Source organism: Arenibacter hampyeongensis, from assembly GCF_002909255.1.
GTDB lineage: Bacteria > Bacteroidota > Bacteroidia > Flavobacteriales > Flavobacteriaceae > Arenibacter > Arenibacter hampyeongensis.
Genome location: NZ_PIOB01000012.1, coordinates 1 through 102,006, shown reverse-complemented (window position 1 = coordinate 102,006; position 102,006 = coordinate 1). Strand labels below are relative to the sequence as shown.

Annotated in this window: 98 protein-coding genes; 80 read left to right on the top strand and 18 right to left on the bottom strand. The window is 37.9% G+C overall.

All coding sequences use genetic code 11. The features are described 5' to 3' along the window. Positions 1-143 precede the first annotated feature (143 nt). On the bottom strand, positions 144-719 hold the full coding sequence (locus CWD91_RS20620; RefSeq protein WP_103442867.1) for a DUF4494 domain-containing protein: 576 nt from the start codon (positions 717-719) through the stop codon (positions 144-146). A 483-nt stretch (positions 720-1,202) separates the two neighbouring features. Between CWD91_RS20620 and CWD91_RS20610 the strand changes: the two genes are divergently transcribed. Together CWD91_RS20610 and CWD91_RS20605 are read left to right on the top strand one after the other, a co-directional pair. Further along, entirely contained in the window at positions 1,203-1,922 is a 720-nt protein-coding gene (locus CWD91_RS20610) for a class I SAM-dependent methyltransferase (protein WP_103442865.1), read from the top strand. A gap of 226 nt (positions 1,923-2,148) precedes the next feature. Continuing rightward, positions 2,149-3,153, top strand: coding sequence for a 3-keto-disaccharide hydrolase (locus CWD91_RS20605; protein WP_103442864.1), 1,005 nt, complete (start codon positions 2,149-2,151; stop codon positions 3,151-3,153). A 49-nt stretch (positions 3,154-3,202) separates the two neighbouring features. Here the strand turns inward: CWD91_RS20605 and CWD91_RS20600 are convergent, their stop codons facing one another. Next, the gene (locus CWD91_RS20600) at positions 3,203-4,345 is read right to left on the bottom strand and encodes an NHL repeat-containing protein (RefSeq protein ID WP_103442863.1); all 1,143 of its coding nucleotides are present in this window, start codon (positions 4,343-4,345) and stop codon (positions 3,203-3,205) included. A gap of 187 nt (positions 4,346-4,532) precedes the next feature. Between CWD91_RS20600 and CWD91_RS20595 the strand changes: the two genes are divergently transcribed. The 3 genes from CWD91_RS20595 to CWD91_RS20585 all read left to right on the top strand — a co-directional run bounded on the left by CWD91_RS20595 (position 4,533) and on the right by CWD91_RS20585 (position 5,967). Further along, entirely contained in the window at positions 4,533-5,027 is a 495-nt protein-coding gene (locus tag CWD91_RS20595; protein WP_103442862.1) for a MarR family winged helix-turn-helix transcriptional regulator, read from the top strand. Further along, entirely contained in the window at positions 5,008-5,253 is a 246-nt protein-coding gene (locus CWD91_RS23190; RefSeq protein WP_103442861.1) for a YgjV family protein, read from the top strand. Before CWD91_RS20595 ends, CWD91_RS23190 begins: the two co-directional genes overlap by 20 nt. A gap of 168 nt (positions 5,254-5,421) precedes the next feature. Further along, positions 5,422-5,967 (top strand): pyridoxamine 5'-phosphate oxidase family protein, encoded by a 546-nt coding sequence (locus CWD91_RS20585; protein ID WP_103442860.1) that lies wholly within the window; start codon positions 5,422-5,424, stop codon positions 5,965-5,967. A 91-nt stretch (positions 5,968-6,058) separates the two neighbouring features. On the opposite strand, the gene kbl is transcribed toward CWD91_RS20585, so the two are convergent. Next, a complete protein-coding gene (gene kbl / locus CWD91_RS20580; protein WP_103442859.1) occupies positions 6,059-7,246 on the bottom strand; it encodes a glycine C-acetyltransferase in 1,188 nt (395 codons plus the stop codon). 49 nt (positions 7,247-7,295) lie between these two features. Next, positions 7,296-8,270 (bottom strand): NAD-dependent epimerase/dehydratase family protein, encoded by a 975-nt coding sequence (locus CWD91_RS20575; protein WP_103442875.1) that lies wholly within the window; start codon positions 8,268-8,270, stop codon positions 7,296-7,298. Positions 8,271-8,450: 180 nt separating this feature from the next. Between CWD91_RS20575 and CWD91_RS20570 the strand changes: the two genes are divergently transcribed. Together CWD91_RS20570 and CWD91_RS20565 are read left to right on the top strand one after the other, a co-directional pair. Further along, positions 8,451-8,912, top strand: a complete 462-nt coding sequence (locus CWD91_RS20570) for an Lrp/AsnC family transcriptional regulator (protein ID WP_103442858.1) — start codon at positions 8,451-8,453, stop codon at positions 8,910-8,912. 84 nt (positions 8,913-8,996) lie between these two features. Next, complete coding sequence (locus CWD91_RS20565; RefSeq protein ID WP_103442857.1) at positions 8,997-9,989, top strand: 2-hydroxyacid dehydrogenase; 993 nt, start codon at positions 8,997-8,999, stop codon at positions 9,987-9,989. A 44-nt stretch (positions 9,990-10,033) separates the two neighbouring features. On the opposite strand, the gene CWD91_RS20560 is transcribed toward CWD91_RS20565, so the two are convergent. Genes CWD91_RS20560 through CWD91_RS20550 form a run of 3 tightly spaced genes read right to left on the bottom strand, consistent with a single transcriptional unit; the run spans position 10,034 to position 14,192 of the window. Beyond that, a complete protein-coding gene (locus CWD91_RS20560; RefSeq protein ID WP_103442856.1) occupies positions 10,034-10,327 on the bottom strand; it encodes a Dabb family protein in 294 nt (97 codons plus the stop codon). 40 nt (positions 10,328-10,367) lie between these two features. Continuing rightward, on the bottom strand, positions 10,368-11,978 hold the full coding sequence (locus CWD91_RS20555) for a hypothetical protein (RefSeq protein WP_205164675.1): 1,611 nt from the start codon (positions 11,976-11,978) through the stop codon (positions 10,368-10,370). 30 nt (positions 11,979-12,008) lie between these two features. Then, entirely contained in the window at positions 12,009-14,192 is a 2,184-nt protein-coding gene (locus tag CWD91_RS20550) for an alpha/beta hydrolase family protein (RefSeq protein ID WP_103442855.1), read from the bottom strand. A gap of 210 nt (positions 14,193-14,402) precedes the next feature. Between CWD91_RS20550 and CWD91_RS20540 the strand changes: the two genes are divergently transcribed. The 13 genes from CWD91_RS20540 to CWD91_RS20480 all read left to right on the top strand — a co-directional run bounded on the left by CWD91_RS20540 (position 14,403) and on the right by CWD91_RS20480 (position 30,583). Beyond that, on the top strand, positions 14,403-15,326 hold the full coding sequence (locus CWD91_RS20540; RefSeq protein ID WP_157943857.1) for a hypothetical protein: 924 nt from the start codon (positions 14,403-14,405) through the stop codon (positions 15,324-15,326). Positions 15,327-15,330: 4 nt separating this feature from the next. Beyond that, a complete protein-coding gene (locus CWD91_RS20535; RefSeq protein ID WP_103442852.1) occupies positions 15,331-17,382 on the top strand; it encodes a heparinase II/III family protein in 2,052 nt (683 codons plus the stop codon). A 93-nt stretch (positions 17,383-17,475) separates the two neighbouring features. After that, positions 17,476-17,853 (top strand): nuclear transport factor 2 family protein, encoded by a 378-nt coding sequence (locus tag CWD91_RS20530; protein WP_103442851.1) that lies wholly within the window; start codon positions 17,476-17,478, stop codon positions 17,851-17,853. Between the two features lie 307 nt (positions 17,854-18,160). After that, positions 18,161-19,180, top strand: coding sequence for a 3-dehydro-L-gulonate 2-dehydrogenase (gene yiaK / locus CWD91_RS20525; protein WP_205164674.1), 1,020 nt, complete (start codon positions 18,161-18,163; stop codon positions 19,178-19,180). Between the two features lie 26 nt (positions 19,181-19,206). Next, on the top strand, positions 19,207-20,304 hold the full coding sequence (locus CWD91_RS20520) for a hypothetical protein (RefSeq protein ID WP_103442850.1): 1,098 nt from the start codon (positions 19,207-19,209) through the stop codon (positions 20,302-20,304). Positions 20,305-21,045: 741 nt separating this feature from the next. After that, complete coding sequence (locus CWD91_RS20515) at positions 21,046-21,507, top strand: (2Fe-2S)-binding protein (protein WP_103442872.1); 462 nt, start codon at positions 21,046-21,048, stop codon at positions 21,505-21,507. Position 21,508: 1 nt separating this feature from the next. Then, positions 21,509-23,773 carry a xanthine dehydrogenase family protein molybdopterin-binding subunit gene (locus CWD91_RS20510; protein WP_103442849.1) on the top strand — a complete coding sequence of 755 codons (2,265 nt, stop codon included), beginning with the start codon at positions 21,509-21,511 and terminating at the stop codon, positions 23,771-23,773. Positions 23,774-24,588: 815 nt separating this feature from the next. Beyond that, the gene (locus CWD91_RS20505; RefSeq protein ID WP_103442848.1) at positions 24,589-25,053 is read left to right on the top strand and encodes a hypothetical protein; all 465 of its coding nucleotides are present in this window, start codon (positions 24,589-24,591) and stop codon (positions 25,051-25,053) included. 30 nt (positions 25,054-25,083) lie between these two features. Beyond that, complete coding sequence (locus CWD91_RS20500) at positions 25,084-25,449, top strand: DUF2200 domain-containing protein (RefSeq protein ID WP_103442847.1); 366 nt, start codon at positions 25,084-25,086, stop codon at positions 25,447-25,449. A 345-nt stretch (positions 25,450-25,794) separates the two neighbouring features. Beyond that, complete coding sequence (locus CWD91_RS20495) at positions 25,795-26,259, top strand: DUF4019 domain-containing protein (RefSeq protein WP_205164673.1); 465 nt, start codon at positions 25,795-25,797, stop codon at positions 26,257-26,259. A 119-nt stretch (positions 26,260-26,378) separates the two neighbouring features. Then, entirely contained in the window at positions 26,379-27,623 is a 1,245-nt protein-coding gene (locus CWD91_RS20490) for a hypothetical protein (protein ID WP_157943856.1), read from the top strand. Positions 27,624-27,648: 25 nt separating this feature from the next. Continuing rightward, a complete protein-coding gene (locus CWD91_RS20485) occupies positions 27,649-28,755 on the top strand; it encodes a hypothetical protein (RefSeq protein ID WP_103442845.1) in 1,107 nt (368 codons plus the stop codon). A gap of 217 nt (positions 28,756-28,972) precedes the next feature. Continuing rightward, positions 28,973-30,583 carry a sulfatase family protein gene (locus CWD91_RS20480; RefSeq protein ID WP_103442844.1) on the top strand — a complete coding sequence of 537 codons (1,611 nt, stop codon included), beginning with the start codon at positions 28,973-28,975 and terminating at the stop codon, positions 30,581-30,583. 499 nt (positions 30,584-31,082) lie between these two features. Here the strand turns inward: CWD91_RS20480 and CWD91_RS20475 are convergent, their stop codons facing one another. The 3 genes from CWD91_RS20475 to CWD91_RS20470 all read right to left on the bottom strand — a co-directional run bounded on the left by CWD91_RS20475 (position 31,083) and on the right by CWD91_RS20470 (position 33,952). After that, a complete protein-coding gene (locus CWD91_RS20475; RefSeq protein WP_103442843.1) occupies positions 31,083-31,895 on the bottom strand; it encodes a nickel-binding protein in 813 nt (270 codons plus the stop codon). 356 nt (positions 31,896-32,251) lie between these two features. Continuing rightward, positions 32,252-32,374 (bottom strand): hypothetical protein, encoded by a 123-nt coding sequence (locus CWD91_RS23105; protein WP_262509694.1) that lies wholly within the window; start codon positions 32,372-32,374, stop codon positions 32,252-32,254. A gap of 63 nt (positions 32,375-32,437) precedes the next feature. Beyond that, on the bottom strand, positions 32,438-33,952 hold the full coding sequence (locus CWD91_RS20470; RefSeq protein ID WP_103442842.1) for a Gfo/Idh/MocA family protein: 1,515 nt from the start codon (positions 33,950-33,952) through the stop codon (positions 32,438-32,440). A 157-nt stretch (positions 33,953-34,109) separates the two neighbouring features. Between CWD91_RS20470 and CWD91_RS20465 the strand changes: the two genes are divergently transcribed. The 5 genes from CWD91_RS20465 (at position 34,110) to CWD91_RS20445 (ending at position 40,579) form a co-directional block, all read left to right on the top strand. Next, positions 34,110-34,460: a ribose-5-phosphate isomerase gene (locus CWD91_RS20465; protein WP_103442841.1), complete on the top strand. Its 351-nt coding sequence runs from the start codon at positions 34,110-34,112 to the stop codon at positions 34,458-34,460. A 54-nt stretch (positions 34,461-34,514) separates the two neighbouring features. Next, complete coding sequence (locus CWD91_RS20460) at positions 34,515-35,432, top strand: polysaccharide deacetylase family protein (RefSeq protein ID WP_103442840.1); 918 nt, start codon at positions 34,515-34,517, stop codon at positions 35,430-35,432. A gap of 196 nt (positions 35,433-35,628) precedes the next feature. Further along, a complete protein-coding gene (locus CWD91_RS20455; protein ID WP_103442839.1) occupies positions 35,629-36,486 on the top strand; it encodes a mechanosensitive ion channel family protein in 858 nt (285 codons plus the stop codon). Positions 36,487-36,683: 197 nt separating this feature from the next. Next, a complete protein-coding gene (corA, locus tag CWD91_RS20450; protein WP_205164672.1) occupies positions 36,684-37,670 on the top strand; it encodes a magnesium/cobalt transporter CorA in 987 nt (328 codons plus the stop codon). A 155-nt stretch (positions 37,671-37,825) separates the two neighbouring features. Next, the gene (locus CWD91_RS20445; RefSeq protein WP_157943855.1) at positions 37,826-40,579 is read left to right on the top strand and encodes a PQQ-dependent sugar dehydrogenase; all 2,754 of its coding nucleotides are present in this window, start codon (positions 37,826-37,828) and stop codon (positions 40,577-40,579) included. Between the two features lie 137 nt (positions 40,580-40,716). Here CWD91_RS20445 and CWD91_RS20440 read toward each other — a convergent pair whose 3' ends face one another. Next, entirely contained in the window at positions 40,717-41,430 is a 714-nt protein-coding gene (locus CWD91_RS20440) for a 3-keto-disaccharide hydrolase (RefSeq protein ID WP_103442837.1), read from the bottom strand. A 250-nt stretch (positions 41,431-41,680) separates the two neighbouring features. Here CWD91_RS20440 and CWD91_RS20435 point away from each other — a divergent pair, with 250 nt between their 5' ends. From CWD91_RS20435 to CWD91_RS20420, 4 genes are all read left to right on the top strand, one after another. Then, entirely contained in the window at positions 41,681-43,021 is a 1,341-nt protein-coding gene (locus CWD91_RS20435; protein ID WP_103442836.1) for a hypothetical protein, read from the top strand. Between the two features lie 87 nt (positions 43,022-43,108). After that, the gene (locus CWD91_RS20430; RefSeq protein ID WP_157943854.1) at positions 43,109-44,617 is read left to right on the top strand and encodes a hypothetical protein; all 1,509 of its coding nucleotides are present in this window, start codon (positions 43,109-43,111) and stop codon (positions 44,615-44,617) included. Between the two features lie 174 nt (positions 44,618-44,791). Further along, positions 44,792-46,441, top strand: coding sequence for a SulP family inorganic anion transporter (locus CWD91_RS20425; protein ID WP_103442834.1), 1,650 nt, complete (start codon positions 44,792-44,794; stop codon positions 46,439-46,441). A gap of 138 nt (positions 46,442-46,579) precedes the next feature. Next, positions 46,580-47,983 (top strand): sialate O-acetylesterase, encoded by a 1,404-nt coding sequence (locus CWD91_RS20420; protein ID WP_103442870.1) that lies wholly within the window; start codon positions 46,580-46,582, stop codon positions 47,981-47,983. Positions 47,984-48,086: 103 nt separating this feature from the next. Here the strand turns inward: CWD91_RS20420 and CWD91_RS20415 are convergent, their stop codons facing one another. Next, entirely contained in the window at positions 48,087-48,470 is a 384-nt protein-coding gene (locus CWD91_RS20415) for an SRPBCC domain-containing protein (protein ID WP_103442833.1), read from the bottom strand. A gap of 243 nt (positions 48,471-48,713) precedes the next feature. Between CWD91_RS20415 and rlmF the strand changes: the two genes are divergently transcribed. Beyond that, positions 48,714-49,562 carry a 23S rRNA (adenine(1618)-N(6))-methyltransferase RlmF gene (rlmF, locus tag CWD91_RS20410; RefSeq protein WP_103442832.1) on the top strand — a complete coding sequence of 283 codons (849 nt, stop codon included), beginning with the start codon at positions 48,714-48,716 and terminating at the stop codon, positions 49,560-49,562. Positions 49,563-49,732: 170 nt separating this feature from the next. Here the strand turns inward: rlmF and CWD91_RS20405 are convergent, their stop codons facing one another. Continuing rightward, complete coding sequence (locus CWD91_RS20405; protein ID WP_103442831.1) at positions 49,733-50,800, bottom strand: tyrosine-type recombinase/integrase; 1,068 nt, start codon at positions 50,798-50,800, stop codon at positions 49,733-49,735. A 498-nt stretch (positions 50,801-51,298) separates the two neighbouring features. Between CWD91_RS20405 and CWD91_RS20400 the strand changes: the two genes are divergently transcribed. From CWD91_RS20400 to CWD91_RS20285, 22 genes are all read left to right on the top strand, one after another. Next, the gene (locus tag CWD91_RS20400) at positions 51,299-51,862 is read left to right on the top strand and encodes a Crp/Fnr family transcriptional regulator (RefSeq protein ID WP_103442830.1); all 564 of its coding nucleotides are present in this window, start codon (positions 51,299-51,301) and stop codon (positions 51,860-51,862) included. Positions 51,863-51,940: 78 nt separating this feature from the next. Beyond that, on the top strand, positions 51,941-52,396 hold the full coding sequence (locus CWD91_RS20395) for a hypothetical protein (RefSeq protein ID WP_103442829.1): 456 nt from the start codon (positions 51,941-51,943) through the stop codon (positions 52,394-52,396). Between the two features lie 6 nt (positions 52,397-52,402). Beyond that, positions 52,403-53,095 (top strand): DUF4386 domain-containing protein, encoded by a 693-nt coding sequence (locus CWD91_RS20390; RefSeq protein WP_103442828.1) that lies wholly within the window; start codon positions 52,403-52,405, stop codon positions 53,093-53,095. Positions 53,096-53,175: 80 nt separating this feature from the next. Continuing rightward, positions 53,176-53,583, top strand: a complete 408-nt coding sequence (locus CWD91_RS20385) for a hypothetical protein (RefSeq protein WP_103442827.1) — start codon at positions 53,176-53,178, stop codon at positions 53,581-53,583. Further along, positions 53,580-54,317, top strand: a complete 738-nt coding sequence (locus CWD91_RS20380) for a DUF3108 domain-containing protein (RefSeq protein WP_103442826.1) — start codon at positions 53,580-53,582, stop codon at positions 54,315-54,317. The genes CWD91_RS20385 and CWD91_RS20380 overlap by 4 nt, the downstream gene beginning before the upstream one ends. A 60-nt stretch (positions 54,318-54,377) precedes the next feature. Next, entirely contained in the window at positions 54,378-54,851 is a 474-nt protein-coding gene (locus CWD91_RS20375; protein WP_103442825.1) for a GNAT family N-acetyltransferase, read from the top strand. 738 nt (positions 54,852-55,589) lie between these two features. Further along, positions 55,590-56,822 carry an adenylate/guanylate cyclase domain-containing protein gene (locus CWD91_RS20370; protein ID WP_103442824.1) on the top strand — a complete coding sequence of 411 codons (1,233 nt, stop codon included), beginning with the start codon at positions 55,590-55,592 and terminating at the stop codon, positions 56,820-56,822. A gap of 81 nt (positions 56,823-56,903) precedes the next feature. Further along, positions 56,904-57,842 (top strand): ester cyclase, encoded by a 939-nt coding sequence (locus tag CWD91_RS20365; RefSeq protein ID WP_103442823.1) that lies wholly within the window; start codon positions 56,904-56,906, stop codon positions 57,840-57,842. A gap of 209 nt (positions 57,843-58,051) precedes the next feature. Further along, positions 58,052-58,564 carry a GNAT family N-acetyltransferase gene (locus CWD91_RS20360; protein WP_103442822.1) on the top strand — a complete coding sequence of 171 codons (513 nt, stop codon included), beginning with the start codon at positions 58,052-58,054 and terminating at the stop codon, positions 58,562-58,564. Between the two features lie 213 nt (positions 58,565-58,777). Further along, the gene (locus CWD91_RS20355) at positions 58,778-59,632 is read left to right on the top strand and encodes a CPBP family intramembrane glutamic endopeptidase (RefSeq protein ID WP_103442821.1); all 855 of its coding nucleotides are present in this window, start codon (positions 58,778-58,780) and stop codon (positions 59,630-59,632) included. A 100-nt stretch (positions 59,633-59,732) separates the two neighbouring features. Next, positions 59,733-60,416, top strand: coding sequence for a hypothetical protein (locus tag CWD91_RS20350; protein ID WP_205164671.1), 684 nt, complete (start codon positions 59,733-59,735; stop codon positions 60,414-60,416). A gap of 237 nt (positions 60,417-60,653) precedes the next feature. Then, on the top strand, positions 60,654-61,145 hold the full coding sequence (locus CWD91_RS20345; RefSeq protein ID WP_103442820.1) for an RNA polymerase sigma factor: 492 nt from the start codon (positions 60,654-60,656) through the stop codon (positions 61,143-61,145). Next, positions 61,129-61,785 (top strand): hypothetical protein, encoded by a 657-nt coding sequence (locus CWD91_RS20340; RefSeq protein ID WP_103442819.1) that lies wholly within the window; start codon positions 61,129-61,131, stop codon positions 61,783-61,785. The genes CWD91_RS20345 and CWD91_RS20340 overlap by 17 nt, the downstream gene beginning before the upstream one ends. Positions 61,786-61,898: 113 nt before the next feature. Further along, on the top strand, positions 61,899-62,351 hold the full coding sequence (locus tag CWD91_RS20335; protein ID WP_103442818.1) for a hypothetical protein: 453 nt from the start codon (positions 61,899-61,901) through the stop codon (positions 62,349-62,351). 198 nt (positions 62,352-62,549) lie between these two features. Next, entirely contained in the window at positions 62,550-63,143 is a 594-nt protein-coding gene (locus CWD91_RS20330; protein ID WP_103442817.1) for a class I SAM-dependent methyltransferase, read from the top strand. A 61-nt stretch (positions 63,144-63,204) separates the two neighbouring features. Continuing rightward, the gene (locus tag CWD91_RS20325) at positions 63,205-64,071 is read left to right on the top strand and encodes a DUF2911 domain-containing protein (RefSeq protein ID WP_103442816.1); all 867 of its coding nucleotides are present in this window, start codon (positions 63,205-63,207) and stop codon (positions 64,069-64,071) included. Between the two features lie 183 nt (positions 64,072-64,254). Next, on the top strand, positions 64,255-64,995 hold the full coding sequence (locus CWD91_RS20315) for a DUF6090 family protein (protein ID WP_103442815.1): 741 nt from the start codon (positions 64,255-64,257) through the stop codon (positions 64,993-64,995). Between the two features lie 324 nt (positions 64,996-65,319). Further along, the gene (locus CWD91_RS20310) at positions 65,320-65,940 is read left to right on the top strand and encodes an FISUMP domain-containing protein (RefSeq protein WP_103442814.1); all 621 of its coding nucleotides are present in this window, start codon (positions 65,320-65,322) and stop codon (positions 65,938-65,940) included. A 268-nt stretch (positions 65,941-66,208) separates the two neighbouring features. Then, complete coding sequence (locus tag CWD91_RS20305; RefSeq protein ID WP_103442813.1) at positions 66,209-66,667, top strand: ester cyclase; 459 nt, start codon at positions 66,209-66,211, stop codon at positions 66,665-66,667. A 1,246-nt stretch (positions 66,668-67,913) separates the two neighbouring features. After that, positions 67,914-68,375 (top strand): mobile mystery protein A, encoded by a 462-nt coding sequence (locus CWD91_RS20295; RefSeq protein WP_103442811.1) that lies wholly within the window; start codon positions 67,914-67,916, stop codon positions 68,373-68,375. After that, positions 68,366-68,962, top strand: coding sequence for a mobile mystery protein B (locus CWD91_RS20290; RefSeq protein ID WP_103442810.1), 597 nt, complete (start codon positions 68,366-68,368; stop codon positions 68,960-68,962). Before CWD91_RS20295 ends, CWD91_RS20290 begins: the two co-directional genes overlap by 10 nt. A 145-nt stretch (positions 68,963-69,107) precedes the next feature. Continuing rightward, positions 69,108-69,989, top strand: a complete 882-nt coding sequence (locus CWD91_RS20285; protein WP_103442809.1) for a TraB/GumN family protein — start codon at positions 69,108-69,110, stop codon at positions 69,987-69,989. A gap of 132 nt (positions 69,990-70,121) precedes the next feature. On the opposite strand, the gene CWD91_RS20280 is transcribed toward CWD91_RS20285, so the two are convergent. Next, complete coding sequence (locus CWD91_RS20280; protein WP_103442808.1) at positions 70,122-70,397, bottom strand: winged helix-turn-helix transcriptional regulator; 276 nt, start codon at positions 70,395-70,397, stop codon at positions 70,122-70,124. A gap of 157 nt (positions 70,398-70,554) precedes the next feature. On the opposite strand from CWD91_RS20280, the gene CWD91_RS20275 reads away from it, so the two are divergent. The 3 genes from CWD91_RS20275 to CWD91_RS20265 all read left to right on the top strand — a co-directional run bounded on the left by CWD91_RS20275 (position 70,555) and on the right by CWD91_RS20265 (position 72,797). After that, on the top strand, positions 70,555-71,067 hold the full coding sequence (locus CWD91_RS20275) for a VOC family protein (protein ID WP_103442807.1): 513 nt from the start codon (positions 70,555-70,557) through the stop codon (positions 71,065-71,067). 236 nt (positions 71,068-71,303) lie between these two features. Further along, the gene (locus CWD91_RS20270) at positions 71,304-71,774 is read left to right on the top strand and encodes a tRNA (cytidine(34)-2'-O)-methyltransferase (protein ID WP_103442806.1); all 471 of its coding nucleotides are present in this window, start codon (positions 71,304-71,306) and stop codon (positions 71,772-71,774) included. Between the two features lie 51 nt (positions 71,775-71,825). After that, positions 71,826-72,797, top strand: a complete 972-nt coding sequence (locus CWD91_RS20265; RefSeq protein WP_103442805.1) for an acyl-CoA thioester hydrolase/BAAT C-terminal domain-containing protein — start codon at positions 71,826-71,828, stop codon at positions 72,795-72,797. Between the two features lie 61 nt (positions 72,798-72,858). On the opposite strand, the gene CWD91_RS20260 is transcribed toward CWD91_RS20265, so the two are convergent. Together CWD91_RS20260 and CWD91_RS20255 are read right to left on the bottom strand one after the other, a co-directional pair. Next, entirely contained in the window at positions 72,859-73,536 is a 678-nt protein-coding gene (locus tag CWD91_RS20260; RefSeq protein WP_103442804.1) for a class I SAM-dependent methyltransferase, read from the bottom strand. A 257-nt stretch (positions 73,537-73,793) separates the two neighbouring features. Further along, complete coding sequence (locus CWD91_RS20255; protein WP_103442803.1) at positions 73,794-74,618, bottom strand: universal stress protein; 825 nt, start codon at positions 74,616-74,618, stop codon at positions 73,794-73,796. A 475-nt stretch (positions 74,619-75,093) separates the two neighbouring features. On the opposite strand from CWD91_RS20255, the gene CWD91_RS20250 reads away from it, so the two are divergent. Next, positions 75,094-75,612, top strand: a complete 519-nt coding sequence (locus tag CWD91_RS20250; protein WP_103442802.1) for a GNAT family N-acetyltransferase — start codon at positions 75,094-75,096, stop codon at positions 75,610-75,612. A gap of 182 nt (positions 75,613-75,794) precedes the next feature. Beyond that, a complete protein-coding gene (locus CWD91_RS20245) occupies positions 75,795-76,364 on the top strand; it encodes a hypothetical protein (protein ID WP_103442801.1) in 570 nt (189 codons plus the stop codon). A 61-nt stretch (positions 76,365-76,425) separates the two neighbouring features. Here the strand turns inward: CWD91_RS20245 and CWD91_RS20240 are convergent, their stop codons facing one another. Continuing rightward, entirely contained in the window at positions 76,426-76,803 is a 378-nt protein-coding gene (locus CWD91_RS20240) for a cupin domain-containing protein (RefSeq protein WP_103442800.1), read from the bottom strand. Between the two features lie 288 nt (positions 76,804-77,091). On the opposite strand from CWD91_RS20240, the gene CWD91_RS20235 reads away from it, so the two are divergent. Further along, positions 77,092-77,802 (top strand): hypothetical protein, encoded by a 711-nt coding sequence (locus CWD91_RS20235; protein ID WP_103442799.1) that lies wholly within the window; start codon positions 77,092-77,094, stop codon positions 77,800-77,802. Positions 77,803-77,828: 26 nt separating this feature from the next. On the opposite strand, the gene CWD91_RS20230 is transcribed toward CWD91_RS20235, so the two are convergent. Then, positions 77,829-80,420: a bifunctional YncE family protein/alkaline phosphatase family protein gene (locus CWD91_RS20230; RefSeq protein WP_103442798.1), complete on the bottom strand. Its 2,592-nt coding sequence runs from the start codon at positions 80,418-80,420 to the stop codon at positions 77,829-77,831. Positions 80,421-81,004: 584 nt separating this feature from the next. Here CWD91_RS20230 and CWD91_RS20225 point away from each other — a divergent pair. From CWD91_RS20225 to CWD91_RS20120, 22 genes are all read left to right on the top strand, one after another. After that, positions 81,005-81,583, top strand: a complete 579-nt coding sequence (locus tag CWD91_RS20225) for a Crp/Fnr family transcriptional regulator (protein ID WP_103442797.1) — start codon at positions 81,005-81,007, stop codon at positions 81,581-81,583. 70 nt (positions 81,584-81,653) lie between these two features. Continuing rightward, positions 81,654-82,634 carry a cyclase family protein gene (locus CWD91_RS20220; RefSeq protein ID WP_103442796.1) on the top strand — a complete coding sequence of 327 codons (981 nt, stop codon included), beginning with the start codon at positions 81,654-81,656 and terminating at the stop codon, positions 82,632-82,634. Between the two features lie 4 nt (positions 82,635-82,638). After that, entirely contained in the window at positions 82,639-83,085 is a 447-nt protein-coding gene (locus tag CWD91_RS20215; RefSeq protein ID WP_103442795.1) for a DMT family transporter, read from the top strand. 5 nt (positions 83,086-83,090) lie between these two features. Further along, positions 83,091-83,813: a GNAT family N-acetyltransferase gene (locus tag CWD91_RS20210; protein ID WP_157943853.1), complete on the top strand. Its 723-nt coding sequence runs from the start codon at positions 83,091-83,093 to the stop codon at positions 83,811-83,813. A gap of 4 nt (positions 83,814-83,817) precedes the next feature. After that, positions 83,818-84,447 carry an NAD(P)H-dependent oxidoreductase gene (locus CWD91_RS20205; protein ID WP_103442793.1) on the top strand — a complete coding sequence of 210 codons (630 nt, stop codon included), beginning with the start codon at positions 83,818-83,820 and terminating at the stop codon, positions 84,445-84,447. A gap of 88 nt (positions 84,448-84,535) precedes the next feature. Further along, entirely contained in the window at positions 84,536-84,883 is a 348-nt protein-coding gene (locus CWD91_RS20200; protein WP_103442792.1) for a 5-carboxymethyl-2-hydroxymuconate Delta-isomerase, read from the top strand. Positions 84,884-85,260: 377 nt separating this feature from the next. Next, the gene (locus CWD91_RS20195) at positions 85,261-86,481 is read left to right on the top strand and encodes an MDR family MFS transporter (RefSeq protein WP_103442791.1); all 1,221 of its coding nucleotides are present in this window, start codon (positions 85,261-85,263) and stop codon (positions 86,479-86,481) included. 139 nt (positions 86,482-86,620) lie between these two features. After that, the gene (locus tag CWD91_RS20190; RefSeq protein ID WP_103442790.1) at positions 86,621-87,043 is read left to right on the top strand and encodes a GNAT family N-acetyltransferase; all 423 of its coding nucleotides are present in this window, start codon (positions 86,621-86,623) and stop codon (positions 87,041-87,043) included. A 403-nt stretch (positions 87,044-87,446) separates the two neighbouring features. Further along, positions 87,447-87,839 carry a VOC family protein gene (locus tag CWD91_RS20185; RefSeq protein ID WP_103442789.1) on the top strand — a complete coding sequence of 131 codons (393 nt, stop codon included), beginning with the start codon at positions 87,447-87,449 and terminating at the stop codon, positions 87,837-87,839. Between the two features lie 34 nt (positions 87,840-87,873). Then, positions 87,874-88,434: a DUF4256 domain-containing protein gene (locus CWD91_RS20180; protein WP_103442788.1), complete on the top strand. Its 561-nt coding sequence runs from the start codon at positions 87,874-87,876 to the stop codon at positions 88,432-88,434. 140 nt (positions 88,435-88,574) lie between these two features. Then, entirely contained in the window at positions 88,575-89,330 is a 756-nt protein-coding gene (locus CWD91_RS20175) for a DJ-1/PfpI family protein (RefSeq protein ID WP_103442787.1), read from the top strand. 390 nt (positions 89,331-89,720) lie between these two features. Continuing rightward, positions 89,721-90,899 carry a Gfo/Idh/MocA family protein gene (locus CWD91_RS20170; protein WP_103442786.1) on the top strand — a complete coding sequence of 393 codons (1,179 nt, stop codon included), beginning with the start codon at positions 89,721-89,723 and terminating at the stop codon, positions 90,897-90,899. A 135-nt stretch (positions 90,900-91,034) separates the two neighbouring features. Beyond that, a complete protein-coding gene (locus tag CWD91_RS20165; RefSeq protein WP_103442785.1) occupies positions 91,035-91,448 on the top strand; it encodes an ACT domain-containing protein in 414 nt (137 codons plus the stop codon). A 189-nt stretch (positions 91,449-91,637) separates the two neighbouring features. After that, positions 91,638-92,750: a glycoside hydrolase family 88/105 protein gene (locus tag CWD91_RS20160; protein ID WP_103442784.1), complete on the top strand. Its 1,113-nt coding sequence runs from the start codon at positions 91,638-91,640 to the stop codon at positions 92,748-92,750. Between the two features lie 115 nt (positions 92,751-92,865). Then, entirely contained in the window at positions 92,866-93,981 is a 1,116-nt protein-coding gene (locus tag CWD91_RS20155; protein WP_103442783.1) for a DUF2914 domain-containing protein, read from the top strand. A 357-nt stretch (positions 93,982-94,338) separates the two neighbouring features. Beyond that, positions 94,339-94,866 (top strand): sigma-70 family RNA polymerase sigma factor, encoded by a 528-nt coding sequence (locus CWD91_RS20150; RefSeq protein WP_317045623.1) that lies wholly within the window; start codon positions 94,339-94,341, stop codon positions 94,864-94,866. 127 nt (positions 94,867-94,993) lie between these two features. Continuing rightward, positions 94,994-95,665: a VOC family protein gene (locus CWD91_RS20145; RefSeq protein ID WP_103442782.1), complete on the top strand. Its 672-nt coding sequence runs from the start codon at positions 94,994-94,996 to the stop codon at positions 95,663-95,665. 175 nt (positions 95,666-95,840) lie between these two features. After that, positions 95,841-96,269, top strand: coding sequence for a hypothetical protein (locus tag CWD91_RS20140; RefSeq protein ID WP_103442781.1), 429 nt, complete (start codon positions 95,841-95,843; stop codon positions 96,267-96,269). A 129-nt stretch (positions 96,270-96,398) separates the two neighbouring features. Then, complete coding sequence (locus CWD91_RS20135) at positions 96,399-97,208, top strand: amidohydrolase family protein (protein ID WP_103442780.1); 810 nt, start codon at positions 96,399-96,401, stop codon at positions 97,206-97,208. 470 nt (positions 97,209-97,678) lie between these two features. Then, a complete protein-coding gene (locus tag CWD91_RS20130; RefSeq protein ID WP_103442779.1) occupies positions 97,679-99,856 on the top strand; it encodes an amino acid permease in 2,178 nt (725 codons plus the stop codon). A 304-nt stretch (positions 99,857-100,160) separates the two neighbouring features. After that, the gene (locus CWD91_RS20125) at positions 100,161-100,583 is read left to right on the top strand and encodes a DoxX family protein (protein WP_103442778.1); all 423 of its coding nucleotides are present in this window, start codon (positions 100,161-100,163) and stop codon (positions 100,581-100,583) included. 129 nt (positions 100,584-100,712) lie between these two features. Continuing rightward, positions 100,713-101,555, top strand: a complete 843-nt coding sequence (locus CWD91_RS20120; RefSeq protein ID WP_157943852.1) for a metallophosphoesterase — start codon at positions 100,713-100,715, stop codon at positions 101,553-101,555. Positions 101,556-102,006: the final 451 nt, after the last annotated feature.

Sequence of the window (102,006 nt, the reverse complement as noted above, 5' to 3'; positions counted from 1 at the left end):
AACAAGTTAAATGCCTGAAAATCAATCAGTTGACCAAAAATTATGGGGATGTAAAAAACAAAAAAAGTCGGAAGAAAAAATCTTCCGACCATGACTGCCAATAAGCCCTCCTTTATTTATAATTTAAGTATTTGTAGACAACACTAGTCCTCTTCCCCGTCCAACACTCCTTCCGGTACTACCAGCTCGTTCTCCATAACGTCCAATTCCTCTTCCGATTCAATAGGTTCTGGAACGGAGGACTTTAGCGCATTAAACTTTTCCAATTCTTTCAAGTCTCCTTCGTCTCCAGAAAAATACGGAAATACATCCATGATGGGTGATTCGGAAATTACGGGAATGGTGTAATCGCCCATAGTGTCTTTCATAGCCTGAATGGTGTTATCATAAGCCTCCTTTACATCATTGGCTTGCACCAGCAAATAAATATTTGTTTTTCTTTCCTTACCACTTTTTTCATCGAAGGCAATTAAAGCTACTTTTGACTTAAACCAGCGATCCGAATTTTCAAAAGGATGCACCTCTGAAAAATTCGCAACCTTTATATTCGTAATGAAGAATTCTTCACTTGTATAGGCGGCCATCTCCTCGTTTATTCTACTCTCCGCTTCTGTATACGATATGGCATCCAACAAATAGGTTTCCGTAGTTACTTTTTGTTCTCCAGTTTCATGGATTTTTCTATATTTTACTTTGCACTCGTACCAAGTCTGACTCATATCCAATTTATTTTAAGGATGCCAAAAATAGGTCTTACAAAAAATAATATCCCCCCATTCCACAAATAGATATTCACAATTTCCAAAGGACTTTTGATCTTCCTATTAAATTTGAAATTGGCATTACCTGGGTAAATAGTTCTTGGGTTGCCTAACTAGCCATCGCTCAATACTATATACAAAAAAACAGTAGGTTTCTGATCCAAAAAGGGATACTTGACTAGAATTAAACAATTTTTATTTTCTGATCTAGGTAACTGAAATAGTCAAAAACCGAATACAAAAGAAGAAGGGATTTATTAATTTCGTTCCGATTTCCCAAAGTAAAATCCCAACAATCCATTATCTTTAATCCAAAGGTGTATTCCCTCTGTCCATTTTGTATACCCATCTCATATGCTATATGAAACAGAATATAACCATAAATGGCAATGACATTGGACAAAAGCTAATGAACTATAAAAAATAAAACTGCAGAAGGTTATGACAAAGGTTGTTCAGGCTATATTCTTACTAGCTATTCTATTGCCTTTTAACCAAGGTGTTGCCCAGGACAATACCCAAAATAGTAATTACACTTTTAAGAGTGGTGACCCCAATGGTATCGGAAAATGGTATATGGGAAGGGAAATTGCCCATGTGATGGGGTACCAGGGAATGCAATGGTTGGACCGTCCCGATCGTGAAGAAGAGGAAAACACCACTACATTATTGAAGAATATGGCCATTGATTCCAAGGATATCATAGCCGACATTGGTGCCGGATCGGGCTACCACGTTTTTAAGATGGCTCCAATGGCCCGGCATGGACTTATTTACGCCATTGATATTCAGGATGAGATGTTGTTAGAGATCGATCGGCGTAAAGATGAGAGCGGTTTTAAGAATGTTTTGGTCATAAAAGGAAGCGAAAAAAGTATAAACCTGCCAGAAAATTCAGTGGACAAGGTGCTGCTTGTAGATGTTTACCATGAGTTTAATTATCCAGTGGAAGTTATTGCCTCCATTAAAAAAGCATTACGGGCAGATGGCAAACTGTTTTTAATAGAATACCGCGGTGAAGATGACACTGTGCCCATAAAAACACTTCATAAAATGACTGAAGCACAGGCCGTTAAAGAAATGCAGGCTGCCGGTATGAAACTAGATCGGAACATAGATAATCTTCCATGGCAGCATTGTATGGTTTTTGTAAAAAAATGATTATTCTGAATAGACAGTTGACCATCCAGTTACACTCCTGCCCTACTCTACGATTGGATTTTGTAGCCGTAGCCAAAGAATTTCAAATAAATGTAAGAAGGTATTTGCACTTATGTTCTGATTTAAGTCATTGAAATATAGCTTTATTTTCCAACAATTTATTATCTTCAAAAGATAAATAACAGCCTAGAGTTCAAAAATTTAAGGCGAATTAAACCCAACCCAAATGAAAAGGACACTAACATCAGTAGTAGCATTGATTATTGCCATGAATGGCTTTGCCAATAATTTGACACCATCCGTATCCACCAACCCTTTTATGGGTATGTGGGGGCTGGACATTGAAGGTGGCGGTGCGGGCTGGTTAAACGTACATGAGGACCAAGGCTTCTTGGATGCCGAACTGTTATGGATTGGCGGTAGTGTAGTCCCGGTCTCCAATGTATATGTGGTTGACGAAAATACGTTGGTTGTTACAAGAACCAATCAGGTGAAAAGAAGTGCCGATCGCAACCATACATTAACCTATACCCTGGAGATCAAAAAAAGGGGAGATGTCTTGGAGGGTACCATGAGCGGACCCAATAGGGATGGAAACGGGGTGTCTGTTAAAAAATTTACCGGAAAACGTATGCCGGCCATGCCCAATACGCCAGACCTGTCCAAAGTAAAATACGACAAACCGATCAAATTGTTCAATGGGAAAAATTTGGATGGATGGAAATTGATAGATTCTGAAAAGGCCAATGGCTTTAAGGTCGTAGACGGTACGCTAATGAACGATCCGGTACAACCGGAAGGTGACGAACATATCTCCTATGGAAACATTCGCACCCTTCAGGAATTTAATGATTTCAACCTGAAGCTGGAAGTCAATGTACCCGAAGGAAACAATAGTGGGGTCTACCTACGTGGACTCTATGAAATTCAAGTTGTGGATTCATACGGCAAGGAATTGGATTCCCATAATATGGGAGCTCTCTATAGTCGCATTACACCTAGTGTGGCAGCTGAAAAACCCGCGGGAGAATGGCAGACATTTGATATCACCTTGGTAGACCGACATGTGACAGTAATCTTTAACGGCAAAAAGATCATAGACAATCAACCCGTTTGGGGGCCCACAGGTGGAGCCATGTCTTCCGATGTTTTGAGTCCGGGACCAATTTATTTGCAGGGAGACCACGGCAATGTGGCCTATCGCAATATTGTCCTCACCCCTGTCAAGTAAGTTATAAATTAGGTCTAGCCCTCCTTCGCGAGGAAGGAGGGCTAGACTACTATTTTTCCATTTTCAAGACAGCAAATTTGCCTTTATTCCAACCATGGACAAGCAAGTACAATTGCTTTGATCCATTTTTGGTCACAAAGTGTGGCCAAACCTGGTGAATATTGGTCAAGACCGGGATATCCAAATCTCCAGGAATTACTGTAGATACCAACTTATCTCCTGTATGTACATAGACCGGAGCCGATTTCTGTTCACCAATGGCCGACAAAGCATTTAGGAAGTAATGTTCATCCGTGAAGGCAACATTACAAACTAAACTGCCTTCTGGTATATCATTAAAAGTTTCCACAAACTTACCTTTCTTGGTAAATTTTACTACCTGCCCTGCCGCCCTATTGGCTACAAGGATATGTTTTTCATGGGCATATATACCATGTGCAGTCTGAAACTGACCAGGATTGTCTCCTTTTCCACCCCAGGCAAGCTTGCCCCAACTCCATACACCACCTTTTTCCTTTATTGTCATCACAAAGTCCCCTGCAGAATAACCATGGGCTACATACAGGGTTCCGTTTAGATAAGTTACGTCGGTTACTCCAAAATTACTGTCTTTGGAGGCAAAGAACTCATTGGCCGGGTCAAATTTGAATTCGGTGCCCGTCGGCTTTAAAATTTCACTTACGATTTTGCCATCCAATGTCAATACAAGTACTCTTTTGCCCTCTTGTGCTACGGCCAAGTATTTTTCACCTTTATGAACAAAGAAAACAATACCATGGATATTATCCTTTAAACGTTGATCGTTACCGATGGTAGACCACTTTGTTAGATCTGGGCTGATCGAACACAGACCGTACCCAGGAATACCTGTATATACAATGCCAGTTTCGGGGTCTTCATTGAAACCTCCGTGCATTCCCGGTTCAAATTCATGTGCATCTTCTGGAAAAGCAGCTGTTAATTCCTGGTCCCATGAAAATATAAAATCGCCCTGGCCTGTGACCAGTTTTGCCTGCAAAGGCATGTCATCAGACGCCATTGGGCCATGCTGGTGATGGGCCATGTCATTATTATGTTCATGTGCATGATGCGTATGATCTTGTGAGTGTTGATTTTTTTGTGCCAATAAGGTGGATGATAATCCCATAGTGTAAGCTATGGCAAATACGGTTAATGTAGTTTTTTTAAACATGGATGCTCTTTATTAATTTTTTGGAAAGTTAATCAATCTTATGTAATTATTCAACCAGATAAATTATCCACTATTTTTTACCGAACAGATGAAATGGGAAATTATTTTTATTAAAAAATTCAAAACTATGTAACCAGTTACGGGAAATTATTTACATTTGCGTAACCAGTTACTTAATTAATCAATAATGAACGACTTTTTAACGGAAATGGAATTTGTTGGACTAACCAGTAGGCTTAAGAGGTTAAGTGATTCCCTACTATACAGTACCAAGGAGTTATACAAGTCGGAAGGGCTGGATATTGAACCCAATTGGAACTTGATTTTTATTCTACTGCAGGAAAACAAGACCATGACCATAACCGAAATATCGGAAACATTGCAATTCTCACATCCGGCCGTGGTGAAAATCATTAATAAAATGAAAAAAAACGGACATGTAGAGACCAGGACCGATACCAAGGATAAAAGAAAGCAGATATTAACTCTTACAGAAAAAGCCCATAAGCAATTACCGGTTTTTGAGAAATATTGGACAGCAGGAAGACAGACCGTTATGGACCTACTTGCAGACAGTCCCAATTTTTTAGAAGAATTTTTGAAAATAGAAGAAAAAGTGAACCAAAGCGATTACAAGGAAAGAACATTGAAAAATTTAAAAAATGACAAACATCGTTATTGAAACTATTGGCTATATGGCCATCCTTACAGGCTTCTTTGCTATAACTAAAAAAGACATGAACAAATTCCGAATATGGCATTTGATTTCCAGTTTTTTCTATATCATATATGGCGCTATGTTAAACTCGGTTCCCCTAATCGTTGCCGGAGTAGTTTTTTGTATAATACACGTTTATCATTTAATAAAAATTTACGACTCCAATAAAGGCCCCAAACTCAAAATCTAATTGGACCGGATAATCAGGACTTTTTAGGGAAACAAAGTACTATTAGGAACTATCGCTTCCGTGCACCAGTGAAAGTTTTGTAAATTTATACCAGCCCAATTCTTGGGCTTCATTTAATTAATATCCTGTCTTAAATCAGCAGGCTCAGTATTACCATAATTTCTAATCATGGGGAAAAAATTAGATTCGATTACAATTGAATTGAAAGAATTCATTGAAAAGCAAAAGATTTTTTTTGTTGGAACAGCAGCTTCTGAAGGCAGGGTGAATATATCGCCAAAAGGAACCGATTCCTTTAGAATCATTGATAATAACAAAATTGTTTGGCTCAATCTAACCGGTAGTGGCAATGAAACGGCAGCACATTTATTGAAGAACCATAGAATGACCATTATGTTTTGTGCATTTGAAGGAAAACCACTTATATTAAGTCTTTATGGACAGGCAAAAATCTATCATAAAAGGGATATGGAATTCCATAGTTTTATTAAACTATTCCCAGAAAACACTGGTTCTCGACAGATTATTGAAATGGATATCGATTTGGTACAGACCTCCTGTGGATTTGCAGTTCCCTATATGGATTTCAAAGAGGAAAGACATGCTTTGAACTCATGGTCCACAAAACAGGGAACTGCTGGAATTGAAACGTATTGGGAAAATAAAAACACTTCGAGTATAGACGGATTTGAAACCAAAATACTTGGTGATTAAACCTCCCCTAGTGAATACCAATAAGTATCCAACCCCAATCGAAAAAGTTTGAACGGCCGTTACCCTTTTCCAACTATTTAGTTCATAGGACCTAAATTACTTTTAGCGCCTTCCCTACTTTTGTAAATGCCGCTACTGCCTTTTCCAAATGCTTCCGCTCATGGGCAGCCGATAATTGCACCCTAATTCTGGCTTTTCCCTGTGGCACCACTGGATAGAAAAATCCAATTACATATATCCCTTCATCCAACAATTGGGAGGCAAACTTTTGGGCCAAGGGAGCATCATAGAGCATTACGGGAACAATAGGATGATCTCCCGCAACTATATCAAAACCAGCGGCGGTCATCGCCTCTCTAAAATAGATGGTGTTGTCCTCCAATTTATCGCGCAGTGTGGTTGAAGAAGCCAATACATCCAAAACTTTAATGGAAGCCCCTACTATTGAGGGCGCAACAGTATTGGAGAATAGATAAGGTCTGGAACGCTGTCTTAGTATATCTACAATTTCCTTTCTCGCCGCGGTGAAGCCTCCAGAAGCACCCCCTAGAGCTTTGCCATAAGTTCCGGTAATGATATCTATCCTTCCCATTACATTTCTATATTCATGCGCACCGCGCCCGGTAGCCCCTAAAAAACCTGTAGAGTGACATTCATCTATCATGACCATGGCATCATACTTATCGGCCAAATCACAGATTTTATCCAATTGGGCAATGGTTCCGTCCATTGAAAAAGAGCCATCGGTCACGATTAATTTTCTTCTAGAGCCATCGGCCGCTTTCAATTGTTCTTCAAGGTCCGTCATGGAATTATGCTCAAACCTAAAACGCTTTGCCTTACACAGCCTAATACCATCTATTATTGAGGCATGGTTAAGTGCATCGGAAATAATAGCGTCCTCGGCACCTAGAATAGGTTCAAAGAGTCCACCATTGGCATCAAATGCAGCGGCATAAAGAATACAATCCTCCATACCCAAAAACTCGGCTGTCTTGCGTTCCAATTCCTTATGTATATCTTGGGTTCCACATATAAAACGAACGGATGACATTCCAAAACCATGGGAGTCAATAGCGTCTTTACCGGCTTTTATAACATCTGGATGTGCAGATAGACCCAAATAATTGTTGGCGCAAAAATTTAAGACCTCCTTGGTATTGGTGGTTTTAATTTCCGCACCCTGAGGTGTGGTAATAATTCTTTCTTCCTTATATAGACCCTCAGCTTTAATGGCATCAAGTTCCTTCTGTAAATCGTTTTTTATTGTTGAATACATATTTCTACCTTATTTTATTTGTACCAGGCCTTGGCCTTGCGTATTGTAATTATATAAGAATCCCCATTGATTTTTTAGATCGGGTTCCGTAATGTCCCCTAAGCTTTTCGATCATAGTACCGGTAATCATTTTTAAGTCGTACTCCGGCTTCCATCTCCAATCTTTGGTAGCCTCATCGGCATTAATGGATTTAGGCCATCGAGATGCTATCTCCTGCCTGAAATCAGGTTCATATTTCACTTGGAAATCAGGATAATAATTGCGTATTTCCTTGACAATATCCTTTGGGGAAAAACTACATCCCGAAAGGTTATAGGATGTTCTTAAGGTAATGTTTTCTTTGGGTGCCTCCATCAGTTCCAAGGTGGCCCTAATGGCATCGTCCATAAAAATCATGGGAAGCGTGGTATTTTCTTCCAAGAAGCAACTAAACTCTTCTTCCAATACGGCCTTGTGAAAAATATCCACAGCGTAATCGGTGGTACCTCCGCCCGGCATGGATTGATAGCCAATAACTCCGGGATATCGGATGGACCTTACATCCAATCCATATTTTAAAAAGTAATATTGCGCCCAGTTTTCTCCAGCGGCCTTGCTCATCCCATAGACGGTTGCAGGATTAAGAAAGGCATTGTTAGGAGTATTATTGGCAGGAGCATCTTCCCCAAAAACGGCTATGGAACTTGGAAAAAACACCTTATCCAATCCGTTTACCCTCGATACTTCCAGAACATTAAATAACATGTTCATGTTAATATCCCAAGTGGCCAATGGATTTGCTTCTCCCTTGGCAGACAAAATTGCCGCCAAATGATAAATCTGTGCAATGCCATGTTTTGTCACTACATCTTGAATTTGATTCCTGTCATTGGCGTCCAGCACCTCAAATAAACCATAAAAATTAGGTGCTTCCTGAATATCTGAAGCAACCACATTGTCCAAACCAAATTTATTCTGCAACGCTTTTGTAAGCACTGATCCCAATTGCCCATTGGCTCCTATAACAAGAATTTTTGCACTCATGATTTTCCGTTTATCCATAATCAACAAAGTGTTAATTACTATCAAAATTACAAATAACGAGTCAATCATGTAAATTTTCGGAATAATTAAGTAATTATACCTAAATTATACTATTTTTAAAGTGTATTTTACTTTTATCTTTAAAAAATAATCTATTCTAAAGTAATTTTTTGGATACTTATGGAGCAACTTGATCAAACTGATATTACCATTCTCAGGATTTTACAAAAAGATTCAAAAAAAACCGCCAAGGAAATTGCGGCCATTCTCAATCTTACGCCCTCCCCAGTTTACGAAAGAGTCCGACGGTTGGAAAAGCAAGGGGTCATTAAAAAGTATGTGGCCATTCTGGATAAAAAGCAAATAGACCGATCTATTACTGTAATATGCCAGGTATCCATGCGATATCATAATGAAGCCTTTATAGAAAAGTTTGAGGCACAGGTACAGCATTTGGAAGAAGTACAGGAATGTTACCATTTAGCGGGACAAGTAGATTTTATCCTGAAAATCCATACCAAAAGTCTTGAGGATTACCATGACTTTGTAAAGACTAAACTTTCCAAGATCGAAAATATTGGAGTACTTAACAGTACATTCGTATTGAAGGAAATAAAACATTCTTCGGAATACTACATTTAATTCCTAGCCCATTTCTGTTATATTTGTTTTAACCAATAGTGTTCCTTTTTAAGAATAACAACCACTGCCGATTATACCGTAAATATGAAAATTGTAAGGACTGATATGGAGCTGGAAACTCCACTCGTAGACAAAACACTTAAAGAACAAGGACATAATTTAGTGCTACTCCCCGATGGAGTATCCCAAGAGGTGCTGGCCAAAGAAATAGTGGATTGTGATATACTCTTAATGTGCTACACCCCTATTACCAGGCAAATCATCGATTCTACAAAAAACCTCAAGGCAATAGTTAAATACGGCGTAGGAATAGATGCCATAGATATCCCTGCTGCCAATGAACGCGGTATTGTGGTGGTAAATATTCCAGAATATGCAGAAGAGACCGTTGCGGAAGGTGCATTTTCCATGCTCATCGCCTTAGCTAAAAAATTGCCCATTTTACAAAAACAAATGCACAACAAAGCATGGGTATGGCCAAGTCAAGAATGGTTGGGATTGGATATTGCCGAAAAAACGCTGGGCATAATTGGCTGTGGCAAAATTGGAAGCAGTATGGCCAGAATGGCAGGTCTGGGGTTTAGGGCGAGGGTCATAGGATACGACCCCAGCAAGTCCAAAGAGGATTTAGCGAAACACGGGATTGAAAAATATGACAATCTCTTGGAAATGATCAAAGAATGCGATTTTATCTCCCTTCATGCTGTTTTAAATAATGAAACCAAACACCTTATTGGTGCAAAGGAGTTTTCGGCAATGAAGAAAACCGCTATTATTATTAATTCCGCCAGAGGGGCTTTGATTGATGAAATGGCCCTTTTGGATGCCTTGGAAAAAAATCAGATCGCTGGGGCCGGTCTTGATGTGTACAGCATGGAGCCCTTAAATAAATTTGATCATCCTTTAAAAAAGCTTTTTGCAATGGACAATGTAATACTCTTGCCGCATTTAACTTTTTATACGGAAGAGGCTATGCATCGACTTGAAATTGAGACTTTGGAGCGAATTTCCGAAGTAATGGAAAATAGGCCGGTCACTATTAAATCCAAAGACCCGCGACTTCAAAATCAGACATAGACTTCATTTACCAAGGAACTAAATTGGCCTAAGGATGCCAAATATTAGAGAATAGACTCGTAATCCAATTCCAAAAATTTCTCTACGTACTTGGCCCAATAAGTTGTAACAAACCTGGTGTGGTCCGGATGTGTATTATACCCCTCATAGGCCACCATGTTGTCAAATTCCATTGACAAACCAAAATCAAAATCGTTCTTCTTACTTATTTGTCGCAAGGATTGAAAATTTTGGACTCCAGGTATAAAGGCCAATTTGGCCGCCGCGGAGAGAAATTCTTTTTCTTCAGGGGAGCCTTTAGCGTATTTCAACTTTAGGGCTACAGTGTGCTGAATCATAAATTACAATTTAGATTTTTATATAGGTGAATTTAAGCAACTAATACACCACCATTCTTTTGTTATCCTTTATTTCAATGTCAATACCATCTATAAGTTGCTTACCCTGAAATTTAATGGATTTGGACTGGTCATAATCCAGCAGCGTATATTCCCGATCCTTATCGGCCGTAAACCACTCAGGAAATTGATTGATTCTGGCCCAATCCATAGGCAACTTCATATTCGCCTTGTGCCTAGGCTTATCAAAAAATAGTTTTCCTTTCCAAGGTAGTTCAGATTTAATTGATATCAATAATGAGTCTCCTTTATGCTCCGCTCCAAGTAACAGGTCATCTCTCCAAGGCTTTACATACAAACCCTTGCTTTTCCATAAATTATACATAATGGTAGTCCTGGCAAAATTGCCATCCCCATGCCAGCCCTCTATTATCCCATTTTCCTGCTGCATGGCCCACATCACTTTTATTTCACTGTCCATCCATTTGGCAACGGAGGCATCCGGAATCCGATTATACAAATTTAGGGCGCCTTCAATGGCATCCGCATACCCATCGGCACTACCCTTCTCCCAATCATAGTTGGTGTATTTGTTTAAATTGGAATATATCTTCAATATGGCTTCCTTATATGTAGGATCCTTATCCAACATATAAACAGCATAAAATCCGTTAAGGGTATAACCCCAATTATCAGCAGGGCGTTCCTGTACAACTTCTCCTGTTTGGGGATTTATCGCATCATAAAACAATCCATCACCATTTCTACCAACTTCCAAAATCCTGTCCATCATCTCATGTAATGGTTTTCTATATGCTTCCCTTTTATTTGGCCTGGCAAAGCTTGTAGACACATACAATTCACATAAGCCTGATATTAACTCACACCCATGGTCTCGCAGCCTAAGGTAATCCAAGTCCTTTGTGGGGTGGTGGTCTCCCAGCAAATAATAATCGCCAATGGATACGGCCCAGTCCAAGAACTTTTCATCTCCGGTCATCCAATATACTCGTGAAAGAATCTGTAGCAATTCACCATTCACTTCCTCCCGCGTTGCATTGGAGCCATCCCTGGATATCCCATCGGCAACATTTACTTCATTCTTCAAGTCGTACAGCATCTCCATCATTCTTTCCGACCATGGACTTTTCCCTAGCCACTCCGTAAGGGGCAGCAAGCCATCCTTAATATATTCCGAAGTCCCAAAAATAATTTCTGACATATCCAATTTTTCATTTTGAAAATCCTTTTTAGAAAAAGAATAGGTATCGGGAAGAGTATTCACCCTTGAAGTGAGTTTTTTTTCAGCATACAACATATCCAACATTGTCCCATCAAATAAATCCTCATCTGCAAAAAAAGAGGTGAGTACCATAAACGGATAATTATCCGCTGCGGCATCCTTTGCATTCCAAATGTCCGTATCAGCTTCAAGGTTTCTTGGAATTAGACCCGATTCGGGATCAGCCATCTCCAACCAGCCATGAACAAATTTTTCACTCCTAATAAAACCCTCATTGGCCAAAATGGCATTCTCCCCTGCTTTGGCAAATAGAAGATCGTCCTCTGCAGAAATCTGTTTAACGGGATGAGAATCTTTACAGGCTACTATACCCAAAATTATTAGAGCAGGAAATATATTTATTTTCATGTTACTATTGATTATTTTATGGGTAAACCATTAACGGTTGGAAATAAATTTATCCAAGGAATCCATTGCTCCCTCATGAAAATTCATTTTTTCAACAGAAAAGTTATTGGCCTTGTTCAGGGATTTATAATGCTCCTTCACAAAATCATAGGACTGCATGTAGCTAGAATCCTTGGCTTGGCCATCCGCCTCCTGAACCAGCATTAATTTATTTGGGGCAAATGCTGCCGACAAGTCTTGTAGGTCATAATGCGGTAAAGCACCGGCAACGGTAAAAGGTATAAGGGAAGGGTCATAGTCCTTTTCGGAAACAATGGATTCGAATGAAAGCATGGGATCCAGAAGCAACATCTTAGAAAATTCCACCCCTGAAACGGCCGCGTGCAATAGACTGGAATTAAAGGGCCCTTTGGATATTCCCATAAATTCTTTATCGTCCAATTTCAAATCCGACTTGCATACTTCAAGCAGTGTTGTTATTGCCTCCACATGAATGGCAACCGTGCTTTTCCCGTTCAAAATGCCGGCAAACCATTGATTGTACGAGGTGTTTTCAAAATAGGCATCCCCCTTTAAATATCCCGGCCCCAATTCACCATGGCCAGGCATATCAGGGACAATTACAGTAACACCTTTTTTGGCCAATTGTATGGGAATGGCATATGCTATATCCGACTCCTTATCATCCATATTATCCAAATAAAGTGCAGTACCAAACACTGGTTTTTTGGGTACAAAGGTTACAAACGGAATTATCTTATTCCCTTCTTCCACTATCAGATATTTATTGAGAATATATGTTTCAAATTCTGTTTGTCCGGAAAAAATTAATTTTCCGTGCCTGACACGATCGGAGTAGCCCGAAATGGCTTGAACTTTTTGTTTTAAACCCGTTAAATGTTGGTCCATATTCCGTCTACCTTCCTCCAGTATTTCCATATTTTTCGCGGTCGAAGCGCTATTTACATCAAACAAAAATTTGCTCCCAACCGATGTTGAAAGTTGACCGGTTTCGGTAACATATAATTCTTCCACTGGAAAAACAACTACTTCCTCATCCTTTGAATTTCCGGGGTTATCCAAATGTTTTTGAAAAAAAGCATACATGGCTTCCCTATTCTTCATGGTAGATTGATGCCCCGCATTGTCCTCTACCATCATTATATTTTCTTCTTTACCAAAAGCTTTGTATGCCAATTGTGCTTCCTGATAGGTATCACGTGCTCCCTGAATACTAAACATATCCCTAGTTGTGGTTATCATCAAAGTTGGTTTGGGAACCCTTACCTCCAGAAGATCTGCATGGTCCAAACCAAGTTGAATACCACTGGGTAAATTCTGCTCTGCATCCTGTGGCCCTCCTGATTTTAATTGATATTCCATGGTGGTAATATAACATTCCGGGGCTGAAGCCATAATACGCTCATCCAAAGCAGCGATTTGAGCAGTCTGTGTACCACCACCGGACCTTCCGGTAATACCAATACGTTTGGAATCCACTTCCTTGCGTGTAAGTAAATAATCTACTGCCCTTATGCCATCCCATATCATATACTTGGCCGTTGAAGCTCCATTAATAAAAAGCTGCGCCCCGGGATAGGAATGCTCGCGTGTTGGACTAAAGCGCGACTTGCCCAGGTTTTGATCAAAATACTGTAATCTTTCACCTTGTCCGTAAGGGTCAAAAGCAAAGACTGCAAAACCCTTTTTTACCAGATTGAGAATAACATGTTGGTAGATGTCACTTCTAAATGCCAAATCGCTATGCCCACTGCAATAAATAATGGTTGGCAGGTTCTTCCTTTTCCCATTTGGGATAAAAAAAGCAGCTGTTACCTTTACCCCCGGCATGGATTCGAAATACAATTTATCTATGCTATACCCATCCTTTTTAATCCTTTGCGTAATTACAGGGTTCAAAGGTGTTTTTGCTGGAAAATCCCCTATGGACTCCTGAAGCTTTTCTTTGACCAATTGTTGTCTCCCCTCCCAATCTGTTTTTGTTTTTAGCTTTGAAATGGATTCTTTTCTTTTGGCAAGAATTTCAAACGAAATTTCACTTTGTTGCTTGTAAAGTTGATTTGCTGCGTCGGAATAATAGTTCCAATAATCCAGCACCGAATAATCGGTTTGGGAAAAACTGGAAAGCGGATACAATAAGAACATTACAACTACTCCTATGAAAGTAAATTGGCAATCGATTTTTTTAGGCATAATTTTAATTTTTTGGAGAAAACTAAAAAAGTTGATTTCAATATATGTATTTAATCGTTTAAACAATAAAAATATACCATATTTACAATACAAAAGTGGAAGAATGCCTTTGGATATGTCAAAAGTTATAAATCCATCAGTACTGCATATGAATTTGGCAGTGATTTCTATAAACCTTATGTTGTCAACTATAATTAAAATATGAACTCCATGGGTCAGACAAAAAAACCAACATCCCTTCTCATGTTCATTTTATACTTAACCTCTAGTTTGGGGTTTGGCCAAAATGTAGCAAATGTGCCCGCCGCCTTTAAAGCCTTAAATTCCGAGCCAGAAGTAATCCTTATCAACAATAACTTAAAAGTCCCAAGTGAAAGTGGCCATTTTCAAGGGATTCAACTTATTGAAAAAAAAGGGAGGGAAAAGCTTCTTGTCTCTGGAAGTTCGCTTACCACTGCCTACACTTTAGAAATAAACCTAAAAAAACGAAAAACGGATAAACTAATTACACTGATGACCGATCCTTTCCGGCACGCCGGGGGGATTCAAGTAAGTGAACCGTATATGATTGTTGGCATTGAAGACAATACCCTTAAAACCACTTCCAAGGTCTGCATCTACAATTACAGAAATAATGGTTTGACCAAGGCCCAACCCGGTGTCACTATAGTCCGGAAAGGCGAGCCCAAACAGAAAACTGCGGGAGCAACGGGACTATTGGCCCTTGATAATAATTATTGGACGGTAGTAGCTAATTGGGACTCCAGAAACTGGGACTTCTACCAAATTGATCCTGAAAAAGGGGAACATCATTTCTTTTATAGTTTTACCGTACCAAATGACTGGGGGAGCTACCAATCCATAAACCTTATCAAGGACGGATCAGCTATTTATGCCATCGGTTTTCATAAAAAAAATCTTGTTGGGCAGGCCGATTTAATCCTTGTTAGCAAACTTGGGTCCTTTGAACCCATCATGGAAAAAGTGGACTCCAAAACCTTTAATTGTAAGAATGGGGTCGATTTTAATGCCGCCGTAGGTTTGCAGGTAGACAGTGAGGGAAAAATAGTTATCTGGAGTACCCAAGCAGATCCCGGCAGGTTAATTAACCTGAACAGATTTATTCAAAAATAAAAGCATGCTGAGAATCATCAAACCATTATCACTGATTATCCTATTTTTTTGTATCACTAAACAGCTTACTGCACAGCAAAATTGGACAGGCATAACCTCTACAGAGGACCTTATTCGCTCCTACCCCGAGACCATGGAAAATATGCTGAATCAATTCAATTTAGATTACTCGGGCCTGGAAAAAGTAAAATTGGCCCATAGCAATGGCAATATCCTAGAGGCATGCAACGAACTACTGGTCTATTATAAAAATAAAGCCATGACTTCCGAATTACGTACAGTTATACCCACAAAAACCGCACGGGAAGTAGCCACATCCGATACCATCCTAACCAATGTTTTTGTGATACAAAATGTACGGGGAAAAGTGCCCTATCTCGTAGATGGGCATCGCGACTGGTACTACAAAGGCCCCAATAATGATAAGGAATGGGCCTGGCTTTCCAATAGGCATAGTCAGTTAAGCCAAATATTCAATACCTATTTGGAAACCGGTAACCCCAAATATGCCCAATATATGGACTTATTCTTAAGGGATTTTATAATTAAGAGTATGCCTTACCCTGCAGTTAAAAGCGGCACCTCGGTATGGCGGGGATTGGAGGTTGCGGCCCGCGCCAAAGTTTGGACCAAAATCTTTTACGGCCTATTGGACAGCGATAATATTTCCCCTGCTACACACTTACTAATGCTCAGCAGTTTGCCCGATCATGCCCATTACAATAGAAATTTTCATAGTAGCAATAATTGGCTGACCATGGAAATTTCGGCCTTGGCCACTGTGGCCGCCTATTTCCCGGAATATAAAAACTCCGAAGAATGGCTGGACTATGCCATTGATTCTATGGTTGAAAGCATGAAAGATCAGGTATATCCGGATGGGGTACAAACCGAACTAAGCTCGCATTACCATAACGTTTCATTAAATAATTTTGAACTTTTCAAAGATATCTGTAACAAAGCCAACAAGACTTTGCCCGACTTCTACAATGGCACCATAGAGGCAATGTACGGCTATATTTCCCATATGGTGAGGCCAAGTGGCTTTCGATTAATGAACAATGACGGTGACAGGGGTAGTGACCGTAACATCATCTTAAAAGGAGCTAAAAAGTATCATCATCCGGATTGGGAGTATATTGCAACCAATGGCCAATCTGGCAACAAACCTGTGGATGGCCCCTCCTATTTCTATCCATGGGCAGGACATTTTGTTTCAAGAAGTGGGTTTGATAGTGAAGCGCATTGGTCGTTTTTTGATATGGGACCCTGGGGCAGTGGCCATCAACACAATGACAAACTGCACCTTTCCGTTTCGGCCTATGGAAAGGATTTTTTGGTAGATTCGGGAAGGTTTGCCTACACCGGGGAAGTTGCTGAAAAATTCCGCCCTTATGCAAAGGGCAGTGCGGGACATAACTTGATTTTAATTGATGGTAAAGGACAAACAAATGGCCCTACACATGCCCAAGAACCCTTGGCGGATAGTCACTTTAAAATAACAGAAGGTTTTGATTATGCTTCCAATTCCTTTGAGCAATTTCTGGATATAGCCGGAAAGGCGAAACATACCAGGGCCATTTTCTATGTTCGTAACCAATTTTGGGTGGTGGTAGACAGGGTTGCAACGGACAGACGACGCACCATTGAAGCCCTTTGGCATTGGCATCCTGATAATACGGTGGAAAAAGAAAGATCGATTGTGAAGACCAGTAATGAAAAGGGAAACCTCGCAATTATCCCTCTAGGTAGGCAAAAGTTTAATCCAAAATTTATCAAAGGTCAGGAAAATCCTGAAATCCAAGGCTGGTATAGTCCTGAATACAATATCTATGGGCCCAATATTACCAGTTCATATACTACCGAGATAAAAACAGATGCCACTTTCGTGTGGTTACTTTGGCCATCTGAAGAGGAAATGCCTAAAATAAAGGCAAGAATAAAATCGGAAAATGAGCAGGAAATAACCGTTGGTGTTACCTCAAAGGGTAAAAAGTGGCAGCTTACTATTCCTTTTAACAATAGTAGCAAAGCAAAATTATCCACAACCAACTAGATCTGGTAGGTGTACCTTTCAATCTTAGTGTAATGAATACCCAATTATTTACAGATATTTATGAATCTATCATTATATCTTTAAAAGAATCTTATGGACTTAGAAAAAAACAAGAACAATGCCATAGCCTTTTACAGGATGGCATTTGAAGGCAACCCTGAAATTGCCATAGAAAAATATGTGGGCAAAGAATACATTCAACACAATCCACATGTTGTAGATGGAACCCAGGGTTTTATAGACTACTTTGAAAGGATGCAAAAGGAGTATCCAAATAAATCCATAGAATTTGTTCGCTGTATTGGAGAATGGGATTTGGTGGCATTGCACACCCATCAAATTTGGCCGGATAATGACCAATATGTGACCATGGATTTTTTTAGGTTTGATGAAAATGGAAAAATCTGTGAACACTGGGATGCCATACAACAGATCCCAAAGAAGGCTACCAACCCAAATACCATGTATTAAGATCTTTTTGACCAGCAGTTTATATTGAAAATTTTACAAGCGGTTGTAAAATTTTACTAGCAAATAGTTGAATGCCACAGTTAAGCTATTGTTCATTATTATTCCTTGTTTAGTTCTTGATTGTACATGCTTCCATATATTTGACTTCATACAACATTGTTTACAAAAAGCTGTCCCTAAATCACTGTGTGGGGAATTAATTCCAATAAAAAGTTTTCGTACATTTAATCGGGAAGGGTTCCAAGGTGGTAATGACACAGGTTAAAAATCAACAACAGAATTCATAGCAGGCCAATAACCAATTTTCATGAACAATACAATGCAAATATCGTCCCAATTGATGCAGGATGTCCTTTACAATCTTTTTGTAAAATATAAATTCACCTCAGATAAGGCCAGCTTATTGGCCAAAACCTATACTGAAAGTACCTTGGCCGGTGTAAATTCACATGGAATTAATCGCGTTCCCCTTTTTTTGGAGTATGTTGAAAACGGTTCCGTTAAAATTGATGCGGAAGCAGAAAAAGTGGAATCTTTTGGAAGTATAGAACGATGGGACGGCAATTATGGCCCAGGCATTATCAATGCCACCAAGTGTATCAAGAGAGCTGTAGAATTGGCCAAAAACCACGGAATGGGATTGGTGGCTTTGCGTAACAATAACCACTGGATGCGCGGTGGTACCTACGGAAAATTGGCCGCAGATGCCGGTTGCATTTCCATTCTATTTACGAATACACAACCCAATATGCCACCATGGGGAGCTAAGGATAGCCGAATTGGCAATAACCCATTTATTGTTTCCATACCCAGAAAGCAAGGGCATATTGTATTGGATATGGCCCTTTCCCAATTTGCCTTCGGAAAGATCAACGACTATAAACTGCGAGGTAAAAAGCTGCCTTTCCCTGGGGGTTGGGACGAAAATGACCAACTCTCCAACGACCCTGAAAAAATTCTAAAAAAAGAACGTGGCCTACCTGTCGGCTATTGGAAAGGCTCTGCACTGTCCATTGTTCTGGATATGCTGGCTACCCTTTTGGCAGCCGGAAATTCTACCTATAAAATTGGTTTAAAGAAATTTGAAACGGGTATTTCACAGGTGTTTCTGTGCATTGATCCCGAGGTATTCCACGACAAGGAATTACAGGACAAACTCATAGACGAAATTATAGGCTATACACATGACGTGGAACCTATGAAAGCAGGAGACAAAATTTACTATCCCGGTGAACGGAGCGCCCACACCGCCGCCGAGAATTTTAAGGAGGGAATGCCAGTTAGTGAAAGTATTTGGGAAAAAATATTGGCACTGTCAAATAAGTAATAATAGCAGACTTTAATTAATTGAAGATGAATAGAAACCTAAAATTCCATTATCTATACCTATTGGTTTTTACAGTTCTTGGTTTTAATTCGTGCGGACAGGACTCTGCTGACTCGGTCGAGATCCGGGGTGTTTATGGGAATCCCAAACCCCTATGGGATAAGGGGTATAAACTTAACGACCTTGGGGTAAATGCCATCTTTGTCCACAGTGGATCTATCACCGAAGACATGATCAACAGGGCTAGGTCCGAGGGGGCCAAGGTTTATGCCGAATTCGCCACTTTGAACGGTAAAGGTTATGTGGATACCCATCCAGAGGCCTGGGCCATAAATGAAAAAGGTGAAAGAGTTGAATCGGCTACCTGGTTTATGGGCGTTTGCCCTACCGAACCCGGTTTTAGAAAGTACCGATTTGATCAACTTCGGGACTTACTTTTGGAATATGACCTAGATGGAATTTGGATGGATTATGTACATTGGCATGCCCAATTTGAAGATCCGGAACCCATATTGCCAGAAACTTGTTTTTGCAGGCATTGTCTAAATAGTTTTTCAAAGGATTACAATATCCGTTTGCCGGAGGCCAGTACCTCGGAAAGGGCGGAATATATCCTTAAAACCCATGATTCGGCTTGGCGAAAATGGCGTTGCGAGGTTATTTTCGATTGGACTTCAAATATTAAGGGCATTATGTCCGAAATTAAACCCAATGCCCTTCTTGGCCTTTATCATTGCCCTTGGGACGACGAAGAATATAGCGGCGCAAGGGGACGTATCCTGGGTTTGGATTACGATCTTTTGAAGAAAACCGTGGATGTATTTTCCCCTATGGTCTACCACCAAAGAATGGGCAGAGCCCCCAACTGGGTAGAGGAGAACATTGAATGGTTTAGCAAAAAAATAGATACTGAAGATGGTGCCTACCCCAAGATTTGGCCCATTGTCCAAGCCTATAATGAACCCGGTATTGTTACCAACGAAGCCTTTGAAACGGTGTTGCGCGGCGGACTAGCTGGGAAGTCGACCGGAGTAATGATGTTTACCACATATGCCATAGCAGAGGATAAAGGTAAAACCGAGGTGATGAAAAAGGTGTATTCTGAGCTAAAGGACCAGCATTGAAATAGAATTTATAATTATCATATTAGGTATATATAAGAAATAAAGGAAGTTGTAGATTTACCCAATTGTTGCCCTTAAATACGGAACGAACAGTTGTACAATTGTATTAAGAATTCTGATATAGTTTTTTATTTGAAAAAAGCGAGCTTAATTATCTTAGGAGTAGTTTGGATTCTCGCTTTGATCATTTTAATAATCTCTCTGACAAACGTATACCCCAATAATATTTTTAGAGAATATAACATTACCATTGGAATTGCCTTTTTTATGATAACTCGACTTTTAAAACCAATTTATAATTACGTCATCAAGAAGGTGAAATAAAGAGGGAAACTGAACAGTTTACTGAATTGAAAACCAAAAACCGAACTATATTCCTATTCCAGCAGGTTGTGGTATTACCACTTCCAACCTACTGGAAGTCTATATCCGTCAACCTTGAACCCACTACCGGCTACTGCAACTGCCAACTAAATTGAAGCCTTGAACTTTCATCCCTGCTTTTCCATAAAAAATGGGATACCAAGATGTATGCATCGGACAAGTAAGTTTGAGACAGCAATGGGGGTCTGGCGAATATATTGTGCATTGCGGTTAGAGCAATCGATTTATTTATTATCTTGATACTTCATATGGGGCAAAACTATTTTAAATCAATCTTTTAGTAGCATACATAAAGCTTTAAAAGTCTATCCAATTTCATGTCGCCATATGATTATTAAATAAATAATGATATTGCCCATGGAAAAATTCACCTTAAACATCAATGATCAAAAGGTATCTATTGAATGTGCTCCCGACACCCCTTTGTTGTGGGCGCTTCGCGATCAATTGGGGCTGACCGGGACCAAGTATGGTTGTGGAATAGCCATTTGTGGATCTTGTACGGTCCATATGGACGGTACAGCAGTTAGGTCGTGCAGCCTACCAATTTCCGCAATCAATGATAAAGCTATTACCACTATTGAAGGGGTCGGAAAAGATGGACTTCATCCTGTACAAAAAGCATGGATCGCTGAGAACGTTCCCCAATGTGGATTTTGCCAAAGCGGCCAAATCATGTCGGCCATAGCATTGTTGGAACAAAACGGGAATCCGTCAGACGCTGACATAGAACAGGCAATGTCCGGCAATATTTGCCGATGTGGAACCTATATCCGAATTAGAAGTGCCATTAAAAACGCTGCTACAAACAAAGTGTAATATGAAACCAAACCCTTCCAACAATAAACTGTTTAAAGTAAGTAGAAGAGATTTCGTAAAAATCGGGGCTTTGGGTAGCACTGGTTTGATCCTTGGCATTCCTTTGGGGTGCAAGCAAGATAAAAATGCCTTTTTAACGGGTCGGGAAGACGCTGTCTTTGCTCCCAACGTATATATCACGATTTTGGGAACCGGGGAAGTGCAACTCATTGCCCACCGTTCGGAAATGGGTACTGGCATTAGAACAAGCTTACCCTTGGTCATGGCCGATGAAATGGAAGCCGATTGGACCAAAGTAAAAATAATACAGGCTATTGGGGATGTGAAATATGGCGATCAAAATACTGACGGCTCCTATAGTGTGAGAATGTTTTATCAACCTTTAAGGGTAGCGGGCGCTACAGTGAAATTAATGTTGATGCAGGCAGCGGCCCAAGAATGGCAAGTTGATATTTCTGAATGTAAGGCGGTAAATCATGAAATAGTCCATAATTCTGGAAAAAGTTTGGGATACGGGTATTTGGCTGAAAAGGCCGGTGCTTTGCCCATTCCATCTGAAAATGAAATTACCTTAAAGGACTCAAGGGATTTTAAATTCATTTCCAAGGAAACGGTAATCTATGACCTGGAGGATATTGTAACGGGAAAGGCTGTCTATGGCCTGGATGTACAGATCCCTGATCTCAAGGTGGCGGTCATTAAAAGAAATCCGGAGGCAGGTGCAGGAATGAAATCTTTCAACAGCGATATGGCCACTGCAATCGAAGGTGTCTCAAAGGTTTATAAAATGGAGCCAACCGCCTTTCCTATGGGCTATAACGCCCCATTGGGCGGTATAGTAGTAGTCGCCAACAATACCTGGACGGCAATAAAGGCAAGGAATGCCGTGGAAGTGGTATGGGATAAGGGGATTAATGCGTCCTATGACTCCAACGCCTTTATGCAGCAAATGCAACGATCCGTACAGAAAGAAGGGCAGATAAAAAGACAACTGGGTTCGGCGACCAAAGCTTTAAAAGAGGCGACAAAGGTCATAGAGTCCGATTTTTTGGTGCCACACTTGGCTCATTCCCCTATGGAAACCCCTTGTGCCGTTGCGCGCCATAATGCAGATGGAACTTGTGAAATATGGGCACCGGTACAATCGCCACAATGGGTACGGCAGGCTGTCGCCGCTGCCTTGGGTATAGAGGAATCTCAAGTTACGATTAACGTTACCCTTTTGGGAAGTGCCTTTGGCCGTAAATCCAAACCCGATTTTGTTGTGGAAGCAGCCCTGATCTCAAAAGAAATGAATACTCCCATAAAATTGTTATGGACCAGGGAAGACGATATTCAGCACGATTTTTACCATTCCAATTGCGCACAACATATAAAAGTCGGTATCGACAAAAACAATAAGGTCACTTCCTGGGTGCACCGTACGGCTTTTCCATCCATTTCAGGTACGGCCAGCGCCGAAGCCAAAGGGCCTTCATCGGACGAATTATGTATGGGAGTTTTGGATATGCCCTTCGAAATCGAAAACGTATCCTGTGAATCGCTGGATGCAATAGCGCAGATCAGGATTGGGTGGCTTAGATCTGTCCACAATATCAACCATGGGTTTGCTATTGGTTCCATTGTGGATCAAGTGGCCCAAGCCAGAGAGATGGACCCCATAGACAATATGCTGGATCTATTGGGTAGCGATCGGAAAATCGATTTTACTGCCCTAGTAGAAGGGTTCAATAATTATAATGTTAAATTGGAAGACTACCCATGTGACACCCATCGCTTTAAACAGGTGGTACAATTGGTAAAAGAAAAATCAGAATGGGGCAAAAGCCTACCAAAAGGCAAAGGGATGGGGTTTGCCGCACATCGAAGCTTTCTAACTTATGTAGCCTGCGTTGTAGAGGTTGAGGTAGATGACAACAACAATATTAAAATTCCAATGGTCCATTTTGCTATCGATTGTGGAGTACCAGTTAATCCGGATAGGATACGTGCCCAATTCGAGGGAGGTGCTGCCTTTGGCGCCAGTTTGGCCTTAAAAAGTGAGATAAATGTGAAAAATGGGGCTGTTACGGAGGACAATTTCAACAACTATCTTGTTGCCCGTATGACAGATGCACCCATCAATACAGCGGTTCATTTTGTTGAAAATGAAGAAAAACCAACAGGAGTTGGGGAACCCCCTGTTCCACCCTTTATACCGGCACTTTGCAATGCTATTTTTATGGCTACCGGAAAAAGGATTACGAGATTGCCAATAAGGTTATAGGTTTATACGTTGTTATTTTGATTGGAACCAAGAACAATTAACTACAAGCGTCATGAAACTGGACTGGTTTGTCCGGGTACCATCTTTTGGCTATTGACTTTTAACGCTAGCCCCGTTCTCGATACCAAATGGCTATCGCCTACCCGTCACTTCGAGCCTGCCTATCGGCAGACAGGCCCGCCAGGCCGTCACTTCGAGTGATTTTATGGAGAGCAACGAAATAAAATTGTATCGAGAAGTATACTAACTACACATGACCAGTTCTCGATACAAAATGGCAATTACCATTTCCCTCGAACCGGCAATAGAATCTAGATTCTTGGTTCTAGGCATCTAACAAATTCCCAACTGTTCCTTAAAAGGACAGCACGAGCAAGATACCTTTCTACCGATTTTGCAGGCCTGCCTGGCCGGAAGGCAGGCCTGTCTGTAGGCCGATAGGTAGGCACCCCCGCTGGCGCGAGGGTCTCGCTCGTGCCATAACAGTCGTTTGCTCAGAATAAATGGGGTAACTCATAAAATATAGTACGATTATTTTTTCTCTATATCTTTAGCGTAACGGTAGTTGGCTTAATATAGTTTTAATACGCCCTCCGGCATATGTTTTAGATCGGCATCCCTGATGGCAATGTAACACAATAGAAAGGCACGAGCAAGATGCTCGCGCCAGCGAAAGGAACAATTGTGGCTCATTCCAACAAATAAATACAGTAAAAAAAATTAATGTATTGGAATAGGTTTTATTTTTTGATGCCCGATATTAAAGTTATTACTTAGTAGAAGCATTTTAAAGAAATCAATAATAGTAAAGCACCATGAAAGTTAATGCCATTGTATGCCAAGGTCATGGGGTTGCCTCCGGGAAGGCAAAGGACCCTCGTTATCCCAAAGGAACCTTAAAAGCCCAAAGCAAATTTTTCTTAAAAAAAGGCTTGGACCTAAATCAATACTTTCTAGGCACCATCAATTTAGACATTGCGCCGTTTATTTTTAAAATAAAAAAACCAAAATACTTCCTTGAGAATGTAAATTGGTCTGTATTCATTCCTCCAGAAAATTTTTACTTTTTTGATGTATCACTTCAATTTAATAAAACCACTTATAAGGGACTTATTTATATGCCTGATCCTGCCACCAAAGCCGAACATTTTCAAAACCCGACAATATTGGAACTTTTGCTTCCAAGAATAGATGGATTAAAATATAGGGACCTTGTAATGCTCGAGGTTCTGGATGAGCAAATTGAATTAATTCGTACGCCATCAGCTGATTCCAATTAAAACAACTGCACCAACACCAAAGTACCAGTCATGAAAACAACACCCGATCACAATGAGCGAATAGCTAAAATGACATTCTCGTCAGTATTTCCACATTATATCACTAAGGTGGAGAAGAAAGGCAGATCGCAGGAAGAATTGTGTCAAGTGATATTGTGGCTAACCGGCTTTGATGAAAATAAGTTAAAAGAACTCATAGCTGAGAAGGTTACATTTGAAACATTCTTTGAGAGGGCAACATTAAACCCCAATGCCCATCTAATAACTGGCGTAATCTGTGGTTATAGGATAGAGGAAATTGAAAATACCTTAACGCAGCAGGTAAGGTATTTGGACAAGTTGGTGGATGAATTGGCGAAAGGTAGAAAAATGGAAAAGATTCTGCGGACTGGGTAGGTTTACCATTATGTAATTAAAGTTAGAATTGCTGTTGCCTACCTGGGATTTCAATCCTGGCTGGAAGCAGGACAGACCCCCAATCTTTCCCTGAACTTTGAATTTTTAACCTTGAACCTCCTCCCGTCCACTGCCAACTGCAAGCCAACAAAATAGAAACTTTAGACTTGGGACTATAAACCAACCCTATTTCGACTCCACTCTTAGATTAGCATTATTAAATTTATAAATGTTTAATTTACTGAACAACCGTATTATTATTAGGTCATTAAAGAAAATTTTCATCAATCCATAATTTAAATCTTGAGCTGTTGAATTGTTAGCCCACAAAAAAATAATATATTCATGAAAAAAACAATGTACAAATACCTAGTCTTTTTAGTTTTTATAGGGTTATTATCCTGTAAGTCCAATCCGAAAAATGAAAAAATTGATAGTGTCCAAACCGAGACCATAGTTTCAAATGACATAAAACAGGAAGTAATCGCTGATACCAAAGACTGGCTGGTATTGATCTATGACAATAATTATTCCCAAAGTTGGGATAATGCAGCTTCCCTTTTTCAAAAGGCGGTTTCAAAAGAACAATGGACACAACAGTTAAGTGGAATTGTGCCTCCCTTGGGAGAAGTGATCAGTAGGGACTTAATTTCTTCGGAATATCATACAACACTGCCAGGAGCACCTGATGGGGAGTATATCGTAATTCAATTTAAAACCTCCTTTGAAAATAAAAATGAAAGTATAGAGACCGTTACCCAAATGAAGGATGGTGACCAATGGAAGGTATCCGGGTACTTTATAAAATAAGTCAATTGCAGCATCTTTTGTTCATCGTAAATTCTGGTTTCCAAGAGTTTTAAGTTGTTAGTTAATGACTATCTTGAATCCTAAACCTTAACCAAAACATGAACCAAACAATTACCCAAATGAACAATCCTAAAATGGAAATTAGCCTAAAGGAAGCTGGCTTGGAAATAGCAGACCAAATAACACCTACCAATAATGGCAGCTATGTTTACGGCAATCATTTCAGACCCATGAAATACATTCAAAATAATAATTTTAAGATTAACTTAATGTCGATAAATACAAAATTCTTAGTCATATTCATTTTTTTGTTTATCTCTTCTTTTGCTCTAAATGCTCAAAAAGTAGCAGGTTTTTATGATGAACATTTCAATTTTGAGTATCCGTCTATGCCTATGCCCTTTGGTGTTTTCTTTTATCAAGTAAACTATAGCGTAAAGACGCAAGGCATTAAAGCATACGATAGTCGAAATGAACTAGTAAATATACAGGCATTAAACCCTAAACTGGTTGAATACAGTAATGATTATACGGTACGTTTAGGAAAGTTAAGTTCTTTTGTTGAAGTAAATGAAAATGGTTCTAACCCCAATACTGTTCAGTTTTCACTAAACAGCTCTGATATTATATTAAGCCATGAACAATCTGAGGTTGACACAATTTACAACATTAACGCAAAGGCAAAGGCATACATTAACGTCAGTCATAATGAAAAAATTATCTACCAAGATTCAATATTCTACGATGATATCGTTTCTGAAATATATTCAGATTTAAGTCCGTCCAAGTTTGACCAACAGGCTATAAACCTATATGAGGGCATGACTGTTGATGCTAATAATAAAGTTTTATCCCACTTTTTTAACACCTACCACAGATTCGTGCGAAAAATAGACATGGGCTATTTTAAGGATGATGTTCCGTTTTTTAAAATGAATAAAACTAAAAAATTAACTGATCCAGAAAAAGTTGATGAACTAGAAAAAAGAATTAGAGCATTAACTGATATAGATGAGGGATTTGAATCAAGAGAAATAAGAAATATAGAAATTAAATCACTAATTACAGATTTTGAAAGTGAAATGAATAATAGTGACTATAAAAACCACGACACTTACAAGGCCTTTATTTCTGGTAATTTAGGGTCGCTTTATAGTCTTATCGAAGAATTTGATGCTGCCCTTGACAATTATGAGAAAGCAAAAGGATTAATCGACAAAGGTGGTGCAGGCAGCTATGCACAGCACGGAATAAGAGATAATGAAAGGCGTAAAAAACTAAGAGCTAATATCATAAAGGACCAAAAAGTTCTTATAGAATATGCTGATAACTACGACAAAGTCCTAAATACGGGCAGCAAATAGTAACCTACCAAAATAGTAACATAACATGAAGATTAAACTTTTTTTTACCACTTTAATTATAACAATTACAAATATCGGTTTTTCCCAAAGCCTTAAAAATCAATCTTTTATCTTAAATACACCCTCATATGCGGGCCTTGTAAAACCTGAAAACGTAAATGCTTATGACGCAGAAATAGCCTTGGGAAGTGGTGAAGTCCTGAACTTCACTAATGCGGAATTAAAACAAAAACTTATTTTAGAAGATTTCTCAAAAGCAGCTGAAGAGGATACGCCAGATTTGTTTTTTGCCATAAGTGGAATTTCTCGTGAAGATCTAGACGTAAGAGGAGCCTATGGCCTAGCAACGCCTGATTCATATAGGTTAGAAATTCTGCCCAAGGAAAAAGCTCAAATTAGAATAGCTGTCTTGGTAAAAGGAGAGGTTACTCATATATGGGAACGCCCAATCCCCATTAAATCAGTTGCCGCAGGTAAACCACAACCGTATATCATTGATTTTAGTGTAGAAGACAAAGATAAATACCTGGTTACTTTACCCCACAGTGATTTACCCGTTATTACCCAGTATACTATTGAAAAATTCCTGGATGAAAGCCTAGGTGATTCGTATTTAGAAAAAAAACTAATACCATCAATCAAAGAAACCTATGACAACTCTTTGAAAAAGATTTACACTCAATTCTATTTCATAAAAGATAAAAATGACAAGGAAATTTCTAAAGAATCAAAAGCGAAACTTGAGTCTTTTATAGATATCTCTCTTTCTAAATGTAGCAGTCTAAAAAATTTGCGCGCAAACAAAAGTGAAATTACCCCTTTCGTAACATATTGGGAATCAATTCTTGAAAGATATCCCAGCACGGATAAAAATTATGAAAAAGTAATTTGGGGAATTTCAATGAACCTTCACCAGACCTATCTATTATTAGAGGATTTTGAAAATGCAACAAAGCAGCTAAATAATGCTTTAAGTATAGACTATAAAAAAAGTTACACACAAGCTATGGCTAAAGATTTAGCTAACAGCATTTCTTCGTACAAAAATAATTTTAATGGCAATACTGAAACTAAGAACTATTCCACAAAATATGAAAAGAACGATTTAGCAAAATATGTTTCCGGAAGCTAAATTTTAAAAATTCGCTTGATTGATTATCAAATTTATGCCGATATATATGATTACAATGCAATTCTGATTAGTTTTAAAAACATTTGATAACGATAATAACAGCCCATAATTAGAGCTTTACGCCAAGTCTAGATGCACTTTTGAAATGGCAAAAACCCAAATATTTTGCTTTGGACAAAGCGGCCATTGTAAAGCGGGAATTGAATAATAAAAAAGTATGACCCTAAGAATAGTATTTTGTTTTACGGTATTATTAAATATGGGTTTGGGGTTTACCACTTCTGCTCAAAACCCAAACCGGCCCAATATTCTTTTTGCCATTAGTGATGACCAATCATTTTTCCACACTAGCTATGAAGGATCCACCTTTGTTAAAACCCCTGCTTTTGATAGAGTAGCTAGGGAGGGCGTCTATTTTTCCAACGTTTATGCAGGTTCTCCAGGTTGCGCACCTTCCAGAAGCGCCATTATTACGGGCAGACATCATTGGCAAAATGAACAGGCCGGACAACATGCCTCTGCATGGTTAAAGAAGTACGTACCCTTTGTGGATTTGCTTGAAGAAAATGGATATGCAACAGGAAGAACGGGAAAAGGAGTTGGTCCTTTCCAATACGCACGTTCGGAAGCGGATTCACTTTGGCGAAAAAACGATGCTGCAGGAGTTACGCATAGTAATATTAAATATGAGGAGCAAAACGATGAGCGCTTTGCCAACGCGATCAACACAACCAATTACTTTGGAAATTTCAAGTATTTTGTAGAGAATATTAAAAAGGATAAACCATTTTTTTTCTGGTATGGAGGGTATGAACCCCATAGGACCTATGAAAAAGGATCCTGGAAAAATATGTCCAAGAAATTGGAGGATGTTGATGTGCCCGAATTCCTTCCCGATAATGAGGAAATACGGGGAGATCTCTTGGATTATGCGGTCGAAATAGAGTGGTTTGATCTGCATCTTCGCAGAATGCTGGAATATTTGGAGGAAATTGGGGAATTGGAAAACACCATTGTAATCGTAACGGCCGATAATGGTATGCCTTTCCCACGTGCGAAAGCCAATAGCTATGAATACGGAGTGCATGTGCCTTTTGCTATTAGATACCCAAAAGAATTTCCGGGTAATAGAGTTGTGGAAGATCCCATAGGTTTTATTGATTTGGCGCCTACCATTCTTGAAATTACCAACACCTCCCCTGAAGGTATGCTCCCCATTACTGGACAAAGTATCCTTAGATTGTTGCAATCAAAAGAAAGTGGAGTATTGTCAAAAATGGAAAGAACTGCATATTCTGGCAGGGAACGCCACTCCTCGTCCAGGTATTTAAATTGGGGTTATCCCCAAAGGTCCGTACGAAAGGGAGATTATCTTTTTATATGGAACATGAAACCCGAAAGATGGCCGGCAGGTGCTCCGCAAAAGTTTGCGGAAAATGATAGCCTGAAATTGCTTCCTATGCACGGCCTGGATAAAAACAATACCTACATTAATGGCAGTGCCTACACCGATATTGATGATTGCCCAACAAAAACTTATTTAATAGAGCATCATAAGGAAGACGACATTGTGCCTTTTTTCGATTTAGCAGTTGAAAAACGTCCTGAATTTGAACTTTACAATGTTCAGCAAGATCCTTCCTGTTTAAAAAATTTATCGGGAACACCTTACTTCCATAAAATTGAAGAGGCTTTAAATGCGGAACTATTGAGCGAACTGAAAAAATCCAATGACCCGCGTATTGTAGGTCCAAATACGGAAATATTTGATAGCTATAAGCGATATTCCCCAATGAGGAAGTTTCCAAAACCCGGTAAGGTAAATTGATTACTGTTCCAGGTGCCATTACGGAAGTAGAAACTAGACCGCTTCACTACTAGAAACTAGATACTAGACTTTTTTGTCTTGATTCTTGTCTCCAGACTCTTGGTTCCATACTATTGGCTAATGGCTCTTGCCTTTTGTCTACTGACTAAGGAATCAGAAACTAGACCGCTTCACTACTAGAAACTAGATACTAGACTTTTTTTTCTTGATTCTTGTCTCCAGACTCTTGGTTCCATACTATTGGCTCCTTGTCTACGGATTATGATAATCCCTGAACACTGTTCTATATAAGCCCTTCTCTATACAATCCTCCTCTATTGAATCACCTGAGCGCCGGCAAGCAGGCTCGAAGTGACAACTTTAAACTTTTGGACATTGAACATAAGCATTGTTTATTGCTAATTGTTCATTGTTTCAGCTATTGCCGACTTCCAACTGTTTACTGATCACTGCCAACTGCCAACGGATTACTGAAAACTGTTTACTGCTGAACAGCCTCTCACCATTCAATAAGTTCCAGATCGATCGGCTCATCAAAGCCCTTTAGCCTCTGAGGGCCAAGTGATTTAAAGGAAATGTCTTTACCAATGCAAAGGTCTTTTACCACTTTCGCGCTAATAATTTGACCCGAATTGCCATAACTACAGATACGTGCAACGAGATTAACTGTGGAGCCAAAAAGTGCATCACCATCCTGTACCGGCTCTCCTGCCCCGATACCTATTCTTGCCTGAAGCAAAATCCCATCTTCACGGGATTCATTGTATTTAGATAATTGGCGCTGTATTTCCACCGCACAGACCGAAGCCGTATAAGCTGACCTGAAACTTGTCAGGAAGCCATCTCCCGCCCTATCCACTTCACGTCCCCCATGATCAACAAGGGCCTTTCTTACCACATTTCTATAGGAATGTACAAGGTCTAGGGCCCTAACATCTCCCAAGGCCTGGGTAATATCCGTGGAACTCACCATATCAATGAACATAATTGCCCTAAATGGACTCTCGGTCATGGGTTTACCATCCTCCTTTTCGGGGTCTATAACCCTACCCAGAAATTGGGCTACCGCCGATCCGTCCACCTCAATGATCTGGTTGGGTATAAGACCATGTGCTTCTTTATGCATTCCTCGTACGGCAGCTGCTGATGGGGCTTCAACGAGACAAAAAGCCATGCCTTTTTCTTCATCGTGCCAATAGGTCAATGCCTTGCAATGATGCCTCGATTGGATTTTCATATCTTCATGATGCGCTTTTGCCACCTCTTCAGGTGTAGCCCCTTTAATGTAATGTCGATCCATAAATAATGGCATAATTAATCTGTTTTAGGATGGGAGAGCTGAAAATTGGTCAAAGCTGGTTAAAAATACAGGTTTATGAAATGTTATAGGTCATATTAACTTGACCTCCAGCCTCCTAAAGATAACCAATTTATTGGTTAAAAAAATTGAAAAAGGAGCAAATAATTGGTATTGGCATTAAAAATGTTGGGCAGAGACATCCCTGTTGGGATCTTAGTTTAAGGACCTAGAGGGTTGGACAATAAGAGGAGAATCTGGTACCCTGCGCAGTTAGAACCTAGATATTACATTTTTATGTCTTGACTCCAGTCACTAAACTTTGGCTACTGACCACTACTTACCGATCACTGCCTATTGAATACTGCTTACTACATACTGCCTACTGAATACTGATCACTGTTTACTGCTACTGCCAACTGAATACTGCCTACTGAATACCGATCACTGTTTACTGCTACTGAATACTGAATACTGCCTTCAAGAAACTGCATTCCATAAAAAAAGGGAACCAACTTTCGCCCATTCCCTTTTCCATATATTAAAAAATTTCCTTTCTATGCAGGCATATCCGGTAATTTCCAACCCTCCCTATAGGTATGCTTTATTAATTCGGCGGCAAACTCACTGGCAGAATATGGTTCTGTCCATTCCTTTTCAAATTTTGGACGTCCGTCCTTCATTACAAAATTATCACGGATTACGGTTTTGATGGTCTCGTTCTGTCCTATATTGGTAAATCTCATATTCTCCCCATCCCAATTCAAAATTTTATTCAGGGTTTGCAACCTAACCGCTAGTACTCCCATTACGACCATTTCGTTAAAGGGACCGGCTTCTGAAAAATCGGATGTACAAGGTTTACGATTCTCCGGGTTTTCCTTACAGGCCCTTACCCAATCCATTTCGTGTGCCCCTTTACCCCAATTGAGTCCCATCTCCTTCTCTACCCGGCGCTCCGTCTCTGCTACTTTGGGCAGGTCCCTACCCAATATTTCTGGTTCCAAACCATAGCATCCAGCATGTATAATTCCTTTGGTACCATAAAAGAAAGTACCTCCACCCGACTTGTTAGGGTTTTTGCCACTGGGCCAATTGGCAGGTAGGTCGGGCTTAATGCCCCCGTCATACCAGTTTACCTCTACTTCGGGCAGTTTGATCTTGCCTTTCCTGCCACGTTCAGGAAATGTCATTTGTACGGACTGTGCCGTTGGGGCACTGTCCTTCAACAGCAGGGAGGAACTTCCCTGAACTTTGGTGGGATAGCCTAATTTTAGGGCCTCAAATACGGGGTGCAAAATATGGCAGGCCATATCTCCCAATGCTCCGGTTCCGTAATTCCACCATCCGCGCCAATTCCATGGGTGGTAAACCTGATTGTATGGTATTAGTTCTGACGGCCCGGTAAACAAGTCCCAGTCCAAGGTGTCAGGTACCCATTGTCCCTGTGTTGGGGGATTAACTCCCTGTGGCCATATTGGCCTATCCGTAAAGGATTCTACTTTTGTTATATCACCAATGGCCCCGCTCCAAATTAATTCGCAGGTTTTGGCCACTCCTTCTCCGGAAGCCCCTTGATTCCCCATCTGGGTAGCCACATTGTGTTTTTTAGCCAACTTGGTCAATAATCTAGATTCGTATACCGAATGCGTAAGTGGCTTTTGCACATATACATGCTTTCCTCGCACCATGGCCTCCGCCGCTACAATGGCATGGGTATGATCGGCAGTGGCCACCAAAACGGCATCAAATTCATTGCCCATCTCATCGAACATCACCCTAAAATCCTTATATTTCTTAGCTTTGGGAAAGTGATCGAAACAATCTTTGGCATAATTCCAATCCACATCACAGAGCCCTACAATATTTTCGCTCTGTAAATTTTTAAGGTTGCCAAACCCCATACTTCCCACTCCTACTCCAACAATATTCAATTTATCACTGGGAGCCTTATGTCCCAGTCCCGAAATTACGTTGCTCGGGAGAATGGTAATTCCGGCAGCGGCCACTCCCGTTTTACTGATAAAAGATCTGCGTGTAATTGGTAGGGGTTTGTTTGGTTCTTTTTTCATGGTTAAGATTGCTTTTGATTGTTTACTATTTTTTTGATTTGCATTTAATCCTATCTAAATTCGGAAAAAAATTGGTCTTATTGGAGGAATACTAATAATTTGTCATTAAAATTATATCATTTTTGCTTAGTTTAAGCTCATATTTTTAAGATCAACCATGGCCAAAGCACTGTACCGAGTTTATGTTGTGGAATTATCCAAGCGCGTTTTTACTGAAAATGCAAAGTTTAGGGCTGCCAATCCCCAGTTCAACGGAGTGTTGGAATGCCTTTATGTGGGCATGACCTCCAAGCTTCCAAAGGAGCGTTTTGAACAACATAAGACTGGCTACAGAAACAGGAAGGGCCACAAGTTATCCTCCAACATAGTTGAAAAGTACGGCCTTTATTTAAGGCCCAGCCTTTACAATCATATAGATCCTGTATTGACCAGGGCCGAAGCATTGGAAATAGAGGAAGGTCTGGCCTTGGAATTAAGACGTGAGCGTTATGCTGTTTGGTATAATTGAATAGGCCTGGATACTGAACAGCATTTCCTAAATTTAATCAAACCATAATTTTTAATGTTAAAAAACATCCTAGTCCTAATTGTCCTAAATCTTTTTTTATTCGGGCATTCGCAAATCTTAAAACAAGAAATACCGGATAAACTGGTGGTACTCACCTTTGATGATGCTCCGGCGAGTCAATATTCTGTTGTAGCCCCAATGCTAAAAGAGTTCGGTTTTGGCGCTACTTTTTTTGTGTGCGAATTCCCCCCGAACCATAAGGACAGTACGCTATACATGAATTGGAGACAGATCAAGGCTTTGGATAAAATGGGATTTGAAGTTGCCAATCACACCCGCACCCATGCCAATGTTGGCAAACTCTCCCAAATGGAATTTAATGCCGAGTTGGAATACATTGAAAATAAATGCGATTCCCTGGGAATTGCCGAACCTAAAAACTTTGCCTATCCCGGCTATGGATTAAATGCCCTCGCCTTGGAATTTCTACTGAAAAAAGAATACGCCTTTGCGCGAGCAGGAGGTAGCAGGACCTATGATCCTTTAGTTGACCATCCCTATCTAATACCCAGTTGGGCAACTGATTCTGAAAACAAAAATGAAATTATGTCTTCCATGGGCCTAGCCAAAAATGGTAAAATTGTGGTGCTTACCCTTCACGGGGTACCCGATATTGAGCACCCCTGGGTAAATACACCACCCGAACTGTTTATGGAATATTTGCAGTACCTCTGGGACCACAATTATAAGGTGATCTCACTCAGGGATTTGGAAGCCTACATTGATGTTGCCGTGGCCAAGAGAATTATTGCTCCGGACTTGAGCAATAATCTTAAGAACAAATGCCATCAAAGACAGTTTCAAAACTTGTTTGTATCTGAATTCAATTCATCCGTGTTATCCAAAATTTATTGTCGGTTCAAAAAACAAAACCAACAATTAAGATTCAGGACCCCTGTTCCGCCATGGTAAAAAAAGGATGTTTATATGTTTTATAACGGACAACGGATTTACCTAAGATTAAATTTAGCTGTCCCAATCCTCCATATTTTAGAAGAAAAATTCAGGGGATTTCACTATATTTCAAAAGAAAACACCAACGCTCCTACCCTCCCCTGAAAAAGCGGAATTAATTTTGGAAAGGCAAACGGGGGTCCAAAAAATTGAAATGGAAACACTAAGTAAAATATTGGATTTTGATCTTCTTAGCATTGGGGATTACAAAGTAAAAGTGTATACCCTGGTAGTCATACTTCTAATATCCCTAACCACCAAGGTATTACTGAATTTAATTAAAAAAGCACTATTCCGCCGATATAAGGGGCTACATCTTGATAAGGGAAATACTTATGCGCTTTATCAAATTATAAAATATGTGATATGGGTTATTGCCTTTGGCTTTATTTTGGAATCCGTAGGTATCAAGGTTACCATACTAATAGCAGGTTCCGCTGCCTTGTTGGTTGGGGTTGGACTGGGATTACAGCAAACTTTTAACGATATTATTTCTGGAATAATATTACTTTCCGAGAAATCGATCAAAATAAACGACATTCTTGAAATAGACGGTGATATTGTAGAGATTCAAGAAATTGGGTTAAGAACTTCCAAGGGCCTGAACAGGAACGATATTGCTATAATCATCCCAAATTCTTTGATCACCACCAACAAAGTAATAAATTGGAGCCACCAGAAAAAAAAGACCCGATTTAGAATCAATGTTGGGGTAGCTTATGGAAGTGATGTTGATCTAGTTATAAAAATATTGGAGGAAAGTGTTTTGGAACATCCAGATTATGATGATGATAAATTAATAGAGGGACGCTTCATGAATTTCGGAAACTCCTCATTGGATTTTGAAGTGTTGTTTTTTAGCGAAAACGTGTTTAGAATTGAAAAAGTAAAAAGTGATATTAGAAAAATTATTAATCGAAAATTCATTGAAAACAAGATCGTAATACCATTTCCACAAATGGACCTGCACTTTAAGTCGGGCCACACAGAAATAATACCAAAAAATGAATAATTGGGGCATATAGTCAATTGCCTCAGGACAGGCCCATCAAGCATCGGATGGAAACTACCGATAACTTTTTAACGCCCGTCTAAACAGAACGGGCAGGCCCGCCTGAACAGAACGGGCAAGCTGCGAAGAGTTTAAATCCCACTTAGTGGGCAACCGCCAAACTAACAATAAATGTTGTGCGTAAAAAAACAATGAACATGGCCAGATTCTTAAAAAAATCTAAAGAAGAAATTGGAGTTTCTCCGGATGAACTCATATTCCGAGGAGAAAAGAAAATTAATGAAGTACTGCTACGCATAATCGATTTTGATGCCAATAGTTTAGCTGAGGAAACCATTAAGACGGTAAAAGAGGTCATAAAATATCAGGAAAAAGACACCGTAACCTGGTTTAATATCGATGGTCTGCACAATACGGGTATAATTGAAGGAATTGCCAATGAATTTAGCTTTGATAAACTCGTTTTGGCCGATGTCATGAATACCCAGGCGAGGCCAACGATCAAGGAATACGACAATTGCATTTATATATCCATAAAAATGTTGCAGCAGCAACCAAACTCCGATGCCATAAATGTCGAAAATCTAAGTTTAATTTTGACCGAATCTATCCTAATATCCTTTCAAGAAACCAAGGGCGATGTCTTTGAACCTGTTAGGGAACGCATTCGAAAGCAAAAAAGAAGGATTAGAAACGGTGGCACGGATTACCTGTTATTTGCCTTGCTGGATATTGTAATTGACAACTATATTTACATCATCGGGGTATTGGGAGAAAAAATTGAAACCCTTGAAGAAAGCCTGCTCCTGGAACCTAGACAAGAGATTATTGGGGAAATTAATTCCTATAAACGGGAGTTGAATTTCTTGAGAAAAAATATTAAACCTGCCAAGGAAGTAATATTGAGCCTTGCCAAAATGGAATCGGATTATATTACGGAAAGTACCGAAATGCATTTTAAGGAACTACAGGACAATATTAACCATGCCAGTGATTCCTCCGATAGTTACAGGGAAATACTGTCCGACCAATTAAACATTTATCATACTACCATAAGTAGTAAGTTGAACGATATCATGAAATTCCTGACGGTATTCTCTGTTATCTTTATACCACTGACCTTTATCGCCGGAATTTATGGAACCAACTTTGATGTGGTTCCCGAACTACATTATACATTATAAGTATAGCTATTTTATCATGTGGGGCGTTATCATTGTTATTGCCATTGGAATGTTGATTTATTTTAGAAAAAAGAAATGGCTTTAACAACCAAGTCATTATCCAACATATTAATTTAAGCCACAGTAACTAAAAATTTTAAAACCAAGACTCAAAAGTGATTCCCTGTTGTCCAATAACACTTACCCAAAACTTAAAAGCCATTGGTAAGTTTTCGATCAAGGCAATGTTGCTCGGCTCCTTGGGCGCAACGCTCAGTTTTTGCCACAGCCCATTGGAAACAGTAGAGATACCGGATGAACACCGATTTAGAAAAGTTGTGCTTACTGAGGAAACTATGGATCCTACGGCCCTATCCGTTGCCTATAATGGTAAAGTATATTTTGCCGAGGATATAGGTACCATAAAAGTTTATGATCCCAATTCAAATTCAGTATCCATTGTTGGGCAATTGAAGGTGTTTAGTTGCGGTGAGGAAGGATTGATCGGAATGACGCTAGACCCGGATTTTGAGAGCAATGGTTGGTTGTATGTAAACCGTACGGTGTCCAACTTTATGGATATGCCATGTGGGGAAGTCTATAAAGACCCAGAAATTCGTTTTGAAGATCCCACCTCTAATCAGGTGATTTCGCGCTTCACAGTAAACAATGATACCCTGGATATGTCCTCGGAGAAAGTACTGCTAAAGGCACCCAATCAACATATGCGGCATATTGGTGGTTCCCTGGCATTTGATGGGGCCGGAAATTTATATATATCCATAGGCGAAAATACACATCCTGGTTTCCTTAACCCTTATGCACCCTTGGATGAACGCCCCGGTAGAAAAAATTACGATACTCAGAGGACTTCTGCCAATACGATGGATTATAGAGGGAAAATATTGAGAATACACCCAGAGGATGATGGTACTTATAGCATCCCCAAGGGAAATCTATTTGAAAAAAACGATTCCCTAGCCCTCCCTGAAATTTATGTTATGGGCTGTAGAAACCCATTTAGGATATCCGTTGATGCAGAAACCAATACCCTGTATTGGGGAGAGGTTGGCCCGGATGCCTATGCAGATATCCCCAGAGGCCCTAGAGGTTACGACGAGATCAATGCCACCACAGAAGGGGGATTTTTCGGGTGGCCCTATTTCATTGCCAATAACTTGGCCTATTCAAAATATGATTATGACACTGAAAAGGCAGGCAATCTTTTTAATGCTAACAAACCTGAGAATACCTCCCCCAACAATACTGGAAAGAAAATACTTCCACCGGCCAAGCCTGCACTTATATGGTATCCCTATGCCGCTTCGGAGGAATTTCCCGAATTGGGTGAAGGAGGACGAACGGCCATGGCCGGCCCCGTATATCATTATAAATCAGAGAATGATTCCAAGATCAAGTTTCCTTCTTATTATGACAAAGCCCTTTTTATTTATGATTGGATGCGTGGCTGGATAAAGGTAGTCAGGATTGATAAAAATGGTGCACTCATAAAAATCGAGGATTTTATGCCCTCTACTCGATTCGTTAGCCCTATTGATATGCAATTTGGTCCCGATGGATCCTTATATGTAATGGAATTCGGAACCACTTGGGGGGCCAATCCAGATGCCCGACTTATTAAAATTGAATACATCCCTGGTAATAGACCCCCGCATATAGAAATTGCGGCCAATGAAACCGTGGGTACTACTCCCCTTACCGTACACTTTAAGAGCGAAGGCACCGTAGATTACGACAAGGATGATAGCCTGAAATACGAGTGGAAATTTAATTCCAAAGAAGATCAATCCACAGAGTGGAATCCAACTTTTACTTTCAAGGACCCTGGTATTTACACCGTTACCCTAACTGTGACCGATAAGGAAGGAGCTACAGCCACAGCGGACCTGCAAATCAAAGCAGGCAATGATTCTCCACAACTAAGTATAGATATGCCAAGCCGAGGTAGCTTTTATTGGGACAGGGATAAAATACCTTACCGCATTCTTTTAACGGACAAAGAGGATGGGAGTTTGGCAAATGGGGAAGTAGACCCCTCAAAAGTAGAGGTGAGCCTGGAATGGATGAAAGGGAACTATACTTTGGAACCATCCACCAACGGTATGGGAACATTAAAAAGTCAGGGGGAAAAATTGATAGGAGAAAGTGATTGCAGAAGTTGCCATAAAGTAAATGAGAGAGCTATAGGGCCGTCATTTTTGGAGGTGGCCAAAAAATATAAAGACGATTTGGACGCCACGGACTACATTGCCGAAAAAATTATTTCTGGTGGAAGTGGGGTTTGGGGTGACATGAGTATGAGCGCCCATCCTTTGTTTTCAGAAGCGGATACGCGGAGAATGGCCGATTATATCCTATCCTTGGCCAAAGAAAAGACAAACCTAATAAAAATGGGAGTGGAAGGTATAATTGAAATCCCTAGTACCTATGAAAATGAGGATAGAACTTATGTTCTTAAGGCCTCCTACACAGATCTAGGTGCTTCCGGAATGGAACCCATTACCGTATCGGCAATAAAAATGCTGCAACCCCCCAAATTGGAAGCTGAGAACTTTTCAACCCAACGCGATGCCTTAAGCGAAGTAGGTGACAACGGCGTGTCCATGGGTTTTGCATCCACTTATATTTCCTTTAAAAATATAGATTTAACAGCCGTTGATTCCATTACCTTTGGGTATAGTTATAAGGGACCGGAATGTTTTATCACTATCAGAACAGGTTCCCCTGATGGAGAAATCATTGGCAAGGCTAGGTTTACGCACATACCTGAAGCCAAAAATAAAAATGAGCTTTCCATTCCAATAAAAGAAACCTCCGGTTCACAGGAGATTTTCTTCCTTCACGATAAAGCTCCCGATATCCATGAGGAAATCTACCTGGATTGGATCAGCTTTCACAAAAGGGAGTAAAATAATTGAATGATAAAAAAATTCAGATATTTTATATTTTACCTCACCCAAAACTGCCTATAATGGTAGTTGTAAGCTGTGCCAGGAATGGTAAAATGGAAACTTGGCCCTAGTGGTTGTAGAGGATATACAACGGCCTACAAAGGTTTAACGCGTATATTTCTCCATTTTACATGTAGTGGTTTTTCACTGTCCGTGGCGTGCACCTGTAGGCCAATGAAGCCCGTAGCCGTCATGGAATCTACATAATCGGCAGCGGGTACCCCGTTCACCCAAGTTTTGATCGAAGGACCATCGGCCACGACTCTAAAGGAATTCCATTCCACAAGCTTAAAGGCCTTTTTTGCAGCAGGATTAGCACTTAAATCGTGTACCCAGCCTCGCCGGCCTTCGTCATAGATTCCTCCACTTCGCGCGGTGGTATCCAAATCTATTTCCACCTGATAACCATGGACCAATCCATTATAAAAATCGGGAAAACTATTACTTCTGATCTGTACGCCGGAATTATGGTAATTATTCGGAGCAGCGTCCATAATTACTTCATATTCCAAAACAAAATTATCGTAGAATTTATTGGTTACCAAAAAAGTATTGCTGGTATCGGTTACGGGTGCAGTAGTACCCACAATCATATCGCCTTCAACATGATAGGTAGCATCGCCTCCCATTTTTTTCCAGCCATCCAAGGTCTTTCCATTAAATGGGTACTCCCAATCGGTATCTTCGGTGTTCGTTAATTGTATATTCTCTGGCTGATCGGCCGAAGTATCAGCAGATTTTCGGTTTCCACAATTGGATAATAACAGCGCAAAAATTCCGAGGCACAATAGCGTTTTAAGATATGTCATGGTAATTGTTTAATATTAGTTTCGACTGGTAGTTAAGCATATTACAAATGGGTAAGCATATTCTTCGCTGGGAAATAAACTCCCTTAAATGTAATAAAATCAATTAATTAAACATTGTACCGTCTTAAAAAAAATGGAGCGACACAACAATTAATTTTGCCAGCACGTATATGTTTTCAAAATATAGGCACACTGATAAAAAAAGAACAAAATTCCATACTTTTAACAAAACCATTACTCTTGGATATCTATGATCGACAAAAAAAATCTCTTCCCTGTAATTGCAATATTTCTTTTCTTTTCAAATCAATTATTATGTCAGGCTGTATTGGATCTAGGGAATAAACGAGAATTGTTTTTGGATGATTATTTATTGGACAGCATAGTGGGTCTGGAGTTACAATTAAATGCCCCCCTAGAGGTCCAAAGCGCCAATATCCCAAATGGCTATTATCAAACTATTATTAAAACGGACAGTCTATTTCGAATTTATTACAGGGATAAATTGGATTTTTGGAAAGGAGAATTGTATGACGGCAATCCTGGGGAAATAACCAGGAGTGCCATTAGTTGGGATGGCTATCATTGGCAGGAAGAAGCCACACACTTAAATGACAGTATAAATAATTACATATTTTACGAGCCACCCTTCAGTCATAATTTCACTCCCTTCAAAGATGTAAACCCCAATTCTCAATATAAATACAGAGCTTTATCCGGAACCAATGATACCGAGGGCCTTTTCCATTTTGTTTCCCATGATGGCATAAAATTTAAAAAATACAGGAATGAACCTGTAATTAAACACGATGCTGCCTATTATGAATTTGATTCACAGAATATCGCCTTTTGGTCGGAAACCGAAAATCAATACGTTTGTTATTATAGAAGGCTCATCAATGGTTTAAGATCATTCTCTAGAACTACCTCAAAAGATTTTGTGAATTGGAGCGAACCCATCAACATATTTCCCAATTTTGAGGGAGAACATCTTTATACCTCGGGTATTCAACCTTATTTTAGGGCACCCCATATTTATATAGGATTGCCAACACGATTCTTCCCTGAAAACGGCAATTCCACAGATATAGTTTTTATAAGTTCCAGAGATGGCATTAAATTTAATAGAACCTTTAAAGAAGCCTTTATAAGACCAGGACTCAAAAGTGATAGATGGGGAAACAGATCCAATTATATTACTTTAAACCTTGTTCCCTTGGACGAAACCCATATTGGGATCTATGCACGAAACAGCTTGTTTAAAATTAGAATGGACGGATTTTCTTCCGTAAATGCTAAATCCAAGGAAGGCTTTTTTGTTACCAAACCATTTAGGTTTAATGGAGATAAATTGGAAATCAACTATTCCACCAGTGCCGGTGGCTATATCCATATAGAAATTGTGGATGAACATAGTGAGCCTTCTATTAATGGCATTCATTATTCCACTGAAAAAATAGTAGGCGATGAAATTAATGGAAAGGTGATCTGGCAGAATTCATTGAACCTTAGCCCTATTAAGGATAAAATCATAAAACTGCGAGTAAACATGATGGATGCCGATTTATATTCCTTTAAATTCACCGAATAAATTTCAGTTTTAGCAAAACATTCTATATTTATTGAAAAAGAGATATAGCCATAGAAATACAACTGATCATATAAATAAATTAATACCATGGAAATAGCCATAACTTCCAGATACTGCCTTTTGTTTCTCTTTGTGATAATGCTCAGTAGTTGTAAAGAATCCGAAAAAAAAACAACCCCAACCAATAATGGAGGATTGGTATTTAATTCTTCCAATAAAGAATTGGACAAGGCTTTCAGCTGGGCCAAAAACAAGGCGCTGTCCTACGCCCATGATAACACCGACCCTGTTGGATACTGGTATGAGGCAGCACTTCCCGACCGTGAAGCATTTTGCATGCGAGACGTGTCCCATCAGGCCATTGGGGCAGAAATTTTGAGCCTGGGCAAACACAATTATAATATGTTCCTGAAATTCGCCCAAAACATTAGTAAGGAAAAGGATTACTGTTCCTATTGGGAAATAAACCGGTATAATAAACCTGCTCCGGTAGACTACGAAAATGACCAGGATTTTTGGTACAACCTACCTGCCAACTTTGATGTAACCTATAACGCCTACCGACTTTATAAATGGACAGGAAACGAGGAGTACCTTAATAATCCCGATCTCATTAATTTTTATGATTTGAGTCTTAATGAATATATAGACCATTGGGAATTAGGTGCGGACAAGATCCTAGACCGAAATAGGTCCCTACATTCACCCGAGAGTCCAGAAAAAAGCAGGTTTGGAAACAAGCGGGGCATTCCTACCTACAACGAAGGTGGCCGGGGAGAAACTTTGCTTGGTATAGACATGTCCGCCTCCATAATAGCGGCATATAAAGCCTACTCTGAGATGCTAAAGCTTAGAAAAGATTTGCCGAACTCTGTAAAATATGCCGAAAAAGCTCATCAAGAGCAGGAATTCCTAGATCAATTTTGGTGGGATACCGAAAGACAGGAATATCGTTCCATCCTATATGGGGATGGTAAGTTCGATTATTTTATGGTAGGGGATAATCAGGCTTTTTTACATTATCTCTTCTATTATGATGCTATCCAGGACGATTCCAAAATAATGGATTTGGTAGAGAAATACGAGAACAATTTTGGTAAATTAATTGTTGAATTAAAGTCCTACTTGCCTATTATATTTTATGAAAACAACAAAACTGCCATGGCAAATAAGATGATCATTAATTTGTGTAGTCCCTTAAATCCCAGACGGGCCTATCCAGAGAATTCCTATACCGTAATTGAGCATATTACCAGAGGTTTAATGGGCATTGAACCCGATGCTGCTATAAATGCATTTATGAGCCTATCCCGTCTTGATAAGGAAAATGAATGGGCAGAAATTATGAACGTTCCCCTACTCTCCAATAAAATTAGCGTAAAACATTATGGAAAAACTAAAACCATGGCGCATAATGAAAACGGTGGTACCGTAAAATGGATTGCCAAAATACCTGGTGTCCATGAATTTCTCTTTGTAAATGGGGAAAAAACGACTTCTACCATAGAGAATAATGGCCAACAGCCTTATTCTTATCTCAGCATAGACTTGAAGGAAGACGAAAAGGCCACTGTATCCTCAACTCCTCCATCTTAAAAACAAATAAGCCAGCGTATAAATATTAATCCGCTACAACAATGAAATAAAATGACAATTGTCATATATTAAAAGAAAAGATCAACCTAGGTTTGACAGGAATTATTGCCCATATTCTCTGTAATAAACCTTTCCCCCTTCACCTGAAACCGTTGAATACCATTTGGTCAAACTATGAATAAAGCGTTCATTCCCAAGTTGTTCTCTCTACTAAAGGAGGGAATTTCCAAAGAAACCATTACTAAAGATATACTTTCAGGATTGATCGTTGGTATAGTGGCACTGCCCTTAGCCATTGCCTTTGCCATAGCTTCTGGGGTTTCCCCGGAAAAAGGTATAATAACAGCCATTATTGCTGGGATAATAATTTCAGTCTTGGGAGGAAGTCGTGTCCAAATCGGTGGTCCAACCGGGGCGTTCATTGTTATTGTCTATGGTATTGTTCAAGAATATGGAATAAACGGATTGACGATAGCCACCTTTATGGCCGGCTTTATTATCATAGGTTTAGGGCTGGCACGTCTGGGCAATTTACTGAAATTTATACCTTACTCCTTGATCGTAGGTTTCACTAGCGGAATAGCACTGATCATTTTTTCTTCCCAGATCAACGATTTTTTTGGACTCCATATTGCAAAAGTACCCGCCGATTTCATTGACAAGTGGGTCGTATATTTTGAAAATATGAACAAGATCAACTGGTATGCCATTGCCATCGCCTTTGCGACGGTAATTATTACCTTATATTTTCAAAAGTTGATAAAGAAGATTCCAGGATCCATTGTGGCCATACTTTTATCAACCATAGTGGTAAAAGTTTTTAATATTCCCGTAGATACTATTGAAAGTAATTTTGGGGAAATCCCAAATCAATTAAGTATGCCCTCCCTTCCCGAAGTGGATTATGCAACCGTGAAATCTCTGATACAACCCGCCTTTGCAATTGCCTTGTTGGGTAGTATTGAGTCACTGCTATCTGCAGTGGTCTCCGATTCCATGATCGGAGGGAAACATCGTTCCAACATGGAACTCATAGCACAGGGAACGGCCAATATTTTCTCCGCCATATTCGGTGGAATTCCCGCCACTGGAGCTATTGCAAGAACGGCCACCAATGTAAAGAATGGTGGTAGAACCCCAATTGCGGGTATAGTACACGCCTTGGTCCTACTTTCTATAATGCTTTTATTTGCTCCTTATGCCAAATTGATACCCCTTTCCTGTTTGGCAGGAATCTTAATGGTTGTAGCCTATCATATGAGCGAATGGAGGCAATTTAAATCCATTTTAAAGGGCGATAGAATGGATATTATCATCCTGCTTACCACTTTCTTCCTAACTGTAATCTTCGATCTTGTTATAGCCATCGAAATTGGAATAGTTCTCTCCAGTTTTATGTTCATGAAAAGAATGAGCGAATCTGTCCTAATTGAAAACATATCATCAGACAACATTAATGGCGAACATTTATTTGATGAAGAAATACTGGACCTCCCAAAAGATGTATTGTTATACGAAATTAATGGACCCCTATTTTTTGGGGCGGCCAGACAATTTCAGGAAACCATAACCAATACGCATTTACAGCCCAAAGTGATTATAATTAGAATGCGTTATGTTCCAATGATCGATGCCACAGGATACCAAAGTTTAAAAGAGATCATAAAATCCTATAAAACAAAAGGAATAAAAGTAATCCTTTCTGGAATTAATGAGGAAACCAGCAAGGATTTCGAAAAGAATGGAGTTTTCATGCTATTGGACAAGAAGTATATATTTAAAAATATTCATGAGGCCCTGGAAAAGGCCAATTTATCTAGTTGAACCTTAAACTAAGCTCAACTTTTTACATTAAAAAAAAACCTACATTTATCAAAGTTCCATGAATAAAGAGGAAATTCCATTGTAATTGTTACTGGGACCATTAAATAACTATCTATTAAACCATACATGAAAATTTCTATGAAATCATTAAAAACCTTTTTATTGGCGGCGTTCCTTTTAACGGCCACCGTTTCCTTCGCTCAAATTAAATTACCAGCTTTTTTTGGCGATCACATGGTATTACAGCAAAAGGACAATGCTTCCATTTGGGGAAGCGATAAACCGGGAAGCAAAATTATAATAACAGGAAGTTGGGGCGAGGAATCTACCGCAACAGCCAATAGTCAGGGGCAATGGAAGTTGAAGATGAAAACCCCATCCTATGGCGGACCCTACAAACTTACTATCAAGGGCAGCAATGAAGTAACCCTCAACAATGTAATGATCGGGGAAGTTTGGTTGTGTTCCGGTCAGTCCAACATGGAAATGCCCGTAAAAGGATTTAATAACCAACCGATCGATGGTAGTGGCGAGGCTATTTTAAACTCCAAAAACAATCAGATACGTCTGTTTACCGTAAAAAGAGCAGCAAGCCTGGAGCCGTTGGACAAAGTGGAAGGCCAATGGTCCGAGGCCAGTCCGGCAACCGTGAGAGAGTTTAGTGCCACCGCATACTTTTTTGGAAAAAAATTGAATACCCTTTTAAACGTTCCCATTGGTTTGATCCATACCTCCTGGGGAGGGTCCAGTGTTGAGGCATGGATGGAAAAGGAGGCATTTTCAGAATTCAAAAACATAGCATTACCAAAAGAACTTCCGGATAAAGGATTGCATCAGACTCCTACCCTACTGTACAATGCCATGATCAACCCATTGGCAGGTTACGGTATTAAGGGAGCTATATGGTACCAAGGAGAATCCAACAGAAACAAGGCCGAGGAATACAGTCGACTTTTCCCCAGCATGATCAAAACGTGGAGAAAGAAATGGCAGCAGGGCGAGTTTCCGTTTTACTTTGTACAAATTGCTCCCTATGGTTATAACGATGGCAACGCCGGCTTTGTCAGGGAGGCACAATTGCATACCATGAAAACTGTGGAAAATACCGGGATGGCGGTAACCATGGACATTGGGGATTGTGATTACATTCACCCAAGGGAGAAGAAATTGGTTGGTGATAGGTTGGCCTTATGGGCGCTATTCAAGGACTACGGTATTGACGGAATTGGTTTTAGTGGTCCGGTATACAATGAGATAGATGAAATAAAGGAAGGGAAAATAAAACTGTCGTTCAACTATACGGACAACGGACTTTCCAGTTACGGTAAGCCATTGACCGGTTTTGAAATTGCAGGCACCGACAAAGTATTTCATCCTGCCGAAGCTAATATAAACGGAGACAAGAGCCTTAGTGTTTGGTCCAGCAAGGTACAGCAACCTGTTGCGGTTAGGTATGCCTTTAAAAATTGTGAGGCAGGTAGCCTGTTCAATACAGAGGGCTTACCAGCCTCCTCCTTTAGAACAGATACTTGGGAGGAATAAAAGGCTGACTAAAATTATTGGGCGCAAGAAAATAATATGTTTTCCTGCGTCCAATATCCTTTAGGAATCTTCAAAAAATATAATAGGACCTTTTTAATAAATATTAAAACTCAAAATACGCTTTCATGGGTTCGAAATAATGTTCCTGCCATCCCTGAATATAGTGTTCACCGTCCTCCGGAACATTGCTATGTGTCAAGGTCAACTGGGTTATCCCATCCGTTTCCGAAAGAATAACCTCAATTTGCGAATCATCCTCGTTTTCTTTAAAATTATCACTTCTCCAGGATTGCACAATTTTATGGTAGGGTTCCAAAATTAGATTCTCTCCCTTAATATACCCGTCCCAGGCGGTAAATGGGTCACCAACCTTATCGGAAACAAAGGCCTCGCCTCCAGTCATTTTGGTGTGTCCCTGGGTACTAAGCCATGCCTTATAAATTTGTTTTGCGGTGGTATTAAATGTTGTTTTTAAAGTAAATTCCATAGGTGTGGTTTTTTGGTGTGATTATATTGATAGCCCAATTCTTAAATTTACTAAATATTTTTTCTCAAGTTTAATTCTTAGGTGTCTATAATTAGTAACCTCTATTTATTGTGGACTATGCCAATCTGGATAAGATATATTATGACACTTGTACCATTTAACTTTTTGAACAAAAGAGACCACTGGGAAGAAATATCGATTTAGATTCTCTTTTGCTAACTTTACCCTTTAAGAGCTATACCCGTGCACCCAAAAAATTCTTTTGCCAAAGACTACGATTTTGATTTCCTTATTCAGCATTACCCAAGCCTGAAGGATTTTGTTTTTGTAAATGACTATGGAAACAAGACTATAAAATTTGCCGATAAACAGGCCGTTAAGGCTTTGAATGCTTCGTTATTAAAGGCACATTACGGCCTAGACTATTGGGATATTCCGGAGCACAACCTATGTCCGCCCATTCCGGGCCGATTGGACTATCTGTTGCATTTGGCCGACCTGATCCCGAAGCCACAACTAAAGGTGCTGGACATTGGTACGGGAGCCAATCTGATCTACCCTATTTTGGCTACCTGTCACTTCAATTGGCGGTGCACCGCCAGTGAGGTAGATCTGGATGCTTTAAAAAATGCCCAAGAAATTATTGACAGAAACCCTGTATTGGGAAACATAGATCTAAGGCTACAAGGGTTCAAAAACAGCATCTTGGAACATATTATTGAACCTAAAGATGAGTTTGATGTAGTGGTATGCAATCCACCTTTTTTTAAAAATAGAACCGACGCACAACAGAAGAACCAACGCAAGGTGCGCAATCTGCAACTTAGGGAAGAGGAATCCCTAAATTTTGGGGGACAGGCCAATGAATTGTGGTACAAGGGCGGTGAAGAGGCTTTTGTAAAAAAGATGGCTGTAGAGAGTATACAATTTAAAGGCCAGGTACATTGGTTTACCTCTTTGGTATCACAAAAAGAGAACCTAAAAAATATTAAAAGGGCCATTAACAAGACCCTGCCTACAGCAGTCAAGGTTGTGGATATGGAACAGGGCAACAAAAAAAGCAGGTTTGTGGCCTGGACTTTTAAGAGATAAATTTTCTGCAATAAAAAATAATTCTGATTGCGCAATTTGGGCAATCCAATAGTGAGTTAAAAGAACTATTATTCGGCTCCAAGGCAAACACAGTCCCATGTAAGGAAAAGGCCCATAGGTCCAAACCCAAATAGCTCACAACTGCCCAAAAGCCTTATTTAGTATTACAGTTATAAGGAATCTAAAGGACTCTCTATATTCGCAAGACTACGTGGTGTTACTTTGGTATACACCTGGGTAGTCTTAATAGAACTATGTCCTAAAAGTTCCTGGATAAACCGCATATCGGTACCTGATTCCAAAAGGTGTGTTGCGTAGCTGTGCCTAAGCCCGTGAACAACAATATTTTTTTTGATACCTGCCCTTTTCATGGCCTCTTTAAATACTTTCTGCACGCTACCTCTAGAATATTGCCCCCCATACCTACCTTCAAGCAAATACTCCTTAGGATTATATTCCTTATAATACTTCCTTAGTTTTGGCAATAAGGTTACGGGGAGCGGCACCATTCTATCCTTTTTACCTTTTGCACCACATATATGCACTACCATTCTTGAGCTATCAATGTCATTTAACTTAATGGCAACGACTTCGGAAACTCTAAGTCCCAGACCATAACATAGTTCCAGGGCAATGCGATGTTTTAAATTTTCTACTTGTTTAAACAATTTCACCACTTCGTTCTTCGACAACATTTTAGATAAGGTCACCGGTTTTTTAGGCCTTGGAATGTCAAAAAAGAGATGTGGCCTATATAATACTTTTTCAAAATAAAATTTAATGGCATTTATTTTACCGTTCATTTTACGTTCCCCCATTTTTTCCTGGTAAACGCAGTAGAGAAAATAATCCTTTAATTTTTTGGGTGTAAGTTCATCTACTGGATAATTTTTGATCAATTGAAGTAAGTGTACAAACTCTGCCGTATAAATGCGAATGGTATTTTGGCTAAGCGCTTTTAACCTAAGTTGATCATAATACCGTATTAGGGCAGTTTGGTTAACGGATGCTATTTTGGCCAGGTGTTTTGTAATAAATGGCCGCTGCTCCATTTTCAAGGCCTTTCGAACAGCGGGTATATCCGGTAAATACCAAGCTTTATTGGTTTTGCTCCATTTTGCAGAGGTAAAGCGTTCTCTAAATTGTTGTACCAAATGAGGATTAAATGGAAAAATAACCAATATTACATCTTTGTTTCTATGCACAACAGGTTTAAAAGTATATTGGGAAAAATCCATTCGTCATTAGGTATATCAATGTACTGTAAGATACAAAATGATATATAAAATGACAACTTTTAAAAACCCTCCTATCTATTTATGCATAGGAGTTGCGGAGGTAATAGCTTATTTTTATATCTTAACCTTTAATTACACATATATATGTGATGATGTTGCATTCTCCTACGTCGACCCTATGTGCTACATCTCGTTTGCCAACGCCCCAACTCGCCCACTACTATCGTAGATGTCGCCCGCACAAAGGGAAATGCAACATCATCGCAACGCTATGTCAGATCACATAAAACCGTAGGATAAGGGTACTTTTTCTTAGAACGACGCTTAACGGAAGAAACCAACCCAACATATCAAGTCACTATATGTAATCTGGACCGCCACATTTTATTCCCAATACCGTCGAAAACCAAAAAAGGTTTTCACTATATTTCCATAAAATATCGCGGACTACACATAGCGCTGCGTTGTGAGCAATTTAAACGATAATCACCACAGACTTTGGAAAAATTAAAAACATACTTCATTCAATCTGGGTTCAGCTCAATTGACGTTGAAAAAATAACCAACGTTTTTCATTGCAAACGATATAATAAAGGTGATTTTTTTGTTAAAGAGGGAAAAATAACCAATCAACTCGCATTTATTGATGAAGGTTCTTTTCAATATTATTCCTTATCAAAAGGAGAAGAACGTACTACCTACATTGCACTTCAAAACTCTTTTGTCGGATCACTTTTAAGTTATTTGAGAGAAATACCTTCAAGGGAAAATATAAGAGCCTTAACAAAAGCTACCTTGTGGATTATTGACAAAAAAAATGTAGTTAAACTGCAAAATGAAGTTCCTGCATTTAAGGAATTTTATATTGGCCTTATAGAATGGCAAATTTGCTGTATCGACAAAAGCAAGTTTGACCTACTGACGCTTACGGCGGACGAGCGTTATAAAAAACTAATGGAAGAAGAACCTGAAATTTTACAGCAAATACCTTTGCAATACATCGCATCGATGATGGGAATTACACAAAGACATTTGAGTAGATTAAGAAAAAATATTTGCTGAAAAGTAGTTTTGGACATTTGTCCAATAAAAACAATATTACTTGAAGCAATTTTGCATCATCATTTTAAATAAAAAGATATGCAAAAAAATGTTTTATTAGTTGTGTTGCTTTTAATAGCAGGCACAACATTCGCTCAAAGTAAATTTCCTAAAAATCAATTGAGCATCAATGGATTTAGAAACCCATCTATTGGATTAGAGTACCAACACCATCAATTTTCAATTCACGCAGGTTATTATCCTACCAATTTTGAAAGTGGTGTAACCACCGAATTTTTAAAAGCAGGCATAAGCTATTGGTTTCTTCCTGTTGATGAAAAAGAAATTCCATCCTCTTTTTACGGCGGACTATCTTATTTGAGAGGGACGACAAGAGATTACAAAAACGAAAATGCCTTGGGAGTAGAAGCAGGTTTTCGTTGGTATGTTTGGAAAGGCTTAAACTTTCGTATAGGTGTAATTGCACTAACAGCTGAAGGAAAGGATTTAAAAATTAACCCAACACCAAGTATCAGTTATTCATTCAAATTCTAAACGATAATGAAAACTGAAAAAACTATTGGAATCTTACTGATTGTTGGAGTCATCGGCATTTTCGTTCCCTATACTATCTTGACAATGATATTTGAATATCCAACCATATTAAGGCAAGATACAGGCACTATTTTAGTGAAATTTTATAATGGTGGTAACACTTTAATATGGACTTGGTGGGCTTTTGCAATATTAGGTCTACCTATATTGGAAGCTTGTATTTTAATAGGCCAAAAGTTAGAATCTAAATTTTACTTTGTAAGATGGGCAACAATCCTTGGTGTCATTGGCTTAATGGTTCAAGTATTAGGATTATTGCGCTGGACCTTCGTTGTACCTGTTTTAGCCAAAGATTTTGTGCTTGGTAACGAGATGACAAAAGAAGCGGTAACTGTTGCGTTTAAAGTAGTTCACCAATATGGAGGAATCATTTTAGGCGAACACATCGGACAGTTATTTACGATTGGTTGGACAGTTATGATAACCTCTGCGTTTGAAAAACTCAAACTCTTCCCAAAGTGGATTATATGGCTTGGATATGCCGCGTCAATTATTTATTTATTTGCACAAGCAGGGTTATTCTCAACAGTGATTCCAAATTTCCCTGTATGGAATATCGCAGGATTTTTAGGTAGTACACTTTGGCTTATATGGTTATTGATAATTGGTTTTAAATTCATAAAAACAGAAATCCGTTAGAAAAAAAAGAGTTGGCATTTATTTGTAACAAAATCCGAGTTGAAATCACCTATAACATATAAACATTTAAAACAACTAATTTGAATACAAAAATTTTATTGACAGCAAGCGCATTTTTTTTGGGACTGATGGGAATTGGTTTATCCTTTTTGCCAAATGAAATATTCATATATTTAGATATGGGTTCAAACCCCATTTTATATCTTCTCCTTCAATTATTAGGCTCACTCTATCTTGGATTTGGAATTATGAATTGGATGGCGAAAGGGACATTAATTGGAGGAATTTATAACAGGCCTATGGCGATTGGAAATTTTATGCATTTTGGTGTTGGGGCAATCGCTTTATTGAAAATTGTATTCGGAATCAAAGGACATACGGAAGTTATAATTTCACTTACAGTTATATACACTATTCTAGCTTTATGCTTTGCTTATGTATTTCTAACCAATCCAATTAAAGTCGGAACCGAAAACTTAAACAAATGAAAAAAACACATTACATTTTACTGTTCATTTTTGGAGCCTCTGTTCAGGTATTTAGTCAGGAATCACTATTAAGTCCATTAAATAATCCAGCTAACAAAAATCTTATCAAGTCCGAAACTTCGGAAATGACTTGGTTTATGCGTAAAGATTCTCTTAAAGTAGAAATAGGAAATGTGCAAACTAAAATTCAGAAAGAAAAAGAGCGGATATTCATTATAACAATAGTCAATATGAAACAGTCTCCTACTGAATGGATTGACAGTACAATCGTTGAAACACTCAACTTTAAACCCATATATCATTCTTCCTATAACCAACAAAGAGATATGGTATTGAAATTTGGAGAAAAAATTACAGGCTATTATTTTGATAAACAAACAGAAATTAAAACACAAATTTCTGAAGAAGTCGACAAGCCTTTTTTTGACAGTAATTTCTACCCTGAATTAATAAGATTCCTTCCATTAAAAGATAGATATTCAAGCACTATTTCTATTTTTGACTATAACCCCGCCTCTAAAATTGGAGTAATTACAGCAACAATAAAAAATACAGAACAGACCACTATCAGTTTCAATGGAAAGAAGAGACAAGTTTGGAAAGTTGAAACTACAGATGACATTTCAAACAACGCTGCTATAAGCACATATTACATAGATACATCAACAAGAAAAGTACTTATCCAAGCAATTGATTTTGAAAGCAGAAAAATGCTAATGGAATTAGTAGAATAGAAGAAAAAAAACATCATATATATACTATAGCTGGTATTAATTTAAGAAACTCGAACTAAATTGGAGAATGTAGAAAAATATAAAAACGAATATCTGATTTCAACCGACAGAAAAAAATTGGACATTTCATCAATTCACAATTTTTTGACCAACGAATCGGGATGGAGTAATGGAATTCCCTTTGATAAGGTAAAAAAATCAATAAATAATTCCTTGAATTTCGGAATGTATCTTGACTCAAAATTAATTGGTTATGCAAGAGTTATTTCAGACTTTTCTACTATCGCATATCTTGGAGATATTTTTATTTTAAAAGAATATCGAGGACTTGGGTTGAGTAAATGGCTTATGGAAACAATTATGGAACATAAACATTTACAAGATTTAAGACGTTGGATTTTATTGACAAGCACAGCAGAATGGCTCTATGAAAAATACGGATTTACAAAACTACCCAACCCAGAAATCTATATGGAAAAATTTAATCCGAATGTTTATCTAGATAAAGAAAAAACTAATGCCAACAATATATAACCGCAATTACGGCTCATTCGACTACGTCCTAATTCACTCGCAATTGATATCGTCAGTTCCAAATCGAAAATAATAACTAATTTACCCCTCGCTAGCCATAATTTCCTTTGACAAAAAAGTGGAGGAATAAAAACTGCACACAACACCGTGTATAATTAATTGCTTTGGCAAGTGCTCATTTGGAAAATTCCTTCGGAATTTTCTCGCGTTCGTTTTTGTTTACTAAATTAGTTGCTGAAACACGCAACTAACCATACACAAAACCGATGATGTTGCATTCTCCTACGTCGACCCTATGTGCTACATCTCGTTTGCCAACGCCCCAACTCGCCCACTACTATCGTAGATGTCGCCCGCACAAAGGGAAATGCAACATCATCGCAGCGCTATGTCAGATCACATAAAACCGTAGGATATGAGTACTTTTTCTACGAACGACGCTTAACGGAAGAAATCAGCGCAACATATCAATGGCTACCTGCCTACCGGCAGGCAGGTATGTAATTTATACGTGCCATGTCCATTGTTTAATGTGTTCATGTGTTCGCTGCGCTCGGAAGGACCGCCACATTTTATTCCCAATACAGGCGAAAACCAAAAAATGTTTTCACTATATTTCCATAAAATTGCCCACCAACGCTACAACCCGCCCACTGCTGTCGCAGATGTCGTACATAGCGCTGCGTTAGCTATAATTTGAAAGTAGTCAACTATTTAGATAAAAACAATTAGAACATAATGCCCAATAGTGATAAAAGCAAAACTCCAATTTCCCAAAGAATAGTTGATATTGGAGCTAATAAGGAGTTTTCCATAACTGAGAATAGGTATCTGCGCATAACAAATATCGCTTCTATCCTTGGCATCTTGTTCATGGTGATGTGGATGATTACCGCTTTTTGCATTACAGATTCCCCAATACTTTACGGAAGCAATGGATTGTTAGCATTGATGTTTTCATTCGTTCTAATATTCAACGGCAAAGGTTGGCGGGTATTGGCTTCAACTTGGTTTACCGCTACGTCCTATATTGGAATTATTCTATTTCTTTATTTGTTGGGTTACTCGTCAGGGGTTTGGGTCATTTGTTTCATCATAATAATTACTCCATACATGACTTTCCCCAAAAGTGCGAGGAAATTAGCTATTGGTTTCAGCATGCTGGGGGTCTTGACTTTGATTTTTTCGGTTACGTTTCAATCCAAATTTAATCCTCACTATGATGTACTTGACCCGTATTTCCTGCAAATGTTTAACATCAGCACAACTGGACTGATTTGCCTTACAATCGCATGGACTTTGCCTGTGCTGATTGATAGATCAGAGGAGTCATTGAGGGTTGAGCAAAAAAGATCAGATGATCTTTTGCATAATATTCTTCCTGTAAATGTGGCAAGAGATCTAAAGGAAACTGGTAAAACAGTGCCCAAAAGGCACAAAAATGTAACTATTCTGTTTACTGACTTCAAAGGCTTTACGGAGTTGGTAGCTAGCATTCCGGCAATCACTTTGGTCAATGAACTCAATGATATTTTTGGACGATTCGATGAGATTGTTGAGGAGGCAGGAGTTGAAAAAATTGAAACAATTGGGGATGCATATATGGCTGCATGTGGCCTTGAAGAAGCGGTTAAAGATCATGCCATTAATTGTATTAAAGCTGCACAACAGATGCTATCCTATCTGGAGGAGAGAAATAAGAAACATGAAATAAAATGGAGGATGAGAGTTGGGATTCATTCGGGACCAATAGTGGCTGGCGTAGTTGGAAAGAAGAAATTTAACTATGATCTCTTTGGAGATACGGTTAATACGGCAAGTCGGATGGAATCATCAGGAGAGCCTGGCAAAATAAATATATCAGAAACAACCTACCAGCTTGTCAAAAATGATATCAGTTGCGAAACCAGGGAGAAAATTCAAGCTAAAGGAAAAGGAGAATTGGAAATGTATTTTATAAAATATAGCTAACAATATGTATAGCGCATAATACCCTGCGGGATGCTACGACACCATACACAGAACGTTGCCAGCAATTAAACCAATCGAAAAATGAACAATATTACGAGAAATCAAATTTTATTATCCTTTTTAGTTTCCTTGCTGATTGTGAGTTGTCAATCTATACAAAGCACAGAAGAACGTTCAGAAAACACTACTTCAGACCAAATAGAAAGCACATCAAGTAAATCTGAAAAAGAAATAAAAGCTGTACTGGAAAGCATTTTGGCGGCAGTTGGAAACCGGGATGCTCAAGAATTGGATGACCTGAGTTTCGACCAGACCATTATCGCATATACGTTTCCAAAGGATGGACAATGGCAGCATAAAGAGATGACTATTGACTCGTATTTGCAAACCATCCGAGATATGAAAGATCCAAAGCCTATTTTAGAATCCGCCAATTCGTATAAGATAAATATAACCGAAGATCGATTGGCATCAGTAATAATGCCTACCGTCATTTCACAATTCGGTGTTGCCAGTAGCAATGAGGTCAATCATGCTATAATGATGAAAGACATCGACCAATGGAAACTGTTAAGTGTTTCATGGACCGCTCACCGGATTCCCGAAGAAGAAAGAGAATTCGACTTAAATCTCTATGCTCGCAACTATGCCCAAGTCTGGGGTAGTAACCGACCTGAGTTTGTTGCTATGTTTTATGCTGAAGACGGTTCATTACAAGTGAATGACGCGGAACCTGCCGTTGGTAGAAATGCCATTACAAATGTTGCTAAAGGATTTATGGACGCTTTTCCTGATATGATTGTTTCAATGGATAGTCTAGTCACTAAATCTGACAAAAAACGATTCTATTGGACATTAACTGGAACCCATAATGGGCTAAACGGAACTGGAAACAAAATAAAAATTAACGGATTTGAGGAATGGACTGTCAATAAAGATGGATTAATCCAAGAATCAAAAGGTCATTTTGACAACCATGAATATGAGAGACAACTTAAATTCGGAACTGACATAAAATAACTGCTGCCAACACCATGTATAATTAATTGCTAGGTCACTGCCGACTTACGAAAATCTACCCACGCCCAAAAGCGTGGCAGGAAGGATTTTCTACCAGCCTGCCGGCTGGCAGGTTCGGTTTGTATTTCCTAATTTAATTGCTGAAACACGCAACTAACCTTACACAATACCGTTAGAGTTAAGCATGAACAAACACTACAACAAACAAAATGAAACTTCCACCATACGAAAAATTTCCAAGTATTTCGGGCGACAAAATATTGTTGCGACAAATTCAATTTTCTGACATCAATGACATTATTGAAATTTCATTCTATGACTCAATTCAAGCTACAACATTGACACAAGCAATAGAAATGCAAGCCAAAATAAATGTGGACTACAGCAACGGAAATTCAATACACTGGGGTATTGCAGACAAATTAACAAATAAGATTGTTGGAACATGCGGTTATTATCGTGGACTTGACAAAGGCGAAGGAGAACTGGGTTGTGTTTTATTACCTCAATACCGTGGACAAGGATTTATGACTTTTGCAATGTTATTAGCAATTGAATTTGGACTAAATAATATTGGACTAAAACGCATTTGGGCTATAACAACTAAGCAAAACGAAAAAGCAATAAAACTTATTGAGAAACTTAACTTTATTAAAATTGCAGATGTGGACGACAATGAAGTAGAATACGAATTAAGACAAGATTTAAATCTAACAGACTAATGGATAAAATGCCTACCGCTAACAGGTGTTTGGCTCAATGCCGGGTGACGTGGTTAATTTAACATTCTGGCTCGCATCAATTTTTGTGCTGTATTGAGAGTTATGTGCTCTCAAATCCGCCACTTCGCCAAGCGCCGAAACGTTTAGGCGAAAAGTAACAAAACCACGATCTCTTCTTCTACTTTCAACAAACCTACAAATCATAAAAACAAAATGCTTCAAAATTTATCAGAGCGAAAAGAAGCTTGGAAAACAACCCTTTTGTTTCTTGCATTAGTTGTTGTTCTTACTTCGCCTTTCCATTATGCCATAGTAAACTTATATCCTTCACGAATATATGTTGGAGCTATAATGTGGTGTCCTGCATTAGCTGCTTTTATCACTTTAAAAATAAAAGGGCGTAAAATTTCATCCCTAAATTGGAATTGGGGAAATGGAAAATATATCCGGTTGTCTTATCTTGTTCCTGCCCTATATGGTATGATCACTTACCTACTGATCTGGACTTTCGGATTTGGAGGTTTAGCGAATGAAGAAATAATAACAGAATGGGGAAAAGAACTTGGATTGTTTGGAATTGGAACATTAAATCCAACATCAATAATAATCATAGCTATTTTCTTATTAGGAACTATTGAAGTAATAAGAGCTGCAGCGACAACTTTAGGAGAAGAGATTGGATGGCGAGGTTTTTTTATTTATGAATTAAGAAAATTTCTTTCCTTTCCTGGTGTATCAATATTTAGTGGGCTTGTATGGGCTGCTTGGCATTGGCCGCTACTTCTTTACTATAGTAATAATGTGCTATTGGAATTTACAACATTCTTTATCGTAATTATTTCTATGTCATTTATTATGACTTATTACACTTTTAAATCCAATAGTTTATGGCCAGCAGTAATTTTTCATGCAGTGAGCAATGTGTATATTCAAAAAATAATGCCTCCACTAACAATGAAAATTGAAGGAAGTGAACATTGGCTCGGCGAAAACGGGATTATGTTTGCAATTGTTACTAGTGTTTTTGGAATTTTCTTTTGGTATAGAGGAATTAAAGAAAAATTATAAAAAAAGAGGTCAGTATGAATAATAAGTCAATAATCCCCTCAAGCATTTTGTTAGTAATCATTCTATTTGTGTGTAATTTGACAATCAAAACTTTAAAGCAATGCTGATTGAAGATGCAAATAAAGATTACATCAATATAGGTAAGATTACTTGCTGGATTACCTTCTCGTTCGGACTTGTATATTTATTTATTACATTCCTTGGTTTTCTATCTTTGAGCTCTCCTGAAGAGCCAATCGGAGACCCATACTTTACAATAATGGAATTACTTGCCATCATAATTGCCCTATTAATGGCGATAAGTATGATTGCAGTTCATTATCATGCTTCGGCAAAATATAAATTACAAAGTCTTTTTGCTCTGTGTTCAATGTTTGTTATGGCGGGAATTACCTCAAGTGTTCATTTTGTAGTACTCACTATGAGTTATCAACTTGAAACTACAACAATGGACGATTTGACTTTACTCTTTTCATTTAAATGGCCATCTGTTGTATACATATTAGATATTCTCGCATGGGATTGGTTCTTTTCACTTTCATTTTTATTCGCCGCTCCAATATTCAATAATGGAAAAATGGAGAAAACGATAAGAGCCCTAATGTTAATTTCAGGAGCCTTAAGTTTTATTGGAATACTTGGAGTTCCTTTTAACGATATGCAAATTAGAAATATCGGAATTATTGGATATGCCGTAATTGCTCCTTTTGTGTTTTTATTAATAGGAATCAATTTCAGTCGAATCGATCGAAATAAAAAAACAAACGCACAACACCGTGTATAATTTATTGCTTGAAAGTGGGTAATGTTTGTCTCGGAAATCCTAGCGGATTTCCTTACTGAAACGCTTTTTTGTTATCTTAGTCGCTTACGCAACTAACCATACACAAACCGTTGTGCTTAATATTGACACGTCCTGAATAAAGGCTACATAATTCTAAACAGCATATTCTTTTTTACAATTATATCATTAGTCTGTAATAATTCAAAATTTACACCACTAACTAAATAAAAAACAATATTGAGTAGCGATTTTTACAACACATCTATTTTACCATTTGCCGGAATAATAATAAAGTTGTGCCGGGCATATACCAATTCACAAGAGGATTTTGAAGATTATTATCAAGAGGTATGTTTACAGATATGGAGGAGTAAAGATAACTTTCGTGAGGAATCGGAATGGAGTACCTGGGTTTACCGTATTTCATTAAACGTTTGTTTAACCTTATTAAAGAAAAAGAAAAATAATGTTCAACATTTTGTATCTGATTCTGTGACCGTTGAAGAAACTGAAGCTAGTTATGCATTTTCAGACGAATCTCTTAATCTACTATATAATGCTATTAGAAAACTATCAGAAATTGATAGAGCCATTATTATGCTTTATTTAGAAGAAAAACCATATCAAGAAATAGCTGAAATTATTGGAACAAACCCAAATAATATAGGTGTACGTGTTAAAAGAATTAAAATGAAATTAAAAAAATTATTAGATGGAAAAATCAATTGAAAATATATGGAAAGAAGGATTTATAAAGAGTGATGCCTTAATAGCACCAAAAATAAATAATCTATACGACCAAAAATCAATTCATATTATAGATAAATTTAAAAGAATGTTTAAAATAAATTTGATTGCAATTGTAGCATTCTCATTTGTCTATTTAGTGGTAACATTTTTTATTGGAATACCTATAATGGGTACTATATTCTTTATAACTCTAACTTTGCTTGTTATAGTTAATAAGAGGTTACTGAATGGCTTAGAACGTATAAATAAAGGCGCAAATAGCTATCAGTACTTAAAGGCATTTAACCAATGGATAAATAAGCAAATCGCTATAAACAAGAGAATGTCAACATTTTTATATCCAATTATATTTATGTCTTTTGTATTCGGTTTTTGGTTTAAAGATGCAGAAGGAATCCCTTTAGGGGAAAGACTTGTAAATGAAATTCTAGTAGGTTTTCCTAACACCTATTTGATATATGGAATTCCTCTAATAGGAATTATAATTGCAGTTTTAATTGTTAGTTTATTGGCATTTTTTGGAGGTAGAATTTATATGTGGGATTTGAATATCGTTTACGGAAGAGTATTCAAAAAACTAGATGAATTATTGACTGATTTAGAAAGTTTAAGGAATTAGACACCTCTTAAATGGTTATATATATAAGGCTATTTTAAAAGTTTTCAAAAAAAATATGTTTTACGTGTAATAATTTTTGCTTTGTGCCACTAACCAAGAAAACATTAATTATTATGACATTACTAGAAACGTATAACTTTTTTGAAAGTTTAAAAACTGAAACAACTAAAAAATCTGAAATTAAGGTCTATGAAAAATTTCTTCATATTCTTTCCGGATTGAAAATTAGAGAGTTCTCAGAAAACGAAATTCAATCCATTGAAATGGAACTTGATCGTTTAAATTTAAAATCTAATCCTAAGAACAGAAAAAAATACTTTAAAAAAGCACTAAGTTCATTTGAAAAATATTTAGAGGATACATTTTCCTTAACATCAAAAGGCTATTATTCTGAGCGTGCTATAGGTTTTGGAATTCTTTTTGGAGTTGTTGCAGGAGTAATTTTTGGTGAGCGTTTTGATAAGTCTTTAGGACTTTCTTTAGGAATTAGTATTGGTATGCTAATTGGCGCTTTTGTAGGACGTTACATGGATGCTCAGGCTAAAGCTTCAGGAAACCTGTTGTAATTATTACAACTGCAAATATCTTCCTTTACTAAATTATTAGTTACAAAGTACTAAGCACCACAACCTATATAAAAAATAGCGATTTAAGTGCTTAATCCAAGGTGATTTTCATAAATTCAGAGTCAGTTCCATACTGAAAAGAAAGTGCGTAAAATACGCTACTTTTCATTTACAAACCGTAGTTGCGTTTAATTGAAAATGAAAGGAATATTTAAAGCAAATACCGTATACAAATACTTAAGTCCAATACGTAATCAAATTATTGAACTCATTGAGGCTAATACAACTCTAGTGGAGTTTGGATGTGGAAATGGGGATTTGCTTTTTAAACTTTCTGACAAAATCCAGTCGGGAATTGGATTAGATAAATCAGAGCAACTCATCTCCTATGCTTTAAAACGTAAAAAGAAAGAAAAAGTAAAGAATCTTGAGTTTAGAACTATAGATTTAGTGAAAGAATCTTTTTCTGAGTCAAAAAAGGACTACTCAATTGCCAGTCTGCTTTTTCATATCGTAACTTGGCAAGAGGCAACTGAATTATTAAGGAAATTAATAGCTTCGTCAGAAACAACTATTGTTTGTGGATTCAGTAAACCTAAAAATTTAAAGCAGTATTTACTGCTATGGCTGGATCAAAGGTTTACAAGTCATTATTCCAATTATCGGAACTTTAAAAAAGAAGGATTCACCGAGGGTTTGTTAAATTCCTTGGGAAATATAAAGTACAGTAGATTTGATACTTTTGATCCAGTAATGAAGATTTATAAAATAACTGAACACAACAATGTTTAAGCGGCATTAAAACGACCGTTTATACAAAACAGTTAGCGCAATTATAACAAACTCCAGAAAAATGAAAATAATCCAACACCTGATAATTCTGATTTTAGCAGGTTTTCAACTAAATGGTCAGGACACAGATTACCCCTATCCTTCATTTAGTCCAAAAGGTAACATTTCCCAAATCGTTGGGAATACGTTAATAAGTGTTGAATACGAAAGACCTTCCGCCCGAAAAAGATTGATTTATGGTGGACTTGTTCCTTGGAATAAAGTTTGGCGGACTGGTGCGGGGAATTGTACCAAAATAGCATTTGATAAAGAAGTAACAATTGGAGGACAAAAAGTTCCTGCTGGAAATTACTCGATTTTCACCATACCGAACCCGAATGAATGGGTCGTAATACTCAACAAAGATACTACTTTATATGGGAGCTATCACTACAATTCCAAAAACGATGTTGCAAGATTTACAGCCGTGCCAGCAGAAACCAATCGTTATTATGAAACTTTGAATTTCGATATTGAACTAAATCAACACAACGCAAAAATGTACGTTTCCTGGGCAAATACCCAAATCAAATTTGACATTGAAACATCGACCAACGAAAAAATGGAGAAACTGATTCGGGAAGAATTATTGACTGGCATAAATCAAGTATCTAATACTTATGCCGGAGCTGCTTCTTATTTAGCTTTTAGGGAAATGGATTATGAAAATGCCCTGAAACTTGCCGAAAAAGCAATTGAACTTGACAAGAATAATGAGTGGGTTTACGGAATAAAAATTGAGATTTACGAGAGACTAAAACTTTACGACAACGCTATTGCGGAAATCAACCGAACACTTGAAATCTTAAATAAAAACAAAGAAAACCGAACCGAGGAAATAAAACAAATGGAATCGGAGTACAAAAGATTAACCAAGCTTAGGGAATAACTGGGCACAACAATGCCTCCCATGGATTATATAAAAAAGACTATCGCCGATGTGTGTGCGGAGTTGATAGCCTTTATTTCAAGGTTAATGAGAATATTGTTGAAATAATGGCAATTGTAGGATAACGAGATTTGAATGAAAAACTATAAAAAATAATAAAAACTTTTCCCAACCAATAAACTAATGATAAAATTTTTTCGAAAAATTCGTAAACGCCTACTAACTGAAAACAAGTTTAGCAAATACTTTCTTTATGCTATCGGAGAAATAATTCTTGTAGTTCTCGGAATATTGATTGCATTAAATGTTAACAACAATAATTCTGAAAAAAAAGATAGAGTTTTAGAAATAAAAATTTTAAAAGAAATAGGAAGCAACTTGCAAATTGATCTCCAAGAATTACGTGATGATATATCCCATATGGATAGTTTAAATAGATCTTGTAATAATATTATTAATTTTATAAAAACGGAAACCATACCTAAAAAAGAATTTTATCTAAATGCTGCTATGTTAAGAGTTTCTCCACACTTTGACCCTAACAAAAGCGGATATTCCCTTCTTGTTTCGAAAGGAGCTGATATTATATTAAATGATAGTTTACGAAAATCAATTTCGGTGCTTTATGAAACCAACTATGTTTATTATTTTAGATATGAAGAAGAACGGATTCAATTTAGAGCAAATAATATAGCTCCCAAGCTACAAGAATACTTTACAATGTTAATAAGACCAGATTTAACTTATAAAGGTGAATTCCAAATATCACAAGAAGACTATTCGCAATTGAAAAAAGATAAATCTTTTGTAAAATTAATGACTACTACTATTTTTGAAAACTCCTTAGTTTTAGTGAGAGCAAAGAGAATTGAAAAAAACATTCTTGAATTATCCAGTCAATTGTTAAATGAAATAGATAAATAATTAAAATATAATAACGAAAACCTGTCTATCGCAGATAGGCAGAACAAGGTGTTTAGTTTATTATTGTTTCAGCTTGTACATGGAAAATCCTACTAATTTTCCCCTGCCACCTTTTCTTTTATTAACTTAGAACCAGCCAAGGCATCCAATTATACACCAAGGGGTTGTACCCAATTTTCACGGACCACCTACCATAACATCAAAAGATTTAGACTATAATTATTTGAAGCGTGCCAAGAGAAAGAATTAACTGCCTAATTTAACTATGAACTCAATTCCAATCACTGTTGGTTATTGCATACAAGAAAGTCCTAATCAACTATAATGAAACAGCACATCTTTACCCTACTTTCTGCCTTGCTTTTTACACAGGCAGGAATAGCCCAATCCCCTGGCACCTTTACTGACTCGCGCGATGGGCAAACGTATAAAACCATCAGCTTTAAAAACGCTTTGACTGGCACTACGGTTATCTGGATGGCCCAAAACCTGAACTATAAGCTGCAGGACAGCTATGCTTATGATGACAATGAGAACAATCGAAAAGAGCTAGGCTTGCTTTACACCTGGGAAGCAGCAAAAAAAGCCTGCCCAACTGGTTGGCATTTGGCAACGGATATCGAATGGTCTATGCTGGTGAGTGAATTTGGCGGACCTGATAAGGCTGGTGAAGCCTTGAAAAGCATCAACGGCTGGAAAGAAGACGGAAATGGCACTAATAGCAGCGGGTTTAACGCGCTTCCTGCAGGTATTCGAAGAAATAGTGGTTATGACGTCCTGGGGTATTTCGGATTCTGGTGGTCGTCCACACCCACCGGTGAAGAGGGAAAAGCCTGGTTATGGGACATCAGTTATGGTGGTCCCGACATGTCTATTAAATCCAAAGTGTGGCGTTTCGATGGCAATATTCTTGGCGGACTTTCGGTTCGTTGCGTCCGGGATTGATTTATTTGACTATTTACATTATTTAAAGATTGGACGGCCTTATAGAATATTTCAGGTGGTTGAAAAATAACTTATGCTGACAGAGATAAGTCCGAATACAACAAGTGTGTCTATAAAATTGTGATTGGACGTTGGAGCATTCAACTATAATTCACTATTTTACTCTTTAGGTAAATTGAAGCTGACATTTTTCAAATGCTACAACTTCATAAACACTATAACGTTGGCCGCAAGTCAATTACCTCAGGGCAAGCCCATTAGGCATTGAATGGAAGCTGCCGATAACATTTCTTTCACAAATACACGCTTACCAGAAGAGATAAAAAAATTTGATATGGAGGTTTTTGCCAAGAGTTACACTCAAGTATGGAGCGGTGTGCGTCCTGAGTTTGTTGCTTTGTTCTTTGAAGAAAACGGTGCGTTACAATTGAACGAAAGCAAACCTGCGGAGGGAAGGGCACAAATTGCAAAAGTGGCACAAGGCTTTATGCGTGACCTTCCAGATATGGTAGTAAATTATGACAGCCTTGTAACAAAACCAACGGGAACTGAATTTCATTGGACACTGACTGCTACAAATTCTGGCCATGGTGGAACGGGTAAAAAAGTCAAAATAAGTGGATTTGAGCTTTGGAAAATGGGCGAAAATGGTCGGATTTTATATTCTCAAGGACATTTCCCAACTGATGAGTACAACCGACAACTTGAATTTGGAATAGAAAATTAAAAACTGCTGCCAACAACATGTCTAATGAACCCGCCCCCATCCAAATTGGTAAGGGCGGGTGTACCTAACAGTATGTTCTGGCGGGTTACTAGTTATCGCCTACTTCTGAAAATCCTCCCACGCCCAAAAGCGTGGCAGGATAGATTTTCTACCAGCCTGCCGGCTGGCAGGTTCGGTTTGTATTTGCTAAATTGGGTGTTTTATCACCTGCCTGGGCAGACAGGCGCAACCAATCATACACAAACACATTGTGTGCAACGAAATATGCGTTTCACACTATTACACTTATTTTGATTTAAATATAATTTAAGAAATAGATGTTCTCATACGATTCTACCCCATTATACCTGACAATTGGATTTTTTCTCATTACTGTTTTGTCGCTTTTGATTTTTGGTAAAGACCAAGCTGAAAATCTGTGGAGTATTGGAGGTATTATTTTTGGTTGCTATCTTATCTTCAGTTCTATACTTGTTTTGTTTATTGATACGGGGTGGGGTTATTTTTTTTCAATTTTGGGTTATTCTATACTTTATCTCATTATTACCGGCATTTTAATTCAAATAATAATTCAGGTCCAGCAGATTCCTGGTTCTAATGAGTCTGCCATGATATTTTTGATTATAATGTTTCATCCTATACTCTTGCTTTTTCTAAAATTTATCAAATGGTTGTTTTTCACTTCTCGCGCAAATAAGAAACTAAAAGACTAGAAAACAGTAGGATTGGCTTTGTCCAAAATTGTGAGGATAAATAAATGATTTCAAAACAAAAAACACTGCACCCAGCAATGCATATAAAAAATAGGCGAAATAGTACCAAATTCATGGATTTAATCTCGTATCAAAGTTTGTACTTAACTGGAAGTTTGGTACTTTCTACTGCCCCACTTGCCAGATACTAAAGGATCGTGCAACATTATCCATATCGTTATTATTGTTTTTCAAAGATATTCCTATGTTCCCTGAGCTCGTGACGCTTATGGCGAGCCTAATTGCACCACCTCGTATCTCGGTCATCGCAACAAGGAGTATGAAATAAATAAAGCCGACATTGTAAAACCTCAACGGATGTATATACGAAACATTGACTTAGATTTTAACAAACCAACTTTAGCAAGCATACTTATCCATATACTTTTAATATTATAAGAATATATATATGTACTTTTTATTTTTGTTTTTTATACATATTTGTATACTTTTGTTAATATTATTATATACATATGTATGTTTTATAAAAGATTATGAGAAACAAAAAACAACTTCTAATTGAACAACTGGACCAAAAATTAGAGAAATTTAAAGATTCAGCAATGGTACAGGTTCCAACAAAAGGATGGATAAACACTATCCGGACCACACTTAATATGACTCGGGACCAGTTAGGTACCAAACTTAAAATGACTAAAGGAGCCATACAAAAGATAGAAGAACGAGAGGCTTTAGGCCAAATAACCATTAACAAATTAAGAGATGTAGGTCAAGCTCTGGATATGAAATTTGTATATGGATTTGTTCCAAATAATGGGTCTATTGAAAATTTAATAAGTACAAAAGCCGAAAAACTGGCCCAAAAGATTGTATTGAGGACCCATCAAAATATGAAACTTGAGGACCAAGGCATTGGAGATGAAAAGATAAGTAAAACCATAAAAGACCTTGCTATGGAAATAAAAAGAGAGTTAAGAAAATCATTATGGGATTAGAATTAAAATATGATGATGGACAAACACCTTTAGACGAGGAAGAAAAGGAAGGTATTAAAATAAAATCTATCACCACTCAAGAAGAACTGGATGAATTTGAACAACTAAACATTGAAAAAGCGGTCGAATGGACTATTCATTCAAAATTGACACCTGAAAAAATACTAACAGAAAAGTTCATAAAAGACCTACACAAAAGAATGTATGGTGATGTATGGAAATGGGCAGGTGAATTTAGAACAACAGAAAAAAACATTGGAATTCCATGGACAAAAATTGGGCTTGAATTAAAGAATTTATTGGACGACACAAAATATTGGATAGAACATAAAACCTTTTCAGCTGAAGAAATAGCAATTAGATTCAAACATCGAATAGTATCTATTCATTGTTTTCCAAATGGAAATGGTAGACATTCTAGGATGATGGCAGACATAATTATGGAATCGATATTTGGGAATGAAATATTTTCGTGGCATCAATCAAATATGGTAAAAGCTAACGAAACAAGAAAAGTGTATATAAACGCCTTAAGAGAAGCTGACAACGGGAACGTTGCACCATTAATTAAATTTGCAAAAAACTAAGGCCACATGGTGTATAATTAATTCCATTAGGACATTTTCCATTGGAAAAGCCCACAACTAAACTTAGCTCAACCGATGGTGTAGCATTACTTATATCGTTTTTATTGTTTTTTAAAGGTATTCATATGTTAGCGGAAATAGAAATATGACAGTAAGAAGAATCACCACACAACTATTCTTAATATTGACTTCAACCATTATATTAGGCCAAAATGGTAAAGATTCTCTAAGAGATAACACCATTCTTTTCAAAATAACTAGCCAAGATTCCAATGAAACATCATATATTTTTGGTACTCACCACGCATTTGGAAAATCATTTTTTGACTCATTAACAAAGGCAAACCAAGCCTTGGAGTCCTGTGATTTATTAATAAAAGAAAACCTGAACATTCCAGGTAAATTGGCTGAGGATATTATTAATCACAGAACAAGCAAAACACAGTGGAATAAATATTTAAGTATAAAAGATTTGACTTTCATTGAAAACCTCTTCGCTACAAGTCCTACTGATTATAATAAGATGACACCAACCGAGATGTATGTTTTTCTTAACAGACATTTCAAGCAACAGGTATGTTTAAACAAAAATGATAACGATACCTCTCTTTCTCTAGATGATTATATAGGTTCTATCGCAATTGAACGAAATATAGAACTCTATGGGCTGGAAACCACTGAAGAACAAATAGTCCTAATTAATAAAGATGTTGCGGGAATGCCTCGAAAGAGCCATAAAAGGAGACTTGCCAATATTATTGATAAAATTAGTGCGGAAAATTCAAATTACTGTGAAGAAACTGATTGGTATTCGAATATGGAAATAGACTTTAAAAACAATGAGCCCTGCAGAAATTCTCTTGTGCTAACCGACAGAAACAATAAATGGATGGGCAGTATTAGAGAAAAGCTTGAATCGAATAACTGCTTTATTGCAGTTGGATTAAGTCATTTAATGTATGAATGCGGATTAATAAACCAATTAAAGGAGCTTGGATATATCATTACTCCACTAGAAGTTAATTAAAAACTACCGCCAGCATAGTTTATAGTCCTGTATTTAGTATGTTTATTGGACGGTCCGAAATCCTATCGGATTTCATACCGCAAACAGTCATAGCCAAAACCTTACCAACAAGTTTGAAAAAAACCAATTTGATCAGTTTTGACAATCATTTGTACCCCAGGCATCCAAACTCCTTAAAATCTTCTCCAATGATTGCCCCCTATTGCTTAATTTGTATTCAACCCTAGGTGGAACTACAGGAAAAACTTTTCGGGTAATCAACCCATCTTTTTCCAATTCCCTGACTGTTTGGGTAAACATTTTATTTGAAATACCAGGAATTTTCCTTTGTAATATCCCTGAACGCAAATCGCCTTCCAATAAATGGAATAAAATTAAAGGTTTCCATTTTGTACCTATTAAATTCATCGTATAATTTAAAGGGCAATTATTCTCTTTTTTCAAAATTTAAAATTTATATTATTGATAATCAATATTATACTCGTTTAGGTAACTATACTACTTTTTAGTAAGTTATTGCTATTTAGGCAAATATAAATTATTTTTGCACTCTGAATCAAGACTTATGACAGACATTAAAAATTATCCAAAATCATTTTCACATATTGGAATTACAGTTCCGAATATAAATGAAGCTGTAAAATTCTATTCTGAGGTAATGGGATGGTACATAATCATGGAACCATCCAAAGTCAAAAAGGAAAAGGAAACCGCTATTGGTCAAATGTGTATTGACGTTTTCGGAGACGATTGGAATGAATTTGAAATTGCGCATTTAGCAACCTCAGACGGAATTGGAATTGAATTATTTTCCTTTCCAAACGGAATAAAGGAAGCTCCTGAATTTAATCCTTTCAATACTGGTCTTTTCCATTTTTGCGTACAAGATCCAAATATTGAAGATCTAATTGATAAAATTATATCATATGGAGGAAAGCAAAGAATGCCAATTAGGGAGTACTATCCAAAGGACAAACCTTTCAAAATGTGCTATGTTGAGGACCCTTTCGGAATTGTCTTTGAAATATATACCCATAGTTATGAATTAACCTATTCTTCAGGTGCATATTCAAAATAAAAGCCAATGGGAAACAATGTGCATAAGTAACCTGTCCCTGCCCTAATCCGTACCTGCCCGACTTTGTTATTCGGGCGGGCGGACTGGTGTACTGAACGGACTTCGGGCGGGTTGCCAGGTACCGGTCTAGGAGGAAAATCCTTCAATTTTAACTCTGGATCGTTCCATTTTTGTTAATTTCGTTGCTCAAACCACGCAACCTTACACCAATCGTTGTAAAGCATTATCTATAAATAATGGGATTTAATATTGTATTAATTGAACCAGAAATACCTATGAATACGGGAAATATTGGTCGACTAAGTTTAGCTTCTGGATCAAAATTACATCTTGTAAAACCATTTGGATTCGAACTAAATGACAAGAGATTAAAAAGAGCTGGCTTGGATTACTGGAAACATATTTCCGTCTTCGTTTATGAAAACATTGAAGACTTTTACTCAAAAAATATAGGCGAACATTTTGTATACTTTTCAAGCCATGGAACACAAGATTACTGCTCCATTGACTATAAAGACGATATGTTTCTGATATTTGGGAAGGAATCAAATGGTTTACCCGAAAAAATGGTGACAGAGAATTCCAATTTAGTATATAATATCCCTATTTACAGTAAACATATTCGCAGTTTAAACCTAGCCAATGCCGTTAGCGTAGTGGTATATGAAGGTATTAGAAATATAAAAACGCATTTCAACAAAACCTAAATCGATTTAAACACAGCTTTGGCAAAGGATTGTACACCACTAACTCAAAAGATGAAGAAAAATAGAAAAATAATCATTGGAATTACCGTGACCATAATTTTGATCGTAGGGTATTTGGTTGCCGATCACATATTATTCGATGGGTTTAAACCAATAAGCATAAATGAAAAAGGATTTCAGGCAAGATACTATGCCAATAAGAGCACAACAAATAGTACCGCTGTAGTTTTAATTGGAGGGGGGCAGTGGGGAAACTATTGGGGAGAGGAGATGGTTCTTAAAGGATTTGTTGGACTGTCATTACCTTATTCAGGACATGAAGGATTGCCTACTTTACCCGAAGAAATACCTCTGGAATATTTTGAGACAGCTTTAAAATGGTTAGGTGCGCAACCCGAAGTTAATCCTGAAAAGATTATTGTTATGGGTGCTTCAAGAAATGCGGAATTAGCTTTGGTAATTGCAGCGAACTTGCCAGAACTGGTTAGCGGTGTTGTGGCGTATGCACCAAGTTCCGTTTCATGGTCAAATACAGTTTTGCCATATAACTCGGACAAGATAAAACCAAGCTGGACATATAAAGGGAGCGATATAAATTATGTTCCAATGGATAAAATATCGGGGAACGAATCTTCTAGAATTAACACCTTGGAATATTGGAAAAATGGTTTAAACAAAGTGGAACATACTCTTGAAGCTACCATAAAGGTCGAGAGAATAAATGGGCCCATTTTACTTATTTCCGGAATGCAGGATCTGGTTTGGCCCTCGGCCCAAATGGCAGATATTCTAGAAAAGCGTTTGGAAAAGAACAACTTCAAATTTAATTTTGAAAATATAAAATATGATAAGGCCGGACATCTAATCTCCAGTAATCCAGAATCACAAATAGCCGAAAGAACTGGAAAAATGATTATTAACGATAAACAATATAGTTTTGAATATGGGGGGACAAATGAAGGGGATTATAAAGCTAAACAAGACGCGAAAATTAGAGTTTTTAAATTAATTGAGAACCTCTAATTTCAAAAAAAAGCGAGTTGCCAACTTTGTATACAACAAAAACAACACAAAGGGGAATGGTTTAGAAAATTGTATAAAGAGTGGTTACTACGACTCCTTTTCCATTGCCAAAATTAACGGACAACAATTGCTTTTCCTCCTTTGCCCTTAAATTAAATGGTGGTGCCAGTACGTTTAAACCACTTTGTTTTTTAAGTCTAATTCCTTGCCCTGAAATAATCTCCTTATTTGGCACAAAATCTTCTTTCGGCAAATGTTCTGTTATAATAACATATTTAAAATTTGTTAACTTACGCACTATGCTTTGTACTTCTACATTCGATAAATGTTGTAGTACCTGTCTTAAAATAGCGCAATCTGCAGAAGGCAAAACATCTACAGCGATATCAGAACAACGGAATTCCAAATTTTCTTCTTTAAATTTTCCTTTATTGTAGGTTATTAGATCTGGTACTATATCAACAGCAATGTACTTTTTGGTATACTTTACCAATTCCTTTCCGACATTAAAATCCCCACATCCTAAATCACACACCACCAGTGGACTTTTAAAAGAGGTGAAAAATGATGTTAAAACATCTAAATATGGATTTACTATCTCAGGATGATGTGATCCTTCACCTGAATAAAAAGCAGATTTGCCGCCACCCCAAAGTTTCTTTTCATAAACCTGTGCCATGGCTTCTTTGGTTGGCCAAGGTTTCTTTATTTTTTTAGTTCCATTTTCTTTCTTCCCCATAAACACTCCAGTCGTCCGTACAAACTATAAAAGCATAATAATGTGTATTCCGATGTACTATTAAAGCAAACGTACAAATTTTAGGTAATACCAAATATTACATAACCCGACAGCGATGCTAGTACCCCCATCCTACTCTCGCTGGTAGACATTATTGTCCAGTAGCGAGTTGATACTTTTTACTGGAATTTAAATGTGAAAATAAACCAAAAACGATAATTATAAAGGGCACCGGGTTACCTAGTATTTTTCAGGATTCATGACTCCTTTTGAAACGTAAAAAGCGGTATTTTTGTTTGAAATGCTGTATTTTGGGTAACGCTCTTTTGAAATACCTTTTCTAAAAAGTTGGTGTGATGGGTGAACATAATCACCATATCTGCGTCAATGTCGGCAACAAAATTGTTGATTCCTTGTATAACAGAGCTACTTTTTAGTTCAATTAAATTTATTTTTTGATAAGAAAAATCCTTTCTCAAACTCTCTTCTTTAGTTTGTATATCTCCTTCAAAGCGTTCATTGTCCTTGTCTATATGAAGAATTTGAATCCATGAATCCATTAATCTTGCAAATGGGATAATTAAATCAATCTCTTTATCAAGATTGTATAAGTCACTTGAATATACAATATTGTTGATACCTCTATAGCGTGCAAATTCAGGAATGGTCAGGACAGGTATGCTACTGTTTTGTATAATACCGGCGGCATTACTTCCGAAGATAATTTTTTTCAAGCCGGAGGCACCTTTGGTTCCAATACAAATCATATCGATATTATTTTTTAAAGCGAATATTTCGACATATTTTTCAATGGAAGTGCCAGAGGTAATTTCATAACTTATATCAATATTATGGCTATTATCTTTTTTGATGGACGATATAAGTTCTTTCATTGATCTTTCGGAACTAGTTTTTATGGCCTCATGAAGTTTTTGGGAACCAATTCTAGCCATTGAAGGTGTATTCGTATCTATTACGTGAAGTAATATAAGCTTTATATCCACGTCCTTACTAATAGCTACGGCATACTTGATTGCCACATTTGATAATTCTGAAAAATCTGTTGGAATTAAAATTCTCATTGAGTTCTATTTTAGTTTAAGTCCTAAAGTTATCCATCTGTAGATTTTAATCATATGATATTAGTCAGTCTTAGAAAAAATAGAACACATGTATATTGTTATGCTTACACCAGCCCTATTCCGTCTCCTGTTTTGTACCAGTGCCGTCTGATTTTAAAATGTTGACAAATTATCCCTTTCTTTTGAAGCCCCTCCCCATTTATGGCTGTCCCAATCCTTTTGTCCAATTTAATGTCGCAGGAAAACACTTGTCCCAGTTAGTGCAAACATCCTTCTGGTAGCAGTACGGCAATTTGTTCAACGCTTGCTAAAATATGCGCTTCTTCAGTAGCCTTTCCAATTTGTGACTTTCCATTACCTTGCATCCCAAAATAATGGAACAAAATAATATTTGGGAATTGCTAACTTAGACCTTTCAAGAATGTATGATAAATAATCAGGTGCAACTTTTTGGCCAAAAATAAAACCGTACTAAATGAGCCACTATAAAACCTTTGAAACCGAAAGACTTGTACTAAAACCGACAACGGAAGAGGATGCCAAATTTGTTTTTGAGTTGTTTAATACACCCAAATGGATCCAAAACATAGGAGATAGAAATATTGGGTCCGTAGAAATGGCAAAAGAGTATATCCTGAATAAAATGCAGCCGCAATTGAAAAGACTTGGGTATTCCAATTACACCATTATTAGAAAAATCGACCAAGTAAAAATTGGCGCTTGTGGACTATATGATAGAGAGGGATTGGATGGTATTGATATTGGCTTTGCCTTTTTGCCCGAATATGAGGGAAAAGGATATGCATTTGAAGCTGCACATAAATTAGTAACTGTGGCATTCAATGAATTTGGAATTAAAACCATTAGTGCTATCACCGCAAAAAATAATGTATCCTCTCAAAGGCTTTTGGGAAAACTAGGACTGGAATTAACGGGAACAACAAAACTTCCCAATGATATTAGCGAACTGCTCCTTTATAAGATCGAAAAATAAAACAGGCTAACTCATTGGCTTCAATATAAAAAACTGGTACATCTGCTTAATCTTCTACCTGCTAGAGTATCCTTCCCCAAGACATTTTTTCTTTAAAATATTTCATCTGTCATAATCATTTGATTTGCTATCTTAGATCAAGATATGCATTCGATAATTAGACACGATTGCGACCACCGATTATGAAAAAAACCATAATAATTTTGGCAGTATTGGCTTCAGTGCATGTTAAATCCCAATTAATAAAAGAAGAGTCCATTGCCTTCTCTATAGGCTACGGGCTGAGTGCAGCATACGATGATGTAAATATAGCTGACACCGGATTTTATCTACAGGGTGAATATGTTCTTGACCTTTCCAAGTGGTTTGATATGAGACCGTATGCCGGTCTAATTTTGACAAAATCCAACGGTAAAGACCTCAATGAAGAACCAACACCTTATATAGCAACTTCAAAGGCATTTTTAATTGGAGGGAAAGCAAGAATTACAGCACCTATACCCTGGGTTGCTCCTTATTTGGAAGGCGGCATTGGTGCGTCAATCGGCGCATTTAGAACCTTAACCCCGTATACCGATATTGATAAAAGCGGATTGATTCTTCACATTCCTTTTTCCCTAGGTTTGGAATTAGGACCGAACCATAATTTTGATATTGCATTCACCTATTATTTCCACCCAAGCATGCACCAGTTCTCTGGAGCAGCGGCGTTTGGAATTTCGTTTCCAATTAATACTATTAAAAGAATATAATAGTGTTATACATCAGGTTTCTGATCCTATACCTACACTTTGTATGAACCTTGAATGAAATTTATCCTCCTAATTCAGCCATTTTTTTTCCAACATGGGTAATTACCTCATTAAATTCTTTTGTTGGATTAAAATCAATTATTTTAACATCTTCCTTAACTATTGCTGTATGACCTGATGGCAAATAAAAGACATCTCCCTTTTCGAGCAATTCTTCTTTTCCATCATCATAAATGACCAACATAGCACCATCTACTATATATCCCCAGTGTGGACAATGACAGCTGTCATTATTCAAACCTTGTAAGAGTGGAGTAAAATCGGTGCCTTTTGGTAATTCATTGAAACAAACGGTCATTCCTCCAAAATCAGGTTGAGCCCGCATTGTAGTGCCTGGTGCTTGCATCGTGGTTGGAATACTTTCCTTTTTAATTTTCATAATCGTACGTGTTTAGTGTACAATAAGTTACAAAAAATATTTTCATAGGAGCGGTGATTAATTGCAACCCAAGAAATTAAGGTTCATATTGATAACTTATGCGGTGCAAAAAGCAGTGGTCTAATGCTTCATATGTATTATTGACTTAAATGTCTTTCTCATCGAAATTTAATAGTTCACTTAAAAAATAATACTTTTGAAACAGTTTTTACATTATGATGCGCCCCGTTTTTAAATAAGTATTGAGCCAAATGGCTATTCTTTTATTCAGATTCAACTAGTAAAACAATGAAAACAAAGTTCTTTTTTATTGCTGTTTTTACTTTAAGTCAAACTTTTTATGCCCAAATAACCAAAGGTCTTATTTTGCCCAAGAAAGTTAATTCCTTTAGTATAAGTTGTGCTTATATTCCTGAGTCTGGTATACAGGTTTACAACAAACCCAATGGTGAAGTTCATGGTGAAATTGTTCAAGCCTCCAACAAGGATCCTCGTAATAAATCACATAAAATTTCCCTTAAATTAAAAGGCCAATTAAAACCAATTGAAGATTCAAATTTAAAAAATATAGGCGATGATTTTATGGCTCTGGTGTATATAGCGCAGCATTCAAATTTTGTTAAATTACAAAATGGTTATTGGATTAAAGTAGCAGAGTTGGAAGATAAGGGATTGCAAATTGTTAATTGGATGCAATATCTCATTATGCAAAGTCCAGAAGTAGTTGGGTATTATGCAAAAGAACCAGGTCTACATTTAAGAAAATCTCCTACAGAAAATTCAGAACTAATTTTATTGCTGAAAGGCGATTTATTGGAAATAAAACTAACCCATGAAGTTAAAGGTTTATGGTGTAAGGTTATTGTAACGAAATATACTGACCACCCTTGTTCAAGTAAGGGTAATTTTGAAGAAATAAAACTTAAGACCTACACGGGTTGGATTCAACTATTAACGGACGATTTAACGCCTAATGTAACTTATTACAAAACTTGCTAAGGGAACAAAAGTATATCTCCAGTTCTCTATTTATCTTTATTATTAACTAAAATTGGATACTCCACGTCATAACCTTTTATGGAATGCCAAATTATCCTATTAAAAATGCTTTCATCTGCCTGATCAATATCATCAAGTGGCATTTCCATTGATTTTTGTGCATAAAACAATTGTTTCTCATTCGTAATTGAAGACAACTCTGGATTCATCTCATCCAATTTAATGTTATTGGGTATCACTGTATAGGGCGTAAAATCTGGCTCACTGGTAAAACAATCAACCAATGGTTCCGCTAATAGATCAAATTGTGTCATGGGCGATAATCCTAAAATCAATTCCATGGTGCGGAGAAAGCTATTTTGATTATAATGGGTACTTATTACCTCTCCCCTTTTAGTGTAAGGACTTATACACAAGGCACCTGTCCTGCGTCCATCTACATGATCTAAACCTGCCTGAGTATCGTCCTGAATAACAAAAATGGCCGTTTCTGCCCAGAATTTACTGTGGCTTACCGCTTCCACTATTTGCCCTAACGCCAAATCATTATCTGCAACCGTTGCTCTGGGTGTAGGATATCCAGCTCTTGTACCAACGGTATGATCATTAGGTAAAAGCATCACTGTAAAATTCGGAAAGTTATCATTCTTTTCAAATTCCTTCAATTCCTTTATAAACTCAGCTGCACGGTAAACATCCTGTACCGTTCCTGGAAATCCAACATAGGTAGGGCAAAGATAAGGCTCCAGAGACTTAACCTCTGTAGTTGCCCTGATCTTTATTTCATTGGTACCTGCTTTAAATTGATTATAAAGTTCTGTCCAGGTAGCATCCTTGGGCTCAATATCCGCGGCAACAAATTCGCCATAATTGCGAAAAGAAAGTCCTGCATCCAAAACTTTATCCCAAATAAAACCGCCTGAAGAATACGCCAAGACATCATCTCCATCATAGGGGTAACTTCTAACAAAACCTCCGAAACTTTTTTCGAGATAATCGGTAACAAACCCTTCCATAGCCCACATATGTCCGTCGGCACTAAGAACTCCATTGCAATAAGTGTTATCCAACAATACATATTTCTCTGCAAGGGCATGATGATTGGGAGTTACTTCCCTCCCGAATTGACATAAACTGGGATCTCCATTCCCTTGGGGTAGATCTCCATATACCTGATCATATGTGCGGTTTTCTTTAATAATATAAAGTACATGTTTAAATACAGACTTTTCACCCGGACGGGTTGGCAAAGGCACCACTTTTTCTTCAGTAGCTTCAACATTCAATTCATTTATTATTCTTGGAAGTCTCATATTTGATGCCGCTTGCAATGAATAGCTATTTAACTCTACCTCTCCGGGAACTGGTATAAAGGTTACCGATCCCATATGATCATGTGAGTTGAAACCGCCCTTAGGAATCTTAGATCGCTCTTCCCATCTACCACCAGTACCTTTTACATTGGCCACGAATAATTCTGATCCGGCCTTATTCATTGCAACAGCCCCCGGATACCATCCGGTAGGAATTAATCCAGTTACTTTATCCGTCCGAAGGTCTATTACGGCCAATAAATTATTAGCACCATTGGCTACATATAATAATTTTCCCGATGGATCTAAAACGAGGGCATTGGGAGCACTCCCAAAAGGTAGCTCTGCACTGGGTTTTGTTTCTATGGACTTTAATACTACATCTTTTTGGGTATCGATTACAGATATGATATCACTGTTGGCATTGGCAACATATAAGCTAGAGGCGTCTTTTGACAATACCATATTACATGGCAGTAATCCAACTTCGATTTCCTTCAACACTGTTCTACTTTTTAAATCAACGACTGAAATGGTTCCTGAAGAACCTATACCTGTTTTAGGATCAATAACAGCATCTGACCCAGAGGTTAAGCCTGTTATATCTTGCGAGTTTGGAATGCGCCCTCCCCAATTGGTTACATAGGCTTTGTTTTCTTTTATAATGACAGTAAAAGGAGCAATTCCAACGGGAATCTCCGTTTCCAGCTCCATCGTTTTTGTATTCACAACACCAAGACTATTATTGCGACTAAGGGTTACATATATCAAATCTTGGGCCTCATCAATAGTAAAACCACCTGGGTAAGACCTGTTGTTGTTTTCCTTTTTAGGACCTTTTAATGCAATTTCCTTATGCCAATTAAAACCATTTTCACCCAATATGGCCGACCTTAAATTACCTTCGGTGTCGGTAGTCCAAACAATTGAATCATTTGACGTCCAGGCAATACCTGCAAAGGTATTACCACCTTTGGGCAATTCTAAGGTTTGTATAATAGATTGACTTTTTACATCCAAGAATGTCAAATCACTCTTATTCTTTACAGCTACAATAGTCTCTGCATTATTTAAAGCAAGATCCGTAGGCCTTCCGGGAAAAACTACCGTACTGCCAGCTGGATTTATAATTTGTGAAGTAGCAACCACATGGCTACCATCCTCCTGAGGCCCTACCATTGCTCTTCGATTAAATAAATCCGGAGCAGTAGTAAACTGCTTTTTGGAATTCTCCTTGATTTTTACCGAATTGCAACTGAATAGAAAACTTAAGCCAATAAGGGAAATAACGGCTATTGATTTCATTGATTTTTTGAAGTGGTTCATAATGATTAACTAATTTATTAAAGTGGTTGGATATTCACTAAATATGTCATGCGCTTGATAAACCATTAAATATAGGGAAATATCTTTTGAGAAATTTTATTTGAAATTTTATCCATATAATTTCAGTTTAGGTTTAAACACAATTATTAACTGAATTAATATAACCCTAAAAATCGGGCAATTACCTCAGGGCAAGCCCTGCAGGCATCGGTTCTAAACTTCCGATAACATTTCGACGCCCGTCTGAACGGAACTAGTGCATATGCTTCGCAACATTCGAATCTCACTTAGTGGGTAAATAAACTTCGATTTGGTTGATATCAATAGTTTCAAAGGTCCTTATTACCAATCTACATTCGTCTTTCACTTTTATTCTATCATTGGTAAAATGTTCATTAATTGGGTAGCCATACTGTTTGGAGCCTTTCCTTGTTTATTGGTCACATAGTATCCAAGCGGGCAATTAATTGGTATTTGGTATCTTAGACCTGAATATGTTCAATGATAAAATATATTTTCGATGTTAAACTTTAGATATTTGTATATAATCCAATCTGTGAACAATGTATGACCTACTCATTGGAAATATTAAGGAATTAGTACCTCTTACCGAAGATGAATCCCGTTTGATCCAGAATTATTTTGAACCGGTCCATCTTAAAAAGAAACAATTTTTACTTCAAAGCGGGGAAAGCTCTAACCATATGCGCTTCATTTCCCAAGGTTGTCTAAAATTGTATAACATTGATGAATTGGGTGCTGAATATATTCTTCAATTTGGCATAAGTGGATGGTGGCTTAACGATTTATACGCTTATCTCACAAAAAAACCGGCAACCTATTTTATCCAAGCAATTACGGAGAGTACGGTATTACAAATACATAGGGACAAATTAGATGAACTCTTCGATAAAAGCCATATGATGGACCGATTTTTCAGGATCAAAACACAAAATGGTTATGTGGCACTCCAGGAAAGAACCATTAATAATATGAGTCAATCTGTTGAACAGCGATACCTTGAATTTATTACCCGCTATCGTAACATCGAACAACAAATCCCCCAATATATGCTTGCCTCCTACTTGGGGGTCACCCCTGAACATCTAAGCACCATCCGCAAAAAATTGATCGGACATTAGCGTTCTTAAGATACCTTAATGAAATTGAACAGCATGGTTTTAATATTTGTACCAACAAAATATATAAACCATGAAAAGAACAAACATTTTAATTGCAGCCCTGCTCCTTTTTCAGATAATATTGAGAGGGCAACAAAAAGAAAACGTGGGACTTAGCCCATGGGGAGCACAAGATCAAATTGGAACCCTTAACATGATGACCGAAGCCTCACGGCTTCAAGTATTGTCCAAAATAAGCACAGGGAAGAGCTACGACCTTAGTGTGGATTATTTCGTAGGCATGCCCAGCTTTCATTCCTTGGGAGATCCAGGATATCAGTACTGGCTTACACATACCCCACACGGCACTATAGTGGACAACCCGAATGGTCTCGGAGATGGGATGAACAAAAAAGTAAGCTATACCGGAGATGCCATCTCCATGTACACCCATATGGGTACGCATATTGATGCATTGAACCACTTTGGTTTGGACGGAAAGATCTGGAACGGTTTTACCCCTGAAGAGCACCTTGGCGACAAGGGCTGGAAAAAAACCGGAGCAGAAACTATTCCCCCAATTATAGCCAGGGGGGTTCTCTTGGACGTGGCGAATGCCAAAGGGCCACTACAAAAAAACTATCGTATTAGTGCCCAAGATTTACAACTCACTTTAAAAAAACAGGGTATTAAGCTTAAACCCGGTGATGTCGTTTTAATTAGGACCGGCCAAGCCCAATTTTACGAAAATGCGTCGCGCTACCTCGATAACTATCCGGGCATAAGTTTGGATGCAGTGAAGTGGTTGGTAGAAGATCAAGGTATTATGCTTCTAGGTGCCGACAATCTAAGTTTTGAGGCATTTCCACCAGAACGAGAAGACAATTGGGTACCTGTACATACTTATTTACTTGCCGAAAAAGGGGTAATGTTCATAGAACAGCTATACCTGGAAGAGTTGTCAAAAGATAAGGTATATGAATTTGCATTTTTTGCCGCATCATTGAAATTGAGGGGCGCCAGTGGATCACCACTTCGACCCATTGCATTCCCTATCGGTCCTAAAAGTTAAAATTATGAATAACTCAACTTTATTTCTTCTCTCTTTTTCAGTGGGCATTTTGGTTGTAATCCAGGGCGGCATCAACGCTCGACTCGGAGTATTGCTGAACAATACCTTGTTAGCTACCTCAGCTGCATTGGTTATGAGTGCAAGTTTTACGCTTATCGCAGTTTTAGTTACTGTCCGTGAGCTTCCAAGCCTAGAGCTAATAAAATTGATACCCTCTTATATGTGGTTTACCGGGGGTGCACTAAGCTTCTTGGCGGTAACCCTTTTTTATTACATAATTCCACGGGTTGGTATATCCACTGCAGTAATTTTTGGCCTTAGTGGTCAAATAATTTTTGCTGCGATAGCAGGGCATTTTGGCTGGTTTGGAATGCCCATTGAGCCTATTACCATTAAGAAAGTTATGGGAATATTGGTGCTGACCTTAGGAATAATACTTATAAAATATTGATGGATATGGATTTGATCAAAGAGAACATCAACAATCTCACGAGCCTTTGGGGCCTGGCCGGTAAGGCAAATGGCGTATTTTTCAGCGATGAGGATTACGCTATCAGTACCGTGGTAGAATCAGCCTGGCCAAATAAACTTTGGTTTCATAGACCTCTATCCAAAACCTTATTGGAGAACATCCTTAATAATTGGAATATTAATGATATCACTATTCCAATATGGCAAAAAGATATCCCGGAACAACTTATTGAATCCTTGGGTTTCACATTAAAGAATGAACTCACCGGAATGTCTATAAACTTAGATCTGGTTAAAGATCAACCCCATAAGCTTTTCATCCAAAAGGTAAATGACAGCAAGTCCGCAGTACTCTGGTCCAGCCTATTTTATGAAGCTTTTGGCTATTATATCAATCCAAGAACTGTGGAGCTAACCATGCACCAAGTAGATTATCTCATTGGATATCATGGGCCAAAATCCATTGGAACAGCAGTTTTATATAGGGATGCTCCCCAAATTGCAGGTGTTCATTCTATGGGTGTGGTTCCGGAGCACCGTAAAAATGGTTATGCCTCAGACCTGCTGAACCAAGTACTAAGTTTGGCCAAGCAGCAAGGAGTGACCAATGTAAGCCTGCAAGCATCATCCATGGGAAAAGGTCTATACCTAAAAACAGGATTTCAAGAAGATTTCCAAATTAAAAATTTTGTAAAACTAAAAAACTAAAAAAATGAACCTAATAAATCATCTTAATTGGCGATATGCCACTAAAATGTTCGACCCAAAAAGTAGGGTAAGCAAGCAAGACTTGGAATTTCTAAAAGAAGCCATTAGGCTTTCCGTATCTTCCTATGGCCTTCAACTGTATAAAGTATTGATCATTGAAAACAATGAAGTAAAGGCTGCACTGCGAAAAGCTTCTTGGGATCAATCGCAAATTACAGACGCATCCCAATTGTTCGTTTTCTGTAATTACACCCATGACTATGATAGGCATGTAGACGATTATGTAGAACGAATTATCACAGCACAGGGCAATTCTTCCGAAGGGATAAAACAATACGGGGAATTCATTAAGACCAGCATCGCCAAGATGTCTGCAGAGGAACGGAAAAGCTGGTCGGAAAAACAGACATATCTGGCCTTGAACAACCTTCTTATTGCCTGCGCGGAGCTAAAAATAGATGCCTGCCCCATGGAAGGGTTCAACAACCAAGCCTATAATAGCATACTGGGCCTGGATGAGCTAGGACTTAATGCAGCCGTGATAGCCCCAGTAGGTTATAGATCAGCTTCAGACAAAACGCAGAATAGAAAAAAAATAAGGAAAACCAAGGAAGAATTGTTCCAAACGGCCTAACTAAATAGAATTGAAAAAAAGTATGGCAAGTCCAACATCCATGATAAAGCAGGTTGGACTTGTCTATAATTAACTAAAGAATAATAGTATGCCACACTTTGTAATTGATTGCTCGCAAAACATATTAAATAAAAAGACTCCAAACGAAATCATTCAGAGAGTTTATGATACCGCTGAAGCATCCGGTCTTTTTGAAGATGGGGATATTAAGGTAAGGATCAATCCCTTCGAATATTATACGATAGGCAATACCAGGGACGACTTTATGCATATTTTCGCCAATATTATGGAAGGAAGAAGTATTCTCGAAAAAAGTGATTTATCGAAAAGAATAGTTAACGAATTGACATCAATGCTTCCCGAAGTTCCCATTATTTCCATAAACATCCGGGATTTTGAGAAAGCCACCTACTGCAATAAATCAATGGTCGGGTGAATTTGTACAGTATATCAAGGGTAACACTAAAAGATTTTTAACCGCTATCTCGTAACTTTACCCATCATTTTCATCTACGGGAAGAAAAAGGTAAAGGCTATTGAATGAATTATTTGTAGAAATGAACTTATGAGTAGCATGAGTCTCCTAAAAACTAAATAAAGCCATTAGTTTTAGATACCTCTGCCGTAGGAAAGATTTTGGAAACTTAAATACCCAATTTTAAAAGATATAATCTATATCCACAAACCGGGTTTATTTTGAACAAGAAATCAAATTTACAATATGGGGATAATAATCTGTAACATATATTCCTTATCTATCACCAATCTAAGAATGTACAATTATACCTGATGGGATTAAAATAAATGACTTAAATGAAAAATCTATTATTCAGTTATTTTAACACATTTGATGGCTTATCAAAGGAAGTTTGGTGGCTGGCACTTATTACCCTTATAAACAGGGCGGGTACCATGGTTATCCCTTTTCTTTCCCTATACCTTACCCAAAGTTTGGACTTCAGCCTTTCGAACGTGGGCTGGATCATGGCGCTCTTTGGCTTGGGGTCCGTGATTGGTTCCTGGCTGGGTGGAAAATTAACAGATAGAATAGGATATTACAAGGTTATGGTAATAAGCCTGTTGGCTTCAGGAGTTTCTTTTATCCTCTTACAATATATTACAACATTTGTTGGCTTTTGTATCGGAGTCTTTGTTCTAATGGCAATTGCCGATATGTTCCGTCCTGCCATGTTTGTGGCGATAAGCTCCTATAGCAAACTAGAAAATAGAACACGTTCCATAACACTGATTAGGTTGGCCATTAATTTGGGTTTTTCTGCAGGACCTGCCCTGGGAGGCCTCATTATTTTTGCCCTTAGTTACGGGGGACTGTTTTGGATAGACGGTGTTACCTGTTTTATAGCAGGTATGTTATTATTGAAAATTCTTAATCCCAGAAAGGCAAAGGTTATTGAGCAGGCAAAGGTGGCAAATCCGGCAGAGGCATTCAGGGATAAACCATTTATGATTCTTTTGGTTGCGATGACATTGTTTGGGCTGGCATTCTTTCAATTGTTATCTACCCTTCCCATTTTTTACAAAGATATGTACCAATTAACGGAGGCAGAGATTGGCCTGCTCCTAGGCTTGAATGGCTTTCTAATTTTCATTTTTGAAATGCCTTTGATAAAATGGTTGGAAAGCAGTAGAAATAGTATGTCAAAACTCATCCTTGTTGGGGTATTATTGACAGCAATGAGCTTCATGGTAATCAATCTTTTAGGATGGATAGGTGCCCTAATAATTGGTATGGTTCTAATGTCCTTTGGAGAAATGATCGTTTTTCCGTTCTCCAATTCCTTGGCCCTAAATAGATCTATAAAAGGAAATCAGGGGCAATACATGGCCTATTACTCTATTTCCTTCTCCATAGCCCATATTTTTGGACACAGCATCGGAATGAATTTAATAGCGAATTTTGGTTATAGCTCTACTTGGTATATCATTACATTAATAGCCCTATTAAGCGCTGTTTTTCTGCTTATATTAATGGGTATGTTAAAGAAAGAAAAGATAATGCCTAAGGAATCCTAATAATCATTTATAGATCCAATTAGGGTAAACATCACCCTCCTTTTACGTTGCGGGCAATTTTCTAAAGAAATTATCCATTAACACATGGAAAACTAAGGCCCAATATTATTAGGAACTAATAATAAAACAAGTAAGTTTTATGGAGATCGAAATAAAAGATTTTGAAGAAAGTGATAGAGAAAAGCTGCGACAAATTTATTTGGAAGTACGGCAAACCAACTTTAATTGGTTGGACCAAGAATCATTTAGACTATCTTCTTTTGACAAGGATACAGAAGGAGAATACATTTTGGTGGCCAAAGTGGATAACGAAATAGTCGGATTCACTTCCTTATGGCTCAAGGATAACTTTATTCATCATTTGTATATATCAAAACCCTTTCAACGCAAAGGTATTGGTACGGAATTGTTAAATAGGGTCATTGAGAAACTTGGTTCAAATGTTAGCCTAAAATGTCTTATAAAAAATGAATTGGGTATTAACTTCTACCTTAAACATGGTTGGCAACCCATAGGAAAAGGTCGATCAATTGAGGGAGAATACATTTCGTTCAAGTATTAAATTTATAATCCAAAAGTCAATTACCTCATGGCAAGCACATTTGGCATTGGATGGAAACTACTGATAACATTTCGACGCCCGCCTAAAAGTACGGGCAGGCCCGCCTGAACGAACAGTAAGGGCAAACGTCGGAGCATTCAAATCTCACTTGGTAAGTAAAAATCATCGCTATCATAGTTTCCCCTAAAGCGCACTGGTATATTCGGATTATTATTCGTAATTTTTATCAGTATTTTTATAAAAAATCCAAATGTACTCCTGATAGCCTTATGGACAGGCCTATTGCTTTTATGACCCCTATCAAGATGCATTATCGGAAAATGGCAACTCCTATCCTGTAACCTTCATTCTGGATTCGCATTGCAATTATTTTATATATTAACTAACTATTAAATATCATATCATGAAAAATGGAAATCCAGTAGTTTGGTTCGAAATTTATGTTGACGACATAAAAAGAGCAAAAAAATTTTACGAAACAGTATTTCAACTTGAATTGAGTGAAATGCCAATGCCAGAAACCGCTGATGCCAGTATGAAAATGTTGTTTTTCCCAGGCAACATGGAAGCCAAAAACAGTGCTTCCGGGGCAATTGTAAAAATGGAAGGCTTTAAGGCCGGCAACAATAGTACTATTGTCTATTTTATGAGTGAGGATTGCAGTATGGAAGAATCCAGAATAGCAGCTGCAGGGGGAAGCATTTTTAAATCCAAAACGTCTTTGGGCGATTATGGTTTTATGGTTCTCGCAACAGATACCGAAGGAAATATGATCGGAGTTCACTCTATGAAATAATGGAAAAGCTGTACTAAACAGTATCCGCAGAATTATGAGCAACATGAAATTAACCTCAATTGAGAATACCACTATTCTGGATATTTTAAAAGCCAGATTTAACCAAAATATGGAGCGTCATAAAGATTTAGGGTGGAATTCCATAGAAAAAAAATTAAAGGATAATCCTAGTAAGCTTCGGTCCCTGAACGAAATGGAGCAATCTGGAGGTGAACCGGATGTGGTCGATTTTGACTTGGACAAGGGAGAATATATCTTTTTCGATTGTTCAGCAGAAAGTCCAACAGGTAGAAGAAGTGTCTGCTATGATCGTGAGGCGCTTGAATCCCGGAAAAAATTTAAACCCAGCAACAACGCAATTGACTTGGCAGCAGCTATGGGTGTCGAAATACTTAATGAGGATCAATACCGATATCTCCAAAAATTGGGGAAGTTTGACGCAAAGACCTCCAGTTGGATTCAGACCCCGTCTGCCATTAGAAAATTGGGCGGAGCATTGTTTGGGGATTATAGGTACGATCATGTTTTTATTTACCATAACGGAGCCGATTCCTATTATGCCGCTAGAGGATTTAGGTGTTCGCTAAGAATCTGATTCCTTCGAGTTTTATATCTGTTAATCCTGGCACCAATGGAGATGAATTGAACTAGATCAATTACCTTTACATCAGCTTTGGTTCTGCCCGTTTCCCCCTATAAATACTTCAAGACTTAGCTTTTATAAAAAAATGAAAAATGAATAAGATTGGGATTTTATCAATGCTACTTTTATCAGCAATTGTAAGCACTTGCAATTCCAAAAAAGCAAAAACCAATTCCGATGTTCAAAAAGTTGAACTTAACGTTATTAAATCCGATACTTTATCCAAACACCTAAAACCCTTCAACACAGAATTGCCTACCATTGGGCTTTTAATGTATAATGGGGTGCTACAAAGTGAAGTTATAGCTACATCAGATGTCTTTGCCAAACCAAGCGAGGAAGGGAAACAGCTCTTTAATGTAATTACCATTGCCGAAACCGATAATCCGATTACAACGGAAGAAGGAATGAAATTCGTACCTGATTATACCTTTGAAAATTGTCCAAAATTGGAAGCCTTATTCGTTCCAAGTGCCTATGATATGTATGCCCAGGTTCATAATCCAAAAATCGTGAATTTCATTAGGGAGAAAAATAAGGAGACAAAATATACAGTCAGTAATTGTGCCGGGGCCCAATTGATTGGAGCATCTGGAATAGCTGATGGACACAAAATTGTTACCTGGATCGGTGGTGGTGAACAATTGCAAAAGGATTATCCCAGGCTAAAGGTACAAGACGATAATTTGATAACTTTTGTAGAAGACGGAAAATTCAGTTCTTCAAATGGCAATCTTGCAAGTTATATCCCTGCCCTGAATTTAGTGGAGAAAATGACAAGCGCCGAACACAGAGAATTTGTAGAATCGTATCTATACTTGGACCGACTTCAAAATTGGAAGAAATAATTACCTCAATTGGTCAAAATTAAATTCCATCTTTTAGGTGATAAATTGATTGTTGTAATTTAAAGCCTATCCCCTATTTTTCATGGAGGGAATAATCAACAATCAAATACATTGCTGTTAGGTTTATATCCTTCTTTAGTTTTAAGGCTTCCAACCCACTTCATTCAGAAGACACCAACATAAAAAGTGTCTTTATTTAAACTTGGTTTTTCCAGTTGATCAGAGACCAATTATTTCAGGGCAAGCCCATGAGGAATCGGATGGAGACTACTGATAAGGTTTCGACGCCAGCCTGAACGTAACTGGCTAGCGTTGGGGCATTCAAATCTCACTTAGTGAGTAAATAACAAAAGATAATTGTTATATTTCCTCAACCTTAAAAACCAACATATGCCATTCAATAGACGTAAATTTATCAGTCAATCTTTTGCCTCGGCCGCTGGAATGGCGACTGCTGCCATGATACCTACACACATGTTTGGCAATGACTTACACAACACAGCGAGACCTGAAGAAATTATATTAAAACCCAATAATCCTACCGGGAACAAAGAAAGCATTAGGTTCTCTGTCATTGGGTTAAATCACGGCCATATCTATGGTATGGTAGACTCGCTCATCAACGGTGGCGGTACTATGGTGGCCGTATATGCCACGGAGCCAGAACTATTGAAGGATTTTACCAAACGCTACCCCGAGGTTAAAATCGCGAAAAGCGAAAAGGAGATTATTGAGGACAATTCAATTCAGTTGGTGGCCAGTGCTTCCATTCCAATCGACAGGGCCCCACTTGGTATTCGCGTTATGCAGTCTGGTAAAGATTATATGACGGATAAGCCTGGGATTTTAACCCTGGAACAGTTTAAAGAAGTGAAAAAAGTACAAAAAGAAACGAAGCGAATTTATTCGATAGTTTATAGTGAACGTTTAGGCAATCCTGCCTCTGTAAAAGCTGCAGAACTGGTCAGCGCTGGCGCTATAGGGAAAGTCGTACAGACCATTGGGTTAGGGCCACACCGTATGCGACCTGAATCACGTCCCGACTGGTTTTTTGACCCCAATAAAGCAGGAGGAATCTTATGTGACATAGGTTCCCACCAATGTGACCAATTTCTTTTTTACACCAACTCTCAAAAAGCAGAAGTCAATTACTCACAGATCGGGAATTTTAAAAATTCGCATAATCCAACTTATCAGGATTTTGGAGATATGAGTGTTAGAAGTGCACACGCAACAGGCTATATTAGAATTGATTGGTTTACCCCAGATGGTCTTGGGACCTGGGGAGATGGTAGAACATTCATTTTAGGGACCGAAGGGTATATAGAAATGCGAAAATACATTGATATTGCAGGGCGCGAGGGAGGAAACCACCTGTTTTTGGTGAATCAAAAAGAAACTAAATATTACAACTGTTCCAATATTTATATGCCCTATGGCGAGCAACTGGTAAATGATGTGGTGCGCCGTACGGAAACCGCCATGTCCCAAGACCATTGTTTCCTTGCTACCGAATTGGCCTTAATTGGGCAACTACGGGCTCATAAAATCAATGTTGGATCCCAATAATCCCAATGTCTCTATAAGAATTATTATTTATCTTTATTTGTGGGAAGTAAGACTGGCCATTATTATTAGTTTATGGGGTATTTCATATTAATAATGCCACGGCCACTTATAATTGGCCTAAAAAAACCGAAATAGATGAGTGGAGAAACCAATATATCCAAATTAATACAGGGAATGTCCCCAAAATTAAACAAGGGGGAGTACGTGTTTTGTACAGTTGATGACATAAGTAAAATAGATCGAAAGGAAACGATTTGTGAGTTTAAGGAAAAGGAAGGGACAACCATTGTGATTGCCAGACATAGAGCAGACGAATTAAACCTACCCTACGGATTTGTAGCATCTTGGATTACCCTAATGGTTCATTCCTCTCTGGAGGCAGTTGGTTTAACTGCCCTATTTTCAACCGAACTTGCCAAAAACAATATTAGCTGTAATGTGATAGCAGGTTATTATCACGACCACATTTTTGTGGATAGAAAAGATTCGGAAAAAGCACTGATGGTTCTTACGGCCATGTCAAAATTTGAGAATAAGGGGGAACACTAAACTTTTAATTCTATCACAGATTGTTCCTATCCTAGTTTTCATCCTGCTTTTCCCAATTATTACAATAAACCTGCATAACATTTTCCGGGAATTGCTGCCATGATTTACTGATCAGAGGGCTCCATTATTTTCATTAACTTGTCCTTATTATAAAAAAATAATCAACCATTAAAAAAAATCATTTCACCAATGAACCAATTAAATATTCTAAAGGTATTTCTAGTATTTGCAATTACTTCCTACTCGCATGCTCAAGAAATAAAATCGGCCGAAGTTATACAGGTCATGGAAAAAGTGGCCGACTGGCAAATAGAACATTATCAGGATTTGTTTAGTGGACATGACAAGCCACATCACCCGTTGGATTGGACCAATGGCGCCTTATATGTGGGTATGGTCAAATGGGCTGCTATGGCCGAAAATGACAAATATTATGAATGGCTAAAGGAAATTGGAGAAAAAAACGAATGGCAATTACATCGTAGAAAATATCACGCAGATGATCATACCGTAGGTCAATTATATATTGAGCTGTATCGTAAATATTCGGATAAGGCAATGATTGAACCAACCAAAGAGCAGTTTAATTATATTATGCTTCATCCAGCACAAACCTCCTTACATTGGAGGTCTCCCTATCACCAGAGCCGTTGGAATTGGTGCGATGCACTTTTTATGTCACCTCCGGTTTGGGCAAAACTTTACAATTTAACAGGTGAGAAAAAATATCTGGACTTTATGATGACCGAATTTAAGGCTACTACCGATTTCCTGTTCGATAAAAAAGAAAATCTCTATTACAGGGACGAGAGTTATATGGGCAAGCTGGACAACGGTACCAAAATATTTTGGTCCCGGGGCAACGGTTGGGTATTTGCCGGGCTAGTGAACGTAATGAACGAGTTAAATCCACAAAGTAAAGAGTATAAATACTTTCTGAAAATTTACAAAAAAATGGCCGGCACGCTGCTTAAAATTCAAACCCCTCAAGGTCACTGGTCAATGAGTTTATTGGGACAAGAATTTTATCCCACACCGGAAACAAGTGGTACCTCCTTTAATGTTTACGGCTTGGCTTGGGGAATAAACCAAGGAATATTGGATAAGGCGACTTATTCACCAGCGGTTCAGAAGGGATGGAATGCTTTGGTTGGCCATGTAACCCCTGAGGGCATGCTGGGTTATGTTCAGCCCATCGGCGCCGCACCTGGCAATGCTTGGGTGGACAAGACGGAAGTTTATGGCACAGGAGCATTTTTAAGTGCTGGTTCCGAAGTTTATAAACTGTATGGCGGAAAATAAAAGTTAATTACATCCTATTTTTCAGTATATATGATGGTGTAGGAGTAAAATCTTATTTATTTGGGACAACCCAACTCTTCTTATTCCTTTAATTTTATACGTTGCTAAAAATGGAATGAAAAGAGCATTAGTTAAGTTTAGAAATAGCCAATTCCAGGGATTTATAAGGAAACATGAAAAATATGCGCCTATCCTATTCTTTATAGGAGGTTTTATTTTTGACACCCTTACCCTTGGACGCGTGGATAGGTTGTATGACCTTGTTGTACTTAGCCTTCATATGACTTCCTTGACCATTACCCTATATCTCTATAATTTAGCTGATGACGGAAAATGGGACAATACCTTTTTGATTCGTTATGTAGAATATTTTCCCTTGGCCATACAATTTTTCTTTGGTGGCCTATCCAGTGCTTATGTTATTTATTTCTCGCGAAGCGTTTCCATGTCCAAGACTGTAATCTTTCTGATCATTCTGCTCATCCTGTTATTTGCCAATGAGTTGCTAAAAAAACGGATATCCAATAAATACTTACAGTTTAGTGTGTATTTCTTTATAAGCTTTACCTTTTTCACCTTTATGATTCCCGTTTTCATCAAGGAAATGAGTACGCAAATTTTTATTCTCTCAGGACTTATAAGTTTGTTTTGTACGTTGGCTCTCATTACTATTATCTACAAAGTAAGTCCAAGTACTAGGACCGAAATACACATAGGTAAGCTTATCGGTATTATACTTTCCATCTACGTTTTAATCAATGCCCTTTACTTTTTTAGACTTATTCCACCCGTTCCAATGGCCTTGAGCAATGGCATAGTTGCCCACAATATTAAGGTGGAAAACAATAATTACCTGGTTACTTATGAAACGGATGAATGGTATATATTCTGGAGAAAACACCGATTAAAATATATCCAAGGCCCAAACGATAATGTATATGTTTTTTCATCAATATTTGCTCCGACCGATTTGAAAAAATCAATTTTTCATCGCTGGAAATGGTATAATAACAATACCAAAGAATGGGAATTAATTGAGGATATTGGTTATGATATCACTGGTGGCCGGGATGGAGGCTTTCGTGGATATACCTATAAAAATAATTTAAGAAAGGGTCTATGGAAGGTTGAAGTACTTACCAGCGAAGAGTTGGTGTTGGGGATAATAGATTTTGAAATAATAACCAGTGAAAAATTACAGCCTAAAAGAGTAGTAAGTAAAGCTTTCTAAGCTTTGCTATATCTGAAAATTGAAAAATACCATGCATAAAATAATTTTAAAACATATAGGTTATTATCGCATAAATTGAAAATCAGCTCCTTACACTCATTTATTACCATGCATAACATAAGAGATTTAAATAAAAATAAATTTTGTGTATCCTTTTTGATTAAACTAAGTCTCCTTAGTGAACTTTAATTTTTAACGATATGAATAATTGTAAATGCACCAATTGTGAATGTACCAAATGTAATTGTGTAAACTGTCTGGAGAATAACTGTTCCTGCGCCAAATGTGATTGTACAAAATGTGAATGTTGCTAAAAAAGGTTGGTCTCAACAGACCAACCTTGTATATTAGTGTACTATGAAGATGGAAACTGCAGCCATATGGGAAAAATTCAACAGTGAAATTTATTTTTTCATTCTAAAAAAAGTAAGGGATAGGGATGTCACCAATGAAGTGATGCAGAATTCTTTCTTAAAAATACATCAGAGCATCAATGCCCTAAAAAATCCTGAGAAAGTAAAGGCCTGGGTTTTTCAAATCGTGAGAAATGAAATTATCAATCATTTCAAACAAAGCTCAAAATCCCTTCCCCCTCCTAATGATGAATTATTCACAACATCCAATAATGGCAATGAACTATGTTGTTTAGATCACTTTATTAATAGTTTACCAAAGCAGTACAAAGAAGTTATTGAATTGGTTTATCTTAATGGCAAGACCCAAGTTGAGGCGGCTGTATTGATTGGCATCAGTCTGGCAAACGTAAAGGCCAGAATTAGGCGTGCCAAATTAATCCTTATCAACAATTTTAATAGCTGCTGTAAGTTTAAATTAAACTTAGAAGGGAAACTGATTGGGGATTCCAACTGTGCGCGTTGCATTTAGGGCTTGCCATCCCCTACTCCATGATTACCAAAACTACCCTGATAATGCCCAGAATTTATTATCTTAGGGAAGCATTAGACTATAGGATAAAACTCATTTCTATTGTGATTTAGGTAAGTATGCTACCATGAAAATCAAGGAAATAAAACTATACACTTCCAAAATCAAAGCCCAGGCGGAGTTCTATTCGCAAGTTTTGGGATTACCTATAATTAAACAATCCGATAGACAGGTTTCCTTTCAAATAGGTAATTCAATGCTTTATTTTGAATACCTCAAGACTGCGACCCCCTATCATTTTGCCATTAATATCCCCGCCAATAAAGAGGATGAGGCCTTAAAATGGCTAAAATCCAGACTTGCAATATTAAAGGACGGGCAAGATGAAATTATAAATTTCACTGCATGGAATGCAAAAGCCATCTACTTTTATGATGAGGACAAAAATATTGTAGAACTCATAGCGCGTAAAAATCTTAAAAATGCTACTGACCATAGTTTTGGATCGGAGCAATTTTTAGAAATATCAGAAATTGGAGTTGCTACAACTAATATCGAAAGTGAATTCAACACCTTAAGGAGTTTTATGGATATACCAATCTTTGATGGCGGATTTGGAAATTTTTGTGCCGTTGGCGATGAAAGCGGATTATTTATCTTAATCAATAGGGAGAATAAAGATTGGTACCCTACACTGGACAAAGCTTTTCCCTCAGCCTTTGAATTAAAATTATCCCAGCAAGAAAAGATCTACGAAATTGAATTTAAAAGTGGGAAAATAGAAATTTTAAGTACTTAGTACCAAAAACTTACCTCTAGCATGATTATTGCGAATACATAATTGTTTTGGCAAAAATCAATTTCAGCTGGAAGGATTTGGATTTAGGTATTAGGATAAAATTCATATACCATATAACTGATTTCCGGTGTCGAGGTTGCCATTCAGGAAAGAAATAGGAGTAAAAATGTATCCTATGAAATTTGCTATTCTTACACTGTTTTTAACTGTCGCTCTGAACGCTGCAGCACAATCGGAAAATGTGCATGGGTCTTACGAAATTAAATATGAAACCACGGACGGTGGTGAACTTAAATATACACTCTCTTTGAACCCGGAGGGTACATTTTTATTTCATTCCTATAAAAAAGACACTCGGGCCCTACCACCTGAAAAAAACCGCTATGGAAGAGGAAAATGGACTATGGATAAGAATATTGTAAGTTTGATGACAAATACCACAGATGTAGTTGATTCACTCTCCTTGGATCTTAACAATACAAAAGCCCGATTCGATAGTAAATCGCCTAGGGACCTTACAAATAGAGATATTAAAACCAAACTAACGATTTATGGGTCCGACATTTTGTGGTTGAAGGGAATTGAGATATTTAAAAGGGATTAAAACTTGAGCCAGAATTAATATTTTTTTATTAAAGTCTAGATTCTCACATTCTTGTCCCTCCGCCATCCAATTTAAATGTCATTTGTAAAAAAGCTTCATTACTTTTGTATGTAACCTAATTCCTTGTCCATGATTATAGACGTACATACACATATAAATAACTACCATGAAGATAGGGTGGTTTCTTTGGAAGAATGCCTAAATCTGCTCACTGAGACTATGAAAGAGAATAAGGTAGATTATTCTCTCGTCCTCACCTCCTATAAGGTTAACGAACATAGGCCAAGCACAAAGAAAGTGGTGGAGGCCATCAGCGGAAGGGATAACCTGGGCGTGGTTGCAGGTATAAGTTATTTGAATTACAATCATAGGGACCTCCGGGAAATAAGCGAATTTCTAGATGAAGGCCTAATAAAAGGTTTAAAACTATACCCTGGTTATGAGCCCTTCTACCCTAATGACAATAGATTAAAAGTCGTTTATGATATGGCTGTGGAATATGATATTCCAGTTATGTTTCATTCCGGCGACACCTATTCCCCAACGGGAAGAATAAAATACTCCCACCCCATTCATATAGACGATGTGGCAGTAGATAATCCCGATCTAAAAATTGTTATCTGCCATGTGGGCAATCCCTGGATCAAAGACTGCATGGAAGTGGTTTATAAGAACAAAAATGTACACAGCGATTTCTCGGGCTTGGTATTGGGCAATTTTTCGGATAAGTTTGAAAGGTATATGAAAAAAGAACTGGAAGAAATGATTACTTATGCAGGGGATCCAAAATACCTTTTATACGGTACGGATTGGCCAATATCCAACATGCATTCCTATCTCAATTTCATGAAACAATTGGATTTGCCCGAAGAGAAGAAAGAACTAATTCTCTGGAAGAATGCAGCGGAACTTTTTAAGATCGATGTTTCCAAGCTCTAAAACGCAACATTATTGTATTGAAGTCTGCATGCAGGAACCTTTTTCTTTATGGGTTCAACATATTAAATAATGCCATAAATGTTGGTATATGCATCTCCTTTGGTTGGAGAATGTGTCTCATTTTTCGCAAACAACTCCATCCTTTATCAAATTCAATCATTGGAGGTATTCCACTGGGAACATAAAGGCAAAGATGTACATGCCAGCGGAATAGGCCAGGATAGATTATAATTTGACACAAAACCGATCATAATTAATAGTCGATGAAAATGTTAAAATGTAGGGGCACAGTTGGTGCTTAATCAAAAATAAATGAATATCTTAAAGGTGGCAATTGCTAACTAAGGTAGCGCCTTAAGTACCTCATAATCTGTATATCCATGTCCTATAGGTACAAATAGAATGCTCCAAAAAAAAATAACCAACAAAGTCCTATTTGCATCCACCTAGGGCTTTAAAAGAAATAGGGTATGATCAAGAAGACCTTCGGTACATTTGCTGGGGTGTTTACACCTACCACCTTAACTATTCTGGGTGTCATCATGTATATCCGCCAGCCATGGGTTGTTGGTAATGCAGGGGTCTTAGGGGCATTAGGCATTGTTTTATTATCGGTTGCCATTACGCTTACAACGGCCCTTAGCCTATCGTCCATAACCACAAACATAAGGATTGGTAGTGGTGGTGCTTTTAGTTTAATTTCCCAATCCCTAGGTCTGGAAATTGGGGGTGCTATAGGTATCCCATTTTATTTTGCCCAGTCCATTGCGGTGGCCATGTATATTTTCGGTTTTCGTGAAGGTCTGCAAACCCTAACTCCAGATGTTAATCCCCTGATACTTGACCTATTGATTTTTGCAGTTGTCATGGGTATTGCTTTTATAAGTACCAGTTTCGCGTTTAAGATTCAATTTGTGATTTTGGGAATTATTGTTCTCTCCTTGGTGTCTATATATGGGGCGCTATTTGTCAATGAACTGGATTATAATATTCAATGGACGGGCACTTACCCTGGATCTATTGAAAATGATTTTAACGGTTCCTCCTTTTGGATAGTATTTGCTGTCTTTTTCCCGGCGGTTACAGGGGTAATGGCAGGAGCCAACATGTCCGGAGACCTCACAAACCCACGTAAAAGCATTCCTGTCGGCACAATTTCATCGGTAATAATTACGACCATAATTTATGTTAGTCTAATTTTTGTTGCCGCGGTTATAGCCTCTCCGGACGAACTTGCAAGAAATTATAATGTATTCATTGACAAATCCCTTTATGGCCCAATAGTGCTGGCAGGTCTGCTCGGAGCTACCCTTTCCTCCGCTCTGGGCTCGTTTGTGGGTGCACCAAGAATACTATTGGCCTTGGGAGAAAAGAATATTCTTCCAAAAAGTCAGAAATTGGCAAAAAAATCCAAGAAAGGAGAGCCGGTCAATGCCATGTTGATCACTGCAGTTCTAGTTCTCTTTGGCATATCGTTGAGAAATCTAAATACCATTGCCCCATTACTCACCATGTTTTTTATGATTACCTATGCCATGGTAAACGTAGTGGCCCTGGTTGAGCAGACCTTGGGTTTACCCAGTTATAGACCAACCCTGAAAATTCCGATTATTGTCCCTGCCATTGGGGCCTTTGGCTCCATTGCCATCATGTTTGTTCTCAACGTGATCATTGCCCTATTTTCGTTGATTTTTATAGTAATATTCTACTTATATCTTGTAAAGATGAATATTAAATCGGCCGCTGGTGACTCCCGAAGTGGTCTGTTCACGGCCTTGGCCGAATGGGCTACAAAAAAAACAAATAGTTTACGCCAAGAAAGGGAAGTAAGGTCCTGGCGTCCAGACCTTTTAATTCCCGTAACCATGCCCAAGGAGCTCAGAAGTTCGTTTAAACTTATACATTCCATAATCTATCCCAAAGGCTCGGTAAAGATATTGGCCCTAAGAAATGAGAATGAGGCAGAGCAAAGAAACATGGAGAACTTTCTAAAAAATGCTGTGAAAAAATTTAAGGAAAGTGATATATCTGTTTCTTATACGGTAATAGACAACACTGACTTTAACACTACCGTTAATGTAAGCATGCAGTCACTCAATGCAGCCTTCTTTAAGCCCAATATCATCTTTGCAAGTTTAGATTCCGCCACTTCCAATCTGGGATATTACAACCAATTAATACTGGATAGTAGAAAGAATAATTTTGGGATGATTATTTACATTCCATACGCCACCGCCAGTCTCGCCATAGAAAAAAGCATCAACCTGTGGATGACCAATATTCCGGTAGATTGGAAGTCAACATTTAGTGTTAAGGACAATAACCTTTCCGCCTTAATATCGCTTTTAATATGCCGTAACTGGAAAGGAAATATTGATGTTCATATTCTGAATAACAATCCAAAATTGAATTTTTCCGATACCGACATAGAAGATCTGAATACTATGATCAGATTTCCCAAAAAGACTTCAATTAAAATACAACAGGGCGGTTTACTTGAGAATGTGATTCAACAGAAGAACACCGATGTCAACATATTTAATATCGTGCCAGGGATGACTATTGACGAAATGGTCAATATTGTAAATGAATCCCGTATATCCGCCGTTTTTTGTGCCGACTCTGATTTTGAAAATGTTTTGGTGTAGCAAAACAAACGACTATACCCTGCCAATTTTACTACTAACAACCCCCTATGGCGCTAAATAGCGACATAGTGGATAATCTTAAAGTAATGGTAGAAAATGCGCGCTCTTTTATAGAGTAAACTTAGGTGCACCTATTTAAAGATTTCAACTTGGCCCGATGTTCAAGTTTTCCTTTTTGAGATATTGGAACACTCCGGTAAAATCAGAGTGTTAGACAAAATGGTTGCTAAATAGCACCATTTAAATCTTTTACATTTCGTTAAAAATGAGTATCTTAGGTTAGATAACATATAAATTCTCAGTTATGGCAACAATTAAATCTCTAAACAAATGGGCCAATGCGCATACTTATTATCCCTTGGATTTACTAAGAGTTGCATTGGGTGTTTTTCTTTTTATGAAAGGTGTGGATTTTATGTCCAATCACCAACAAATGGCAGAAATCATTAAACCTTTCCAAAATCTTCCAGGAGGTATGTTGATTATGCATTATGTGGCTCCCGCACATTTCGTAGGAGGATTTTTATTGGTAATAGGCTTGCTGACCCGTTGGGCGGTTTTTGCTCAATTGCCAATCTTAATAGGCGCCGTACTGGCCAATTTTCTAGGGGTGATGAACACAAGTAACCTGATTTTGGCTACTATTACCTTATTGGTCTGTATTTTCTTTTTATTTTATGGTTCGGGAAAACATTCTGCCGATTATTATTTAAAAATGCAGAAATAAGGCCAGTTATACCGTATTTAAATTATATTTAAAATTTAATGCCATACGGTTAAATATATTATGCCTTACAACATTGCATCCTTAACATTCAAGAAGTCCAGAAATATCATCTGGAATTTAATAATATTGATGTTTTTACTTTTCTCCTGTGGGGAAAACAAAGGTTCCGGCTCCAATACAGATGATGTACCAGCGGACGAATCCTTGCCTATCACTTTTACTGCGATTGGTGACGTTCCATATAATGAAGAACAGCGCCTTGGACTGATCGATATTATTTCCAAACACAATACCACCACAGATTCTGAATTTGTTATCCATGTTGGCGACATTAAACCAGGGGCAATAGCATGTGATGAAGAAGTCTACCTGGATGTTGCCGACATCCTAAAAACATTTAAAGTTCCCACCTTTATAGTCTTGGGAGACAATGAGTATAACGACTGTGAAGACCCAGAACAGGGATTGGAGTATTGGAATAAATATTTCTTGCATTTTAACGAAAATTGGTCCTTTGAACCTCAAATCACTTATCAAACTGAACGTCCAGAAAATTTTAGTTGGGTAAAGAACAAAGTTTTATTTGTAGGGCTTAATTTAGTTGGAAGCCAGGTTCATGATTCTATTGAATGGAAGGATAGATTAACCCAAAATGGCCTTTGGGTTAAAACCTTGTTGGAAGATCAAAAGAATATGGTAGATGCCATGGTTGTCTTTGGTCATGCCAATATTGTTGAAGCAGGCCCTGAGAAGTTTAAACCCTTTACAGACTTGTTCCGGGCTGCGTCACAGTCCTTTGGGAAACCTGTTCTTATGGTTCAGGGAGATGGGCACTTTTGGATCAAAAACAAACCCTGGCCAGAGCAAAATATTACCCGTTTACAAATAGATGGTCGGGACACCGCAGTGAAGATAACTGTTGATACAAATCTCGACTATCCTTTTCTGTTCGATAGGAATTTTTTGAATTGATATGCCCTTAATAGAATCATCCCTAATTATGATTGTCGTGGTAATCCATTTCACGTTCAATATCACAATTAGGGATGATTTGTAAACTTAGCTTATTAGATACCTAGTACTTTTAGCGGATCATGCTTATTTGTTGTGTTTCTTCAAAAATTAGGATGAACATAATATTTCGTGTTTTTTGATTTTAGCTTTATTTATTGGGCAAAATCGAACGAAATTATTGTTAAAATTATTCTTTCATTTTACTCAAGTGGTTTTTATTGTTTTTAATTGGATTTCGTGAATCTTCGATTTCTTTGCTGTCCAAAGAAACCGACGCAGGAGGTTCATGAATACCTTATTCCAAAATAAACGGGCAATGAATAAAACGAAACCGCAGGTTCACGAATTCATATTTAAGAAAATAACCGGCCATGAGCTAAACAAAAGAAAAGACCCTTCTTCACTAGGT

Bases quoted from the DNA above. Each gene is read 5' to 3' on its own strand.
- CWD91_RS20355 (WP_103442821.1), top strand. From the start codon at position 58,778: ATGCTTCAAAATTTATCAGAGCGAAAAGAAGCTTGGAAAACAACCCTT.
- CWD91_RS20550 (WP_103442855.1), bottom strand. From the start codon at position 14,192: ATGCCTAAAAAAATCGATTGCCAATTTACTTTCATAGGAGTAGTTGTA.
- CWD91_RS20160 (WP_103442784.1), top strand. From the start codon at position 91,638: ATGAACCAATTAAATATTCTAAAGGTATTTCTAGTATTTGCAATTACT.
- CWD91_RS20455 (WP_103442839.1), top strand. From the start codon at position 35,629: ATGGAAACACTAAGTAAAATATTGGATTTTGATCTTCTTAGCATTGGG.
- CWD91_RS20150 (WP_317045623.1), top strand. From the start codon at position 94,339: ATGAAGATGGAAACTGCAGCCATATGGGAAAAATTCAACAGTGAAATT.
- CWD91_RS20395 (WP_103442829.1), top strand. From the start codon at position 51,941: ATGCAAAAAAATGTTTTATTAGTTGTGTTGCTTTTAATAGCAGGCACA.
- CWD91_RS20470 (WP_103442842.1), bottom strand. From the start codon at position 33,952: ATGAAAAAAGAACCAAACAAACCCCTACCAATTACACGCAGATCTTTT.
- CWD91_RS20195 (WP_103442791.1), top strand. From the start codon at position 85,261: ATGAAAAATCTATTATTCAGTTATTTTAACACATTTGATGGCTTATCA.
- CWD91_RS20225 (WP_103442797.1), top strand. From the start codon at position 81,005: ATGTATGACCTACTCATTGGAAATATTAAGGAATTAGTACCTCTTACC.
- CWD91_RS20390 (WP_103442828.1), top strand. From the start codon at position 52,403: ATGAAAACTGAAAAAACTATTGGAATCTTACTGATTGTTGGAGTCATC.
- CWD91_RS20475 (WP_103442843.1), bottom strand. From the start codon at position 31,895: ATGCCATTATTTATGGATCGACATTACATTAAAGGGGCTACACCTGAA.
- CWD91_RS20485 (WP_103442845.1), top strand. From the start codon at position 27,649: ATGAAGATTAAACTTTTTTTTACCACTTTAATTATAACAATTACAAAT.
- CWD91_RS20280 (WP_103442808.1), bottom strand. From the start codon at position 70,397: ATGAATTTAATAGGTACAAAATGGAAACCTTTAATTTTATTCCATTTA.
- CWD91_RS20565 (WP_103442857.1), top strand. From the start codon at position 8,997: ATGAAAATTGTAAGGACTGATATGGAGCTGGAAACTCCACTCGTAGAC.
- CWD91_RS20240 (WP_103442800.1), bottom strand. From the start codon at position 76,803: ATGAAAATTAAAAAGGAAAGTATTCCAACCACGATGCAAGCACCAGGC.
- CWD91_RS20120 (WP_157943852.1), top strand. From the start codon at position 100,713: ATGTTTTTACTTTTCTCCTGTGGGGAAAACAAAGGTTCCGGCTCCAAT.
- CWD91_RS20330 (WP_103442817.1), top strand. From the start codon at position 62,550: ATGAAAGGAATATTTAAAGCAAATACCGTATACAAATACTTAAGTCCA.
- CWD91_RS20420 (WP_103442870.1), top strand. From the start codon at position 46,580: ATGAAATCATTAAAAACCTTTTTATTGGCGGCGTTCCTTTTAACGGCC.
- CWD91_RS20210 (WP_157943853.1), top strand. From the start codon at position 83,091: ATGGATTTGATCAAAGAGAACATCAACAATCTCACGAGCCTTTGGGGC.
- CWD91_RS20305 (WP_103442813.1), top strand. From the start codon at position 66,209: ATGGAAGCTGCCGATAACATTTCTTTCACAAATACACGCTTACCAGAA.
- CWD91_RS20265 (WP_103442805.1), top strand. From the start codon at position 71,826: ATGAAGAAAAATAGAAAAATAATCATTGGAATTACCGTGACCATAATT.
- CWD91_RS20530 (WP_103442851.1), top strand. From the start codon at position 17,476: ATGGACTTAGAAAAAAACAAGAACAATGCCATAGCCTTTTACAGGATG.
- CWD91_RS20585 (WP_103442860.1), top strand. From the start codon at position 5,422: ATGGGGAAAAAATTAGATTCGATTACAATTGAATTGAAAGAATTCATT.
- CWD91_RS20570 (WP_103442858.1), top strand. From the start codon at position 8,451: ATGGAGCAACTTGATCAAACTGATATTACCATTCTCAGGATTTTACAA.
- CWD91_RS20555 (WP_205164675.1), bottom strand. From the start codon at position 11,978: ATGAAAATAAATATATTTCCTGCTCTAATAATTTTGGGTATAGTAGCC.
- CWD91_RS20235 (WP_103442799.1), top strand. From the start codon at position 77,092: ATGAAAACAAAGTTCTTTTTTATTGCTGTTTTTACTTTAAGTCAAACT.
- CWD91_RS20285 (WP_103442809.1), top strand. From the start codon at position 69,108: ATGACAGTAAGAAGAATCACCACACAACTATTCTTAATATTGACTTCA.
- CWD91_RS20425 (WP_103442834.1), top strand. From the start codon at position 44,792: ATGAATAAAGCGTTCATTCCCAAGTTGTTCTCTCTACTAAAGGAGGGA.
- CWD91_RS20415 (WP_103442833.1), bottom strand. From the start codon at position 48,470: ATGGAATTTACTTTAAAAACAACATTTAATACCACCGCAAAACAAATT.
- CWD91_RS20510 (WP_103442849.1), top strand. From the start codon at position 21,509: ATGAAACCAAACCCTTCCAACAATAAACTGTTTAAAGTAAGTAGAAGA.
- CWD91_RS20360 (WP_103442822.1), top strand. From the start codon at position 58,052: ATGAAACTTCCACCATACGAAAAATTTCCAAGTATTTCGGGCGACAAA.
- CWD91_RS20340 (WP_103442819.1), top strand. From the start codon at position 61,129: ATGGAAAAATCAATTGAAAATATATGGAAAGAAGGATTTATAAAGAGT.
- CWD91_RS20540 (WP_157943857.1), top strand. From the start codon at position 14,403: ATGGGTCAGACAAAAAAACCAACATCCCTTCTCATGTTCATTTTATAC.
- CWD91_RS20130 (WP_103442779.1), top strand. From the start codon at position 97,679: ATGATCAAGAAGACCTTCGGTACATTTGCTGGGGTGTTTACACCTACC.
- CWD91_RS20365 (WP_103442823.1), top strand. From the start codon at position 56,904: ATGAACAATATTACGAGAAATCAAATTTTATTATCCTTTTTAGTTTCC.
- CWD91_RS20350 (WP_205164671.1), top strand. From the start codon at position 59,733: ATGCTGATTGAAGATGCAAATAAAGATTACATCAATATAGGTAAGATT.
- CWD91_RS20440 (WP_103442837.1), bottom strand. From the start codon at position 41,430: ATGACATATCTTAAAACGCTATTGTGCCTCGGAATTTTTGCGCTGTTA.
- CWD91_RS20205 (WP_103442793.1), top strand. From the start codon at position 83,818: ATGAACCTAATAAATCATCTTAATTGGCGATATGCCACTAAAATGTTC.
- CWD91_RS20215 (WP_103442795.1), top strand. From the start codon at position 82,639: ATGAATAACTCAACTTTATTTCTTCTCTCTTTTTCAGTGGGCATTTTG.
- CWD91_RS20610 (WP_103442865.1), top strand. From the start codon at position 1,203: ATGACAAAGGTTGTTCAGGCTATATTCTTACTAGCTATTCTATTGCCT.
- CWD91_RS20190 (WP_103442790.1), top strand. From the start codon at position 86,621: ATGGAGATCGAAATAAAAGATTTTGAAGAAAGTGATAGAGAAAAGCTG.
- CWD91_RS20270 (WP_103442806.1), top strand. From the start codon at position 71,304: ATGGGATTTAATATTGTATTAATTGAACCAGAAATACCTATGAATACG.
- CWD91_RS20290 (WP_103442810.1), top strand. From the start codon at position 68,366: ATGGGATTAGAATTAAAATATGATGATGGACAAACACCTTTAGACGAG.
- CWD91_RS20295 (WP_103442811.1), top strand. From the start codon at position 67,914: ATGAGAAACAAAAAACAACTTCTAATTGAACAACTGGACCAAAAATTA.
- CWD91_RS20370 (WP_103442824.1), top strand. From the start codon at position 55,590: ATGCCCAATAGTGATAAAAGCAAAACTCCAATTTCCCAAAGAATAGTT.
- CWD91_RS20220 (WP_103442796.1), top strand. From the start codon at position 81,654: ATGAAAAGAACAAACATTTTAATTGCAGCCCTGCTCCTTTTTCAGATA.
- CWD91_RS20170 (WP_103442786.1), top strand. From the start codon at position 89,721: ATGCCATTCAATAGACGTAAATTTATCAGTCAATCTTTTGCCTCGGCC.
- CWD91_RS20595 (WP_103442862.1), top strand. From the start codon at position 4,533: ATGAACGACTTTTTAACGGAAATGGAATTTGTTGGACTAACCAGTAGG.
- CWD91_RS20435 (WP_103442836.1), top strand. From the start codon at position 41,681: ATGATCGACAAAAAAAATCTCTTCCCTGTAATTGCAATATTTCTTTTC.
- CWD91_RS20620 (WP_103442867.1), bottom strand. From the start codon at position 719: ATGAGTCAGACTTGGTACGAGTGCAAAGTAAAATATAGAAAAATCCAT.
- CWD91_RS20230 (WP_103442798.1), bottom strand. From the start codon at position 80,420: ATGAAATCAATAGCCGTTATTTCCCTTATTGGCTTAAGTTTTCTATTC.
- CWD91_RS20175 (WP_103442787.1), top strand. From the start codon at position 88,575: ATGAATAAGATTGGGATTTTATCAATGCTACTTTTATCAGCAATTGTA.
- CWD91_RS20200 (WP_103442792.1), top strand. From the start codon at position 84,536: ATGCCACACTTTGTAATTGATTGCTCGCAAAACATATTAAATAAAAAG.
- CWD91_RS20180 (WP_103442788.1), top strand. From the start codon at position 87,874: ATGAGCAACATGAAATTAACCTCAATTGAGAATACCACTATTCTGGAT.
- CWD91_RS20310 (WP_103442814.1), top strand. From the start codon at position 65,320: ATGAAACAGCACATCTTTACCCTACTTTCTGCCTTGCTTTTTACACAG.
- CWD91_RS20480 (WP_103442844.1), top strand. From the start codon at position 28,973: ATGACCCTAAGAATAGTATTTTGTTTTACGGTATTATTAAATATGGGT.
- kbl (WP_103442859.1), bottom strand. From the start codon at position 7,246: ATGTATTCAACAATAAAAAACGATTTACAGAAGGAACTTGATGCCATT.
- CWD91_RS20405 (WP_103442831.1), bottom strand. From the start codon at position 50,800: ATGGATTTTTCCCAATATACTTTTAAACCTGTTGTGCATAGAAACAAA.
- CWD91_RS20495 (WP_205164673.1), top strand. From the start codon at position 25,795: ATGAAAAAAACAATGTACAAATACCTAGTCTTTTTAGTTTTTATAGGG.
- yiaK (WP_205164674.1), top strand. From the start codon at position 18,161: ATGAACAATACAATGCAAATATCGTCCCAATTGATGCAGGATGTCCTT.
- CWD91_RS20325 (WP_103442816.1), top strand. From the start codon at position 63,205: ATGAAAATAATCCAACACCTGATAATTCTGATTTTAGCAGGTTTTCAA.
- CWD91_RS20460 (WP_103442840.1), top strand. From the start codon at position 34,515: ATGTTAAAAAACATCCTAGTCCTAATTGTCCTAAATCTTTTTTTATTC.
- CWD91_RS20245 (WP_103442801.1), top strand. From the start codon at position 75,795: ATGAAAAAAACCATAATAATTTTGGCAGTATTGGCTTCAGTGCATGTT.
- CWD91_RS20315 (WP_103442815.1), top strand. From the start codon at position 64,255: ATGATAAAATTTTTTCGAAAAATTCGTAAACGCCTACTAACTGAAAAC.
- CWD91_RS20465 (WP_103442841.1), top strand. From the start codon at position 34,110: ATGGCCAAAGCACTGTACCGAGTTTATGTTGTGGAATTATCCAAGCGC.
- corA (WP_205164672.1), top strand. From the start codon at position 36,684: ATGGCCAGATTCTTAAAAAAATCTAAAGAAGAAATTGGAGTTTCTCCG.
- CWD91_RS20255 (WP_103442803.1), bottom strand. From the start codon at position 74,618: ATGAGAATTTTAATTCCAACAGATTTTTCAGAATTATCAAATGTGGCA.
- CWD91_RS20515 (WP_103442872.1), top strand. From the start codon at position 21,046: ATGGAAAAATTCACCTTAAACATCAATGATCAAAAGGTATCTATTGAA.
- CWD91_RS23105 (WP_262509694.1), bottom strand. From the start codon at position 32,374: ATGCAGTTTCTTGAAGGCAGTATTCAGTATTCAGTAGCAGTAAACAGT.
- CWD91_RS20335 (WP_103442818.1), top strand. From the start codon at position 61,899: ATGACATTACTAGAAACGTATAACTTTTTTGAAAGTTTAAAAACTGAA.
- CWD91_RS20560 (WP_103442856.1), bottom strand. From the start codon at position 10,327: ATGATTCAGCACACTGTAGCCCTAAAGTTGAAATACGCTAAAGGCTCC.
- CWD91_RS20605 (WP_103442864.1), top strand. From the start codon at position 2,149: ATGAAAAGGACACTAACATCAGTAGTAGCATTGATTATTGCCATGAAT.
- CWD91_RS20275 (WP_103442807.1), top strand. From the start codon at position 70,555: ATGACAGACATTAAAAATTATCCAAAATCATTTTCACATATTGGAATT.
- CWD91_RS20490 (WP_157943856.1), top strand. From the start codon at position 26,379: ATGAACAATCCTAAAATGGAAATTAGCCTAAAGGAAGCTGGCTTGGAA.
- CWD91_RS20165 (WP_103442785.1), top strand. From the start codon at position 91,035: ATGAGTGGAGAAACCAATATATCCAAATTAATACAGGGAATGTCCCCA.
- CWD91_RS23190 (WP_103442861.1), top strand. From the start codon at position 5,008: ATGACAAACATCGTTATTGAAACTATTGGCTATATGGCCATCCTTACA.
- CWD91_RS20145 (WP_103442782.1), top strand. From the start codon at position 94,994: ATGAAAATCAAGGAAATAAAACTATACACTTCCAAAATCAAAGCCCAG.
- CWD91_RS20505 (WP_103442848.1), top strand. From the start codon at position 24,589: ATGAAAGTTAATGCCATTGTATGCCAAGGTCATGGGGTTGCCTCCGGG.
- CWD91_RS20520 (WP_103442850.1), top strand. From the start codon at position 19,207: ATGAATAGAAACCTAAAATTCCATTATCTATACCTATTGGTTTTTACA.
- CWD91_RS20260 (WP_103442804.1), bottom strand. From the start codon at position 73,536: ATGGGGAAGAAAGAAAATGGAACTAAAAAAATAAAGAAACCTTGGCCA.
- CWD91_RS20250 (WP_103442802.1), top strand. From the start codon at position 75,094: ATGAGCCACTATAAAACCTTTGAAACCGAAAGACTTGTACTAAAACCG.
- CWD91_RS20535 (WP_103442852.1), top strand. From the start codon at position 15,331: ATGCTGAGAATCATCAAACCATTATCACTGATTATCCTATTTTTTTGT.
- CWD91_RS20140 (WP_103442781.1), top strand. From the start codon at position 95,841: ATGAAATTTGCTATTCTTACACTGTTTTTAACTGTCGCTCTGAACGCT.
- CWD91_RS20185 (WP_103442789.1), top strand. From the start codon at position 87,447: ATGAAAAATGGAAATCCAGTAGTTTGGTTCGAAATTTATGTTGACGAC.
- CWD91_RS20600 (WP_103442863.1), bottom strand. From the start codon at position 4,345: ATGTTTAAAAAAACTACATTAACCGTATTTGCCATAGCTTACACTATG.
- CWD91_RS20380 (WP_103442826.1), top strand. From the start codon at position 53,580: ATGAAAAAAACACATTACATTTTACTGTTCATTTTTGGAGCCTCTGTT.
- CWD91_RS20430 (WP_157943854.1), top strand. From the start codon at position 43,109: ATGGAAATAGCCATAACTTCCAGATACTGCCTTTTGTTTCTCTTTGTG.
- CWD91_RS20575 (WP_103442875.1), bottom strand. From the start codon at position 8,270: ATGAGTGCAAAAATTCTTGTTATAGGAGCCAATGGGCAATTGGGATCA.
- CWD91_RS20135 (WP_103442780.1), top strand. From the start codon at position 96,399: ATGATTATAGACGTACATACACATATAAATAACTACCATGAAGATAGG.
- CWD91_RS20155 (WP_103442783.1), top strand. From the start codon at position 92,866: ATGAAAAGAGCATTAGTTAAGTTTAGAAATAGCCAATTCCAGGGATTT.
- CWD91_RS20125 (WP_103442778.1), top strand. From the start codon at position 100,161: ATGGCAACAATTAAATCTCTAAACAAATGGGCCAATGCGCATACTTAT.
- CWD91_RS20500 (WP_103442847.1), top strand. From the start codon at position 25,084: ATGAAAACAACACCCGATCACAATGAGCGAATAGCTAAAATGACATTC.